At 68.0% G+C, this 115,343-nt stretch carries 90 protein-coding genes and 8 pseudogenes; 55 read left to right on the top strand and 43 right to left on the bottom strand.

Annotation, left to right across the window (positions count from 1 at the left end; genetic code table 11):
* Positions 1-60: 60 nt before the first annotated feature.
* Entirely contained in the window at positions 61-366 is a 306-nt protein-coding gene (locus tag OHV05_RS37790) for a hypothetical protein (protein WP_405021717.1), read from the bottom strand.
* Positions 367-1,825: 1,459 nt separating this feature from the next.
* On the opposite strand from OHV05_RS37790, the gene OHV05_RS37795 reads away from it, so the two are divergent.
* Positions 1,826-2,977: a ParA family protein gene (locus tag OHV05_RS37795; protein ID WP_331730950.1), complete on the top strand. Its 1,152-nt coding sequence runs from the start codon at positions 1,826-1,828 to the stop codon at positions 2,975-2,977.
* Positions 2,974-4,014, top strand: a complete 1,041-nt coding sequence (locus OHV05_RS37800; RefSeq protein WP_331730953.1) for a ParB/RepB/Spo0J family partition protein — start codon at positions 2,974-2,976, stop codon at positions 4,012-4,014. Before OHV05_RS37795 ends, OHV05_RS37800 begins: the two co-directional genes overlap by 4 nt.
* A gap of 1,156 nt (positions 4,015-5,170) precedes the next feature.
* On the opposite strand, the gene OHV05_RS37805 is transcribed toward OHV05_RS37800, so the two are convergent.
* Positions 5,171-6,316, bottom strand: coding sequence for a DUF5925 domain-containing protein (locus tag OHV05_RS37805; RefSeq protein WP_331730955.1), 1,146 nt, complete (start codon positions 6,314-6,316; stop codon positions 5,171-5,173).
* A gap of 1,379 nt (positions 6,317-7,695) precedes the next feature.
* Between OHV05_RS37805 and OHV05_RS37810 the strand changes: the two genes are divergently transcribed.
* On the top strand, positions 7,696-8,529 hold the full coding sequence (locus tag OHV05_RS37810; protein ID WP_405021718.1) for an aminoglycoside phosphotransferase family protein: 834 nt from the start codon (positions 7,696-7,698) through the stop codon (positions 8,527-8,529).
* 69 nt (positions 8,530-8,598) lie between these two features.
* Here OHV05_RS37810 and OHV05_RS37815 read toward each other — a convergent pair whose 3' ends face one another.
* On the bottom strand, positions 8,599-9,027 hold the full coding sequence (locus tag OHV05_RS37815; RefSeq protein WP_405021719.1) for a hypothetical protein: 429 nt from the start codon (positions 9,025-9,027) through the stop codon (positions 8,599-8,601).
* Between the two features lie 423 nt (positions 9,028-9,450).
* On the opposite strand from OHV05_RS37815, the gene OHV05_RS37820 reads away from it, so the two are divergent.
* Positions 9,451-11,445, top strand: coding sequence for a hypothetical protein (locus OHV05_RS37820; RefSeq protein ID WP_405021720.1), 1,995 nt, complete (start codon positions 9,451-9,453; stop codon positions 11,443-11,445).
* Between the two features lie 52 nt (positions 11,446-11,497).
* The gene (locus tag OHV05_RS37825) at positions 11,498-12,148 is read left to right on the top strand and encodes a transposase (RefSeq protein WP_405021721.1); all 651 of its coding nucleotides are present in this window, start codon (positions 11,498-11,500) and stop codon (positions 12,146-12,148) included.
* Between the two features lie 44 nt (positions 12,149-12,192).
* Here OHV05_RS37825 and OHV05_RS37830 read toward each other — a convergent pair.
* The 3 genes and pseudogenes from OHV05_RS37830 to OHV05_RS37840 all read right to left on the bottom strand — a co-directional run.
* A pseudogene (locus OHV05_RS37830) lies at positions 12,193-12,333 on the bottom strand (IS5/IS1182 family transposase); the annotation flags it as partial.
* A gap of 110 nt (positions 12,334-12,443) precedes the next feature.
* A complete protein-coding gene (locus OHV05_RS37835) occupies positions 12,444-12,686 on the bottom strand; it encodes a hypothetical protein (RefSeq protein ID WP_405021722.1) in 243 nt (80 codons plus the stop codon).
* A gap of 385 nt (positions 12,687-13,071) precedes the next feature.
* Complete coding sequence (locus OHV05_RS37840; RefSeq protein WP_331730965.1) at positions 13,072-14,466, bottom strand: IS1380 family transposase; 1,395 nt, start codon at positions 14,464-14,466, stop codon at positions 13,072-13,074.
* Between the two features lie 1,873 nt (positions 14,467-16,339).
* Here OHV05_RS37840 and OHV05_RS37845 point away from each other — a divergent pair.
* A complete protein-coding gene (locus OHV05_RS37845; RefSeq protein WP_331731178.1) occupies positions 16,340-16,849 on the top strand; it encodes a replication/maintenance protein RepL in 510 nt (169 codons plus the stop codon).
* 9 nt (positions 16,850-16,858) lie between these two features.
* Entirely contained in the window at positions 16,859-17,266 is a 408-nt protein-coding gene (locus tag OHV05_RS37850) for a winged helix-turn-helix domain-containing protein (RefSeq protein ID WP_331730972.1), read from the top strand.
* A gap of 945 nt (positions 17,267-18,211) precedes the next feature.
* Here the strand turns inward: OHV05_RS37850 and OHV05_RS37855 are convergent.
* Both OHV05_RS37855 and OHV05_RS37860 read right to left on the bottom strand, forming a co-directional pair.
* Positions 18,212-19,258, bottom strand: a complete 1,047-nt coding sequence (locus tag OHV05_RS37855) for a ParB/RepB/Spo0J family partition protein (protein WP_405021723.1) — start codon at positions 19,256-19,258, stop codon at positions 18,212-18,214.
* Positions 19,259-19,389: 131 nt separating this feature from the next.
* Positions 19,390-20,133: a ParA family protein gene (locus OHV05_RS37860; protein WP_405021724.1), complete on the bottom strand. Its 744-nt coding sequence runs from the start codon at positions 20,131-20,133 to the stop codon at positions 19,390-19,392.
* 1,091 nt (positions 20,134-21,224) lie between these two features.
* Between OHV05_RS37860 and OHV05_RS37865 the strand changes: the two genes are divergently transcribed.
* Positions 21,225-21,707: a hypothetical protein gene (locus OHV05_RS37865; protein WP_405021725.1), complete on the top strand. Its 483-nt coding sequence runs from the start codon at positions 21,225-21,227 to the stop codon at positions 21,705-21,707.
* A gap of 66 nt (positions 21,708-21,773) precedes the next feature.
* A complete protein-coding gene (locus OHV05_RS37870; protein WP_405021726.1) occupies positions 21,774-22,079 on the top strand; it encodes a transposase in 306 nt (101 codons plus the stop codon).
* Positions 22,080-22,132: 53 nt separating this feature from the next.
* Here the strand turns inward: OHV05_RS37870 and OHV05_RS37875 are convergent, their stop codons facing one another.
* Entirely contained in the window at positions 22,133-23,380 is a 1,248-nt protein-coding gene (locus tag OHV05_RS37875) for a hypothetical protein (RefSeq protein ID WP_331730984.1), read from the bottom strand.
* Between the two features lie 152 nt (positions 23,381-23,532).
* Between OHV05_RS37875 and OHV05_RS37880 the strand changes: the two are divergent.
* Positions 23,533-23,844: pseudogene (locus OHV05_RS37880) on the top strand (IS21 family transposase); the annotation flags it as partial.
* Between the two features lie 96 nt (positions 23,845-23,940).
* Here OHV05_RS37880 and OHV05_RS37885 read toward each other — a convergent pair.
* Entirely contained in the window at positions 23,941-24,390 is a 450-nt protein-coding gene (locus tag OHV05_RS37885) for a hypothetical protein (protein ID WP_331730986.1), read from the bottom strand.
* Positions 24,391-24,446: 56 nt separating this feature from the next.
* Complete coding sequence (locus OHV05_RS37890) at positions 24,447-25,187, bottom strand: DUF4158 domain-containing protein (RefSeq protein ID WP_405021727.1); 741 nt, start codon at positions 25,185-25,187, stop codon at positions 24,447-24,449.
* 180 nt (positions 25,188-25,367) lie between these two features.
* Here OHV05_RS37890 and OHV05_RS37895 point away from each other — a divergent pair, with 180 nt between their 5' ends.
* Positions 25,368-26,318, top strand: coding sequence for a phosphotransferase enzyme family protein (locus OHV05_RS37895; protein WP_405021728.1), 951 nt, complete (start codon positions 25,368-25,370; stop codon positions 26,316-26,318).
* Between the two features lie 225 nt (positions 26,319-26,543).
* On the opposite strand, the gene OHV05_RS37900 is transcribed toward OHV05_RS37895, so the two are convergent.
* On the bottom strand, positions 26,544-26,807 hold the full coding sequence (locus tag OHV05_RS37900; protein ID WP_331730992.1) for an HPr family phosphocarrier protein: 264 nt from the start codon (positions 26,805-26,807) through the stop codon (positions 26,544-26,546).
* Positions 26,808-26,983: 176 nt separating this feature from the next.
* Between OHV05_RS37900 and OHV05_RS37905 the strand changes: the two genes are divergently transcribed.
* From OHV05_RS37905 to OHV05_RS37920, 4 genes are all read left to right on the top strand, one after another.
* Entirely contained in the window at positions 26,984-27,973 is a 990-nt protein-coding gene (locus tag OHV05_RS37905) for a transposase (RefSeq protein WP_331730994.1), read from the top strand.
* Positions 27,974-29,471: 1,498 nt separating this feature from the next.
* Positions 29,472-30,539, top strand: a complete 1,068-nt coding sequence (locus tag OHV05_RS37910) for a bifunctional DNA primase/polymerase (RefSeq protein ID WP_331731180.1) — start codon at positions 29,472-29,474, stop codon at positions 30,537-30,539.
* A complete protein-coding gene (locus OHV05_RS37915; RefSeq protein ID WP_331730997.1) occupies positions 30,536-32,152 on the top strand; it encodes a phage/plasmid primase, P4 family in 1,617 nt (538 codons plus the stop codon). The genes OHV05_RS37910 and OHV05_RS37915 overlap by 4 nt, the downstream gene beginning before the upstream one ends.
* The gene (locus tag OHV05_RS37920; protein WP_331730999.1) at positions 32,149-32,553 is read left to right on the top strand and encodes a DUF6009 family protein; all 405 of its coding nucleotides are present in this window, start codon (positions 32,149-32,151) and stop codon (positions 32,551-32,553) included. Before OHV05_RS37915 ends, OHV05_RS37920 begins: the two co-directional genes overlap by 4 nt.
* An 8-nt stretch (positions 32,554-32,561) precedes the next feature.
* Here the strand turns inward: OHV05_RS37920 and OHV05_RS37925 are convergent, their stop codons facing one another.
* The 4 genes from OHV05_RS37925 to OHV05_RS37940 form a co-directional block, all read right to left on the bottom strand.
* Positions 32,562-32,852, bottom strand: coding sequence for a hypothetical protein (locus tag OHV05_RS37925; protein WP_331731001.1), 291 nt, complete (start codon positions 32,850-32,852; stop codon positions 32,562-32,564).
* A 159-nt stretch (positions 32,853-33,011) separates the two neighbouring features.
* Positions 33,012-33,377 carry a DUF6009 family protein gene (locus tag OHV05_RS37930; protein ID WP_331731002.1) on the bottom strand — a complete coding sequence of 122 codons (366 nt, stop codon included), beginning with the start codon at positions 33,375-33,377 and terminating at the stop codon, positions 33,012-33,014.
* A gap of 159 nt (positions 33,378-33,536) precedes the next feature.
* Positions 33,537-35,072 (bottom strand): phage/plasmid primase, P4 family, encoded by a 1,536-nt coding sequence (locus OHV05_RS37935; RefSeq protein WP_331731003.1) that lies wholly within the window; start codon positions 35,070-35,072, stop codon positions 33,537-33,539.
* Entirely contained in the window at positions 35,069-36,076 is a 1,008-nt protein-coding gene (locus OHV05_RS37940; protein ID WP_405021753.1) for a bifunctional DNA primase/polymerase, read from the bottom strand. Before OHV05_RS37940 ends, OHV05_RS37935 begins: the two co-directional genes overlap by 4 nt.
* Positions 36,077-37,512: 1,436 nt before the next feature.
* Here OHV05_RS37940 and OHV05_RS37945 point away from each other — a divergent pair.
* Positions 37,513-39,798, top strand: coding sequence for a M4 family metallopeptidase (locus OHV05_RS37945; protein WP_331731007.1), 2,286 nt, complete (start codon positions 37,513-37,515; stop codon positions 39,796-39,798).
* A 55-nt stretch (positions 39,799-39,853) separates the two neighbouring features.
* Here OHV05_RS37945 and OHV05_RS37950 read toward each other — a convergent pair whose 3' ends face one another.
* Positions 39,854-40,963, bottom strand: a complete 1,110-nt coding sequence (locus OHV05_RS37950) for a glutamate-cysteine ligase family protein (RefSeq protein WP_331731009.1) — start codon at positions 40,961-40,963, stop codon at positions 39,854-39,856.
* A gap of 336 nt (positions 40,964-41,299) precedes the next feature.
* Here OHV05_RS37950 and OHV05_RS37955 point away from each other — a divergent pair, with 336 nt between their 5' ends.
* From OHV05_RS37955 to OHV05_RS37970, 4 genes are all read left to right on the top strand, one after another.
* Positions 41,300-42,112, top strand: coding sequence for a GNAT family N-acetyltransferase (locus tag OHV05_RS37955; RefSeq protein WP_405021729.1), 813 nt, complete (start codon positions 41,300-41,302; stop codon positions 42,110-42,112).
* Between the two features lie 210 nt (positions 42,113-42,322).
* Entirely contained in the window at positions 42,323-42,958 is a 636-nt protein-coding gene (locus OHV05_RS37960; RefSeq protein ID WP_331731012.1) for a hypothetical protein, read from the top strand.
* A gap of 233 nt (positions 42,959-43,191) precedes the next feature.
* Positions 43,192-44,814, top strand: coding sequence for a S8 family serine peptidase (locus tag OHV05_RS37965; protein ID WP_405021730.1), 1,623 nt, complete (start codon positions 43,192-43,194; stop codon positions 44,812-44,814).
* A gap of 449 nt (positions 44,815-45,263) precedes the next feature.
* Positions 45,264-45,677 (top strand): hypothetical protein, encoded by a 414-nt coding sequence (locus tag OHV05_RS37970; RefSeq protein ID WP_331731014.1) that lies wholly within the window; start codon positions 45,264-45,266, stop codon positions 45,675-45,677.
* Between the two features lie 127 nt (positions 45,678-45,804).
* On the opposite strand, the gene OHV05_RS37975 is transcribed toward OHV05_RS37970, so the two are convergent.
* Together OHV05_RS37975 and OHV05_RS37980 are read right to left on the bottom strand one after the other, a co-directional pair.
* Complete coding sequence (locus OHV05_RS37975; RefSeq protein WP_331731017.1) at positions 45,805-46,707, bottom strand: IS3 family transposase; 903 nt, start codon at positions 46,705-46,707, stop codon at positions 45,805-45,807.
* A 5-nt stretch (positions 46,708-46,712) separates the two neighbouring features.
* Positions 46,713-47,003, bottom strand: coding sequence for a transposase (locus OHV05_RS37980; RefSeq protein ID WP_331731019.1), 291 nt, complete (start codon positions 47,001-47,003; stop codon positions 46,713-46,715).
* Between the two features lie 869 nt (positions 47,004-47,872).
* Between OHV05_RS37980 and OHV05_RS37985 the strand changes: the two genes are divergently transcribed.
* Complete coding sequence (locus OHV05_RS37985) at positions 47,873-48,283, top strand: hypothetical protein (RefSeq protein WP_331731023.1); 411 nt, start codon at positions 47,873-47,875, stop codon at positions 48,281-48,283.
* Here OHV05_RS37985 and OHV05_RS37990 read toward each other — a convergent pair.
* Positions 48,253-49,070, bottom strand: a protein-coding gene (locus OHV05_RS37990) for an IS5 family transposase (protein WP_331730565.1) whose coding sequence is annotated in 2 segments (ribosomal slippage) — positions 48,253-48,722 and positions 48,722-49,070 — 819 coding nt in all. Because the reading frame shifts where the segments join, the coding sequence is not laid out codon by codon here. The two genes, OHV05_RS37985 and OHV05_RS37990, sit on opposite strands and share 31 nt — an antisense overlap.
* 10 nt (positions 49,071-49,080) lie before the next feature.
* Between OHV05_RS37990 and OHV05_RS37995 the strand changes: the two genes are divergently transcribed.
* The 5 genes from OHV05_RS37995 (at position 49,081) to OHV05_RS38015 (ending at position 53,404) form a co-directional block, all read left to right on the top strand.
* Positions 49,081-50,901 (top strand): hypothetical protein, encoded by a 1,821-nt coding sequence (locus OHV05_RS37995; protein WP_331731025.1) that lies wholly within the window; start codon positions 49,081-49,083, stop codon positions 50,899-50,901.
* Positions 50,902-51,198: 297 nt separating this feature from the next.
* Positions 51,199-51,270, top strand: a complete 72-nt coding sequence (locus OHV05_RS38000) for a hypothetical protein (protein ID WP_331731183.1) — start codon at positions 51,199-51,201, stop codon at positions 51,268-51,270.
* A 20-nt stretch (positions 51,271-51,290) separates the two neighbouring features.
* Entirely contained in the window at positions 51,291-51,464 is a 174-nt protein-coding gene (locus tag OHV05_RS38005) for a hypothetical protein (protein ID WP_331731026.1), read from the top strand.
* Positions 51,465-52,211: 747 nt separating this feature from the next.
* A complete protein-coding gene (locus OHV05_RS38010) occupies positions 52,212-52,970 on the top strand; it encodes a hypothetical protein (protein ID WP_331731028.1) in 759 nt (252 codons plus the stop codon).
* A complete protein-coding gene (locus OHV05_RS38015) occupies positions 52,967-53,404 on the top strand; it encodes a MarR family transcriptional regulator (RefSeq protein ID WP_331731030.1) in 438 nt (145 codons plus the stop codon). Before OHV05_RS38010 ends, OHV05_RS38015 begins: the two co-directional genes overlap by 4 nt.
* Here OHV05_RS38015 and OHV05_RS38020 read toward each other — a convergent pair.
* Both OHV05_RS38020 and OHV05_RS38025 read right to left on the bottom strand, forming a co-directional pair.
* Positions 53,388-54,239 carry an SDR family oxidoreductase gene (locus OHV05_RS38020; protein WP_331731031.1) on the bottom strand — a complete coding sequence of 284 codons (852 nt, stop codon included), beginning with the start codon at positions 54,237-54,239 and terminating at the stop codon, positions 53,388-53,390. The two genes, OHV05_RS38015 and OHV05_RS38020, sit on opposite strands and share 17 nt — an antisense overlap.
* 297 nt (positions 54,240-54,536) lie before the next feature.
* On the bottom strand, positions 54,537-55,190 hold the full coding sequence (locus OHV05_RS38025) for a DUF4360 domain-containing protein (protein ID WP_331731032.1): 654 nt from the start codon (positions 55,188-55,190) through the stop codon (positions 54,537-54,539).
* Positions 55,191-56,237: 1,047 nt separating this feature from the next.
* On the opposite strand from OHV05_RS38025, the gene casA reads away from it, so the two are divergent.
* From casA to cas6e, 5 genes are all read left to right on the top strand, one after another.
* Positions 56,238-57,827, top strand: coding sequence for a type I-E CRISPR-associated protein Cse1/CasA (gene casA / locus OHV05_RS38030; RefSeq protein WP_331731033.1), 1,590 nt, complete (start codon positions 56,238-56,240; stop codon positions 57,825-57,827).
* The gene (gene casB / locus OHV05_RS38035; protein WP_331731034.1) at positions 57,824-58,534 is read left to right on the top strand and encodes a type I-E CRISPR-associated protein Cse2/CasB; all 711 of its coding nucleotides are present in this window, start codon (positions 57,824-57,826) and stop codon (positions 58,532-58,534) included. Before casA ends, casB begins: the two co-directional genes overlap by 4 nt.
* A 93-nt stretch (positions 58,535-58,627) precedes the next feature.
* Positions 58,628-59,779 (top strand): type I-E CRISPR-associated protein Cas7/Cse4/CasC, encoded by a 1,152-nt coding sequence (gene cas7e, locus OHV05_RS38040; protein WP_331731035.1) that lies wholly within the window; start codon positions 58,628-58,630, stop codon positions 59,777-59,779.
* Positions 59,776-60,603, top strand: a complete 828-nt coding sequence (gene cas5e, locus OHV05_RS38045; protein ID WP_331731036.1) for a type I-E CRISPR-associated protein Cas5/CasD — start codon at positions 59,776-59,778, stop codon at positions 60,601-60,603. The genes cas7e and cas5e overlap by 4 nt, the downstream gene beginning before the upstream one ends.
* Entirely contained in the window at positions 60,600-61,256 is a 657-nt protein-coding gene (gene cas6e / locus OHV05_RS38050) for a type I-E CRISPR-associated protein Cas6/Cse3/CasE (RefSeq protein ID WP_331731037.1), read from the top strand. The genes cas5e and cas6e overlap by 4 nt, the downstream gene beginning before the upstream one ends.
* Positions 61,257-61,415: 159 nt before the next feature.
* On the opposite strand, the gene OHV05_RS38055 is transcribed toward cas6e, so the two are convergent.
* Positions 61,416-62,903 carry an MFS transporter gene (locus OHV05_RS38055; RefSeq protein ID WP_405021731.1) on the bottom strand — a complete coding sequence of 496 codons (1,488 nt, stop codon included), beginning with the start codon at positions 62,901-62,903 and terminating at the stop codon, positions 61,416-61,418.
* Positions 62,904-63,059: 156 nt separating this feature from the next.
* On the opposite strand from OHV05_RS38055, the gene OHV05_RS38060 reads away from it, so the two are divergent.
* Positions 63,060-63,452, top strand: coding sequence for a hypothetical protein (locus OHV05_RS38060; RefSeq protein ID WP_331731039.1), 393 nt, complete (start codon positions 63,060-63,062; stop codon positions 63,450-63,452).
* Between the two features lie 41 nt (positions 63,453-63,493).
* Here OHV05_RS38060 and OHV05_RS38065 read toward each other — a convergent pair whose 3' ends face one another.
* The gene (locus OHV05_RS38065) at positions 63,494-63,760 is read right to left on the bottom strand and encodes a hypothetical protein (RefSeq protein WP_405021732.1); all 267 of its coding nucleotides are present in this window, start codon (positions 63,758-63,760) and stop codon (positions 63,494-63,496) included.
* 29 nt (positions 63,761-63,789) lie between these two features.
* The gene (locus OHV05_RS38070) at positions 63,790-64,095 is read right to left on the bottom strand and encodes a hypothetical protein (RefSeq protein ID WP_405021733.1); all 306 of its coding nucleotides are present in this window, start codon (positions 64,093-64,095) and stop codon (positions 63,790-63,792) included.
* 273 nt (positions 64,096-64,368) lie between these two features.
* Here OHV05_RS38070 and OHV05_RS38075 point away from each other — a divergent pair, with 273 nt between their 5' ends.
* Together OHV05_RS38075 and OHV05_RS38080 are read left to right on the top strand one after the other, a co-directional pair.
* On the top strand, positions 64,369-65,079 hold the full coding sequence (locus OHV05_RS38075) for a hypothetical protein (protein WP_331731042.1): 711 nt from the start codon (positions 64,369-64,371) through the stop codon (positions 65,077-65,079).
* Positions 65,066-65,755, top strand: coding sequence for a class F sortase (locus OHV05_RS38080; protein WP_331731043.1), 690 nt, complete (start codon positions 65,066-65,068; stop codon positions 65,753-65,755). Before OHV05_RS38075 ends, OHV05_RS38080 begins: the two co-directional genes overlap by 14 nt.
* Before the next feature lie 339 nt (positions 65,756-66,094).
* Here the strand turns inward: OHV05_RS38080 and OHV05_RS38085 are convergent, their stop codons facing one another.
* The gene (locus tag OHV05_RS38085) at positions 66,095-67,054 is read right to left on the bottom strand and encodes a BMP family ABC transporter substrate-binding protein (RefSeq protein ID WP_331731045.1); all 960 of its coding nucleotides are present in this window, start codon (positions 67,052-67,054) and stop codon (positions 66,095-66,097) included.
* A gap of 833 nt (positions 67,055-67,887) precedes the next feature.
* Here OHV05_RS38085 and OHV05_RS38090 point away from each other — a divergent pair.
* Entirely contained in the window at positions 67,888-68,166 is a 279-nt protein-coding gene (locus OHV05_RS38090) for an STAS domain-containing protein (RefSeq protein ID WP_331731046.1), read from the top strand.
* Between the two features lie 619 nt (positions 68,167-68,785).
* Here the strand turns inward: OHV05_RS38090 and OHV05_RS38095 are convergent.
* Both OHV05_RS38095 and OHV05_RS38100 read right to left on the bottom strand, forming a co-directional pair.
* Complete coding sequence (locus tag OHV05_RS38095; protein ID WP_405021734.1) at positions 68,786-69,229, bottom strand: hypothetical protein; 444 nt, start codon at positions 69,227-69,229, stop codon at positions 68,786-68,788.
* Positions 69,230-69,535: 306 nt separating this feature from the next.
* Complete coding sequence (locus OHV05_RS38100; protein WP_331731050.1) at positions 69,536-69,706, bottom strand: hypothetical protein; 171 nt, start codon at positions 69,704-69,706, stop codon at positions 69,536-69,538.
* 1,343 nt (positions 69,707-71,049) lie between these two features.
* Between OHV05_RS38100 and OHV05_RS38105 the strand changes: the two genes are divergently transcribed.
* Entirely contained in the window at positions 71,050-71,994 is a 945-nt protein-coding gene (locus OHV05_RS38105) for a BMP family protein (RefSeq protein WP_405021735.1), read from the top strand.
* A 120-nt stretch (positions 71,995-72,114) separates the two neighbouring features.
* Here OHV05_RS38105 and OHV05_RS38110 read toward each other — a convergent pair whose 3' ends face one another.
* Together OHV05_RS38110 and OHV05_RS38115 are read right to left on the bottom strand one after the other, a co-directional pair.
* Positions 72,115-72,357 carry a hypothetical protein gene (locus OHV05_RS38110; protein ID WP_331731054.1) on the bottom strand — a complete coding sequence of 81 codons (243 nt, stop codon included), beginning with the start codon at positions 72,355-72,357 and terminating at the stop codon, positions 72,115-72,117.
* 445 nt (positions 72,358-72,802) lie between these two features.
* Positions 72,803-72,949 carry a hypothetical protein gene (locus tag OHV05_RS38115; protein ID WP_331731055.1) on the bottom strand — a complete coding sequence of 49 codons (147 nt, stop codon included), beginning with the start codon at positions 72,947-72,949 and terminating at the stop codon, positions 72,803-72,805.
* A gap of 497 nt (positions 72,950-73,446) precedes the next feature.
* Here OHV05_RS38115 and OHV05_RS38120 point away from each other — a divergent pair, with 497 nt between their 5' ends.
* The 3 genes from OHV05_RS38120 (at position 73,447) to OHV05_RS38130 (ending at position 79,874) form a co-directional block, all read left to right on the top strand.
* Complete coding sequence (locus OHV05_RS38120) at positions 73,447-75,018, top strand: Na+/H+ antiporter (protein ID WP_331731057.1); 1,572 nt, start codon at positions 73,447-73,449, stop codon at positions 75,016-75,018.
* Between the two features lie 478 nt (positions 75,019-75,496).
* Positions 75,497-76,291, top strand: a complete 795-nt coding sequence (locus OHV05_RS38125) for a VOC family protein (protein WP_331731060.1) — start codon at positions 75,497-75,499, stop codon at positions 76,289-76,291.
* Positions 76,292-76,694: 403 nt separating this feature from the next.
* Complete coding sequence (locus OHV05_RS38130; RefSeq protein ID WP_331731062.1) at positions 76,695-79,874, top strand: EAL domain-containing protein; 3,180 nt, start codon at positions 76,695-76,697, stop codon at positions 79,872-79,874.
* Positions 79,875-80,319: 445 nt separating this feature from the next.
* On the opposite strand, the gene OHV05_RS38135 is transcribed toward OHV05_RS38130, so the two are convergent.
* From OHV05_RS38135 to OHV05_RS38145, 3 genes are all read right to left on the bottom strand, one after another.
* A complete protein-coding gene (locus OHV05_RS38135; RefSeq protein ID WP_331731064.1) occupies positions 80,320-80,523 on the bottom strand; it encodes a cold-shock protein in 204 nt (67 codons plus the stop codon).
* Positions 80,524-80,906: 383 nt separating this feature from the next.
* Complete coding sequence (locus tag OHV05_RS38140; protein ID WP_331731066.1) at positions 80,907-81,704, bottom strand: hypothetical protein; 798 nt, start codon at positions 81,702-81,704, stop codon at positions 80,907-80,909.
* 112 nt (positions 81,705-81,816) lie between these two features.
* A complete protein-coding gene (locus OHV05_RS38145; RefSeq protein WP_405021736.1) occupies positions 81,817-82,665 on the bottom strand; it encodes a nuclease-related domain-containing protein in 849 nt (282 codons plus the stop codon).
* A gap of 805 nt (positions 82,666-83,470) precedes the next feature.
* Between OHV05_RS38145 and OHV05_RS38150 the strand changes: the two genes are divergently transcribed.
* Both OHV05_RS38150 and OHV05_RS38155 read left to right on the top strand, forming a co-directional pair.
* Positions 83,471-84,022: a hypothetical protein gene (locus tag OHV05_RS38150; protein WP_331731070.1), complete on the top strand. Its 552-nt coding sequence runs from the start codon at positions 83,471-83,473 to the stop codon at positions 84,020-84,022.
* A 799-nt stretch (positions 84,023-84,821) separates the two neighbouring features.
* Positions 84,822-87,419 carry an alpha-N-acetylglucosaminidase TIM-barrel domain-containing protein gene (locus OHV05_RS38155; RefSeq protein WP_331731074.1) on the top strand — a complete coding sequence of 866 codons (2,598 nt, stop codon included), beginning with the start codon at positions 84,822-84,824 and terminating at the stop codon, positions 87,417-87,419.
* 323 nt (positions 87,420-87,742) lie between these two features.
* Here the strand turns inward: OHV05_RS38155 and OHV05_RS38160 are convergent, their stop codons facing one another.
* The gene (locus OHV05_RS38160) at positions 87,743-90,358 is read right to left on the bottom strand and encodes an aminotransferase class I/II-fold pyridoxal phosphate-dependent enzyme (protein WP_331731077.1); all 2,616 of its coding nucleotides are present in this window, start codon (positions 90,356-90,358) and stop codon (positions 87,743-87,745) included.
* Positions 90,359-90,699: 341 nt separating this feature from the next.
* Between OHV05_RS38160 and OHV05_RS38165 the strand changes: the two genes are divergently transcribed.
* Positions 90,700-90,963, top strand: a complete 264-nt coding sequence (locus OHV05_RS38165; protein WP_331731079.1) for a hypothetical protein — start codon at positions 90,700-90,702, stop codon at positions 90,961-90,963.
* A 453-nt stretch (positions 90,964-91,416) separates the two neighbouring features.
* Here OHV05_RS38165 and OHV05_RS38170 read toward each other — a convergent pair whose 3' ends face one another.
* Positions 91,417-91,743 (bottom strand): hypothetical protein, encoded by a 327-nt coding sequence (locus tag OHV05_RS38170; RefSeq protein WP_331731082.1) that lies wholly within the window; start codon positions 91,741-91,743, stop codon positions 91,417-91,419.
* 436 nt (positions 91,744-92,179) lie between these two features.
* Positions 92,180-93,342 (bottom strand): annotated as a pseudogene (locus OHV05_RS38175) (IS110 family transposase); the annotation flags it as partial.
* Positions 93,343-93,642: 300 nt separating this feature from the next.
* On the opposite strand from OHV05_RS38175, the pseudogene OHV05_RS38180 reads away from it, so the two are divergent.
* A pseudogene (locus tag OHV05_RS38180) lies at positions 93,643-94,033 on the top strand (transposase family protein); the annotation flags it as partial.
* A 350-nt stretch (positions 94,034-94,383) separates the two neighbouring features.
* On the opposite strand, the gene OHV05_RS38185 reads toward OHV05_RS38180, so the two are convergent.
* The 3 genes and pseudogenes from OHV05_RS38185 to OHV05_RS38195 all read right to left on the bottom strand — a co-directional run.
* Entirely contained in the window at positions 94,384-95,427 is a 1,044-nt protein-coding gene (locus tag OHV05_RS38185) for an ISAs1 family transposase (RefSeq protein WP_405021737.1), read from the bottom strand.
* A gap of 425 nt (positions 95,428-95,852) precedes the next feature.
* Positions 95,853-98,111 (bottom strand): hypothetical protein, encoded by a 2,259-nt coding sequence (locus tag OHV05_RS38190; protein ID WP_331731086.1) that lies wholly within the window; start codon positions 98,109-98,111, stop codon positions 95,853-95,855.
* Positions 98,112-98,298: 187 nt separating this feature from the next.
* A pseudogene (locus OHV05_RS38195) lies at positions 98,299-98,697 on the bottom strand (helix-turn-helix domain-containing protein); the annotation flags it as partial.
* A gap of 212 nt (positions 98,698-98,909) precedes the next feature.
* Between OHV05_RS38195 and OHV05_RS38200 the strand changes: the two are divergent.
* Complete coding sequence (locus OHV05_RS38200) at positions 98,910-99,707, top strand: DUF4434 domain-containing protein (protein WP_331731088.1); 798 nt, start codon at positions 98,910-98,912, stop codon at positions 99,705-99,707.
* A gap of 42 nt (positions 99,708-99,749) precedes the next feature.
* Here the strand turns inward: OHV05_RS38200 and OHV05_RS38205 are convergent, their stop codons facing one another.
* A complete protein-coding gene (locus tag OHV05_RS38205) occupies positions 99,750-100,274 on the bottom strand; it encodes a hypothetical protein (RefSeq protein WP_331731089.1) in 525 nt (174 codons plus the stop codon).
* Positions 100,275-100,464: 190 nt separating this feature from the next.
* Between OHV05_RS38205 and OHV05_RS38210 the strand changes: the two genes are divergently transcribed.
* Together OHV05_RS38210 and OHV05_RS38215 are read left to right on the top strand one after the other, a co-directional pair.
* Positions 100,465-100,764 carry a DUF4193 domain-containing protein gene (locus OHV05_RS38210; RefSeq protein ID WP_331731092.1) on the top strand — a complete coding sequence of 100 codons (300 nt, stop codon included), beginning with the start codon at positions 100,465-100,467 and terminating at the stop codon, positions 100,762-100,764.
* 734 nt (positions 100,765-101,498) lie between these two features.
* The gene (locus OHV05_RS38215; RefSeq protein ID WP_331731093.1) at positions 101,499-103,781 is read left to right on the top strand and encodes an MMPL family transporter; all 2,283 of its coding nucleotides are present in this window, start codon (positions 101,499-101,501) and stop codon (positions 103,779-103,781) included.
* Between the two features lie 106 nt (positions 103,782-103,887).
* Here the strand turns inward: OHV05_RS38215 and OHV05_RS38220 are convergent, their stop codons facing one another.
* The gene (locus tag OHV05_RS38220; protein WP_405021738.1) at positions 103,888-104,016 is read right to left on the bottom strand and encodes a hypothetical protein; all 129 of its coding nucleotides are present in this window, start codon (positions 104,014-104,016) and stop codon (positions 103,888-103,890) included.
* Here OHV05_RS38220 and OHV05_RS38225 point away from each other — a divergent pair.
* From OHV05_RS38225 to OHV05_RS38235, 3 genes and pseudogenes are all read left to right on the top strand, one after another.
* Positions 103,959-104,652: pseudogene (locus tag OHV05_RS38225) on the top strand (IS5 family transposase); the annotation flags it as partial. The gene OHV05_RS38220 and the pseudogene OHV05_RS38225 overlap by 58 nt on opposite strands.
* Before the next feature lie 995 nt (positions 104,653-105,647).
* Positions 105,648-105,920 carry an acyl carrier protein gene (locus OHV05_RS38230; protein ID WP_331731096.1) on the top strand — a complete coding sequence of 91 codons (273 nt, stop codon included), beginning with the start codon at positions 105,648-105,650 and terminating at the stop codon, positions 105,918-105,920.
* A 580-nt stretch (positions 105,921-106,500) separates the two neighbouring features.
* Entirely contained in the window at positions 106,501-106,761 is a 261-nt protein-coding gene (locus OHV05_RS38235; RefSeq protein ID WP_405021739.1) for a hypothetical protein, read from the top strand.
* 121 nt (positions 106,762-106,882) lie between these two features.
* Here the strand turns inward: OHV05_RS38235 and OHV05_RS38240 are convergent, their stop codons facing one another.
* Complete coding sequence (locus tag OHV05_RS38240) at positions 106,883-108,658, bottom strand: hypothetical protein (protein ID WP_331731101.1); 1,776 nt, start codon at positions 108,656-108,658, stop codon at positions 106,883-106,885.
* Between the two features lie 578 nt (positions 108,659-109,236).
* Between OHV05_RS38240 and OHV05_RS38245 the strand changes: the two genes are divergently transcribed.
* Entirely contained in the window at positions 109,237-109,599 is a 363-nt protein-coding gene (locus tag OHV05_RS38245) for a hypothetical protein (RefSeq protein WP_405021740.1), read from the top strand.
* A 135-nt stretch (positions 109,600-109,734) separates the two neighbouring features.
* Here OHV05_RS38245 and OHV05_RS38250 read toward each other — a convergent pair whose 3' ends face one another.
* Positions 109,735-112,017, bottom strand: coding sequence for a hypothetical protein (locus OHV05_RS38250; protein WP_331731106.1), 2,283 nt, complete (start codon positions 112,015-112,017; stop codon positions 109,735-109,737).
* A 367-nt stretch (positions 112,018-112,384) separates the two neighbouring features.
* Between OHV05_RS38250 and OHV05_RS38255 the strand changes: the two are divergent.
* The 5 genes and pseudogenes from OHV05_RS38255 to OHV05_RS38275 all read left to right on the top strand — a co-directional run bounded on the left by OHV05_RS38255 (position 112,385) and on the right by OHV05_RS38275 (position 115,292).
* Positions 112,385-113,016: pseudogene (locus OHV05_RS38255) on the top strand (transposase family protein).
* Positions 113,017-113,032: 16 nt separating this feature from the next.
* Positions 113,033-113,146 (top strand): annotated as a pseudogene (locus OHV05_RS38260) (RNA-directed DNA polymerase); the annotation flags it as partial.
* Between the two features lie 69 nt (positions 113,147-113,215).
* The gene (locus tag OHV05_RS38265; protein ID WP_331730085.1) at positions 113,216-113,524 is read left to right on the top strand and encodes a transposase; all 309 of its coding nucleotides are present in this window, start codon (positions 113,216-113,218) and stop codon (positions 113,522-113,524) included.
* Positions 113,521-114,438: an IS3 family transposase gene (locus tag OHV05_RS38270; protein ID WP_331730083.1), complete on the top strand. Its 918-nt coding sequence runs from the start codon at positions 113,521-113,523 to the stop codon at positions 114,436-114,438. The genes OHV05_RS38265 and OHV05_RS38270 overlap by 4 nt, the downstream gene beginning before the upstream one ends.
* A 185-nt stretch (positions 114,439-114,623) precedes the next feature.
* Positions 114,624-115,292: a hypothetical protein gene (locus OHV05_RS38275; RefSeq protein ID WP_331731112.1), complete on the top strand. Its 669-nt coding sequence runs from the start codon at positions 114,624-114,626 to the stop codon at positions 115,290-115,292.
* Positions 115,293-115,343: the final 51 nt, after the last annotated feature.

Raw genomic sequence — 115,343 nt, forward strand, 5'->3', positions numbered from 1 at the left:
GGTGGAGCGCCGCGCAGGTTCACGGCTGCCCGGGAGGCGGCACTCCCCCATCAGGACTGGTCAGAAACCTTCGAGGTGGGCCTGGTGCACGGTTCGGGCAGCCTCCTGAGGAGTAGCGTGCAGTGCCGCCTCCTGGGTGGCCGCGTCCCCGAGGAAGTAGCCCTCGTACACGGCGACCCAGTCCTGGAGACCGCCAAGGCCGCGCTCGACCCAGCCGACCTGCTGTCCGGCACCGAGCACCAGGAGGACGTTCGGCTGGACTGTCCAGCCGGCCAGTGCCCAGCGGTCGCCGAACACGGTTTGCGCGAGGGGGATGTGGATGTCCATGCTCTCGGGCAGGCCGCGTCGGCGCGGTTCGCGCGGCACGGTCATCATCGTGTGGGGTAGGGCCGGAGTCGGGGGCACGGCTGCTCGGGTCGTCTGATCGGCCAGGTGCCGATCGACCAGACCGCGCAGATCTGGGCTTCGGGAGACAGGGACGTCTCTCTGAGGCGAGGGGGGTACGGCCTCGGAAGGTTCTGCGGCAAGCCGCATTTCTCCCCGGGGGAAAATATGCCCGACCTGGCTGTCTTTGGTGCTGGAGGTATCCGAGCCATTGGTTTCTCCCCGGGGAGAAACCAATGGGGCTCTGGCGGCCGGATCTGGAACCCTGACTGCGGGCCGGGGCGGGAGAGGCGAGGCAGGCGCTGCGGGAGAACTCCCCCGTCCAAATCCGGCTCGCCCTTGGTCAGCCTCGGGGAACTCCGGACCAGTCTGCTGTGGCCCCCCGGCCTGAACCGAGTGCTCGGCTAGCAGCTGTTCAGCAAGATCACGGTGACGCATGAACAGAACACTGGCGGCTTCCAGAGCCTCAGTCACAGCCCGGTGAGCAAGGGCTTGGTCACCATCCCGGGCCGCACGGCCGAGCTGGCGCAGCATTGTCGCGTCACGCCTGCCCAGCTCCGGCCCGAGGCCGAGCAGTTCGGTCGCCGGTCCCTCGACCGGGAAGCCGGCTGGGAGCGGGGATTTGCCTCCGGGGGATTTGGCTGCGGCGGCGAGGGCCTTGCCCAGCTTCTCTTTCTCCCGGGCGCGCTCCGCTTTCGACGAGCACTTCTTCGAGCAGTGCTTGCGAGGTCGGCCCCTGCCGCTCCAGGTCAGCTCCGCTCCGCATACGGCGCAGGACGCGCCGCCCGACAGCGGCGGTTCAGGTATCGCTTTTGCCCCCGGGGAGAAAGTCACAGCCCGGATACTAGCCCACCTGCCTCGGAGGCAGTCCGGTGCGAAATCTGGGCGGATCTTCCGAGAGGCCGCAGGCCCGCCCCGCTCACGTCGACGTGCCCGGAGTTCCTGCATCGCCGTCGGTCAGAGCAACTGGGCATCGCGCTGGTCGCTCTGACCGGAGGTCACGTCGGCCCCCACTGATGTCCTGGCAGTCGCGGCAGCGGCTCCTGAGTACCAAGGATGGGGAAATCGCTTTCTGCTCCTGCTACCGGTCGTGGTCAAGGCGCACGGGTCGGGCCGGCTGGCCGCTCGCCGCTGTGGCCTGGCTGATCGGTCCTGTTGCCTAGGCGGGGCAGCCCTTCGGGCGTTCAGCGCCACCTGATGCGCTGGCTTCGGCTCTCGGCAGGTGGCTGGCGACGCTGTCTCGCAGTCCCTGGCGGAGTTGCCAGCCGGACAGCTGTGGGACAGTGCTTGAGGAACGTGGTGGATCGATATGACTGAAACCGGTGGATAGGCAGGAAGCCTGACGGGCCCTTGGGGGTGGAAACGGCGTTTCCACCCCCAAGCGACACGCTGGTTGTATCTGATGCTCGGTCACACGACGCGGCGTCAGTATGCTGTCGCCATGTCATCCTCCAATTCGGGAGCTGACCGGGAGAAGCTAACGTCTAAGCTGCCCGCGTCCCTCCGCCACGAACTCAAGGTCCGAGCGGCCCAACTCGGCGTCGACCTGCAGGACGCCGTCACCGACGGCATCGTCAGCTGGCAGACCTACAGCACACCGCTGGCCACCATCGATACTTCCGGCGCAGACAGCTTCGGAACATGGCTACCCGAAGGCCTCTACGACACCTTCAAGGTCGACTGCGCCGACCGCGGTGTCTCCTACATCCAAGGTCTCGCCCAGGCCGTACGGCTCTGGCTCGACCAGCACGCTGACGCCCAGACCGCCAAGACCGTCCAGGTCGTCCGCCGGATCATCGTGGCGAACCAGAAGGGCGGCGTCGGAAAGACCGCCCTCTCTGCCGGTATCGCCCAGGCGTTCGCCGAGACCGGCCAGCGGGTCCTGCTCATCGATTACGACCCTCAGGGCCACCTGAGCCACCAGCTGGCCATACCGGCCATCGACGCGGGCGAGGAAAGCCTCGTCACCCACATGCTCGACCGGGACAAGGCCAGCAAGAGCATCGGGCAGCTGGCCGTCCCGATCGAAGGTGACCGGTTCGGCGGCCGGCTCCATGTCCTGCCCGCAGCCTTCGACGCCTTCCTCCTCGACGCCGGCCTCGCCATGTTCCGCGGCCCCCGGCACTCAGTCCTCGAACGCGCCCTCGCACCCGCAGAGGCGGACTACGACGTCATCGTCATCGACTCGCCACCCAGCCTCGGCCTGGCCATGGACGCAGCCCTCTACTACGGGCGCCAGCGTGGCGACGAGCCCGAAGGCCGCTCCGGCGTCGTGATCCCCGTCGAAGCCGAGGACAGCTCCGCCAAGGCCTACGGCATGCTCGTCAAGCAGATCAACGCCCTCAGCGCCGACTACGACCTGACGCTGCACCAACTGGGCCTGGTGGTGAACAAGTACGACTCCCGCCGAGGCTTCATCGCCACCTCCTCCCTCGAGAAGTGGGAAGGGCTCGGCACCCCACGCGTCATCGCGGTCAACAAAGACCTGCGTGAGCAGCGCGAGGCCGTCCGCGTCACCCTGCCCCTCCTGGAGTACGCCCCCGAGAGCGAGCAAGCCCACACCATGCGCAAGATCGTCAAGGAGCTCAAGTGAGCAGCCGCAACAAGGCCACCCTCCTCGGCGGATCCTCCACCTTCGACGCCGTCTCCCCCACACCGGTGAGCGACCGCAGTCGCGCATTCGCCGCCCTTGAGGGGAAGCCCCTGCCCGAGGCAAAGCCCGAGCCGGCGCCATCCACCGGCCGCGTCCGCACCGACCAGCTTGCCCACAACCCGTTCAACCCCCGCGAAGCACTCACCGAGATCAAGGAGATGGCCGACAGCCTCGAGGCCCGGGGCATCATCCAGTCCCTGACCGTCGTGACCCGCGCCGCCTTCCTCGCCACCCACCCCGGACAGGAAGACTCCCTCGGCGGTGCCGACTTCGTCGTCGTCGACGGAAACCGGCGCCTCGCCGGCGCCCGCCTCGCCGGCCTCGAAGACCTGCCCGTCCACATCGACGACAACCTCGCCGACAGCGCCGACGACATGTTGGAAGCCGCCCTCGTAGCCGCCGTCCAGCACGTCGCGATCGAACCGCTCGACCAGGCCAAAGCCATCGAACGCCTCGTCACAGTGCACGGATCTCAACGCCAGGTGGCCAAGCGGCTCGGCAAATCCCACGTCTGGGTCTCCCAGCGCCTGGCGCTCCTCAACCTCACCCCTGAGCTTCAGGACGCGGTCGAGAGCAAGAGCATCCCGGTCGAGGTCGCCCGCACCGCCGGCCGTCTCCCCCAGGCCGCGCAGGCGCAAGCCGTCGAAGCAGCGCTGAAGCAGCGCGAAACACCCAAGCGAGCCCGCCAGCCCGAGCTGGGGGGTGGAAACGCCGTTTCCACCCCCCAGCAAAGCCCCGTCGCCATCGCCACCCCGGCATCAGGTGGAAACGCCGTTTCCACCCCACCAGACGAACCGACCGAAGCACCTGGAGTCGATGTCCCCCAACAGCGCCCGGACAACAGCCACCCGGCCGAGAATCCTCGCGCCCGCATTCTCCAGCTCGGCGTCGCACCGACTGACTGGGCAGCGACACTGCGCGCAGGCTGCACGCCGCACGAACTTGACGCTCTGCTCGAGGAACTGACGGCGCCATAGCCTCCTCAGCCACCCGCACCATGAGGCCCTCGGACAAGCTCCACCGTCCGAGGGCCTCATGCTGCCCTGGTTAGTGAGGCTTCAGTAGCCCCGGAGAAGCACCCACCGATCCTCCAGTCCAGCCCTCACCAGCTTCACCCCCGCTCCGGGAACAGGTGGAAACGCCGTTTCCACCCATCGGGCACCGCACCTGGAAAATGAGCCGCGGCCAACGCCCTCCACACCCCCTCGAAGCCGCCGAGATTTTCAGCAGTACGGGAGCACCGGTCAAGGCAGCCGATAGGTCTACGTAGCCTGGCGGGGCCAGCGGGGGAGGACGATGGCGCTGCGGCGACCGAAGAGCTGCAGACCGACGCCAAGCAACGCACCGAGATCCAGGCCAGGCTCGAACCCGAGTAGAGCCCCGAACGCAGACCGCCGGCCACCCGCGCACCCTGTGCTGGACCAGCCGGAGCGGCACCTGCGCCACAGCGCCATCCATCGCGCACGTGACCAGCGTGCCAAGGACACACCTGAACCAAACCCTGGCGTAGGAGCTGCGGACCGGACCAGCCCTGCGCAGCGACGCCGCAGCAGCAGCCCCGGACACCAGCCGTTCTCATCCACGACCGCCTCGAGTAGTCGAAATGCGCGAACGCTGTCGGCGGCTGGGGGAGGAGAGGTCGTTGTCAGCCGCGGAAACAAGTCCCCGGTGGCCCACTCTGCCGGACCGCCGCTCCGACAGCAGGGACCAGCACTGCTGCGCCAGCCATCCGAATTCGCCGTGCCGGCCCACACCGCCTCGGGCCGGGCCCAATTCACGGGCGACGGGCCTGTTGCCCCTGCCCCTGCCCCTGCCCCTGCCCCTGCCCCAGCCCCTGCCCCTGCCCCTGCCCCAGCCCCAGCCCCAGCCCCAGCCCCAGCCCCAGCCCCAGCCCCAGAAGAGCGTCGACGGCCACGCACTGTTCCCAGCGGATCCGAGAGGCCGCCGGAGCGGTGCGGACCGGCAGACGGGGCTGCCGTGATCTTCATCGTGTCCAGGTCGACCGGGTGCACGCTCGTTCCTCGTCCGGTGGTTCGCGCAGCAACCTCCGTCGCGAACGGCAGTCTTCAGCCAAAGCGTCAGTCAGAGGCCGCCAGCTCCCGCGCGGTGCCACCGCCAGCTACATCCTCACAGTCAGAGGTACGCGCCCGAGAAATCCTCTTGCGTGGCTGAGAGGAGTGCCGTCGACCCAGCCCTACGGGCGTACAGCTGTGCCAGAGCGGCAGGGCCTGCGATATCGGCGGCCACACGGCTGTCCCATCGACGAATCTCCTCCAGGCTCAGCGGTCCCACCTCGATCCGGGCCAGGCATCGGCCGGGTCGGACAATGGCCGGGTGCAGGCGGTGCACATCCTCGTTCGTGGTGATGACCAACAGTGTCTGGCCTCCTTGCCCGAGGATTCCGTCGCTGAGGTTGAGCAGCCGGGCCAGACTCTGGCCCGCGGTGCGTTTGGCGTCGCTCCGCAGGAGTTCGTCACAGTCCTCCAGGATGAGCGCGCTCCAGGCAGGGACTCTCGGGTTGACGGGCATCGCCGCGTTCATAAGGTATTGGGATGAGGCGAAGAGCTTCTCTGGGTCCAGGATGTACTCAAAGCCGCACCAGCTCTGCCAGGAGCGAGCCAGGGAGCGCAGTGCTGTGGTCTTGCCGGTGCCGGGGGGACCGTGCATCAGCACGATGGATCCGGTGAGTGTTCGGGGGGTGAGGGCGGAAAGTTGGTCGAGCCGTCCGGCGGCGGCACTTGTGTAGTTGCCGCGAATCTCCTCCCAGCGCGGCACGCAGGTGTCTCGAGGACTGCGTGTGGGTGTGCCTCGTTCGGACAAATGCCAGAACCCGATCGGCACGGTGCTCTGATCGTCGGAGGGACGTGGGCCGTAGGGGACGGTGAGCTCCGTCAGGACGGTTTCGGCAAGCACGGTGCACTCAGCCGTCACGACTACCTCCGCCTGAGCTGAGGTAAAGGCAGATGCCTTGAGATTGCGGGTGAATGTCGCCGTCCATCCCTTACCAGCGAGCAGGCAGATATCGACGGCCTCCGAGGTGTGCCGACGCACGACACGTGGATCATTCAGGCTGGGCGCACCACGCTCGCCATCGCGCAGGCGCTGTATCTCCGCACTGCGAGAACAGGGTTGCGTCCCGTCCAGGAAAGACGTGAGCGCCAGAGACTGGATCACGCGCACGGCATTGTCCGATCCGTACAGCGTCTGGCGGGGCAGAACCGGGTCGAAGGCCTGGTCCGGCGGCGACCACGATGCGGACACGGGCACTACAGAAGTCATGGTGCTCCGTTCTACAGCTGCCAAGGAGACAGGCGGGGCTGCCACCGAGGCGCCATTGCCTCAGGTCTGGGTGCGAGCTCGCGCCCGATGAGATCGGCGGCGTTCAACGCCTACAGAGAGCCCACGTCGAGAGAGACGTACGTCTGAGACCGGCCCCATCCCCAACCACAACGACACCTAGATCGTCTTTGCCTGTGGCCGCAAGACGCGCACGGCCTCGGCCCTGGCGTCCTCTTCCACTCGCGGGCCGACGACAGGCCACTGCGGAAGGACCGTGCGACATGTGTCGGTTCCTGTTCTGTTCGGCCAGTCATCGCCTGACTCCCGTGCGGCGGATCGATCCGTCACACGCCCCGCCGCGGTGCGGACGCAACGGAAGGGGATACCCATCTTCTGTGCAAGCATCCGCTGTACCAAGCCCCCTGGGGCAGCCACTCGGGAAGTGCGGTGAACCGGTCACCCCTTGCAAAAGGCCCCGACCCCAAGCAAGTCCGACGGTTCACACTTGGCGGTTCACCGATGGGCGAAGACCACTACCTCTTCCGTACTGCCCGCCCCGATGAGTGCCGGTAGGACACACGGGACAAATCATGATCATCTTCTCGGCAACGCCTTCCTCTCGGTGCCTGCCGTTAAAGTGGCGGCGCAAACTGATCCGACGACCGAACCGGAAAGGCAGGCGCGTGACGGCTACAGTCCGCTCCATCACGCCTGCTGCCCGGCATTCGCAAACCTGGGTCCCGCCCGCATTCGACTACAGCGACCTGCGGACGTTCCCGACCGGACTGGACCTGACCCGCCGGGTGGTGGCCGGCACTCGGCCCGTAAGGGGACACGCTCCACTGGTGTCCTGGCCAACCTCCGCGCCCTGCTCGTCACCCAGCACAGCGACGTCCTCTCGATACACCTGATCGACGTCCCAGCCGCCGCGGCGCTGCACACCTACCAGGCGGAGGGCTCGTTGGCCGCCAAGATCATCAACGCCTTCTGCCCCGCAACCAGGGGCCCCGGTCCCTGGAGGGAACCCACCGCGGAGCCCGCTGCCAACGCACCGCGCGGACCTGTCCTGGATGCTGCCCTCGGCGCCGTATATCTCAGCGGTAGTCCACTGGCCGCCACTGGCCTGCTCGCCGAGCACAAGGGACACCCTGGACTGGACCACCTCCAAGAGCACCCAGCCGCAGCCACCCAGAACGCCATCGGCATCCGACCCAAGCCGGCCGATACAGACGCGACCAACGGAGCCCCCCACCTATGCGCAAACCGCACTGCGCGCGCCCGCGCCCGGCGACTTCGGTCGCCGCTCCGGGAGTCTGCTGGGACAGGAGCAAGCCCAGTGACGGCCGAACTGTTTCCCTCCGCCCCGGCTACCCTCCGCCGTGGCAGCCCTGCGGTCACGGTGGTCCCTTCGGCTGGAAGCGCCGTTTCACGGCGGCAGCTGCTCATGGGTGGCACCTGCCACTCTGCCGGACGGATCCCCAGCGGTACTGAAGGTCAGCTGGCCGCACCGCGAAGCGGCCAGCGAGGCGGAAGCACTGTGCCTGTGGGCCGGAAACGGATCTGTGCGACTGCTGCAGGAGGACCCGGAGCATCACGCACTACTGCTGGAGCGCTGCATCCCCGGGCATCCGCTGCGATCCGCGTTCGACCTCTCCACTGAGGGGAGACTGCTGGCGGGCGCGGAAATCCTGCGCGAGCTGTGGCAGGCTCCGCTCCCCGAGCACACCGGGTTCGAGCGCATGGCCAACGTCACCGCTGAGTGGGCCGATCTAGCCGAGGAGCGTATGGAACGGCTGCGGCCCGGTTTCGATCCCGGCCTGGTCGCCCACGGCATCCGTCTGCTGCGCGAGCTGCCAGCCACCGCCTCACGTCAGGTCGTGGTGCGCGGTGATTTCAACCCGGGCAATGTGATCGCAGCCTCCAGGCGGCCGTGGCTGGCCATCGACGCCAAGCCGATGATCGGTGATCCCGCCTATGACCCGTGGCCGTTGGTGAAGCAGATCGACGGCCCATTGGCGTGCGCTGACCCCCACAGCGAGCTCGCCGAACGCCTCGCACTGATCGCCGACGCGCTCGCGGAGGACGCCGGCCGGCTCCAGGCCTGGGGTATCGCACGGCGCGTGGAGTCGGCCCTGTGCTTGGCTGCGGACGGAGACGCACAAGCCTCGCACCACGCCATGCGTGAAGCGCGGATACTGGCCGACCTCGTGTGACGGCCCCACCGCCCGACGTGTCCCCGCCCGGCTCCCTGATCGGTGAAAGCACCAGGGTAATCCGGCCGTTCAGCGGCGGATACGGAGGCGGATCAGATGCCCGTGGGTGGCGTAGGTTCCGTCGCCGTCGAGCATGCCCGTGACGCACTCGATGGTGTCTTCGTCGACCTGACGGACGGCGAATGATGCTTCCGCGACCGGCGCGAGCAGCGCGAGCGCGTCACGGATCGGAAGGTCCGCAGTGGTGGGCCCTGTCCTGGTTGCGAGCTGTACTTCATAGACCCCGTCGTCCAGGAGCTTGGCGCCCAGCAGACGCCAGGGCGAGCCCGCCGACTCGCAGGCCCCACGCAGGTGGGGCAGCAGGTGTCCATCGGGGTCCTCAGTGACCCAGCCTTCCCGGGTCAGGTGCGTGGCCAGTCTCTCAATGGCCGGTGCCAGCGCTCGCCCGGTGGCAATGCCCGTGAAGCGTTCGTCGATGTCCCAGCGTCGGCGTTCCACGGAGAATATGTTAGACACCACCCATGCCAGGCCCTGCGCCGACTCGCCGCAGCAAGGACCACGCGGTGGACTCCCGATCTGGTGACCGGGCATCGCAGCACAGCCGACACCGGACCAACCGCCGATACGGGGACTCATCGCCAATCTAGTCAAGCGTGCGGAAACGAGGACCTGAACAATCCTCATTCACGCTGGTCAGAGGCCCTATCTGTTTCCTGACTACCCATCGGACAGCCGGCCTCTTGAAAGCCCGGGGCTAAAGTCAGCAGCATTGCTCACACAGCTTGACACCGCTACGTCATGGGATGTCTGACAGTACCTGTTCACGTGCCCTTCGGGGATGGATCCCGGCCGGTCGAGGCGTGATGCTCGAGTGGATGGCGCTCCTGGTGCTTGCGGGAGCACCCGGTATGGCGGGAGGCGGTGCTGGTGCTCGCGGACGGGACAGCCCAGAGTGTCAAGGCAGCGATCTTGAACCAGCGCGGCGCGGTTGCGCAGCGCTTGTACACGTATCTGGAGCCGCGCGGGCTGCTCGACCCGGACGACGACCGGCTGAAGGAATGGCTGGAGGAACGGGCGGACGATGCGGATCAGGGGTATCTGGACGCGTTCGCCCGCCAGTGCCAGGAGGCGGAATGGGCGGAATGGGCGGTTGACCAGCTCCTGACCCTGGCGGATCCGCTCATCCGGTATCAGCCGATCCAGCGGGCCGGGGACCGCTCCTTGCCGGACCTGTGGCAGGCCTACGACAACATCAAGCAGACCATCGTCTACGTCTGCTGTCCCAATACTCCGCCCGCCGACGCGCAGTGGAGCAGAGCCCGCCCGATGGCGGCGGCTGGCGCGCCACGTCCCAGCCGACCCGGCTATGTCGGAGCCAGCCCCGCCAACGAGCACCCGATCCAAGCCCGTTGCCTGTGCCGTATCTGCACCGAACCCAGCGCAGAACTACGTCCCCTCGGACGCGGCGCCCGTGACTGGAAATTCTGCCCGGACTGCGCCCGTGGCTACGTCATCGCCCATGCCGTCGGTATCTGCCCTTACTGCCAGGGCAATTTGCTTCCCCCCGAGTTGGCCACCCACCACCCTGCGCCTGCTGTGCCGAGGCGACCGGAGGTCAAGACGCCGATCGAGGCCGAGACCAAGACGCTGTCCACGGGGGCGCCGCGCGGGCTGATTGTCTCGCTGCGTGGACACGGGGGTGAGGTTGTGGGCAGGTTCGTGCTTCCGCGATGGCTCACTCTCGTCACGTACAGCAGCGAGGGATTTTCGCTCGACAGCTACACGATGGCCGAGATCGGCGACCCGTGGGTCGAACAGAGCCCTGTCGCCACGTTTCCGCCGGGTACTGAGGTCTGGAACAGGCAAGTGGCGGCTCCCCTGCCGAGCGAGCTGGTCGCTGTGCGACTCTTCGCGCACTCCCGTCGCGAACAGTACATCGCCGGGTCCGGTGCGGTGGGCGTCGGCCCGCTGTCGGAGATATCACTGCAAATCGCGAAAGACCTGAGATCCAGAAAAGGCGAGGACGCGCTGAAGCGCGGGGTGGAGCTGCACCTCGAGTACTGCCAGGGCATGGATACGTCCGAGTGGCGAGAACGGGAACTGAAGAGGGCGGACGCGGCCACGCAACGGATGGACGAGGCCAAGATCACCCGTAGGTGGTACGAACGGAAGTCAACGTTCGACAATCGCAGGCTCGAAGCGGGAATGGAGCCGGTCCCCGGGGAGCTTCTTTCGCAGAATCCGGTACTCAAGCAGGACCGTTACGAAAAGGCAGCTGCGCTGGCTCGCCGTTCCAGGGGCGGCGGCCACGACTTCCTCATTGTCTTCCTTCGGTCATCCGACTATTCGAAAGCAAAACTGCTCGCTTCGCGAAGTGTCATACAGTGGCATGAGAGGAACGCGAATAAAATAGCGGAGCTGGCTCCTCTGTTCGCCGCATCGAAGAGCATCCGGTCTCTCCTGAGCACTTCATCGGGCTGCCTCGAAACCGTCGAAGTGGCACTGTCGATGTATCGCGACCTTGAAGCGGCAGGGGACTCAGCCCCGAAGCTCACCAGATCATCCCAGGAATGCACCGTTGCGGCCAAGGCTCTCGCGGTCACCCTGCGGGAAGCCGAAGCCGCCTACGACAGTTACTGCGATGACAGGGCGAGGGGGCGCCGGTCGGCACACCCCGTCACGGCCGCCCTGACACAGTGCGCCAAGCTCACTGAGCACACCGTCGGCTTGCTCGAAACGGTGAGTGGTTTCACGGACAGCGCAGCCCTGGGGGGACCGGCGAACTGGATCCACACACTCGTCACCGCACTGGCCGAGGCCCTGCGCATCGCCGAGGCCCCGACTGATGCCGACCCGCAGGACTGGGCCGTACCCAAGGGGATCAGGCCTTGGCGTCCAAAAGGCCTCCCAGCGTGAGCATGTACTGAACTTCAATTTGTGATGTCGGCCTGAGGACAGTCAGCCGTCCATGATCAGGCCGGTGGTGGTGACGCATCCGTCGATAAGGTCAGGACGGTACTGGATCTCCACCGGGCCGCCGACGTCACGGTCAACGCCCTTACCGTCCACCCGCACCGCATCACCGTCCACGCCGCCACGACAAGCGGTTCGGCCCGGCAGGTCTGCCCCGGCCTTCCGTACCTACGCCTCCCCGCTGGGACACACCTTCATCGACCGGCACCTGTACCTGCCCGAGTCCTGGACCGAGGACCGGCAGCGGTGCCGCGAGGCCGGCGTCCCCGACGAGGTCACCTTCACCACCAAGCCCCATTTGGCGACCGCGATGCTGGAACGCGGCCTGGTGGACGGGGTGTTGTTCTCCTGGGTGGTGGCCGGCTACAGCCGCGACCCGCACCTGCGCGCGTATCTCCATCGCGAACGGCTGCCCTATGTACTGGCGGCCGCGGTGGACCCGCCCCTGGACGGCCCGCCGGGCAGGCCACGCCAGCCGGCGGTGAAGCGCGCGGGCCATCGCCTGCACTACGCCAGCCCCCGCGACCAGTGGGAACACCGCTCCTGCGGGGAGGGCTCGAAGGGAAAGTGGTACTACGACTTGACCGCGTTCCAGACGACGGTCACCGGCAGTCCCTGGCCGGGGGCTTCGAGCAGTGGCTGCTGATCTGCCGCACCACTGACTGGACGTTTCATCCCTGATATTTGGGTTCAGGTTCCGCGCCAGGTCGGGGTGGTTTCGCCGATGAGTCGGCGGGTCATGAGGCTGATCATTGCGACGTGGATCATGGCTTCGGAGCGGGCCGGGAGCGCCTCGTAGTCGCGGGCGAGGCGGCGGCGGTTCATCAGCCAGGAGGTTGGGTCGGCCGCGCGGCGAGGTGCCTGCCGTGGCAGGTCCTTTTCCGCGCGGCCTCCCGCCGAACCGGACAGGACGGTTTCCCTGCCATCCGGCTCTCCAGTGATCACAGCGTGAGTGATCCGGCCGCTCGCGCCTCGTGGATACGGTCGTGACAAGTGCCGCAGGCCACACGGGTCTTGCGGCGCCGGTCGAGCATGACGAGTGCCCAGTCGGACGGCGGCCATCCGGCACGCGCGAGGTCGGCGAGGGCCCGGACGTGATGCACCTGCACATCACCGACGGCCCCGCAGACCTCGCATGTGTCCGCCAGGAGCCGGGCGATCAGCTCCTTCTGCGGATAGTCCACCCCGACAGGCCGACGGTCGGTGATCTTCGCCGACCGCTGCTGCTGGAGAGGGATCCCACCGAACCGCGCCACCAGCGGCTGCCTGTTCTTCCGTTCGATCCGGGCCTCGAAGCAGACTCGGGGCCCGCCTGGCGGGTCGACTCTGGCCTTGCGGCCATTCTCGTCACGGTCGAACGATGCTTGGCCGCAAGGGTCTGCGAGGAACGCACTAGCCTCGATCTTGCATGACGGCTCGTCAGTTTGGCTGGCGGGTCGTTTCTGCTTGTCCGGGCTGGGTTTTCTACCTGTAGAAATGCCGAGGGCCCGGCTGTCGCGTCGGGTGGGCGCCGGGTTCCACGGTTCCGGATGTTGTCTGGTGTTCGTCGGGGTGGGGCGTTGTTGCTGGTCAGCCGGGGTCTGGCAGGGCGTGTAGGCGCTCGAAGGCACTGGTGATCGTGTCGGTCCAGGGCCAGTGGCGGGCGAGGCGGAGGTAGCGGCGGCGGCCGGTGGTGACGAGCTGGGCGGCGGCGGAGAACAGCCGCAGCCGTAGGCGTTTGGGTTCCCAGCGGCGGGCGGTGCCGGTCAGGGCGAGCATGGGCATCCAGGCGAGCAGGTCGAGTGCGAGCTGGACGATCTCCAGCCAGATCTGGTTCTGGGTGGCCTGGTGGAGGGGCAGGTTGCGCAGTCCGGTGTCGCGGGCGGCGCGGATGCGGTCCTCGGCGCGGGCCCGCTGGCGGTGCCGCAGCTCCAGCCGGGCGATCGGGGTGCCGGTGGTGTTGGTGGCGAAGCAGGTCAGGCGCATGCCGTCGGCGTCGGTGAAGCGCAACTGGGCTCCGGGGTGGGGCCGTTCCTTGCGGACGATGAGCCGCATCCCCTTCGGCCAGCCTTTGAGGACGTCGCCTGCGAGTTCGGCGACCCAGGCGCCGTCGCGGATCTCTCCGCCGGGTTCGACTGCGGGGGTCCAGGCAGAGGCCGGGATCTTCAGCACGGCCTGGTGGATGCCGCCGGTGATGGTCATCCCCACCGAGTAGGACAGCCACCGGCCGCGTGTGGTGAGCCAGTTCAGGAAGTCGTGGGTGCCGCCGGCGGAGTCGGTTCGGATCAGGGTGCGGCGTCCGCGCCGGTACTTCTTCGGTAGCTGGGCCAGTGCCGTCCGGGCCGCTTCGATGTGGTCTGCGGCCGTGTTGCTGCCGGCGTTCCCCGGCCGCAGCAGCCCGGCGACCGGCTCCCCGGACCCGCCTGGGCCGTGGTCGACGAACGCGAACAGTGGGTGGTGCCCGAACGTCTTCTTCCAGGTTTTGGCGGCGTCCTGCTTCTCGGAGTGCGCGAGGACCAGCACTCCGTCGATGTCCACGGTCACCTCGCCGCCCGCGTCCGGGGCCGCCTCGCCGGCCAACCGCCAGGCCCGCTCGCGGACTTCGGCCCGCGCCCGCCGGATCGCCCCCAGTGCACGGGGCCCGGCCGCGGCGAGGGTGTCGACCAGACGGGAGACGGTCGGATCGGAGGCCACCGGGCCGAACACGGCGGGCTCGGCCCGCAGCATCGCGACATCAGCCAGGCAGTCCCCGCCAAGGGCCACAGCGAGCGCGACATCCAGCAGGACCTTGCCCGGGTCATGGACCGCACGCGCCTTGCGCCACGGCACCAGCGCCGTCGATATCGCCGCATCCAGCCCTGCCTTGCGGGCGGTCTCGACCAGCAGCACGGCGCCGGACTGCGAGACCACCCCGCGACCGTTGCCCTCGACGCGAACACGCGGATACGACCCGATACTGTTCACCTGAGAAGTGCTTCTTTCCATGCAGCTGACTGGACCCTAGACAAGTCCCATCGTTGCAGGTCAGGAGCACTTTTCTCTTTTCTGATCACCCGTCGGACAGTGCTCGCCGTGAAAGGCCGAGGCTAGAGCATAGAGGGCAGTTCGTTCACACCAAATGCCCACTCGCTGCCGACAGGGCTACAGACAAGATGACATGGTGCCCGGGTCGCCACCTGACGACAGATGGCCCTGTAAACAGTCCCGAACCCCCGTCAGCAAGGGTTGCCGGGTTTGGGTTGAGATGAGTCGGTAATGGAGGAGCGAAGCACTTGAGGCCTGCAGTGGGTGACCGCCGTACGGAAAGAGCTGAGTGTGCCCATGAACCAGCTGCCGTGCATGACGTGACACCCGATGTGGCAACGTCAGCTGCACGCACCCCTCTTTAATAAGAGGACGCCAACCAAAAAGGGCCTCTGACCTGCTGGTTTGTGAACTGCAGCGTCCGGGCCTACCAGACACTGCAGCTGCTCAAGTGCCCGGCGATCCGGGACATAAGGCAGTAAAACTTGCGAGTAGCTGGCAGTTTCCACAGGGAGCGCGCTAGGGCCAGCTCCACCGAAGGCGGAGGAAGTGTCCCGGATTGGGGACACTTCTCATCGAACTGTCCCGGACCAGAGACCAAAACTTGCAGTTATCGTCAAGATTCGTTGTAGCAAGCCTCAACTTTCGAAGTCCGTCAGACCCGGACCGGCCCAGCCCAGAGCGAGCCCGCAAGACTTGCGGATACCTGCAAGATTCCATTCCGGGCGCACTACACCCGGGCCGTCACCTACGGCTTGACGATCTGTAGGAGTCAGCCGTTCACCCATGGGCGGCTCTCCGTGGGTGTGAGAATCGGCGCGGGGCCGCCCGCTGGCACCGCACGACGCGTGGGCTTCGCGCGCGGAGGGTCTGGTGAGGGAACTACCCGCAGGACCACGCACTGTGGCCTTGAACATGCCGTTCAGCTTCTCCGGCTCCCCAGATGCCCTCGTCCCTACAGTGCGTACAGAGGGAGGGCGAGCGTGGGGGAGACGGGGGAGGACCCAACCGAAGCGACGGTGTGCATGCGGGTGCCGCACGGGGAGCGCAAAGGCCGGCGAGTCCAGGGGATGGGAACCGTGGCGTCGACGACCAACGCGATCCCGGACGTCGGGGCGACGACCACGCAGGTCATCCTTGCCGAGATCGGCCTGGGCATGAGCTGGTTCCCCATCCCCGATCATCTCGCCTCCGGGGCAACCCTCCGGCCCCGGACCATCAATTCCGGCGCCAAGAACACCACAGCCCCCGGTCAGCCGGGGCAACCCCTGGCCGAAGGGCACCCCGGGCGAAGCGGCAACCGGCACGGCCCGCACGGACGCCTTCCTCAGCGCCCGTTACCGACGCCTCGTCAAACGGCGAGGCCATGCAAAGACACTGGTCACCGCCGCCCAATCAATCCTTCCCACAGCCTGACCCCTCATCAACGACCCCGCCCCGCCAGCAGGACCTCGGCACGGACCGGCACCAACACCCCCCGCAAACCCGCGGCCTCGTTCCGCCAGCTCCAACTCCTCGGCCACCAAGTCACTCTCGTACCCACCGCCCGTGCGTTCGTCCGTTTCCGCTCCGCAGCCCGGACGCTGCCACCCGCCCAGCAAAGGTTCGATTTCCGTTCAGCACCAGAGCCAAGCTGAAGCCATGTCCGTTCTCGCAGACGAAAGTTGCGACTCGCCGCATCTAAACTTCGAGACAGCCGCAAGTTCCGATAGTGTTTGGCAGACAGGCCAGGGCTGACGGAGGACGTGTGCGAGCAGAACGACGAACCAGCGTCACCCGAGCCGCTCCTCGAACCAGCCCGGTCCGTCCCACCGCTGAACCCGAACTCGTGAGCATGCTCGACCGGTTCGGCGAGCAACTCGCAATGGAGATCGCGACCAAGCCGACCGGGCCCGCAGTCGAGGAAGTCACCGTCAGGTTCCGGCCGCGCCGCGCCGCGCACGACATGGCCGGCTCGATGGGCTACTCCCTGACGAGCAACTGGTTCCTTGCAAAGGTGCTGGCGAGGTGCATCGTTGCGCACCGGCTCAGTCCGGTGGAGGTCGCGGTGCTCCTTCACATGATGGGCTCTCAGAACCGTGGCCAAATCGCCCAGACCCAGGTGGAGATGGCCAACGAGATCGGCGTCGCGCGCAGCAGCGTGAACAGCGCCATCAGCCGATTGTGCGAGCTCAACTACATCCGACGGCACAAGAAGCGCGGCCTCTATGATGTGAACCCCAGGCTGTGCTTCCGCGGCAACGGCGACGAGCAGAACGGAGTCCTGGTTTCCGTGCGGGCAGAGAAGCTCGCCTCGGAGTTTCCCGATACGATCGGGCCCGACGACTTCGCCTGCGAACGCTGAGGAGACCCCATGGAGATCACCCCCTCTGGTGTGCTCGGCATGATCCCCCGGTTGAAGCTGACGCCGTCGGCGATCGCCGTACTTGGCATCATGTCTGAACTTCAGCTTCCCGGCGGCGATGTGAGGCACAGTCAGGTCGAGATGGCCGAGCGTCTTGGCCTCGCCGAGTCGGCGGTCAGCCGCGGTATGAAATGCCTCGTGGACCGCAATCTGGTCGTCCGCAGCGGCGACGGCCGAGGCCACAGTTACCGACTGCACCCCTTCATCGCCAAGTACTCCTCCCAGAGGGAGATGGAAGAGGCGCTCCGTCTGGCTGCTGCCGAGGTCCGCGACGGCCAGCTGCCGGATATCGCCGCCCCCCTGTACCGCAAGCAGCCGCCACGGGCCTCTGGGCGGCCGAACCTCGTCGCGGTCTGATCTGGCGCAGGCGCCGTCCGCGAGCCAGAGAGCCGGTGGTGGCCTCGTCGCCGAGCGCAGGGCACCCTGGTCCGCGCGGACAAGGGCTCTGCCTTCAGGCTGCCCGTGAAGAACCTGGTCGGGAAGGGTGTCGAACTTCCTGCGTCGGCGTAATCGTCTCGCGGTTGTGGCCCGACCGTGGCGCCTGGCCCTGGATGGTTGCCCTCGCAGGGGGGCGGATCCAGGAAGCTCGGGTTGATCGCCCATCCGATCGTGTCGGCATTGATGCCGCCGTTCCCGCTGCAAGGCTTCGTCGTGTGGCCGACTGCTGGGGCCGAGCAGGTCTTTGGGATCATGCTCTGGTATTCGCGGTTCCGCCGCAGATGCCAGGGGCTTTCCGCCGGTCATGCCCAGTGGTCCACTGAGCCATCGTCAACTGATCGCCTGCCCTGACAAAGTGGGGCAAAATGTCCGCTGAAATCCCTTGTATCGGCCTAAGCCGGCACCTGCTGCCCCTTGGCATGCGGCCTATGGGCCCGCCCTCGAGGAGCATGGCACCGAACATTCGGTCGGGAACGGTGGCGTTGCGTATACTTGGCATGTACGCTGAGTTGTGGCGAAAGGCGCAGACGAAGGCCGCCCCGATCTCCGTGGGGGGAGTGTCGAGGCGGCCCTGGTGCCTAGCCCGGGTCCGGCCATGTATTCCGTGGGGGAGTGCTGGCCGGGCCCGTACCTTTTCTGACTCTGGTCTACCCGTTCGAGTTCAGGTCTACCCATATTCGAAGCCAAGACATCTTGACATTCGCCAGGCCCAGCCCGGCAGACATCTCACCTCATTCAGGCATAAGCCGGGTGCCGCGCCATCCACGCCGAGCTGTACCCCTGAACTGCGGTGTCACAACGATCACTAGAACCTCGGCCGGGAGCGAGGCCGCTCGTCGCTGCTGGCCTTTACGGTCGTAAAGCTCACGTCGCGTCAGCCGGCTCCGGGTCACCCCGGAGAGACTCGACCAGTTCGGCCGCCAGAGCGTACAACTCCCTGGGATCCAGAACGTTCCGGATCACCCGAGCCAGCGCCGGGATGTCGGTAGGCGGGACAGCAACCAGCGCTGACCAGATGCCAGCCAACGGCGGCTCCTCCACCCGAACTCCGGCCGGGTCTACGCCCTCAGCAGGCGCAGGAACAGTGCCGGCTTCCCCGCCCCGATTCGGAAACTCGCCTCTGGACTTTACGGCCGTAAAGTCCTCCGTCAGCGCTTCAACCGGACTGTGCGACGGCCCGCGCGCCGTCGACACCGAACGTGAGGTACCAGTGTCCAGCTGCGTGGCACGCGCCGGAGCCGAGGCGGCCAGTCCCGCTGCAACCTGAGGTGTCACTTTGGCTGGGTTCGCTCGGGAGCGCTGCTGACGGGGCGGCTTCGGCCTGTTCGTAAGCTCGAACCACGCCGCTTCCTGCTGAGGAGCTGGAAGGAGGGCAATGGACCGAGCAGCATCCAGTGGCATCGCCTTGGAGCTGACGAGGCGCTGCAGATCCGGAGTGAGCTTCAGCAGAGACCGACGCTGGGATGCCCAGCCCTCGGTCTTGCCGTAGTGCTCCGCCACCGCGCGGGCAGTGCCGAGGACCTTCACCAACTCCTCGATGGCACAGGCCTCCTCGATGGCGTCGAGGTTCTTGCGGGCGAAGTTCTCGGTGAAGACCGCGTCGAGGAACGCAAGCTGCGTTTCGGCGATTTCGGGCCGGACGACCGCACCGATGGTTGCGGCGTCAGCCGCGACGAGACCGCGCCAGCGTCGTTCACCGGCCGCGAGGACGAAGTCCTTGAGGCTGCCATCGTCGTGCTCGGGCCACAGCTTCAAGTAGTCGGCCCGGGGGACCACAACAATCGGCTGCAGCTGAGTGCGGACGAGACTCAGACCGAACTCGAGAAGCTCCCTGGCCGGCCCGAAGTCGCGTCGCGAGTTCAGGGGAGTCGGAGAGATCAGATCGAGCGGGATCGCCTGGACTACGACCAAGCCGGCGGCGGTAGCCGACTCGGCAGTGATGACTGCTGGGCCTGCGGGCTCCGCCACGGGCACGGCAGAAGTTCCCGGGACTGCCTCAACAGGAGTGCCGGCGAGGGCAGCGAGCGATGTGCGGCGGCCCATCAGTGGGCCCCGTACCCGAGCTCGAGCGCGAGGCGGAAGAAGTCCTCGCGAGCCTCCATCGCGATACGGTTGCGCTGGTACTGGGTGACGACCTTGCCCTCGGCCGAGGCCCGGGTGTGCAGTTTGTAGCGGCGGACCACAGCGTTGGTACGCTCCCAGCCCATGGCCGTGATGTAGGCCCGGGTGTCTTCGAGATCGGCCTTGCCGTCACGGGGATCCCAGTTGTTGACCACCACACGGTACGGAAGCCCACGTGGCTTGATGACCCGTTCGATAGTGCGCGCCGTCGGGTCGAATGCGAGCGGCTCCGGTGGCATCGGAACGATGACGTCGTCGGCGATATCCAAGGATGCGGCGAGGAGATTCTCGTCCTCGAGGCTGCCAGGGGTGTCGATGAAGATGTGCCGGTAGCCGGTGGAGCCCGTGCCGATGGTGTCGTGCACGACGGCAGCGCAATTGACCGTCAGCGTCGTCTTGCCGACGCCGCCCTTCTGGTTACAAACGACGTGAACCTTCGCACCGAGATCACGAAGTGCCTTCAGACCAGCCGGGTCGTCATGGGTCTGGAGGAAGTCGAAAGGCAAGCTGTCGCCCACGCGGTCGGCCCACCAGACCGTAGACCCCTGAGGGTCTGTCGAGACGACGAGGACAGAGGACTGCACAGAGGTTTGCACTGGTGTTGTCACCGTGTGATTCCCAAGAGTTCTGGTACTACGGACGGCTGGAAGTATTTCAGACCTCATTTGCCTTGGACGGCAGCGGTTTGCACCCTGCGTGTCGGGGCTTTACGGCCGTAGAGCCCCTGTGCCGAGCAAGGCGGTGAGGTCCTCCAGCCACCCACCTGGCAAAGCGCTCGAGGGTGTCGGCAAGGATCAGCGGCCTGGCCAGCCCCAGGACGACAGAGTGCCGCTCCTTCAGGCCCTGATCATCCGACAACGACTGGCAACAGAGGAGGCCAACGTGGACGTCGACGGCAGCGGCGCCGTCACCAGGAACCCTTGGTTCCCTCACCCCGACGGGCGGCGCAGCCATGGTGCGAGGCCAGCGCGCGAGCCGCAGGTACGCGCCCCTGGGCCGCCCAGACCGATAGTTACGTGGTCCGCACCGGCCCGTCCTCGTTCACCATCCGTGCTCCGAACCGAGCAGGCGGTGTCAGCGGTGGCGATGCCAAATCGCATCCTGTCGCGGTGGCTGATGACTACGGCGAGCGGGCCAGCTCGTGCCCCGGCACTCGTGCCACGAGCACCTACGAGGCATTCCCCGATCGGCGCGAACGCCTTCTGCACCCTACAGATCGGCGACCGAGATGTGTCGGTCTGGACATGGGAACGCGGCGCGGGCTGATGTGCGTGACCGCTGACGGGAGCCCCCGTCAGCTGGGGTACGGAGGGAGATGGCGGTGGCATGGAGCTCCGTTCCCTCCGGGAGATCAGCCACTTGACCGTCCGGAGCACCCTGATCAATCCAGCCGGGAAGGAGGGTAATGGCCAAGGCTCCGGTGCAGCTCCCAGCGGGCTCTGCCGACGCCGGTCCGGCGCGGGCATGATGTCCGGCAGGGAGTCCCGGCCACGACAGTAGCCGCAGCGTAAACAACCGCGTCGGCCTTGAACGGGTATGCCTGACACCCGATGCCGGCCCTGGAAGTTCACCCCGTCTGGTCACGGAATTTCTCAACGCCTCCGAGAGCAGCGAAACCGCCGATGAGGCGGGCCCCACCCCCGGCCGAAGGCCGCTACTGCCAACTGCCCTTGGTGGTGCCCTGTCAGTCGTGGTGGTGGGAGGGATCCAGCGGGGACCCTGGAAAGGCGTGGACTGGCCCGCATGGAGGTGTGTGGTGGACCCTGAGATGGCGAAACGGTTCTGGGCGGTGGTGGAGAACCGGCCCGAGCTGCTGGAGCGTCTGGGCCGGGCATGGGTCCCCGGATGGGCATCCGGCGGGCCCGACGAGCTCGCCGCCAAACTCGACAAGAACACGCGGCTGCGTTACTGCGAGGCCTGGGAGAGACTGCTCGGCAACGCCTTCCTCGAACTGTGCCGGCCCTTGCCTACGGTTGAGGACGCCCCGGTGTTCAATCCTCCGGGCTGGGACAACGAAGCCCTCGCCCTCCTGGACATGACCACACCCGCCGTCTACCCGCACTTCCCCAACACCTGGTACCGGAAGAACATCCTCGGCACCAGCATCTACTACCCGGGCAACAGCCTGAAGCCAATTGGCTGCTTCACCCAGCAGCAATTCGCCCTTATCGCAACTGTCCCCGCGCCACCCCAGCCCGAAAACCCCACCCTGTCCACCGGGGCCGACAGCACAGAATGAGGTGATCTCTGTGGTGTGGACGCACCTGACAATGGATCTTGTTGGTCCTGGAAGGTGTAGATCCACATGGCAAGGCCCTCGAAGTGCAGTGCGGAGTTCCGGTCCGATGCGATCGCGTGGTGGCGGGCTTCGGATGGCAGGCGGAGGTTCAGAGCCGTCGCGGCCGATCTGAACGTCAACCCCGAGACGCTGCGGACCTGGGTGCGTGACGCCCACAGGTCTGCGGTCGCCTCCGGCGCGTCGCAGGACAGCGAGGCCGAGCTGGCCCGGCTGCGGGGGAGAACACGCGGCCGGCCAAGGCCGAGCAGGAATGGCGGCTCGAGCGGGAGATCCTGCGCCGGGCATCCGCCTAAACTCTCGCTCGCAGCATGAACCCCTGTGTCCACACTCCCCGGGATCACCTCAAAGGAGTTGCAGACCCAAAGTTAGGCACGATCACCTGTCTTGGTCACTTTGGCAGGCTCCGACCTGAAAACTTGCTGAAGCGAGGACAAGCTGGGCACCTGAGCTGATACGAACCGTCGGTCCCCGCGAGTGAGGGGGCATTTCGCGAAGATGAGGCCAGTCTGCATGTAGGACTTGATATACGAACCCGCTCCTGACTTCGCATGCATGGCCAAAATTGCAAGGGGTTCGAAGTCCTGGTCCGACACTGCATTCATGATCGCAAAGCGGTCCGCGGCCTTGGCCACGTCCATGAAGGGTTTCAGTGCCCGCATGCCATCATCGGTCTTCACGAGCGGGAATTTGGCAGGAACCTGAACTGTCATTTGGCCTTTATCATCGTTGACGACCACTCCGCTCGGGCCGATGTTGAAATTGACGGCGATGATGAAGTAATTCTCCTCCTCCATGGCTTCCTTGAGGAATCGAGGAAACGTCTGAGAGGCGTCTGTGATCCCGCCCCTTCGGACCACTGAATTATTCTTCCATCCACTGGATGGATTACCTGTCCCGACCCCGACGAATACGATGACTTTCATGCCCATTTTTTGCATCTCGACGCATTTTTTGTGGACAGTCTCTCCTGCGGCGGCCACCATTTCCAGGTCCTTGGATGCGGGCGGATCCCCGAATCCCTCTGAGGAGTACTTCAGTGGTTCGGCTTTTTGCGGCCAGACCACCGGATCGACCGATTTGACAGCCTTCTCCTCCCGGGGCCCTGGGGTTGCGCCCACACCGTCCGCCGCTCCTGCCTCGACCCGCCCCGCCTGCGCTCCCGTAGTGGCGGCGTGGAGGTAGCGCTGGAACCTCGCCTGGGTGGTCCAGTGCCAGGGACTGGGGTCGGGGGCGTGGGCGAAGATGATGTCTCCGCTGTAGTTGGTGCGATACCACCAGCCTTCCACCGCGGTGTAGCGGGAAGGGTCCGACATCGCCAGGATCCTGCCCGCCTCAGTGGCCCAGGCAGGAGACTCGAACGCCGCGGCGCCCTCCACCGGGGGCAGCTGCCCGCACACTTCGATGAAGCCGTCACCGAACAGGGCCTCCCACTGGACGCAGTACCTGTCCCACTGATCGTCATCGAAAGGGAGCTTCTCCTCCAGCTCCACCGCTCCGCAGGAGGACCAGCCGGGAATCCAGGACCGGCCGACCTGGTCCAGCAGCTCGGCCTGACTCGGGGCCGCCAGCACCGCCCAGAGCCGGTTCACCGTCTCACGATTGAGTATGCTCACGGCAGCCTCCGCCCGATCGATAGCCTCGCCCCTCTCAGACTCATCCACCGCCAAGGCCGGCGCCACGACCGGCCGGGCACCACCACGGGCACCCCTATCCGGCTGAAGCCTCCGCACAGGGCTGTCAACGCTCCACGAAAATTGGTTGAGAGATCGCGCGGCGGTTGGGGGTGGCCCGGAACACGGTACGGGCCGCGTTGAACTCGGACCGGCCGACGAAGTACGAGCGGGCCGCGAAGGGGTCGGTGGTCGACGCGTTCGAGCCCCAGATCCGGGCCCTGCTGCAGGAATCGCCGACGATGCCGGGGCCGGTGATCGCCGAACGGATCGGCTGGCCGTACTCGATGGGCCCGCTGAAGAAGCGGCTCGCGTTGCTGCGGCCCCAGTACAAGGGCATCGACCCGGTCGCCCGGGTCGTCTACGAGCCCGGTCAGATCGTGCAGTGCGACCTGTGGTTCCCCGAGATGGACGTAGTGACGGCGGCGCCAGTCTGTGTCACTCGTCCGGCTGAGGGAGTGTCAAACCATCTGCTCTGTTCCGTAATCGGTGGTGACGCGGCGTCATACGAGGCGGATGCGGCAGTGGATGGGTCCACGGCGAAAGGGCGAGGCATTTCCTGGCGCACGGCCCTCGAACAGGGTCGCTCGATGAGCCGCTTCCCGGCAGGCCGCCCGCATGGGAAGGAACATCTGCTGGAACGGTTGGAGGGTGGCGTTGACGTATTCCATGACGCCCGGCGGGCGGCTGTCCTCGCTGGTGGCCACCAGGTCCAGGCTCTCCAGCAGATTCAGCATCACCGCCGGGTCGGCCTTCAGGTGCACGTGCACGAGCACCTCCCAGTTGTCGCCGTGGTGGGCGGAGACCTTCCCGATCTGCTCGTACTGGGCGTCGAACCCACCGAAGCCGTCCACCGCCGACGTCACGCTGACCAGGCCGTTGGATTGCACCATCAGTCCCTCAGCCAGCTTCAGGAACGCCGCCGCGACCCGGCGCTGCAGGCGCCGGCTCACCTCCGGGGCCCCTGACTCCTCGTCCAGGCCCTCCAGCGCGTCCAGCGTCTTCTTGGTCAGCGCCCCGGCCCGGGCTCGCGCCGTCTGCGCGGGGCCGCTTCGCCTTGATCGCCACCCGCTTGGTGAACATCGTCGTCAGGTCGTCGCGGACCCGCATCCGGGCCTTGTGGACCAGGCACGCGATCAGCGTGACCCGCTTGATCTCCGCGTAGTCCTGGAGCACGTCCGAGGCCGCGCCTCGGCTTCGCCGGCGAAGTCCGCGATCTTCCCGGCCGCCAGGCCCTCCAGCCACACCCCCGGTGTCGCCCAGCGAGTCCAGCCACCTGTGGTGCTCGGCCAGCCTTCTTCATGTTCGACCAGGTCGCCTGCTGGGCGGACTGCTTCAGCTGGTTGAACACCGTCTTGCGGTTCAGCCCCACCACGGTCAGCAACCGCAGCGGATGGGCCCGCTCCTCCTCGCCGATCCGCCCGGCGACCCGGTCGAAGATGTCGCCGTGCACCTGAGTGCGGATGCTCATCGCCCTCCGGTCCAGCGTGGAGAACCCAGGCAGTTCCAGCCCAGAGCGCACCAACTGCTCCAGCGCCACGTTGATCAGGTCCGCTGGGTTGTTCTTCGAGCGGGCCTCCACCCGGATCACCTCGCGCGCCGCCCGGCGGGCCTGGCCCGCATCGAACCGGGTCCCCTCGCCCCGGGCGCGGAGCAGGTCGCAGTGGGCCTCCGCCATCCGCACCGAGGCGTACTGGCCCGGCACGGTGCCCTCCAAGAGCTCCACCGCCTTGCGGACGAAGTCGACCACACGAGAAGCGGTAGGCATACCTCCAAGCCATCGCTCACTCCGACTTCCAGTCCGCCGAAGTCCTCAGCACCTGACCTTGATTAACGCCGGTAGCCCACGGCTCCATTGATCCCCCCGGGGCCGTCCAAGGCCCCTGGGCGGAGGATGACGTCCGTGTGACCGCCATCCTAGTCTGCGGGTGTGAACGATGTGATCTTGTATGTCGCGGAAGACTTCGGTATTGACCTGACGGCCCTTGACCCAGTGGAGGCCGGTGCGGACAGGGCCGCGCAGACCTTCCGGGGCCGCTCCGACGACGCGGCATACGCCGTCAAGTGGTCTTCGGGCGGATCCGCGGCCGGCCTGATGCTGCCCAGCCGCCTGGCCGATCACGGAGCCCGTTCGGTGGCCGCCCCGGTCCGCACGCGCGATGGCCACCTGTGGGCCATACGAGAGGGGCGTCGGCTGTCCGTCACGCCCTGGGTCGGCGACCGGAAGGGCATCGACGACGGGCTGCGGGCCGGGCAGTGGCGCGCACTCGGCGCTCTGCTGGCCCAGACGCACGCGCTACCGCTCACCGACGACCTCGCCGCCGTTCTGCCGGTCGCCGACCACACCTGGCACCTGGCCAAGGCCCGCACGGTGGACGCGCTCCTGGGCGCCACCGCCGCGCCGGACGCCACAGCCGCCGCGGTCCAGCGGCTGTGGCTGGAGCACGCCGACCAGATCCAGGCCGTGGCCGCACTCATCGAGCAGTTGGCCCCCAAGGTAACGCCGACGACCGTGTGCCACACCGATCCGCACCTGGGCAACGTCCTGGCCGCACCCGGACACGTCTGGCTGATCGACTGGGACGACGCGGCACTGTCGACTCCCGAACACGACCTGATGTTCGTGCTCGGTGGCGCCTACGGTGATGAGCACATCGGCGACCAGCAGCGCACCTGGTTCTTCCAGGGCTACGGCACCGCCTCACCCGACCCCTCACGCCTAGCCTACTGGCGCGGTGCCCGCGGACTCGACGACATCGCGTCCCTTGCCGAGGAGGCCTTCACCCCCGGCACCCTGGACGACGCCGGGCGTTCGGCAGCCCTGCGGATGATGGCCGACCAGCTCACACCGACCAGCCTCATCGCCCTGGCGCTGGGCTGACCTACCCAATCCCGATACCCGGGGCGGCCCTGGTGGTCGCACCGCGTGTTTATGGCGTGACCGAGTCGAGCTCCAGGCAGCACACCTCGCACGTACCCCCACCAGCTCTGCCAGGCGGGGCGGCCTGCGGATCACGAAGCCCCTGACCACGGCCTCGTGTACTCAACGGGGCTCAGGAGAACTCGTGGGATGTCGCGCACAGGGACTGCGGCCGTTGCCGGGCTCTCAGTCGGCTGGGCCGGTCACTATGGCCTGCAGGTCATCGAGCAGCGGCACCGCGGGGTCACCGCTGGCAGTCACCGTGATGGTGTCCCCGCTTCGCACGCCGAGTGTCATGAGGGCCAGGAGACTCTTGGCGTTCACCGGGGTGCCGTCCTCCTTCTCGACCGTGACATCGGCCGGCCATTGGGCTGCCCGCGCCGCGAACTGGGCGGCGGGGCGTGCGTGCAGGCCGTCGCGGGTGCCCACCCGCATCTGCCGTCGCATCATCGGTCCCTCCATAAGGTGTTAGCCGGCCCGGGAGGGCCGGAAGTGGCTGATCGGTTCTTGCCAGTCGTGGCTTCGCAGGAGTGGCCGTCCGGTTCTCCGGGGCGCCCTGGCTGCTGATTGAGATGTGCGTTTCGGTCGCTGATTACGGAGATGACAGCGGGGTGTTCCTCGGGCCAATGGCGTGCCGTCGGAGACGAGGAGAGGCCGATGAGCGAGCAACCACGGGCCCGGATCTGGGCGGGCATCGACACGGGCAAGGCCATCACTGGGCAGCGGCAGTCGACGAAACCGGGGCGACGCTATGGTCGAGGAAGGTCGACAACGACGAGGCGGCGATCCTGGCCACGATCGGCGAGATCCTGGCGTTAGCGACGAGGTCCACTGGGCCGTCGACATCTCCGGCACCGCCTCCGCTCTGCTGCTGGCCTTGCTCGCGGCCCACGGCCGTCTACGTGCCCGGGCGGACCGTCAACCGCATGTCCGGTGCCTACCAGGGCGAGGCCAAGACGGACGCGCGGGACGCCTACGTCATCGCCGAGACCTCCCGGCACCGCCGGGACTTCACCGCAATCGACGGTCTCGCCCAGCTGGCCGCCGACCTCGCGCTGCTGACCGCTCACCGCTCGGACCCCGTCGCCAACCGGGTCCGGATGATCAACCGGCTCTGCGACGTGCTGACCGGGGTCTTCCCCGCGCTGGAGCGGGCCTTCGACTACTCGGCCCACCGGGGCGCTCCGGTCCTGCTGACTGGCTACCAGAGCCCGGCGGCGATCGGCCGTCGGGGCCGGCCCCGGCTCACGGCCTGGCTGGCCAACCACAGTGCCCGCGGCGCCGACGCGGTCGCGGCCACCCCGCTGGACGCGGCCGGGACCCAACAGGGTGGCCTCGGGCTCGCCGCGACTGCTGCGGCCCGCAGCAAGGACACCTACCTCGCGTCCCGCTGCAAACGCATCGCCGTCCGCCGCGGCAAGAAACGCGCCATGGTCGCCGTCGGCCACATCCTGACCTCCGCCTGGCACATGCTCACCCGCGACGCTGACTACCACGGCCTCGGAGGCGACTACTTCATCCAGCGAACCGGCCGAACGCGGCAGACGCGCCGCCTCGTCAGTCAGCTCAACACGCTCGGCTATCAAGTGTCCCTCCAATCAACAGAAGCGGTCTGACCTGCGGAGGCGGGAGATTTTCGAATCAGACTCCTTCTGGGCCGTCCCCGGGCATCATGCTCCTGCCGGTTGTTTCCGGCCGGAGCGCGTCCCTACTGGAGCCGGTAGCGCTTGCCGCCGCACTCGATCACGACCCGCCAGTCCCGGATGGGGAGAGCGAGCTTCCATGCCCGTATCAGCTCTCCAAGGAGATCAGGATTGCTGGTTTCCATCGAACAGGTGTGTATGACGCGGCGACTGGAGTGGCAGTCATCCGTGACGGTTTCCGTGATGATCATGTGCACCCCGCTTTGTTCAGGCTGCCCAACAGCCACTGCCGAGGCAATCCTCCGAGGTAGCACCGAGTCGCGGCAGTACTCGTGGTGCAGCCATCAAGGCAGAAACCGGAGGAATCTCCGTCCGGACAGGCCCCGGTGAAGGCCGGGATGATCAACGTTCTCAGCGTCCCCATCAGCCTTCCCGGGCCAGGTTTTGGAGGGAGGCGCCGAGTGTCAACGCTCTCGCAAAAAAGTTGGTTCTGACCCGAGTTCAGTGCAGTGCCACGGAGCGTCACCCCCGCACAGTGCCGGCGAGTACCTTCTTGATCACACCGTCGTTCCTCAAGGACCCGGCACGACCTGGCCCAGGCCAGGCGGACTGAAGAGCGGTTAGCTCTCGGGTAGTTCCCAAAGTCTGACCCGGTCGATGGCCTCAGGCGGCGGCTGGTCGCACCCACGTGGGGCGGGTGGACATCACCAGCTCCGAGCAGAGCTGGTAGGCGGGGGCGGCCAGTCCGAGCCGCGCCACCCGGGTGGCTGGCACCGCGCAGTCCCGCCACGGCACCAGGCCCACCGCAGGGGCGCCAGAAGCTGCACGCCAGCGGCGCCTGCCGTCATCTGAGCAGAGGCTCGTGTATCCCTGTCTGCTGGAAAGACACCCCGCCGACACCAAAACGACCGAAACCGCATCATCACTCTTGTTCGGCCAATCGGTGACCGGCGTGTCGCGCGCGTCCTCAGGGGTGGCGGTTCAGTAGCTTCCCCTCGGTCGCTTCATAAAGTTGCAGGTCAGAGGCTATATCACCAGTACTCCAGCGACTGAAGCGACCGTCCTCCCGGTATATGAGGACATTCGTGCGTGCCTGTGTGCGTTATAGACCCAGGCTTCAGTCGCTTCAGTCGCTGGCCAGGTCTTTGCAGGGCGCTTGACCTGGGATGTTGACCGCGCGCAAGCCAGTAGCGACCGAACACATTTAGTCGCTACCGAGTGACTGGATCGCTGATCGCTGCTACGAGGGCCCCACCGGGTGGCGTGGGCGAAAGCCCCGCAGTGCGGACTGCTCGGCTAGTCTGTGTTGTCCGTCTCCGGAAGGTCGGTCGCTTCGGTCGCTGACCGGCCGGTGCCACCGCTCTGACCTGCTATTTTCGTCCCAGCTACCGAAGCTGGCGGGCGGCTACTGAAGAACCCCCCACTCTGGAAGGGCCTAGTGACGGCGTCAATGGCCGTGGACAGCGACCGAATGGGTCAGTACCCCCAGACGCTGGCCGTAGCGCGCTGGTGCGCGGCCCAAGGCTGGCCGGTTCACCCGTTGGCCGCCCGTCGCAAGACACCCCCGGCCAACTGCCCGCCCTGCCGGAAAACTCCCCATCCGGCTGAAGGATGCCCCTGCCTCCCAGCAGGGCGGTACTGCCACGGGTTCCACGCCGCCACTTTGGAGCAGGACCTGATCAGTGCCTGGTGGCGGGTGAACCCCGATTTCGGTGTCGGGGTGTCTTGCGGCCCTGCCGGCCTGGTGGTCATCGACGTCGACTCCCACCCTGTTCCGGTCCCAACCCGCGACAGGCTGCTACCGGGGATTGTCGTTCCGCCCGATGTCGACCTCAGCGGGCTGGAGAGCGGATTCCACAGCTTGAGCTTGCTCGCAGCCCTGCGGGGGGCTGTTGACCCTGCTGCTGACGGGTCGACCCTGCGCGTCCGTACCCCTTCGGGAGGCCTGCACATCTGGTACCTGGCAGCTCCTCATCTGGAGTTCACCTGCTCAGCAGGATCGTCACGGACCGTTGCACTGGCCTGGCAAGTTGATGTCCGCGCCCACGGCGGGTACATCGTGGCTCCCGGCACCCGGACCAACACCGGCCCGTACCAAGCCCTCGCCGGGCCTCGGGTGCCGGCTCCGCTCCCGACGTGGCTGAGCGAGGAGCTGGTCCGTACCGGACACCTCAAGGAGCCTCTGCCGGACGCCTCTGCCCGGACGGTTCCGCCCCGGGCGCTCCAGGCCGTCATCGCGGCTGGGGGAAATCGTTTCTCCTCAGGGCGGCGTGTCCTTGACCGAGTTCTGCAGGAAGTCGCCGACTGCGCAGCAGTCCCGGCCGGAGCGGCCTTCACGGAGAAGCTGAACCGGGCGGCTTACACGGCGGGCGGCCTGGCCGCTGCGGGATACCTGCCTGCGGCGGAGGCCGAGGAGCTCCTCCGCAGGGCCGCCGTTTCGGCAAGGCCGGCCCAGGCACACACCAGCGCAAGGATCATCACGTCGGGTTTGGCCGCAGGGGGGCGGCAACCGTTGTACGTCGAAAAGGGGCGACGATGACAGATGGCAAGACGTTCGACCCGGTGACCATCGCACGTCAGATCCTCAACGGGTCTGTTCTGTCCCCCTCACACCCTGCTCCGATCCAGGACTCTCTGCTGGACCTCCAGCAGGTTGGCTCCGCCGCGCCCGGGCCGTCCGATCCGAGGCTGCGGCCGTCGCTCCTGGGCGTTGACCGGGAGCCCGGGGAGGTGGCCGCCCAGGAGCTGCCCGTCGCGACACCCCATGGCCTGCTGCCCGACAGCCTCTCCGACCGTGGCAACGCCAAGCTCTTCGTACGTCTTTACGGCCAGGACTACCGGCATGTGCCCGGCATCGGGTGGTACCGCTGGCAGACCTACCGCTGGCAGCTGGATGAGGACGACACCGTGCTGTGGGCGGCCGGCGAGATGTCCGAGAACATTGCCACGACAGACCCCAGGGGGCTGTACACCGGGACCGAGCTGCGCCGTCACAAAAGGCGTGCCCTCTCGACCTCCGGGATGAACGCCATGCTGATGCAGGCCAAGTCCGCTCCGGGGATGGTCCTCAACGCCGCCCTTCTGGACGCGGATCCCTACGCTCTGTGTACCCCTGGCGGTGTCGTCGACCTGAGGTCGGGGGCGATCGCTGCCCCCGACCCCCGCTACCATCACCACTCCCGCTCCACCACACTCGCCCCGCGGCAGATGCCGACCCCTCGGTGGGACCGGTTCCTGGACGACACCTTCGGCACTGACCCTGACGGCCGTCAGACCCGTGACTTCCTTCATCTGCTCCTCGGCTACTCCATCTCCGGGGACGTCGGGGCCCAGGTCATGCCGTTCCTCTACGGCCAGGGCAAGAACGGCAAGTCGGTGCTGCTCGATGTGATGCTGCAGCTCCTCGGTGACTATGCGGATGCGGCCCCGCCTGGCTTCCTTATGGCGAAGACCTTCGACGGGCACCCCACCGACCTGGCCGAGCTCCACGGGCGGCGCATCATCGTCTGTTCCGAGCTCAAGCCCGGTGACCGTTTCGACGAGGCCCGGGTGAAGCTGCTGACCGGCGGCGACAAGATCAAGGCCCGCCGGATGCGGCAGGACTTCTTCAGCTTCACCCCGACTCACAAGCTCTGGCTGCTGGGGAACCACCGTCCCGAGGTCAACACGGGCGGATTCGCGTTCTGGCGCCGCATGCGGCTGATCCCTTTCGAGCGTGTCGTCCCCGAGGATCGGAAGATCGACAACCTGGCGCATGTCCTGGTCCGCGAGGAGGGTCCCGGTATCCTCGCCTGGCTGATCACCGGTGCGCGGCGTTACCTTGCCGGTGAGAAGGATCTCGCCGGCCCGCAGCGCGTCCAGGTGGCCACCACTGCCTACGCCGAGACGGAGGACCATGTAGGCCGGTTCCTCACCGAAGCCTGCAGAATGGGTGACGGGATGCGTGCCGAGCAGGCCCAGCTCTTCGCCGCGTACGCCCGGTGGTGCGGCTTCGAGGGCGCCAACCCGGTATCCGGTCGGGCATTTGCCGCACGCGTCCGCGAAATGCTGGGTATGACTTCTCCCAAGGAGATGGTCCTGTCCAACAGCCGCAAGTACTACCCAGGCATCGGCCTCGTCGCTGCCCCCGATACCGAGGAGTCCACGCCGTGAGCGCGCTGATCGATCCGGCCGAGCTCGCCCACGAGACCGACCTGGTCTGGCTCGAGGACCCGGGCTGCCTCGACTACATCCGCCAGTCCCTGGACCGCCTGACCACCCGTCGCGGCAGACCCGCTTACCACCGCGACGGCCGGATGGTGGGTTACGCGGTCCTCGGCCCTGCGGCGAAGGCGTCGCGGGCGTCCGGCACGTTCCGCCGCCGGGTCTTCTGGCTGCTGCCCCACGACCGGGACCAGCGGCCGGACGGCCTCTACGCCACCGGAGCCCCGTCCGAGGCGGTGGACCCGCGGACCGTTGCTCCTGGTGTCAAGGGATACAAGACCGAGCGGTCTGAGGGGGGCCCGCCGTCCCCGGCGATGCTCGAGCTGGGGATAACGCTTCCGAAGGTCTGAGCGGGGCCCTACCCCGTGCGGGGCAATGGCATGGTCTGCGGGGCGAGGTCCATCGGACCGTAGACCTCCTGGGTGCCGTGCAGCAGGAACACCTTTGCGACACCCCCCTCGTGGAGGGGACGCCAGCACAGACCGATCCACGTCTCCGCGTCGCCCTGCATCTCGAAACCGGTGTCGGCTGTTCCGCCGGCTACACCGGGCTCCGGAAGGGTTGTCATCTCTATCGTGGGCGCGACCTCCTGAAGTTCCAGGACCTTGCCGCCCCCGTCTTCCAGCCGCCACTGCCAGAGCATTCTCATGGCTCTCCTCGCCCTCATGGAAAACCACCCGCGCGGGTCTTGTCGGCGCGGTGGGTGGCCACTCACTCAACAGCACCGTACGGAGCCCGTGGCCGGCCAGGCCGGTCCACGCCGACGACCGGGCAGTCCCCGCTGCCTTCTGCGGGCGGGGGACGGAGATCAGTCGGGTGCCCCGGTCTGGGAACGGAGGGTCTTCTCGCCGACGGTGCGCGGCTCGACGGTCCGGGGATCGACGGCCTCGCCGGGCGCCCCGTCAGCGTAGAGCCCATCGGGATCGAGATCGCGGTCGTGGGCGAGCAGGAAGAAGACGCGTCGGCGGTGCAGGCCGCTGTCGGGGTCGGCCTCCGCCGCCTCGTCGAGTTCGGCGTACCCGACCATGCGGCCGTCTCGAAGCCAGCGGGGTTTCCCGCGCCTCCGCGGAGTCTTGTCGATGGTCTGGCGGACGTAGTCGAGGGAAGTGGGGTCTTCCAGCCACACCACGTTGGTCTCGTGGCTGAGAACGCCGCCCTCCAGTAGCGAGCTCATGACCCGGTGCCTTCCTTCGTCGTCGTGATCCGGGGCGGCCCCCCGGTGGCAGGAGCCGGTGTTCTCCGCAGGGAGGCGGGCCGGCCGGTGTTGAGTGCATCGTAGAGCGCTCGGTGCGGGGGACTGCGGAGCCGCCCGGGGGCGCTTGGCGGAGGCGGGTCAGTCGGCAAGGAGGCCGATCCCAGGGTAGAACTTGCGCCCGTTGCTCTTGATCATGTCATTGGGGGAGGCCAGTCCGAGGTCGAGGCGGACCCGGGTGGCGAAGGCCCGGGCGGAGGCGGGGCGCAGTCCCTCCCCGGAGGTGCACCAGGTCACGTAGGCGGCGAACAGCTGCCCCTGCTCGACGCGCAGTTCGGTGTCGCCGTCGCGGGTGCAGCACTCGGTGATGAACCGCCCGACGTGGTCCTCGGTGGTGGCGTAGGCGTCGGTCGCGATCCGCACCCGGGTGGGGCCCTCCAGGGGTTCTGGCTGTTCCCCACCGGTGTGCCGCAGGTCTTGGGCGTGCCGGTACCGGCGGGCGCCCTCGATCAGCCAGTGCAGGATGCCCGGGCCCTCGTCCCGGACGAGTTCCAGCGCCAGGTTGTCGATCTTGCTGCGGTCCGGGACGGTCCGCTCGAAGGGGATCAGCCGGATACGGCGCCAGAACGCCATCCCGCCCGTGGTCACCTCTGGGCGATGGTTGCCCAGCAGCCACAGGTGGTGGGTTGGGACGAAGCTGAAGAAGTCCTGCCGCATCCGGCGGGCTTTGAGCTTGTCGCCGCCGGTCAGCAGCTTGACCCGGGCCTCGTCGAAACGGTCGGTCGGCTTGAGTTCGGAACACACCATCATCCGCCGCCCGTGGAGCTCGGTGAGTTCGGTGGAGTGCTCGGAGAAAGCCCCCCGGTCCATCAGGAAGCCAGGCGGGGCGACATCGGCGTAGTCCCCGAGGATCTGGATCATCGTGTCGAGCAGAGCCGATTTGCCGTTCTTGCCCTGGCCGTAGAGGAAGGGCAGCACCTGGCCGCCGACGTCTCCGGTGATGGAGTAGCCGAGCAGGACGTGCAGGAAGTCGATCATCTCCAGGCCGTCGGCGTCATCGCCGAAGGTCTCCAGCAGGAACCGGTCCCAGCGGGGGGTCGGCATCGCTTCCGGAGCGATGTTGGTCGCCCGGGCGTGGTTGCCGTTGGCGGGGTCAGGCTTGTGCAGTTCGGCGGTGCGCAGGTCGACGACCCCGGCCGGGGTGCACAGCGCCCAGGGGTCACTGTCGAGGTCCTCCGAGGAGAGTGAGAGGTCCGGCGAGGCCTTCGCCTGTTCGAGCAGGGCCTTCATGCCCGCCGTCGACATGGTGCGTCGGCGGTGGGAGGCGATCTCCCGGTCGCTGAACAGGCGGTCGGCGTCCGTCTGCGGCATCCGTTCGGCCATCTCGCCGGCGGCCCACAGCACCGCCTTCTCCGCACCGCGTTTCCACCGGTAGTCGGCCCACCGGTACCACCCCAGGCCCTCGACGTGCCGGAACTCGTTGCCGTGCAGGTGGATGAAGAGTTTCGCGTTGCCCCGGTCGCTGAGCAGTGGGGGGAGGGCGCCGCTGCTCTCGTCGGCCAGGCGGAGGCTCGGAGGCTGGGCGGTCGGTGGGCCGGTGACCTGTTCCTCGAGCTCCAGCATCTGCTGGGCCGCGGCTACGGCGTCGAACCCGCTGGGGGTCGCGGCGGCGCTCATGGGCGTCCTTCGAGGTGGAACGGGCGGGCCGTGCCCGCGCGGAGGGAGGCACTGATGATGTCGTCGTTGCGTCGGCCCTGGTGGGGGCGGGCTGCTGCGGCGGCCTGGTCGAGCAGGCTCCGGGCGTCGCGCTCGGACAGGTGGCCGGCAGCGACCAGGCCTCCAGCGGTGTAGGCGGCCCGGTTCAGCTTCTCGGTGAAGCCGGCTCCTGCCGGAGTGCCGGCGCACCGGATGACCTCCTCCACGAGCGGGGCCAGCGCGCGGGCGGCGGCCCGGGGTTTGCGCTGTCGGGAGGGGGTCTGGGGGGCCGGGGTTCCGGGCGGGGGCGTACGGATGTGGTGGCCTGTGCGGGTGAGCTCCGCGGCCAGCCAGTCCGGCAGGGGGGCGGGCAGGCGGGCTCCGGGGAGCGGTGTGTAGGTGCCGGCGGTGGTGCGGGTCGTGGGTGCCACGATGTAGCCGCCGTGGGCCCGGACGTCGACCTGCCAGGCCAGAGCGGCTTGGGAACCGGAGCCGGTGGAGGACCGGAAGGCCGTGCTGTCGCGGTACCAGACGTGCAGGCCGCCGGAGGGGGTCCGCACGCGCAGCGTCCGGGTGTCCAGGACAGGGTCGGGCCGGCCCCGGTATGCGGCGAGGAGGGCCAGGGTGTCGAAGCCGGAGCAGAGTCCGGCCAGGTCGATCTGGTCGGGGACGTGGATACCGGGTAGCAGACGTGTTCGGGACGGGACGGGGGTCGCGTGTGCGTCGACGTCGATGACGACCAGGCGGGCAGGCCCGCAGGCGACGCCGACTCCACGGCCTCGGTCGGCCTGCCACCAGGCCTTCAAGCGCTCTGGATCCGTGGTCGCGGCGTGGAAGCCGTGGCAGGGTCGGCCCGCGGTGATGCAGGGACATTGGCGGGGAGGGTGCCTGTCCTCACGGCAGTGGCCGCAGTTGCCGGTCGGCGTTTTCCGGCCGGGGGCCAGTGGGTGGACCGGCCATCCCCGGGCCGCGCACCAGAGCGCCACGGAGAGCGGCGGCACGTGCTCCGGACGGTCTCCGGGAGGGGGAGTGGTCCCACTGGGAGGCACGGTGCTGTCCTTGTCATGAGGGGAGAACGGCTTTCCGGATGCTCTCGATCCGGGTGGAGTGACTGAAGGGACCGAAAAGAGAAACCATGCGTAAATACGCTTATCGGTCTACCGAGGGTCGCATTACCGTCCTCAGATACGAGCCGACGATTTGCCCTGCTTTGCGAGTGACCGAAGGGACTGACTTTGCGAACGTATCCAGTCGCAAAGGCCGTGATGGGCCCAACACGCCGAGGAGTCGCGGGCCATTTCGGAAGTGAGTCCCTTCGGTCACTTCGGTCGCTTGCCCCCTCCCTGGACCGGGAGCGACCCGGGAGCCAGGAAGCTCCCAGCTTCAGTCACTCCTACTACTGCGCAGGTCAGAGCAAGTCCGGACACTTCGGCAGTGACTGAAGTGACTCACTTCCCCAGTTATGCTCTCGTTCGGCACTTCACGAGGTGTCCGGTACCCGGACGTTCCGCTCCGACCACTACCGGGGAGCGGAAGTGGTGGACATAACCAGGAGACTGGGTCTCTTCGGTCCCTGTCGGGCGGCACCCCATGGATGTGACCTGCACAAATGAGCTGGACCGGCCGCAGGGACCGAAGGGACGGCGTTCTGCTCGTACACCCAGGAGTGAGGCCGGAAAACGAAGATCCGCCGTGCGGGACTGCTCCGCCGCCCCCCGCCGGTCCCGGCGGGCCCCGTCCTTGGCGTGACGTGTTCATGGGCGGACACCCCGGGCGCTGCCGGCCGGCACCCGAACCCATGAAGTGGCCTTCCGGCGACCGGCGGAAGCGATTCTGTCGATGAGAGGACCTCTGGAGGACAAGGGCAAGGAGACTGGGAGTTTTTCGCATGGAGACCCGAACGCTCCTGGCGCTACCTGCCGTACCGGGCTGGTTTCGCTCCGTCAGCAAAACGGGCGGCGGCCCGGCGTCCTGCCTGTGATGGAAATCCGCGTCACGCGGGAATTTTTCAGGGGCGGGCAGCTCGTCTTTCGCCGTTATGGGAATGCGTCGTGACCTGTATGGCGGCCGCGTGCTCCATCCGGCCCGCTTTGCGGATAAGTGTTCGCCTTTGGTGCGCGCTTCCGTCGGAGGCCCGATTTCCGGAGGCCCTCCGGGGTCGCCGAACGGGCCGACGGGCCCCGGCGGCAGTCCGGAGCACTGCCGTCCCGTCCCGCCCCGGGCCGCTGTCCCCTCCCCGCCCCGGGGGCCCTGATGACATGTCAGCGCCAATATGCGAGCCTTCCCCAGCGAGTCGTCTCCCGTGCACTGCCCGGCACTCCCGCCGGGTGATTCGCCATGCACCAACGCACCCCTTCCGGACAGCAACCCCTGTCCGGGCTGTCACCGGCCCGTCCCCCGGGCCGCCGCAGAAGGAGTTCCGTTGAGACGTTCCCCCCGCAGGATCCCGGCCGCGAGTGCCTGGATCGTCGGCGCCGCCCTGCTCGCCGCCACCCTCCCCGCCGGTACCGCCTTCGCCACCACCCGGACCACCGCGCCCGCCCAAGACCGCGCCCACCCCGGCACGGCCCAGCCCCTGGCCGGCTCACGGTCCGTGGAGCTCAGCCCCGGCGAACGTTCGACGCTCCTCGCCCAGGCCGAAACCGACGCCCCCCCGACCGCCCAGGCCCTGCAGCTGGACACCCGCGAGCGTCTGCAACCGCACTCGGTGCTGAAGGACGCCGACGGCACCCGGCACACCCGGTACGAGCGCACCTTCAACGGCCTGCCGGTACTCGGCGGCGACCTCGTGGTGCACACCGCCCCGGACGGCTCCCTCAAGAGCGTCACCAAGGCAACCCAGGCACCCATCGCGATCGCCTCCACCAAACCCGCCAAGACCCCCGAATCCGCCCGCGACCGTGCCATCGGCCAGGCAAAGGCCGCAGGCATCACCAACGCCAAGGCCGACCCGGCACACCTGGTGGTCTGGGCCAGCACCGGCACGCCGGTACTGGCCTGGGAGAGCGTGGTCAGCGGCCGCCAGCCCGACGGCACGCCCAGCGAGCTGCACGTGATCACCGACGCCGCCACCAGCGCCGTGCTGTTCCACTACCAGGCCATCGACACCGGCACCGGGACCGGCCAGTACAACGGCCAAGTGACCATCGGCACCACCCAGTCCGGCCAGTCCTGGACCATGACCGACGCCGAACGCGGCGGCCAGAAGACATACGACCTCAACGGCGGCAGCTCCGGCACCGGCACACTGTTCACGGACCCCGACGACACCTGGGGCGACGGCCAGCAGAGCAACCGCCAGACCGCCGGTGTCGACGCCGCCTTCGGCACCCAGATGACCTGGGACTACTACCGGAACGTGCACGGCCGCACCGGCATCCGCGACGACGGCGTCGGAGCGTACTCACGCGTCCACTACGGCAACGCCTACGTCAACGCGTTCTGGAGCGACTCCTGCTTCTGCATGACATACGGCGACGGCTCCGGCAACACCAACCCGCTGACCGCCCTCGACGTGGCAGCACACGAGATGACCCACGGCGTCACCGCAGCCACCGCAAAACTGGTCTACAGCAGCGAATCCGGCGGCCTGAACGAGGCGACCTCCGACATCATGGCCGCCGCCGTCGAGTTCGACGCCGGACTCACCACCGACCCGGGCGACTACCTGGTCGGCGAAAAGATCAACATCTTCGGCGACGGCAAACCGCTGCGCTACATGGACAAGCCGTCCAAGGACGGCCGCTCGAAGGACGCCTGGTACGCGGGCATCGGCTCGGTCGACGTCCACTACTCCTCCGGCCCCGCCAACCACTGGTTCTACCTCGCCTCAGAGGGCGACGGCCCCAAGACCGTCAACGGCGTCTCCTACGACAGCCCGACCTCCGACGGCCTGCCGGTCACCCCGATCGGCCGGGAAGCCGCCCAGCAGATCTGGTACCGCGCCCTGGCCGTGTACATGACCTCCACCACCAACTACGCGGGCGCCCGCACCGCCACCCTCCAGGCCGCCGCCGACCTGTACGGACCGAACAGCGCCACCTACCGCGACACCGCCAACGCCTGGGCAGCCATCAACGTCGGCTCCCGCATCGTCGAAGGCGTCTCGGTGACCAACCCCGGCCCGCAGACCAGCCTGCTCGGCACCCCCGCCGCCCTCCAGATCCAGGCCGGCAGCACCAACCCCGGCCCCCTGGCGTACTCCGCCCAAGGCCTGCCCGACGGCCTCTCGATCGACCCGTCCACCGGCAAGGTCACCGGCACACCCGCCACCCTCGGCACCGGCACCGTCACGGTCACCGTGACCGACCCGACCAACGCCGCCTCCACCACCACCTTCGCCTGGACCGTGGTGGCCACCATCACCACCTTCGAGAACACCACCGACGTGCCGATCCCAGACAACGGCGCCGCGGTCTACTCCGACATCACCGTCACCCAGATCGACGGCAACGCCCCCGCCACGCTCAAGGTCGACGTCGACATCCGCCACACCTGGCGCGGCGACCTCGTCGTCGACCTGGCAGCCCCGGACGGCACCACCTACCAGCTCAAGGGCGCCACCAGCAACGACTCCGACGACGACGTCATCGCCACCTACACAGTGGACGCCTCCGCCGTGCCCGCCAACGGCGTCTGGCGACTCAAGGTGCAGGACATCGCCGCCGCCGACACCGGCTACATCAACAGCTGGAAGCTCACCTTCTGAGCACAGCAGACAGCGGCCGGTGCCACGCGGGAACCCCCCGCTCCGCACCGGCCGCTCAACCCCGCAAAGTGGCAGCGGCAAGGTGATCGACCACCTCAGCCAGCGATCCGTTCCGCGCGTGCACCGCACGCTGGGTCTCAGCCCCGGTCCGACCGTTCACGAGCTTCCCCGCGAGCCGCTCCGCAAGCGGCAAGTCCCCGTACATCGCGAGCCCGGGCGTCGCACGCCTGACCAGATCACCAAGCTGCTCCCGCCACGGCCGCAGACAACCAGTGACCGGATCCACACCCGGCCCAGCCAGCCCACCCCAAGCCGCCCGGTCATGAGCAGCCCGGAGACGACGACCGGTCACCCCGCCGCTCCGATCGGGCACCCCCGACCGGAGCTCTTCCAGCAGCACATGCGTCATCCCCCGCAGCAGGACCGCCAGCAGAACCGCGACATCCACATCCGCGTTCACGTCAGCCATCCGGATCTCCACCGTCGGCAGATGTTCGGACGGCCGGGCATACCAGTACAGGGACCGACGATCGAGCATGATCCCCTCCGCCAAGGCGTGCTCAACCCAGTCCTCGTACCCAGGACCGTCGACGACCGGCGCAGGGCCAACGGTGGGCCAGTTCGCGTAGCGGAAGGCCCGACTGCTCGACGACCCCGTGTGCAGGCCCTCGCAGAACGGTGAATTGACCGCAACCGACTCCAGCACCGGCAGCCACGGCCGCAGCCGCGCCTGCACCGCCAGAGCCGACGGCCGATCGAGATCACCCACGTGGATGTGACAGCCCCCCAGTTCACCACCCACCTGGTCAGCGATCCCCGGACCGACGTGCGCGGCGATCCGCCGATACCGGGCCCAGTCAGTGACCGGCAGCGGATGGACGCTCGGCAAGACGGCCGTTCCCGAGGCAACCAGCAGACAACCCGCCCGCCGAGCGGCGACCCCGAACACCGAACGGACCGCCAGCAGAGCATCCCTCAACTCCGCAGCCGTGCACACGGGCGGAGTGCAACCCTCGACCTGGGTAGCGATGAACTCCGGCTGCGCCCGCTCGCCCAGCGTCACACCGGCCTCAGTGAGCACCGCAGCCGCGCGGGCAACCGTCACCCTGCTCACGCTGTCCGCAAGCAGGTACTCCTCCTCGACCCCGAACCGAAGCAGCTCCATCTGGGCCTCCGTAGCCGTATGAGCTTGGCGACGGGCTGAATGCCCGCCAGGGGCGGAGAGAAAACTGCACCATCGGGCCCAACACCGCATCCGGTTCTTCCCCGAGAGGCACGGCGCGGCGCGTCTCCGTCCGGCACCACCCTCCCTACAGTGGGCCGGTGACCGTGAGTGCGGCACGGGGGAGCGGAAATATCCGGCGCTCCCGGGCCTCCCGCAGCCGCCCAGGGAGGCCGCCGAGCCAGGAGAAAAGGGGGAGACGAGATCACAGCGATCAGCTCCGCGCGCAGCGCCATGGCGCTCACCGCCCGACCTTACCGCCAGTCCGACCGCCGAGCAGTGCGCGACCTCATCGACGCCGACCGCCTGCCCGGCCAGCCCCCAGTCACCGACCGCGCCCTCGCCGCTGCCCTCGCCGGGCGGAATCTCGACGGGCGCCGCCAGGTCGGCGGCACCGAGCCGCCGCTCGTCGACGTCTTCCTCGACGCCAGGCGCCGCCCGGTCGGCGTGATCGCCTACACCCCCAGGCCCGCCGACCGCTCGGCCGTCATCCTCTGGGCCCACGCCCGGGAGGATTTCACCACCATGGCAGTCCTCCTCGTCTGGGCCCGGGCCCGCCTGGCAGCCTGCCGCACTTGGTACGCCTTCGCCGGTGCCCCCGCGACCACACCCACGCTCGAAGGACTACCCGCCCACTACCGCTCCGCCACCCATCAGGCCCTGATCACATCGGGCTTCACCACCGTCGCCGAACGCCTCTACTGGCTGCACCACCTCACCCGGCTGCACCCACCCGGCCGCCCCGCCGACGTCACCCCGGTCGAAAATCCCACCGGCTGGACAGTACGGATCGACGGCCCGCACGGATCGTCCCTGGCCGAAGCCCGCATGGAGGCACCCGTCCACGGCACAGCCCGGCTGCGCCACCTCGCGGTCGACCCAGCCCACCGCGGCGCCGGGCTCGGTTCCGCACTGCTGGGCCGCTGCCTCCAGCACGCCGCTCTGATGGGGGCCACCCAGGTCATCGCCGTCACCGACGGCACCCGCTCCGACCGGTCTGCCCACCGTGTCCTGCGAGGCGCAGCCTTCGAGGTGATCGACACCCTCGAGGTCCACCGCCGTGACCCGGGCGTTCCGCAGGAGCTCGTCTGACGGGGTGGGGCGCGAAGCCTACTGCCACGCGTCAGCCGACGCCCGGTCCGTTGCCCCGACCGGGCCAGTCCGGGCGGTGTTATGTCGCAGTGCGACCCTTTTGGACGTGTATGGCGTGTGCTATCCCCGGAACCCGATGAAGCTGACAACGGGTGGAGCTCCGAGCCCCCGCCCACCGCACACGTTTGAAGCTCAAAGGAGAGTATTCGGATGTCGGTCCAGACCACAGCGCACCCCCAGACCGGTCAGCAGCCCTACGGCTTCGGCCAGCAGACCCCGTGGCAGCCGCAGTACGGCGGCCAGCCCACCACGCCGCCGGCCTTCGGCCAGCAGTACGGGCAGCAGCCCTACGGCTTCGGTCAGCAGACCCCGTGGCAGCCGCAGTACGGCGGCCAGCCCACCACGCCGCCGCTCTTCGGCCAGCAGTACGGGCAGCAGCCCTACGGCACCACCGCGCCGACCGGGCAGCCGACCGACCCGCAACAGCTGCCCATGATGGTCGCCGAGCTTGCCCTGCGCTGCGCGAACTCGGCCATCACCAGCCTGATCGAGCAGCTGCGGATCGACCCGCAGGCACTCATCGGAATGCAGATGCAGGGGCAGATCCCGCCGCACCTGTACTCCGGCCTGCTGGTCGAGTGCGCGCGCAGAATCGCGCCGGTGCTGCACCAGACCCTGACCCCGATGATCCAGGGCCAGACCCAGGGCTCCCTCGGCGGGCAGCCCCAGGGCATGCCCCTCGGAACGTCGATGCCGCAGCTCCCGCAGTGGGCAGGCCCTTCCGGCTTCGGCCAGGGCGCTCCCGCCCAGGGCACTCTCGCGCCGCTGACGGGCATCGGGATCTGACCCCTGGATGACATCCGGCCGGTGCCAGGGCGCGGCCCGCGGCACCGGCCGGTGACAGGCGCGACGCTCATGCGCCAACGCGCCCGTCCGCTCGTCCGAGCGCCAAGGAAGAAGGAGACGACAGCCGTCATGGGTTTGGAAGGGTGTGACCAGTTGTGGCAGCGATGAGTGAGGGCGCAGGCAGGCAGAGGCCCCGGCGTGAGGGGCCCTCCCCGGAGAACCGGCCGGCCAACGTGCCCTCGGAGCAGCCCGGCAGCGCCGGGAGCTGGCCGGCCGGGTGGGGGCGGTACCTGGTGGCGCCCCGGCCGGCCGGACTGGTGCCCGGGTCGGTCCCGCCGATCGAGGAGTCCGTGCTGCTGTCCCTCCTGGAGGAGGACGACCAGGTTCGCGTCCTCGAGCAGGTACGCCCCTCGCGCAGCCGGGGCCTTGGAGCGATCGCGGAGCCAGCGCCGGCCTGTCCACTGGTGGCCGTCGTGGTGATGGCCCCGGAGCGAGCCCGCGCGCTGGCGGGAAACCCGCAGGTCGTCGTCGAGCCCGACCTGCCGCTGCTCTACCCCGTCGCCAGCCCCCTGGCAGGAGCAGTGCCGATCGCGGACCCGGCCCTGGCCGTCCTGCTGACCGAACCCGCCACCATGACCGTCCAGGTGACCGACCGCGACCAGACCCCGGTACCCGGCGCGCACGTATGGGCCATCGGCGCGGCGGGCCCCGCCCACGCCGTCACGGACTCCGCCGGCACCGCCACCCTGGAACTGGTGGCTGACACGCCCCACACCGTCCGGACGGTGTACGTACGCCCCGCAGGCGGGTTCTGGCCCGCCAGGATCCATGGCCCTGCCCTGGACCGGGACGCACAGGACGGCGTCCACGTGACGCTGCGCGCCCTCGCCGAGGACTTCGAGGGCTTCCCACACCGACCGCTCTCCGGCTGGGGGGCACAGGCCATGCGCCTCAACCAGGTCCCGCCGACCTTCCGCGGCCACGGCACCACCATCGCGCTGCTGGACGCCGGCGTCGACGCCGCCCACCCCGACCTCAAGGACAGCGTCGTCGGCGGCCACGACTTCACCAGCGCCGACGGCCTCGGCTGGCAGGAGGACGCCACCGGCCACGGAACCCAGTGCGCGGGCGTGATCGCTGCCGCCGACAACCGCACCGGGATCACGGGCATCGCCGCCGACGCAAAGCTGCACGCCCTCAAGCTGTACCCCAACGGCCGCGTCAGCCACCTCCTCCGCGCCCTCGACTGGTGCATCACCCACGGCATCGACATCGCCCAGATCAACCTCGCCTGTCCCCAGCCCTCCCAGCTCGTCGCGTGGAAAATCCTCGACACACGCACGGCCGGCACCACCCTCATCGCGCCCGCCGGCGACACCCACACCACCGCCGCGTTCCCTGCCAGCCTGCCCACCGTCATCTCAGCCGGAGCACTCGCCCACACCGGCACACAGCCCCGTGACGGACAGGCCGGCCACCACGGCCCCTACACCCCAGCCTTCACCCCCGTCGGCGCGGACTTCGCCGCACCGGGCGTCGCGGTCGTCACCACCGGCCGCGACAGCGGCTACACCCCGGCCGACGGCACGGCCATCGCGGCCGCGCACCTCACCGGCCTCGCGGCCCTGCTGGCGGCCCACCACGGCCAGCTGCGCAGCACGGCCGGCCGCGTCGACATCCTGACCACTCTCATGGCGGCCGCTGCGCGTCCCGTCCCCGGCACCGACCCGACGCGAACGGGCCGGGGCCTGCCCGACGCGCCCACGGCCCTGGGGCAGTTCGTCCCGGAGTGGCAGACCGGGACGCTGCCGTCAGAGAGCGGTGTCGGCAGTCCCCAGTTCATGCTCCGGACCTGACCGGGCCCGGTCAGGTCCGGAGCATGAGCCCACTGTCCGATCCCACCTGATACGTACCGCCCGGACCGCATCACGGCGGAGGTGTGGTCCCGACTTCCAGGACCACACCTCCGCACTGGACCAGCCGGTGCGTCAGCAACGGGTACTGGGCAGCCCGACGCCCGCCTCCCGATTGGCCGGAGCAGGAGGCGGCAATGGTTCGGCCAGGGCTCGTGGAGACCGGCCCGACCCGCCAGACTTCCGGTCTGTCCGGAGGGCGCCGGTGGTGTGCGAGGTGAAGCGGGAGATACGGCGGCGCGGTAAAGGGAAATGCGAACAGTGGATTGCCCGATCGGTCGCCGGCCCGGATCTCCTATGAGCCGCGCGAACGGAAACAAATTTTGGTGACGGTCGGGTCACAGCTCCCGTCTCGGCTCGCGCGGCCCAGAGCGGTCACGTAGACCTGAGGGATGGACAGCTCTGCCAACGACATAGGTCGTCACTTCCGTGACCGGCCGCAGCCGACCGATCTCTGCGACCTGTGCGGCGCAGTGGTCCCCGTCCGCGAGCAGACCGTCCTGCGGGTCCAGGACTCCTCCGCGGTCACCATGGACACCCGCTTCGACGGGCACCGCCTCCTCCGAACCTGTGGCGAGGGCCACATGTCGCGACTCGCCGCCGTGTACCGGGCCCGTCCGTTCGTCCAGGAGGAGCTGTGGGCAGGCCAGATCACCAGGGCGGTGAGCGTGCTCGGCCCGCTCCCCGAGACCGAGAAGTACGACATGGTGGTCGCCCTGACCGGCCTGGACGAAGATCAGATCATGCGTGCCGTCGCCTGGCAGGACAGCCACGGTCAACCGTCCGGCGACGCCGGACACTCGTGACTGGTGCCGCCCGAGTTCTGACACTCTCGGATATGTCAATCCCTTGGTTCAGGGCTCGGTCATGGTTTTTGACCAAGTGGGGTGAGGTCGTTCGTGAAGTTCCCCCCTGATCCTGGACAGCGGTTGCTTACGCTGCGGGGGTGAAGTCGTGCTGCAGTCTGGCTCGGGTCTCGAGCGGGGTGAGGTATCCGAACTCGGGGTGCTTGCGGAGCCTGGTGCGGTTGTATTCGACTTCGATGAAGCGGAACACGTCGGCCCGGGCGGCCTCGCGGCTCTCCCAGACGGTGGTGCCGATCTCCGCTTTGAGCAGTCCGAAGAAGCTCTCGGCTGCGGCGTTATCGTAGCATATGCCGGTTCGTCCCATGCTCTGCCTCAGGTTCAACTCCCTTACCTCCGTGCGGAATTCACTACTCGTGTATTCGCTACCGCGATCGGTGTGCATGATGCAGCCGGGCTTCAGGCCGCCCCGGACGGCGGCCATCTTGAGGGCGTCGGTGACCAGCTCGGCGCGGTGGTGGTCGGCCATCGCGTAGCCGACGACCTCGCGGGTGGCCAGGTCGATGACCGTCGCCAGATACCACCAGCCCTCGATCGTCGGAAGATACGTGATGTCGCCGACGAGTTTCATGCCGGGCCGCTCGGCCGTGAAGTCGCGGCCGACCAGGTCCGGAGCTGGGGCGGCCTTGGAGTCCTGCTTCGTCAGGTACCGGCGTCTGCGACGGGTCACGCCGCGGATGTCACGCTCACGCATGATCCGCTCGACCTTCTTCCGGTTGACCGCACGGCCCTTGCGCCGCAGGGCCGCGTGCACGCGCGGGACGCCGTAGGCACCGCGCGAGCCGGCGTGGATCTCCCTTATCTCCTCGGCCAGTTCGTCCTCTGCCCGCTGCCGCTCGGCGGCGGCCGGCCGACCGGCGAGCCAGGCGTAGTAGCTGGCACGCGACAGCCTCAGAACCCGGCACAACAGCGCGACGCTGAAGCCGCCGGGTCTGTCCTCGGCAGCCCTCTCCGCGTCGATGAAACGGCACAACGTGCCTACTTCATCGTCTCCTTCGCGAAGAAGGCCGCGGCTTTTTTCAAGATCTCGATGGTCTGCTGTTGCTCCCGGTTCTCCCGGCGCAGCCGCTGGAGCTCTTCCTTCTCCGTCGTGGTCAGCGCACCGGGCGCCCCCTCGCCCCGGTCGGTGCGGTCCTGCTTGACCCAGCCCCGCAGCCCCTCGGGACTCACCCCCAGTTCCCGGGCGATCTCGGTGACGTTCCGATGCGGCGAGGACCGGACGAGCGCGATCGCGTCCCGCTTGAACTCCGCCGTGTACCGCTTACTCATGTTGCTCTTGCCACTCACTACCTGGACTGCTTCCTCCGGGACCCAACCGTCCCAGTATCAGGCTGTCCAGTTCAGAGGGGGAACTTCAGATCACCGGTCTGCCCGGCCTTGCGGGCTGGCCGCCGGGCCTGCGGACCGTCGTGCGGCGCGGGCCCGTCCACCCCCGGTACAGCAAGGACCTCGAGCCCTACGAGAGCGCGACCGGGTTGCGCTGCACGGTGACCGCCACGGACACCGCCGGCCGGCAGTTGCGGTGGCTGGACGCCCGGCACCGGGCCCACGCGCACGCCGGGTCCGGGATCCGCGCTCGAAGGCCCTCACCCTCACCCGGCTGCCCTCCTTCAAGTCCGCCCTCAACCAGGCTTGGTGCACCCTGCCCGCCACGGCCACGGCCATGGACCTGCCGGCCTGGCCGCAACCGCTCGCCCCCGACGGCTGAGGAGGCCCGCGCCGGGCCCGCCGCCGTCCGCACCGACCTCTCCGACATCCCTGCCAGACCTCACCGAGCACGCCCGCCGCCGCGAACCCAAACCCGGCCCCGCCCGGCCCGCCACCCACCATGCCGTCACCGCCTGGGACCGCAGCCAGGCCCTGCCCGGCCCCGGCTGGCCACCACACCGCCGCCCCGGCGCACCCGAAGGAGGAGACCCGCAGCGCTGCCGTGAAACAACGGGGCCAAGCCATCCACAGGTATTGACTATTGCTCCCTCTTCGACTCCCTAAAGGGCATGCGCTATGCGTATGGAAGGGCCACTGGCGGTGCTCGATCCGCCAGTTTTCCGCAGTAGGTATATCTACAGCCTTCAAAGCGACGTACCGTAAATACTGGCAGCTGAGATCATGGAGATATCTGAAAGGCGGAGTTCCACGTGCCTACCCTCGAAGAGTTTTGGAATCGGATCTCTGGGATAATCGATCTTACATCCCCCGATGGCCCATTCAGTGCGGACTCAAATGCTCTAGTCGAGAAAATTGACAGATACTGGGGAGGTCCCTCCTGGAGGGACGATGAGGGGACTCTACTTCATGCCCACCTTTCGGGCGCCTCGGTGATCCGCGAAGGGGTTCTCGATGATTTCGTGAGACTTGATAACCCTCGGGAAAGGATCGCTTTCTTTGATGAAGTGATCGAGTCCGCCATCCACCAAAAGAAAGGCATGGAAGCTTGGACAGCAGGAAGGGGAGAAGTTATTTCTGGCATGGGCTTCAATATCGATGAAGCCCTGGCTTCCTACGCTAAGACCGTGTCTCATGTGGATATCTTGGCGAGCTTCTTGTAGCAGGTCAGGGCTGCCGCGAGGCCGAGGAAGGCGGCGAAGTGGGAGCCCTCTCGCTCGTATCTGACGGTCAGTCTGCGATAGCCGAAGAGCCAGGCGATGCTGCGTTCGATCTTCCATCGGTGGCGGCCGAGCCGCTCCGAGCTGTCGACTCCCGGGCGGGCGATGCGGGGTGTGATGCCGCGCTGACGCAGCCAGGCGAGGGTGTCGGCGGAGTAGTAGGCCTTGTCGCCGCGAAGCCTGTCCGGGCGTCGCCGACGAGGTCCGCGGCGTGACCTCACCGCCGGCAGGCCACGAACCAGGGGCTTGAGTGCCTGGCTGTCATGGACGTTGGCACCGGAGACGCCGACGGCCAGCGGCAGGCCCCGGGCGTCGGTGAGGACATGGAGTTTGCTGCCCTTCTTGCCCCGATCGACCGGATTGCGCCCGGTCAGCGTGCCCCTTTTTTCGCGCGGACCGAGGCGGCATCGATGATCGTCGACGTCCAGTCCACCTCACCACGCACCCCTAGCTCGTCCAACACCGCACGGTGCAGCCGTACCCACACCCCGGCCTTCGACCATGCGGCGAACCGCCTGTGCGCGGTGGCCGGCGAAACGCCGAACGTCGGCGGCAGATGCCGCCAGGCACACCCGGACGTCAGAACGTAGACCACGGCCGTGAACACCGCCCGGTCCTCCAGCCCCGCCGTCCCACCACCTTGACGGCGGGACGCGAACGACGGGATCAACGGCGCCGCCAGCCTCCACAGGCCATCCGGCACCAGCCGATGAGACAGATCAACCACCATGAGCCCCATCATGCCGCAGATCGTCCAACCCCCACATGAGACACGCTCTAAGCACTATCTTCCGGGGAAGGCTCCGGAGAAATTCTCCGAGGAGGAGTTTGATCTCTGGATGACGATATGGAACAGCTTGGGCTCGCGTTCCGGGTCATTTCTCGCGGAGCTTAAGGAGAGGATTTCTGCAGATAAAGAATACAGCGATCAGGAACTGGTGACGGCCTACCTCGCAAGCTACGGAGGAAAGGGGGTGGGGCTTGCTTCCAAGTGGGATGACATCGTCAGCACACTGAGGTCACGCCTCGAGAATAACGACCAGAATGCCATCATTATGATCAGGTACAACCTGTATCCGGGTGGCCTCAGGAATCCTATGCGGAAACTTATAACTCGAACTGAGTTCAACGAGGAGCGGAAGAAGGCAATCGGTGACTTCACTGATGGGATGCTGGTAGCAGCCTACGAGCTGTCAAGGGGTAAGGAAGCCGCCATGGCCCTCACCTGGGAGGAAACGGTCGAAGGCGTAAAGAGCCAGCTGATCAAGGGGAACATAGTCAAGGCGGCAGTTGAAACAATTCTTGGCACAGGATACAAGGAAAAGACCTACGAAACAGCGGAAGGCCACAAGAAGCGCAGGGATGAATTCCGCCAAAAGAGTGCCTTGAAGGCTGCCGTTCCTCCAGCCGCAGAAGCCGCTGCTCAAGGGCGAACCAAGCCAGCCTCGGCAGTGGAAATATCTATCTTTTCATCGGAATTTACGAATTGGTGGCAAATGAAAAAGGGGGGTGAAGTCAAATATATTTGGAGCAAGATGAGGCCTTCTGAAGGATCGGAATGGAGCCTCAAGAAGCCCAAAGTGGAATTCTCTTGCCCGGCTATTGACGGATGCCCGTTGAGCAACCATTACATTCCCGAAGAAATGCAGTCATGCCGTGAGAGGAAGCACGACTTGCACACGGCGTGTAAAGCTTCCTCCCTCTGCCCCTGTGACGCAGGGTCCTCTACGCCAAAGGAATCCATCCTTCCTACCTCCCCCGAACGGGCGAAGGAAGCCACCCCAGCCCCAGCCCCAGAACGCACAGCTGTTGCCAAAGCGAGCGGCCAGGTTGCCGCAGCTGTTCCTCAGAAACAGCAGACGCCCCGGCCCGTCCGGCGTCCTCCGGCTACGAAACCGTCTGTTCCTGCCAAACTAGCCCGGGTGTCCGCGCCTGCCCAAAAGAGCACGAGCATGAGGGAGACGCTCGAGGAGATGCAAACGACCAAAAGCTATGAGCACATCACTGGCTGGTCCTCGGAAGGCCTGAGCGGGGAAGGCAATTGGAGAAACCTTTCCCATTGGTGCGGGTGGGCAGCGATGGCAAATATGGACGGAAACAACCTGGCCGTTGTCACGGGTGTTGCTGACCTGATGGACGGGCTCACGGACCATGGGAAGGGACTAGTGATGGCCGATAAATGGCGGGGTGAGGCGTACGGGCTGCTTCGGAAGTCCCTGGGATCCGCACAGTCCTCTTTCAGCGGCGAGGAAGCACGCCGCCTTGGCGTTGGCAGCTACCGCTATGTCTGCCTCCCGCCCGGCCCGTCGGAGCCAAACGGCCCTACTAAAAACGTTCTCTACCTCTTGCGGGACCAAACTGGCGACGTCGGGCGGCAGCTGGGAAGACTAGCCTCGACTAATCTTGCCCAGGGACTGCTCACGGTCTCCCGCGGCCGATACTTCGGAAACGCTTGGAAGACCCACACCTTCATGGTTGAGCAACCCGGAGAGGCCAAGGAAGCCGAAATCAGCCGACTCCTTGCCGCCTTGACCGGCTCCACACCGAAAACTCCACGATAGCGCGATGAGGTAGCTCCACAAGCCATCCGGACAAGGTACCCGAGCGACACGCCTCGCCCAGTTTTCCTGGCTCCCGGCTGGACCAGTACACAGTCTCGGCACTGATACAGCATCGGAGAGCAAAATCCGTCGTTTCCGGTTGCTTCGCTTAGGTTTTCTCGACGAATTTCACTTCCAGATTCTGTTGAGGACGAGGGCGGCTCGGGCTATGTCACCGATCCGGGAGGGGCTCAGGGTGATCGGCTTCAGAAGGTCTGCCTGATCGTCGACCGGCGCTCGGTCCACCGCTCGAAGGCTATCTGGGTCTGGCTCCCCACCCGCCAAGACCAGATTGAGCTGCACTTCCTGCCTCGTACCCACCCGAGCTGAACCCCGACGAGCTGGTAAGCGTGGACCTCAAACGCAGCCTGCCCCTCCCCCAGCCGGCCAAGAGCCAGGGCGAACTCGCCGCCGAAACCCGCGGATTTTTCCACAGAGGCCAGGGTCAACCACACATCGTGCGCGGCTACTTCGGCGGCCCGCGCGTCCGCTACGCCCTGGACGAGAACCCTTTGGATTTCTGATCAATAGGGCACGGGCCGGCTGAGGGCGGGCATTCCGTCGGCGACGGCTTGTGCTTCGGATGGTGAACCCGTTGCCGCTGCCGCCGCCCGGGCCCGGGCCGGAGGACAGAAAGCAGCTGGAGTGGCAGAACGGTCACCTCGCCAGTCATGAAAGTCCGGCTGCCGCCGGACCCGGGCCTTGGCGGCCCTTTTCATGCCTATGAGCCGGTCCGGTCGCTCGCGCTGGGCTTGCCGCCCGCAGCACCGACCTAGGAGTGCCTGCCCTGGCGGCTTGTGGGCGCGACGGCGACAGTGCTGCCCCGGCGCGCGCGAGAGAGGAGGAGGCGGCCAGGGCGAGGGGACGGCAGGGCCCGTTCTTATATGGGCGAATGAATACATAATCCCAGGTCAGAGCCCTGTCGGGCGTGCTGTTGTGTCTACTGAGAGTGGACACAACAGCACGGCTACGTAGATTCTCAGCTGACACAACAGCACTGTTTGGTCGTCCCAGCCCACCCTTTTTTCGCCGGGGGCAGCACTTTTGGTCGTGAAACCTAACACTTTGGTCGTGAGAGCCAACCAGGGGGCGCGGTTCGATGGCGAGGCTCTGCGATCGGAGGGCTCTGCGGGGCACGCGCCGTGATGTGTCCCTGCAAAGGCGACATACGACACGCCAGCGGTCAGTTCTCACGACCAAAGAGTTAGGTTCCACAACCAATCCGGTAGGTTCTCCCGTGTCGAGATCCTCAAGCGGAGGTCCAGCCCGCGATGACCCAGGAAGCGGTGGCACCGAGGCCACGCCCCAAGCCGGCGCGGCCCAAGGTCGAGGAACCCAATCCCCGTGCTGCGTTCAGCAGGCGGCGTGCGACGGTCACCAGCCTTGACGAGGTGGCGCGCGCCCACCCGGCGCGACGGATCACCGTCGACGCGGAGCGCGCGAACCTGACCTTCTACAGCAGCGCCGAGCAGCCCAATGCTTTCTCGATGGACAGTCTCGAGTTCCTGTTCATCGTTGCCCAGTACTATCGCGGCAACCTTCCCTTGCGGCTGATCCTGGTCCTGATCGCCAACCAGCAGGCCGGCGGCGAGGTCGAGCTGACGCAGGAACAGATGGGTGACATCCTCGACGTCCACCGCTCCCGGATCAGCGAGACTCTGCTCGAGCTCGCGGGCCACGGCATCGCCGTCAAGATCGCCCGTGGCCGTTACCGCCTCAACCCCGTGTACAGCTACCGCGCGGCGGCGCTGCGCAAGAACGCGGACGGCAAGTCGGAGTACGTCCAGGTCGACCAGTCCGAGGTGCTGCGGCAGTTGATGGGGTCCGACCTGCCGGAGAAGGTGCGTTACCCGACTCTGCAGGCGCTGGTCGACGCGATCACCGAGGACCGTTCGGAGAGGGCCGAGCGGCGGAAATCCCGGGCCGGGCGACGGAATCGGCCCGCGGTCGGGCAGACTGAGCTCATGCTCGATGTCGCGGGCCCCGCGGAGACTGCGGACACCGCCAAGGCGAAGAGGAGTCGACCATGAGCAGCACCCCTGCGGTGCTCTACACCCCGACCAACTGCATGGGTGTCGTCGCTGAGCTGAACCTCCCCGTCACGGCCTACCGAGTCCTGCTGATGCTGATGGAACGTCAACAACCCGGTGGGCGCATCGTCATGCCGCAGCGCCGCATCGGCGAGCTCCTCGGTATCGGTCGTTCCAGCGTCACCGTCGCACTCGGCGCACTGGTGACGGCCCGACTGGTCCTGCGTCCCGAGGGGTACAAGGAGTACCAGCTCAACGCGATGCTCGCGGGCTACGCTTCGCCCGGTGACGCCTGGGACGCCATCGAGACCATGGACGAGGAAGACCGGCTGGACGACACCGCCTTCGTCCAGCGGTACAAGGAGAACCAGGCCCTCCAGGAGCACGCCCGCGCTGACAAGCGCCGCCGTTCCATCCTCAAGGTCGCGGGCTGACTCCAGGCCGGTGTCGTAGGGCCGCGGCCACGATGCGGTCGGCGTAGGCGTTGGCGAGGCGTGGGGCGAGCCTGGCCAGTATCGCGACCGTGCGGTTGGCGGTGCCGGGGACGATCACCGGGCGCCGGGCCTCGATGCCCCGGATCACCGCGTCGGCCACCGTGGCCGCGCGGGCTGGGCGCAGGGTGCCGGCGAGTGCGGCCAGCTCCGGTGGCTTGAACGGTTGTTCCATGGCGAGTTGAGGGGTGTCGACGTCCCCTGGGTAGACGGCGGCGACGTGGATGCCGTGCGGCCGCAGTTCCATGCGCAGTGATTCGCACAGGCCCCGGACGGCGAATTTGCTGGGGGCGTAGGAGGCGTAGCCGGCCAGGCCGTAGAGGCCGGCGGCGGAGCTGATGCAGGTGATGGTGCCGTCGCGGCGTTCCAGCATCGCGGGCAGCACGGCACGGGCGGCGTAGAGCGTGCCGAAGTAGTTGACCTCGATGGCTTCGCGGAAGTGGAGGTCGTCCAGTTCGTGGAAGCGGCCGGGGCGGACGGTGCCGGCTGAGGTGATGAGGTCGCTGACCGGGCCGACGGTGCTGGTGAGTTCGGTGATTGCGTGCTGGAGACCGTCCTGGTCGGCGACGTCGGCGGACCGGGCCGTGAACGGTGCCAGGCCGGGTGGGGCGGGGCGGTCGGTGAGGGCGTTCAGCCTGTCCGCGTCACGCGCCACGACCGAGACGCGGGCGCCGCGTTCCTGCAGGCCCGTTGCCAGGGCCAGGCCGATGCCGCTTGATCCGCCCGTGATCAGGACGTGCCGGGCGGTCCAGCGTGCGCTGGTAAGCGTTGGGGCCATGGCTCGCCCTTCGGGAACGGCGTGTGTGGTGGGCCGGGATGGCCGACGGGCTTCGCACCCTGGTCCGGTTCGGTCCGCCAGGGGGGTGAACGGACCGAACCGGGCCAGGGTGCGAAGCAAGGGGCTACCCGCGTGGTGGGTGGTCCGTCGTGCGGGCTGCGCGACGGACCACCCGTCCATCCGCCCGGGCCACCCACCCGGTCGGTGGCTTGTGGGCGCCCTTCGAATGGGAGGGTGCCCGGGCGGGGGCGGGCCGGTTCTGGCAGGCCCGCACCGTGTGGCTTTCGCCGGGGCTGGTTAGGGGCAGGTCTTCCAGGCGAGCTGGTAGATGGTGTTGATGCCGCCGTCGGTGGAGTCCATGGTCATGAAGCTGGTGGCGTTGCGGTTGGAGGTTCCGGCGGCGACGCGCAGTTCGGTGTTGATGTTGAAGTTGCGCTTCTCGCCGCAGGGGGCCCAGACCAGGGCCGCGATCTCGACGCTGTCGGTGGCCTGCCAGTTGTCGTCCAGCGGACCCTGGAAGGCGTGCGTGGAGGTGACGGTCTGGGGGGAGCCTTGGAAGTAGTAGTTGGCGCGCTGCAGGGCGTTGGCTCCGGGTTCGAGGTGGGCGAAGCCGCGGTAGTCGGCGGAGGCGATGGCGTAGGTGAAGCCTTGGGGGACGTGGACGTCGAGGTTGACCTGGCAGTTCTTGCGCAGGTCGGTGGGCAGGGAGTTGGGGCCGACCTGGGCGAGGTAGCTGCTGTAGGTCACGGTGAAGGCCGTGTTGTCGGGAGAGACCGCTACTGCGGCGGTGCCGGTGGGGCAGCCGGAGCCGTTGACGCTCGCGACGTCGATGACGATGTGGTCCGCGGGCGGATTGGTCGATAGGACCGTGGTGGCCTGGGCCGGCAGGGCCGTGCCGGCGAGCGTGGCGAGGAGTACGCCGGCGGTCAGGATCGATGCGCGCAGAGCCATGGGGCATCTCCTTATGGGTCCCGGCGATCCGGGCATGGTGGAGCCCGGAGCGATCCGCCGGGCTTGTTAGGAACATGACACCACCTGCATTGACGTACGTACAGCGTGCGCGGACGCACGCGCGGCGGTGCCCCGCTCAGTTGCCAGGCGCCCCTCGAGGCCCAGGAGTTACCTTCCAGTAGCGAGAGATGGCAGGTCAGCCCCGGCCGCGCTGCACCCGCCACCTCCAGGCCCGGAGATGGATGGCGGATCCGGCCGGGCGGACAGGGTCCAGGGAAAGGCCGACATTGGCACAAGTGGCTATTCCGGCAACTTTTCCCCCAGGCATCACTGGCCCAACAGTCGTCCGGGGAGCCGTAGACGGTCTCCCGGTGACCCGGGCCGCCCGGCCGGACGAGCGGTGACCCCCGCTTGCGCAGGGAGGAGGAGCTGCCAGGCGATGACCGGATCAGATACTCGGCTGACCCCCGCTCGCGCAGGGAGGAGTCCGCTCGTCCGGGGCTCTCGCCAGCCCACTTGGGCTGACCCCGGCTCGCATGGAGAGGACGGCCGTCCGGGCCGGTGCAATCGGCAGATCGGGCCGGGCCCCGCTCCGGGAAGGGCGCCCGCCCCGCAGCGGACATCGTGTCATGACCGGGGCGCCGCACGGGAGATCCCGCGAGGCAGTGGCTGCAATGCTTCGGAAGGCGGTTGACCTGTCCGCCGCAGGTGTGTGACGGTCGGGAGTCTGTTGGTGACTTTCGGTCTCACTGTGGGGGGCGTCGGATGGGGGCAGTAGCCGCACTGTGCATGTGCCTGGCGCATAATTCCCCGGCACGGGACTTTCCGCGAACCAGGATCTCGAACGCGCGGTTCGACGTACCGTGTGCGGAGCCGGCCCGGGGGCCGGCGGCCCTCACCCCGGCAGCACCGCCCGCGCCCCGCGCACGGCAAGGAAACCGCCAGGCCAGCGGCACCCCCGCCCACCGCCGGGCCCGCCCCAACCCGGCGGCAGGCCCGGCAGGTACCCGACCGCACCCTTCAACCACTCGCCTCGCAGGAAGCCGCATGCCGATCACGCCGCCCCCGACGTACGACCTGTTCGACGAACCGTGGATTCCGGTCCGCTGGCGGACCCCGGCGGCCCCAGGCGAGGAAGGCCGCGACCAGCACCCCCACGAGGTGGGACTGCACGAGCTCCTGACCCGGGCGCACGACATCGCCCGGATCACCGCTGCCCTGCCACCAGCCGTATCCGCGCTACACCGCGTCCTCTACGCGATCACGGCCCGGGTCACCGGGCTCGACGAAGCCGGCCCGAGCGACAACTGGGCTGAACGCCGGGCCGCACTGGCCCGTACCGGACGCTTCGACAGCGCAGCGATCCACGCGTACATCCGGGAACACCGCGGCCGCTTCAACTTGTTCGACCCCCAGCGCCCGTTCCTGCAGGACCCGCGACTCGCACGTGAGTGCGACACGCGGAACACCGCAGGCGTAGACAGACTGGTCACCACCCGGCCCTCCGGAAACAACCACGCCTGGTTCCAGCACGTCGACAGCACCAGCCCCGAGCCCCCCACCCCCGGCCAGGCCACCCTCCACCTGCTCGTATGGCACTACTACGGCCCGTCTGGCCGCTGCTCCAGCCGCACCGCCGGCGACACCACCGCCGCCAACACCACTGCCGGCCCCCTGCGAGGCAGCCTCTCCTACCACCCCGAAGGCATATCCCTGTTCGAGACACTGCTGGCCGGACTGCCGGAACCAGACCGCACAGTCAGCCGCTCGACCGACCGATGCCCATGGGAATGGACCGCACTGCCAGACCCCGTCAGCACACCGCCCAAGCCCACGGGACCATGCTCGCGCCTCACCGCCCGCTCCCAGCACGCCCTGCTGCTGATCCCCGACAGCGACGGCAACCAGGTGACCGACGCCTTCATCACCTGGGCATGGCGCGACAAGATTCCGGGGCCGGACGACCCCTACCTCATCTGGCAGACCAGCAAAGAAGGCAGACCGTACCCGCGGCCAGCCGACACACACCGGGGACTGTGGCGAGACCTCGACGCCCTCCTGCTCAAAACCCCAGGAGGAACAGCCCAGCCCCGCCGCCCGGAGGTCTTCGAAACAGCCCCCGAAATATCAGCCCAACTGCGCATCCGGGCCCTCGGATTCGAGCAGGACGGGCAGGCCAGGGACACCCAGTTCATCGACACGACGACCCCGCCGGTCCTCGCACTGGCCGAAGAGACCGACCAGGAAGCGGCCCTGGCCGTCCAACGCCTGCGCGAGCTGGGAGAACGGTACGGACAGCGCCTTGACCGGGCAGTGAAGAAAGCCTGGGCCCAGTTCACCGACGCCCCGAAGATCAGCGACTGCACCTGGGCAGAGGAAGCCGCCGCCCGGTACTGGCCCGCCGCCGAGACCGAATTCTGGGAACACCTGAGGGACCGTGACTTCACCGGCGCCACAGGCCTGTTCCGCGCCCACGCCGAACAGGCCTACGACACCGTCACCCACCGCGCCATGGGCACCCAGCGCGGTGCCAGGGCCTGCACAGCAGCCCGCATCGAGCTGTACGGCGGGCCGGTGAGGCCCACCACAGAAAGCACCGGCACCACCCGCCGCGCCACCAGCACGGACCAGACATGACAGAGACCACCACCGGAACCCCCGCCCCCGGAGCCAACCCCCACACCAACCCACCACCCCACCCGGACCGCCCACCCAGCACCACCCCGGCACTCAGCCACGCCCGGGCCTTCACCACCTGGATCGAACGCCGCAGCGCCGAACACCCAGAAGCACGCGCCGCCCTGCGCCGCGGAGCAGGCAAGGACCTGGACGCGGTGCCCTCCATGCACCAATACGTCGCCCCATGGCTCACCGAGGACCACCTGCAGGACCGAGGCATCCAGCGCGCCCACTACACAGTCGCGGCGTTGATCGCCGCCCAGCACAGCGGGCAGTACCCAGCCACCGCCCAGCACACCAGCGAGCAACCAGAGCGAGAGGAAGGGCGCAGCCTCGGCCGTTCCTTCGCGGACTGGGTCGCCAGAGGAAGCACCGGCGGCGGCGGACCACACGAGGCAGGCACCGAGCGCCGGCTCAGCATGCTGACCAGACAGAGCGCCGAAGGCCTGCACCGGCACCTGCCCGCAGCAGTGCGACAGCTGCGCCACAGCGGAATCACCGTCGACTGGGCACAACTGCTCGTCGACCTGAGCCTGTGGCGGCGGCACTCGGGAGAGGTGGGACGCCACTGGCTCCAGGACTACTACCAAGCCCGGCAGGCCAGCGCCGTGCACCGGGCCCGTGAAGCGGACCGGCACTTCGACGACACAGCGAAGACGACCTGACGGTCAGGCCACTGAGCCCCCACCCCGCCGCCGAACAGAAACCGCCCGCAGAGACCCGCGTTCCGCCCTTCCCATTCCTCCAGGAGAAGCGCAGTGCCCTCGCCAACAGCCCGCCCCGCACGCTTCCTCGACCTGCACGCGATCCAGAGCATCCCCTTCGCCAACCTCAACCGTGACGACAACGGCTCGGTGAAGACCGTGCGTTACGGCGACACGGAACGCACCCGAGTCAGCAGCCAATCCTGGAAACGCGCCATCCGCGAGTACTTCCAGGACGGGTTCGGCGAACGCGCCCTGCGCACCCGTCGCATCGGAGCCAAGGTCACCGGGCTGCTGGAGGAGCGCGGCTGGCCCACCGGCCTGGCCGCCAGGGCAGGTCAGCACATCGTGGCCGGTAGCAGCGTCAGGTTCGAAACCACCAGAAATTCCACGGCCGTGACCACCAACGCCCTGGTCTACGTGCCCGAAAGCGCCGTCGGCGAGCTCGCCGACCTTGCCGAGGAGCACCGCGCCGATCTCGTAACCGCCGACGACATCAAGCGAAGCAGCGACCGGGGCGTACTGCCCAAGGGCGCGGTCGACGTGGTCCTGCGCCGCCGCAACGGGGTCATCAACCTGTTCGGCCGCATGCTGGCCGAAGTCGACAACGCCGGCGTGGACGGGGCTGTCCAGGTCGCCCACGCCCTGACCACCCACGGCACCGACGTCGAACTGGACTACTTCGCCGCTGTTGACGACGTCGCCGCTGCCTGGGGCGACACCGCCGCCGCCCATGTCGGCCACGCGGAGTTCAGCACAGGCGTGTTCTACCGCTACGCCACCATCGACCTCGCCGACCTCGCCACCAACCTCGGCGGTGACCACACGACCGCCCGTGAACTCGCCGAAGGCTTCGCCGAAGCCTTCATCCTCTCCCTGCCCCGCGCCAAGAGGACCGCTACCGCCCCTCACACCATCCCGGACCTCGTCCACCTGGCCGTCCGTAACGACCGCCCGCTCTCCTATGCCGCGGCGTTCGAACAGCCGGTGCGGTCCCACGAGTACGGGGGCTACGCCGCCCCCTCCCGCACGGCACTGGCCCACTACGCCCACACGGCGGACCGACTTCTCGGCAGGCGCGGCATCCTGGTGTCCGGGTGGGCGGGAGTGGAGGAGGACCTGCCCGGCCTCGGCACCCGTGCCGACTCCTTCCCGGAACTGATCGGCCTGGCCCTGGAGGCGGCGTTCCCGGGGGCAGACGCGTGAACCCGGCGGGGGACGGCGGGGGAGGTACGGGGCTGCTCCTGCATCTGGCCGGGCCGTTGCAGTCCTGGGGCGAGAACAGTCCGTTCAGCCAGCGCGGCACGGCACGCTTTCCCACCCGGTCCGGTGTGATCGGCCTGCTTGCCTGCGCGCTCGGCCGTACTCGGGGAGCGGACATCGGTGATCTGACAGCCCTGTCGCTGACCGTCCGCACGGACCGGCCGGGCGTACCCCTGCGTGACCTGCACACCGTCGGGGGCGGTCTGCCGGCCGCCCGCACCGTCACCACCGCCGACGGCAGGAAACGCTCCGGAGCAACGGCCACTTTGCTGTCGCACCGCTACTACCTCGCCGACGCGGTCTTCACCGCAGTGCTCACCGGTGAGTCGGACACCCTCCGGGAATGTGCTCGGGCTCTGGAGGACCCCGTCTGGCCCCCTTACCTTGGCCGTCGTTCCTGCCCGCCCGAAGGCCCCCTGCTTCTCGGGCTGTCCGAGGCCCCGCTGCATCACCTCGTCCACCTGCCCCTCGCGCGGTGCCGGACGCCCGACGACGCGGGTGTGCGCGTCGACTTCCACAGTGACGGGCCCCTGGGCCGTCTCACCCCATCCGGTGACAGCCAGGACGGTGACGAACCGGTGGGCCATGTCACGGACGAGCCCGACACGTTCCACCCCCGGCGCCGCTCCTACCGGCCCCGCACGCGCTACCAGCGCACCCTCACCCTGCCTGCTGAACGCTGTGCTGGTCTTGGTGCCGATTACCTCACTGTCCTCGGCGCCTACCTGCGCCGGCACATCACCCGTCCCGGGAGCGCCTGCGTATGAACCTGTGGCTGACCCGTATCCTCCCTGACCCGCGCAGCCGCGACGCCCGCCGGGAGCATGCCAGCGCCGTCGACCTGCACCACCGTCTCATGTCTCTTTTCGAGGATGACGTTCCCGGCACCGAACCCCGTCGCCATCTCGGCGTTCTTTTCCGAGCCGAGACCGGCGGGACCGGATCGCAGATCCTTCTGCAGAGCGCCCGGCCACCCGATCTGCGCCGTCTCCCGGCCGGTTACGGGCAAGCCGTCACCAGGCCGCTCACACCTCTCCTGGATGCGTTACGCCCGGGCCTGTCCGTGCAGTACCGGATCGCCGCCAATCCCATCCGCAAACCCGGACGTACCACCCGCGAGCTCCACGGCCTCAGCGCCGTCGTCCCCCTTCACGGCGCGGCCGCCGATGACTGGTGGACCCGGCAGGCGGAGGCTTCCGGCCTGCGCCTGCACGGTCTGCGTTCCACACCCCTTGACCCCGCCCGGGGCATCCGGCGCGGTGACCTGCGCCGGATCAACCACAGCCGGATCCTGTTCGAGGGCACTGCGGCCGTCACCGATGCCGGCGCGCTGCGGGTGCGGCTCGCCGAGGGCATCGGCAAGGGAAAGGCATACGGCTGTGGCCTGCTCAGCGTCGCGCCCCACCGTCAGGGTGGGTGACGCCCGGGCGCGGCCGGGGTGGCGGAGATGGTGAAGCGGCCTCACCCGACGGGACTCGGGTGAGGCCGCTCCGCTGGTCCCTCGGTGGTCGCCTGCCTTGACCGGGCCCGGGGGACCGGACCCTGCGCCGGAGACGTGGCGCGGGGTCCGGCGCCTTGTTCAGGCGCCGGTCTTGGCCAGCTCGCGGCTGGAGGACAGGACGGTCGCCGGAGGGGTGGCGGCGACGGTGGTGGGCTTGGCGGTGCGGATGAGGAAGGGGACCGCGGCGGCCGCCAGGCAGATCACGGCGGTGACCCAGAAGGCGTGCTGGTACGCGTCCAGAGTGGGCAGCTGGACGGGGACCGGGAGCTTCATGGTGTCGCCGGTGAGGATGGCGGCCATGGCGGCGGTGCCGATGGCGCCGCCGACGGTGCGCAGCACGGCGTTCATGCCGTTGGCGATGCCGGACTGCTCGGCCGGGACGGCGCCGTTGATGTAGGCGGGCATCGCGGAGAAGGCGAGGCCGATGCCCAGGCCGAAGACGGCGGAGGCGGTGTAGATGTCGGCCTCGTGGCTGTGGCGCAGGGCGAGGTAGACCATGGCGGCGCCGCCCAGCAGACCGCCCAGCGCCAGGGGGGTGCGGGGGCCGCGGCGGGCGATGAGCAGGGCGCCGACGGGGGCGGCGACCATGGAGCCGATGGCGGAGGGCAGGAGCATGACGCCGGCGTGCAGGACGGTGGCGGTGAAGCCGTAGTGGGTGAGCTTCTCCGGGGTCTGGGCGAAGTTGCTGATGACCATGAAGGAGCCGTACATGCCGAAGCCGATCAGCAGGCCGGCCAGGTTGGTGAAGGCGACTGCGGGGCGGGCCATCATCGTCAGGTCGACCAGGGGGTGCGACACCTTGGACTCGATGATCACCCAGACGAGGGCAAGGAGGGCGGCGGTGGTGAACAGCCCGATCGTCCGGCCGGAGCCCCAGCCCCAGCTGTTGCCCTGGGAGACGGCGACGAGCAGTGCGGAGAGCCAGCCGGCCAGGGTGAGTGCGCCGAGCGGGTCGGCGCCGCCGTTCTTGTCGGTCACCGGGTCGGCCGGGACCCGGAGGGCGACCAGGGTGAGGGCGAGCAGGCCGAAGGCCAGGCCCATCCAGAAGATGGACTTGTAGCTCCAGTGCTCAAGCAGCAGGCCGGTGGCGACCAGGCCGAGGCCGGAGCCGACGCCCATCGAGGCGCTGATGGCCGCAACGGCTCCGGTGACCTTCTTCTTGGGGAGTTCGTCGCGGACGATGCTGATCGCGAGTGGCAGCACGCCGCCGCCGGCGCCCTGGAGGACACGGGCGACGAGGAGCAGTGCGAACGAGTCGGTGGCGACCGCGAGTGCGGAGCCGGCGGTGAGGCCGGCCAGGGAGATCAGCAGCATCGGCTTGCGGCCGCGGAGGTCGCCGAAGCGGCCGAGCAGGGGGGTGAGGACGGCTGCGGCCAGCAGGTTGGCCGTCATGAGCCAGGTGATGTTCGAGCCGGAGACGTGCAGTTCGCGGGCCAGCGAGGGGAGGATCGGGACGATGGCGGTCTGCACCACGCTGAAGGACAGCATCGCGAGGATCAGGGCCGGCAGGACCCGGTTGCTGCTGGGCGTCCCGGCCTTGGCAGCGCTTCTTGGGGTGTGACTCACGATTACTTCTCCATGTCGATGGTTCAGCAGGTGAAGTAATAATTCACCTGAATAGTTGCCCCTGTCAAGCATCTGACGGCCACGGCCCCCCGCGGGCCCTCCGCCGTCTGCAGCCACCGCAGGTGCACCAGCGAGGCATCGCGCAGGCTGGAGGACATGACCAGCGAACTCGACACCGTGATCGTGATCCGCCTGGAGGGGCCGGCCGCCGCCCGCGAAGCGGTCAAGCAGCACCTCGGGGCCGACCTGCTGCTGCACATGAGCGGCTGGTTCCGCAGCATCCACCGCGGGAGGGCCGCAACCGGCGACCCGGATCACGAGATCCACTGGCTCAGGGCCCACCTGACCGACCGGGTCAGCTCACACGTCGAATACCCCGCCGAGCCCATCGGCACCCTGTGGGTAGAGCTCGGCGGACCGGACGATCTGGTGGCCAGGGCCGACGCCCTGTTCCGAAAGTGCTACTGGTGCGGCCCGCCGGAGGGCGGCGGCGCCCTCGGGAACGACATCCGCTTCGAGGTCGACCCGGCGCGCTCCCCGGCAGGCTGACCCCACCGACGGACAGACCGGACCGCAACCCGGCGGCGCCGTCATGGGCCAGCGACGATCCAGGTGACAAACACCGCCCCCGCACCGTCGTTCACCCGGTAGACGAGGCTGACCCGTCTCTTCCCGCCGGCACTCGGAGCGGAGGGCGCGGTGTAGTCGTCGACGCCGGGCACAGCACCACCGGGCACCGGAATGCCCAGCCTGGGATGTGCGGCGAGCCTTCCGACGAGCTTCTCCACCACGTCCAACTCGTCAGGCCGCAAAGCGGCCAGGGCCTCCTCGGCAGCATCAGAGAGAAAGACATGCACTGGCACAGGCTCCTGAGCGGGCCGCCCAGTCACCCGGCACCGCCGGCCGCGCGGGCTCGGGAAAAGGCAGCAGCAGCCAAGGTCCACCGCCGCCCGCCGATCGGCACGGCCAGCGAAGCCATCGCACCCGGAGTGTTGCGCAGGGCAAGGCGATGACGGTACGCGGAAACCACCTCGGCCACCGCAGCGAGGTCCCCGGCGCCCGTCGCGTCGAGAGCCTGCTCGAACCGTTCCCCGTCGCCAGGCAGCCCATACCGGGCCAGCACAGTCCGCAACTCGCTCAAGGTGACCGGCTTCGGCACACCCGGAGTCTGGCGGTCGGATTGGACGGTCACCCACTCCTCCTCGGCCATGGCCCGCCCGCCGCACCGGCGGATTCACACGACCGACGCTAGCCGTCCGCCGACAGACAGCGGGCCAGATGTCGCTCTGACGGCCCACTTTCCGCATTCTCCTGCGGAAACCACCGGCCATACCCCAAACGCATGGGCCGATGGGCTGAAAAGCCCACCGCGCGATGCGTGGCTCCCATCGCTACGCCGACCAACGGTCCACCCTCGGACCTTGTCGGCTGCCGATCGCCCAACCCACCAGCCTTGGAGCCAGCAATGACCCCGCCCCGCCTCCTAAGCCGCACGTCGCGTCGCGCCGGCGTCCTCGCCGCCGCGACCCTCGCCGCAATTCTCGCGGCACCCGCCTACCCGGCGTCCGCCGCACCGGGCGACAACGGTGACGTCAAGATCCACAAGGACACCACCCCCACCGACGACCAGAGCGACGAGCCCAAGGTCTGTCACTTCTACCTGAGCGCCTTCAACTTCGACAGCATCCAGCAGGTCTCCTGGACCCTCGACCAGCAGCCACCCACCGGCAACGCCCAGGTACTCGCCGGTCAGCTCGTCCTGGCCAACAACGGCACCGGCCGTTCGGCCGACCTCACCCTCCCAGACGGCCACTACAAGCTGACCTGGACATTCCAGGGCGAGAAGGGGGACGCCAAGCACAAGGTGTTCAAGGTGGAGTGCCCCGAAAACAGCCCGTCCCCCTCACCCACCCCGCCCCCGATGGCATCCCCCTCACCCAGCGCATCCTCCTCCAGCACCCCGTCCTCCTCCAGCACCCCCTCACAAGCGGTAAGCACAGGCACCCCCAGCCCCAGCCCGGCAAAGCTCCCGGCCGGCGGCGTCGCCGCAGGCGAGGGAGGTGCGAGCAGCGACCAGAACTACGCCGAGATCCTGGTAGGCACCACCGTTGCCGCCGCCGCCGGCTGGTTCGCCCTGCGCACCCGCCGCCGCGCACGGCGCAATGACGCGCGCTGACCACCAGCCACACCACCGTGGTGCCGCCCTCCTGCGGGTCGGCACCACGGCACTCGTGCTGTCCGTCGGTGCATGGCTCATCCACGACGGCTTCACCGCCACCCACCCGCCCCAGCCAGCCGCAGCCGCAGCCGCCCAGCCCGCCACGGCGCCCACGGCCCCGACCGAACGGCCCAGCCAGCCACACACCCCGCCGACCCTCACCGGCCCCGAACTCCCGCCCTCAGACCCCGTACGGCTGCGCATCCCCGACATCTCAGTGGACGCACCCTTCGTCCCCCTCGGCCTCGACAGCCGAGGCGAGCTCACCACCCCTCCCACCGGCCGGCGTAACGTCCTCGGGTGGTACAGCGGCGGCACCTCGCCCGGCGCACAAGGCACCGCCGTCGTCGTCGGACACGTCGACGACAGCCATGGCCCAGCCGTCCTCTACCGGCTCGGACTACTGCGCCCCGGTCACACCATCACGGTCACCCGGCAGGACAGGCGCACCGCCACCTTCACCGTCGACGCCGTCCGCTCCCACCCGAAGGACGGCTTCCCGGCCCAGGCCGTCTACGCCCCCACCGGCCGTGCCGAACTCCGCGTCATCACCTGCGGCGGCCACTACGACCCCCGCACCGGCTACGACGCCAACACCGTTGTCTACGCCCACCTGACCAGCGTCAGGCCGTGAGCTGCGCTCTGAGGCCGGCTCACTGTCTCCGCCCGGCATCGCCTTGCCGTGCTCAGCCCGCCCCAAAAGCGGCTGTTCACTTGAGGGAGGCCCATTGCCAACCGGACCGGCCTGTGGCGTTGCACAGGCGGGCCACCGCACGATCTTCAGGAGTCCACGCAACCCGCTCCCATCGCCGGTACGCCCCGCAGATGGAGGGCTTGGGCGCACTCGTCCCCCCGGAGGCTGCCGAGCATTTTGGATGGCTGGGCCCCAGCGCACAGCCGCGCTTCAGCGACGCCGACGGCCGGCCGGTGGGGACAGAACCGCCGAGTGGCGCCCGATGGAACGCTGGCCTTGTCAGGGACCGGCCTTCGGCTGGTTCGGGGACGAGATCGTGATCCCGCCGCTGATGATGCCCTGCCGGACGACCGAGAGCTCGGCCACCAGACTTGAGGGCACCTTGTCCTCGTAGTCGTGGAACGGCGCCAGGTCAGTGCTCTTGTTCGCCAGGTCACCGATGAACTTGGCGGCGTTGAAGTCGCCCTTCGCGGCCTTGTCCACCACGGTGCTCACAGTGCTCGAGATGTCCCTGACGATGGAGGTGAGGAACACCGACCGGTAGTCGGGGTTGGAGAAGTAGCCATCGGTATCAGTCCAGATCACGCTCAGTTTGCCCCCGCTGTCGAGCGCCTGCTCCAGGGCCCCCTTCCCAGTACCTCCCGCCACCGGGAGGACGATGTCCGCTCCTTCGTCCTGGAACCGCTTGGTGATCTGACGTCCGCCCTCGATGTCGGTGAAGCTCTGGCCCGGGGCAAACGTCCCGTTCTGGGACGGGACGTCCCAGCCCAGGATCTTGACGTCCTTCTGGTGTTCCTTGTTGTAGTAGGTCACGCCCTCCCAGAAGCCGTCCATCTTGATCCGGACACTCTCGAAGTTCGCCCCGCCGAACGTCGCGACCTTCCCGGTCTTCGTCATGCCGGCCGCGAGGTACCCGGCCAGGAACGCCGACTGGGCCGTATTGAACTGGATCCCTTTGATCCCCGGGGGAGTGGAGTTCCCATCGAACAGAATATATTTCTGAGAAGGGTGCAGCTTTGCTGACTCGATCGCCGCATTCGTCATCGCCACACCAACGGCGACAATAAGATCGCACCCACCGGACGCGTAAGCCTCGATGTGCTTGAAGTAGTCGTCCCTCGTCACCGAAGTCACCTGCTGGACTTCAATCGTCTTGTTGACCGAGGCTGCCTGCTTCAGTCCCGCGTATGCCTCGAAGTTGAAAGAATGGTCCTGCAGGCCGCCGGTATCCGAGACCATACAACCTCTGAAAGCCTGAGGCGTGGAGCCACCGGAACAGGAGGAGACAAGCAGGACCGCGACAGCCAAAGGACCTACCGCAGATCTTTTCAGCATGCCACTCCCCAACGATCGAGCGAGTAATTCCAGGTCCTGATGACACGCTAGCCATCCACAGGACGGTCCCCAACAGGGCACGGAGCAGCCTTTCAGGCAGACCCGCCCGCCCTGTCCGACACACTGGCCGGGTTCTCGGGCGGTGGTGCGTTGGGAGCGGACGGGTGGCGGTGACGGCTGGTTGACGGTGTCCGGCTGTGGGAGGGGCAGGCGGAGCATGGCATGTCCGCGGCCTGAAAATTTCCCTGCTCCGGGCACTATCGGTTCTTCCAGGGTGGGGGCTAGCATTCCGATCACGGTGGTCCCGCCGCCTCCGAGAACGGCGGGACCACCGCACTGGAAAGCCGCCGGAGAGGCCGCTTCGACGGATTTCTTCCGGGCGGCGCACTGAACCGTTCTGCGTGATTAGGAAGCAACGCCGGGAAATGACCGGCCGGGCATCGGGGCCACCCCGCGCCCGGTACGGGTTCCGCCAGTCTTTGTGCCGGCCAGAGGGCGGATTCCGATGAGAGCGCCGCCTCTGTGGCGACCCGCACCTGGAGCCCGGTCAGGCAGCGGCACGCCCGCTGCCACTGGCCTGCTGCTGGTGAAGCGCTGACCGGTCAGCCGCCTGCGAAACCGAGGGAGGTTAGGTGTCTGTTCTTCATACCGGCACTCGCTGTCCGGTCCAGGATTTCCCTCCCGCTGCCGGGCAGGCCGGCGTCACACTCCAGCCGTCCGCCACGGGTTCTGGCCGGGTGCGGGCAGCCGTCGCCGGGGAGGTCGACCTGTCCAGCGCTCCCGCTCTCCGCGAGTACCTGACTGCTGCTCTGGACGGTGCCGCAGGGCTGGAACTCGACCTGGCCGCCGTCACGTTCATCGACTGCCGCGGCCTGGCCGTCCTCATCCACCTGCACGGGCGGGCCCAGAAGACCGGCAAGGACCTCCAGCTGACGGCCGCCAGCCGGCACGTCATCCGGCTCCTCCACCTTTCCGGAACCAGCGCTCTCCTGACGGGACCAGACCTGTCGCTGTAATACAACGTCTTCAGCAACTGGGGGCGGAAGTGTGCTCCACACCGGGCATGTCTGATGAGACACCAGTCCTACGAGGTACCGGAAGCGCTTGCGCTCCCTCTCGCAGACCGGCTGCCAAAGCCAGCCTGAGCCGGCAAGTGGATGGCCAGACGCCGAATGAGAACAGGACCAGGGCAGCGCTGCCGGGCCGTAACACCGCGCGGGCCAACACCTGGTAAACCGGTCCGGCTCTGGACCGCTGCCACACCAACCACCTCGCCCGACTCGAACCCAGCCTCGCCGCGCAACCCGATGGGCACGGTGATTTCGCCGGTCATAAGGGCACCGCGTCATCGGTGAGCGCGGGCGCCGGGGTTGGTCTGTCGGTGACGTGGATGTTCTCGGCCCTGCGGTGGGTTCCGGTGAGATTGGGAGCCACTGATCGAGCGACCTTTCCCGGCTGGGGCGGAGTTCGGGGTGATGAAGTCCCGTGATGCCGCTACTACTTGTGGCTGCGGGCCCGCCGGCTGCCTCCCTGACAAGTCGCGGTCGGGGTCCGCTCCGAGTACTCCCGGCGATCGCCGGTGTGCGTCGGCTCCTTCACCGTGAGTGCATCGATGGTCGGCCGTGGCAGTACGGATCAGCTGTCAGGCCAGGTCTCCAGCGCATAGCGGGCGGAGAGCGTGTCGAGCGGCATCACGTGCTTGCCGGCCCGACTCTCCGACTGAACCAACGCGTAGTGCCCCACCTCGCTGTCACAGCTCACCGAGATGATCGTGAGCCGGTCCGGCGGGGACGCCTCGTCCGTACAAACCCAGACCTGCTGCGGCGCCGCAAGGACATAGACACACGATCCGGCAGAGATGTCACCGGCCAGACGGATGGCGGCGGCGTCGGGCAGTCGGTCAAGCTCCTGGAGTCGGCGATGGTAGGCCTCGACAGCCCTGGCCCTCGGAGTTGGCAACACTGGCATGCGTTCTTCCTCATGGACTCCCGGGGGCCGGCTTTGAGACTGACCCACAACGCTGAGGAGAACATCTTGCAGGGCACCGTGGGCCTGGCCAGCGACCTGATCGCTCGTCATACGGGCACGGTGCCCTTCCTCGGCGCCTGCCTGTAGGGGCCCGTCCGAGCTGACCATCTCGGGCCGGAGAGGAGTCCTTCCTGGGTGGCCTGGTAGCGGTAGGAGTCGGTGCCGGTCCGGATGAGCGTGCAGCCCGAAGGTCTTGTCCCACTCGTCCGGTGAACGGTGAGTCCGAGGCCACGGCGGTGGCCTTGTATTCACCGTGTTCGACGAAGATCTGGAACAGCAGTTTGGCGCCCTTGCGGTCCAGGCGGAGGCAGCCGAACTCGTTCAGACACAGAAGGTCGATCTTGCTGCGACGGGCGATCACGAAGGACGGGCAGCGGCCGGCGTCCGCTTCAGCGAGTTCGACCCGCAACAGGTCGAGGAGGAACTGCTTGTAGGTGGCTGCTCGCGCAGGGCGGTGGCGGCGGGCTCGATGAACCGGTTGCGGAAGGCCGGGAGCTTCAGGTCCCGGCAGGCATCGTCGATGAGCATGTCCTCCGGGGCGCCGGGCAGGGACATCCGCGGGGCGGGAGCCGGTCGTACGTGCCCATGTCGGGCAGCGCGGTGCGCAGATCCGGTGGCAGCTGATGCGCGTGCAGTGAGATCGCCTGGCACCCGCTCCGGCGGTGGTGCGGCCGCTGCGGCAGGTACCGGCGACTCCAGTGCCTGCCGAACCGTGCGCCGCGACACCTTGAACGGGGCCGTGAGTTCCCGCCCGAACAGCCCCTGCTCACGCCGGGCCCGCCGGATCAGATCGAACAACACCTCCGAGACCTGTCACAGACCATCACACGAGGTGGAGCCCGAGGTCACCGGACAACCGCCGGTGCCCGGACCCGCCGAAACGCGGTCCCAGCCACCCCGAAAAACTCAGGCACAAGGTCAGCCGCAACCTGCCCCGGCTCGCAGTGGGCTGTTCTTGTGATCAGGTCGCATTGCCGGACAAGGACTGGTGAGGCCTGGCGCACTGGTGGATCAAGATGGAAGGGTGGTGGCCACGGCGGGTTCATTCCTGGCGGGTCTTCGCGCATACCGGTCCAGCCAGGGATCCTGATCGCGTGAGTGGCGGGCCCACTTGGATGGTTCGATCGTGCGTTAACGGACTGAGTTCAGTCAGTCCGTTCCGGAAGTTGAGGACCACCACAGGTCACGCTCGCGGGCATCGGGCGCTGAGGGATTGGGTTGCCCTCACACCACTCGGTGGTCCTCAACTCCCACGCCGGCGGTGGGCCAGAGCGGGCAATCCCCACGACATTCCGACTCCGTGCATGCCCGCCGACTCCCACCAGCACGCCTCAAGGCCCGTGAATGAAGCGAGCATGCCAGATTTGGGCGCAGGGGCCAGTTGTGTCCGTATGGAGTAGGCCGATATGCGGCCTGAATGGCCGGCGTGTTCGGCTGGCAATGGCTGGTAGGCCGTCCGCAAGAGCCCGCTTTTCAAACACCATCACCACAGGTCAGAGCCATGATCGCGGATTGGTTGGGGAATGCATCCGTTCGCATGGCCGTCACGATGACGGGTTTGCGAACGGATGCTGTGGGTTCTCTGAGGCCGGTAGGGGCGTTGGGGGAGTGGTGTTCGGTGTTGTCAGGCAGGGCTTGGCGGCTGGCGCGAAGAGGCAGGTCAGGGGTGGGGCATGGTGCCCGGGGGCCGGCGTGATTGACCGCCGTGGAGCGGTTCGGGGTTTCTAACCTGAGGGTGGACCACTGTCGCGCCCATGCAGGGGGCCTTTCTCATGCACAGGTACGGAATCCTCGTCCCGCTTGCCGGGGTCCTCGCGTTGTTGGCCGACTCCTGTGCGCAGGGGGCGGGGCCCGGCGGGTTCGAGGTGTGCATGGTGTCGGACACCGGGGGCTTACAGGACCACTCGTTCAACTACGAGGCCTACGCGGGGATGCAGCAGGCGGCCGCCGTGAACAAAGACATCCGCACGCGGCAGGTCACGGCGCCCTCGTCCGCCGACTATCTGTCCCTCATCGACGCTTACGCCTCAGCTGACTGCGACCTGGTCGTGGCGGCCGGGGTGGCGATGACCGAAGCCACGCGCGAATCAGCGAAGAAGCATTCGGGTCGCCACTACGCCCTGGTCGACGGGAAGTCGGCACCGCCGAACGTCAAGGGGGTGCAGATCAACGCCGCCCAGTCCGCGTTTTTGGCCGGCTACCTGGCGGCCGCCATGACGAAGACCGGCACCGTCGGCACGTTCGGTGGGGCGGACATCGAGAGCGTGAAGATCAAGATGGACGGCTTCTGGGAAGGCGTGGCCCACTACAACACCGAGCACCGGAGCACGGTCAGGGTGCTGGGCTGGGACGAACCCTCCCAGCGGGGAACGCTGTCCGGGAACTTCAACGACCCCGACGGAGGCCGCAGAATCGCGGCCGACATGCGGGACAACGGAGCGGACGTCATCCTCGCGGTCGCCGGCTCCACCGGCAAGGGCGCACTCGACCAAGCCCTTGCCAGCAGTGGGAAGCTCGCCATGATCTGGACCGAGAGCGACGGCTACATCACCAACCCCGACCACGGCTCCGTCATCCTGACCTCCATCCTCCGCGACGTCTCCAGCACTGTCAGCACCGTCGTCAGCGAGGCGGCCGCCGGCCGCTTCGACACCACTCCGTTCATCGGTGACCTCGCCAACCATTCCACCGACCTCGCCCCCTTCCACGACTACACCCCCCAAGTGCCCGCGAGCCTGATCAACGAACTCACCGTCCTGCGCCAGGCGGTCATCAACGGAAGCATCAAGATCACTTCACCGAACCAGCCGTCCTGACCATCACTCAACCCGGTTCCACGAGCGTGTCTTGTGCGGCCCGACGGGGCAGGCCGGGGCGATCAGGCCGCACAAGACCGACGGGGAGAGCGCTCTCGTAGTACCAGCGCAGCTGCGCGGTCACCGCCGTCGTGGCCTCGGACAGCACGCGGCCGCCGCTGCCGTGCCCGAGCAGGACCACGCGCTCCTCAGCACCCAGACCAGCTCGGCGGCCCGCACCAGCGACAGCGGACGGTGCGTCAGCTCGGCCAGCACCAGGTCCAGAGCGAGCCCGCCGCCCTGCTGCAGCTCCAGCCCCTCGTCCCGGCCATGCTCGGCCGGCAGCACCGCGAGGAGCACCACCGCCTGGCGGCGCTGCTCCACCGCGCCCTCCAACCGGACCAGCAGCTCGTCGGCGGCAGCCAGACAGAACTCCCCACGTGGAGGAGCGCGTTTGCAGGTTGGTCTCGGTCATCTGCGCACCCCACCCACCGCCACGACTCGAAGTCGCCGTCGGCGACTGGCCCAGCATCCAGCTCCGCCTGGAGGCCACCCACCGGGCCTGGACCGGTGCCGGCCAGGGCCACGGCCGCCTGAAGGCCCGTCAGGTCCGTATCGGTCGGCCAGACGCTGGCGCGCAGCAGCTGGGCGAGATCGGTCGGGGTGGTGGTGGAGACGAACCTGCCGCACATGCGCTCCATGGTGCCGCGGCAGGCCGTCCGGTGCCCGGTTGGCCCGCCGGGACGTTCACGCCTGGGCTCCCGGAGCCTGGAGCTGCGGGACCCCCGTCGGTAGGGGTTTGGGGAGCTGACGTTCCGCCAGGTCGAAGTCACCGGCCGAGGTCGGTCCCCCGCTGTCGCTGCGGTGCCGCGGCGAGCTTCCCGCAGGCCTGTTCGGCGTGCTCGGCGGGGGCGAACAGGGTGTCGGCGAGGCGGGCCGGACAGGCACGCAGGGACGGACGCCCGGCTGCGGTCACACGAAAACCCACCCGCCTCACCCGGGATGTAAAACTCACCGAGGTACCGATGCGGCCCAGAAATTCAGGCCCCATGGGATCGCCTGCATTTCACGCACACCGCAACGGCCCGGAAACGCGCGCCCCTCCACCGGAGCCGACTGGAGGCAACCAGGGAGCCACAGACCTGGCGCCGGAACCGCTGGGCACGGCCACTCCGGACTGGCACAGGTGACGCCCCGAGGACCAGAGCCGCGCTACGCGGCCAGGACCAACTCGTAGCGGCTGCCCACACCGAAGACGAACCGAAACCAGTTGGCCGCAGCCTGCAGCCACGACGCGTACCGACTGCCGCTTTGCCATCCGCACATCCGAAACCCCGGCGTCGCTTCGGAAGACCAAGGCGGTCCAGCCCGGCAAACCAGGCAAGGCCCCACCAACGGCTGCTGCAATGCGGAGCCTATGCTGTCCCGGAATCCGGCGGACGTATTTCCCGTACTACTGAGAGGTTCTACTCCGTGGGCCAGCTGTCGCTTCTCTTCCTGGTACTGCTCGCCTCCGTGGTGACCATACCGCTGGCCCCCCGGATCGGGGTTCCACAACCCGTCCTGATGACGCTCCTCGGGATCGTGATGGCGGTGATCCCGCAGATCCCGAACGTGCAGATCAAGCCGGAACTGATCCTGCCGCTACTACTACCCCCACTGATCTTCGCGGCGGCCCGGCGATCCTCCTCGCACTACTTCAAGGCGAACTTCCGCTCCATCCTGCTGCTCGCAGTGGCTCTGGTGATCATCACCACCACGGCAGTGGCAGGTGTCTTCACAGTGCTGGTGCCAGCCGTGCCACTCGCTGCCGCGGTCGCGCTCGGCGCACTGGTCTCGCCGCCCGACCCGGTAGCGGCGGTAGCGGTGGCCGGCCCAGCCGGTCTGCCGCGACGGCTCGTCGCGGTACTCGAAAGCGAGGGCCTGTTCAACGACGTCACCGCGATCGTCATCTACTCACTGGCGGTCGAGGTACTGGTGGGCGGCACATTCACCCTGGAGTACGCGGTCTGGCGCTTCCTGCTCTCCGCCGTGGTTGCGATTGCGGTCGGGGTGGGGCTCGGCTGGGCCAACACGAAGCTGGCCAGACAGCTCGACGACCCGTCCCAGCAGGTGGCGCTGAACCTGCTGGTCCCATTCGCCGCCTACACCCTGGCCGAGCAGGCACACGGCTCCGGCGTACTCGCGGTAGTGGTGTGCGCGCTCTACCTGGCAGACAGGGCCGCCGACGCCGACGAGGTCGCCTACCGACTGGTCGGGAACGCGTTCTGGAAAATCGTCGAAACCCTGGTCACCGGCGTCGCGTTCGGACTGATCGGACTGGAACTCTCCACCGTACTAGCCGATGTCACAGACACCTGGCAGGGCATGATCGGCGAGACAGCGACCGTGATCGCTGTGGTGGTGCTGATCCGACTGATCTGGCTGCTCCCGGCGGCCTGGCTCTCCCGACGAGTCAGCCGCAGCAAGGAGAACAACACCCCGATCTCCTGGCGGGAAACCGTGGTCCTGTGGTGGTCCGGGATGCGCGGGGTGGCAACTGTCGCACTCGCGCTCGGCACCCCGCTCACCACCCACGCCGGGACCGACTTCCCAGGCCGCGCCGAGATCGTCTTCATCGCATTCAGCGTGGTGCTGTTCACCCTGATCGTCCAGGGACTCATGCTCCCGCTGGTCATACGACTACTCAGACCGGGCAGTGGTCACGACCAGCACGAACAAGCCCTCCAACTCCTGTGGTGGCGGGCGGCGAAGGCAGGGCTCGCCCGGCTCGGCGAACTGGAGAACGAGCTACCGTCCGAGCTGACCGAGCGGCTGCGCCAACGCCAGCATGACCGCCTCGCCCAGCTCTGCCCGGACCGGTACGAAGAAGAGGCCCAGCAACGCGGCGCGAAATGGCGGGCCGCATTCGAGGTCGAACAGGAGATGATCGCAGCCTCCCGCCGCGAAGTGCTGACCGCACGCGGCGAAGCCGACACCGATCCTGAGATCGCCGACCAGGTGCTGCACCGACTCGACCTCCAGTCAGCTCGTACTCGCAGGTGAACCGCTCCGGGGCCGCTCAAGACATCAGGGGTGCGGCAGTCTCGTCGGTGGGCGGTCGTTCACCCGCAGCGGAGCACCTCCACCGGGTCGGCGTGGCGGCCGGTGGAGGTGCTCGTGGCGGCTGTTGCCCGGCGGCCACTGCTCTCGCCCGTCCGTCTCAGCCGCCAGTTCGGCCATGGACTGCCAGGCTTCCGCAACCAGCGCGGCGGCCCGCATCCGCCCACGCGCCTCGCGGACGCTCTCGTCGACCAGAGAACCGGCTCCGTCGAACCTGCCGGCATCCACTACTCCGAGCAGCCGGTCACCATACCGGTCCGGATGACATCGCCAACGCCATCGCCGCTGTCATAGGCACGCGCCGGGTTTCGTGCGCCCACCACATGGGTGAAGCGCGCCGCTGCCCCGGGGTGTGGGCACGCGGGTAGGCGATTGATGGGCATCGTGGGGGTCCGGATCACACATTCCCTTGGAGGGCTTCATGCTCGGCACGGATTTCCGGACCGGATCGCCCAACTGGCTCGACCTCGGCAGCCCCGACACCAAGGCGGCCGCCTCCTTCTATCAGCAGGTCTTCCAGTGGGAGTTCGTCTCCGCTGGCCCCGACACCGGTGACTACGGGTTCTTCCAGCTCAACGGCAAGACGGTCGCCGCGATGGGCCCGCTCACCGAACAAGGCGCCACCTCCGCGTGGATGCCCCACTTCCACAGCCCCGACCTCGAGGCCACCACCAGCGCCGTCCGCGCGGGTGGCGGGAAGGTCCGGGTGGAGCCCATGGACGTGATGGAGCAGGGCCGCCTCGCGCAGTACACCGACCCGCAGGGTGCCGAGTTCGCCTGCTGGCAGCCTGCCAAGACCGCAGGGCTGGAGCTGGCCTCCGCCGAGAACTCCTTGGTCTGGGTGGAGCTTCAGGTCCCGGACCCGGCCGAGGCCATCACCTTCTACGCCTCCCTCTTCGGATGGCGCCACTCCCGCATGCCGGCCCCCGGGATGCCGTACGAGGTGCTCAGCATCGCCGACGGCGACCAGGAGGAAGGCTCCTTCGGCGGGATCGCCCCGCAGGGCGAGGGAATGGGCCTGGGCACCAAGGACGTGCCGCGGTGGGTCCCGTACTTCCACGTCACCGACGTCGACAACACCATCGCCATCATCAAGAACAACGGCGGCAAGGTCCTCATGGCACCGGCGGACGTGCCCCAGGTCGGCCGGATCGCCTGGACCAGCGACCCCGACGGAGCTCTGTTCGCCCTCCTCAAGCCCGACCCCCGGATGTAACAACCACGCGGGCAGGTCCCTGCCGAAGGCGCTCCGGTCGGGGGTGCCCGACCGGAGCGGTACAGGTCGCAGACCCAGTACCCAGCCCCGATCCCGTGAACTCCCGCCAAGGGCACTGAGCCCTCTGAACAGTCGCCCTCCGGCACCCCAACACCGACGATGTCCGGTGCTAGCGACAGCTCCGGCGACGCGTGCCACGGCGCGTTGCAGTCCGAACCCCTGACCGTATCCGGCCAGGACGGCAGCCACCCACAACCAGCACTACAGCCGCACCCAGCGGGAGATGATCTCAGCCAGGCACCCACCCGGTGGAGCCGTGCCGCGCGCGAGCCCGAAATGACGTTCCGCCGAGCCCCGTGGGATCCTGGTCATTCACGTTCGGCTCTCTGCCCCAGAGGCTGCGATGACCAGATGGCGGTGGCCCTACCCGGCGTTCGTCTTCCTCGGCTGGATGGCCCTGCTGACGGCGATGTACTACACGCACCCCGATCAGCGGATCATCTGGTGGACCGGGATCGGCCTGAGCGGTGTGACCCTGATCCTGTTCGGCACGATCCGCAACCGGCCGGCCCACCCCTTGCCCTGGCTGTTGCTGGCCGCCGCGAACCTCAGCTTCACTTTCGGTGAGGTCGCGGAGGTGGTGGAGTCCGACTACCTCGAACGCCCCGATCTGTTCCCGTCCATCGCGGACGGCTTCTACCTGCTGACCTACCCGCTGTACGCGGCCGGGCTGCTGCTCTTCATCCGCCGCCGGAGCGCGGGCCGGGACCGGGGCAGCCTGCTGGACGCGCTGACCTTCACCGCCGGCCTGGCGCTGCTGGTCTGGATCTACATCGTGCTGCCGTCCGCGCAGAACTCCGAACTGACATGGGCCCAGAAGGCGTTCTCGATCGCCTACCCGCTCGGCGACATCCTGGTCCTGGCCCTGCTGCTGCGGCTGCTGGTACCGCACGGGCCGCGTAGCTGGGCACTGCAACTGCTCACCGTCGGTACCTTCGGAATGCTCGCCTCGGACATACTGGCCAGCCTGATCCAGCTGCACGGGACGTGGCGGATCGGCACCCCGGTGGACCTCGGCTGGGCCGCCTTCTACACCGCCTGGGGCATCGCCGCGCTGCACCCCTCGATGGTCACCATGACCCGCCCCGCCCCGCGCCGGCGGCCCGAGGTGGCCCGCGGCCGGATCGGGCTGCTCACCTTCGCCTCGCTCATCGCCCCGACCATCCTGATGGCCGGCACCTTCCGGGAGGATGCGGACAACGTCGGGGTGGTGGCCGCCTTCTCGGCGCTGATCTACCTGCTGGTGCTGGCCCGGCTGGCAGGGGTGGTGGCCACCCACCGCGAGGCGGTGGCCCGCGAGCGGGTGCACCGGGTGGCGGTCAGCTCACTGGCCGCCGCCACCCGGGTCGAGGAAGTCACCACGGCACTGCAGGCGGCTGGCACCACCCTGCCGCCAGCCGACCCGGGACGTCCGATACTTCTCGGACTGAACGAAGGAGGACACATCCGGTTCCTGGCCAGGCACATCGACCAGGCCGACTGGTGGAGCTTCCAAGTGCCACGCGCCGTGCAACTGCTGGCCGACACCCGACGTATCCGCCTGTGCCGGGCGTCCATGCTCGGGGCAGCAGTCGCAAACGAACTGCACGGCGCGGACCAGGCGCTGGTCTGCCCACTGGCCCTGCGGGAGCGGCCGGCCGGGGATCCGCTGATCGGGGTGCTGATCGTCGGCGGTGACGAGGAGGAGCTGTTCGCACTCGCCGACACGGTGGGCTCGCTCGCCTCGCAGGCGGCGCTGGCGCTGGAGCGGATCACGCTCAGCGAGGAGGTCAACCGCCGCAACAGCGAGGCGTACTTCCGCAGCCTGGTGCAGAACGCCTCGGACGTCATCCTGATCCTGGACGAGGGCGACCGGGTCAGGTACGCCTCCACCTCGGCGGACCGGGTGCTCGGCTACCCCGACCTGGTCGGCACCCCGATCGCCTCCCTGGTGCCGCCCCAAGACAGCCCCAGGGTGGTCGGTGCGCTGGACCGGATGCGCCGGGGCCCCGCCACCCGGGAGCGGCGCGAGCACTGGCGGATGCTCCGGCACGACGGGGTGGCGATCGAGGTCGAGGTCAGGCACAGCGACCTGCGCGGCGACCCGACCGTGGCCGGGTTGGTGCTGACCCTCCGGGACGTCACCGAACAGCGCCAGCTGGAGCGCGAGCTCAGCCACCAGGCGTTCCACGACTCACTGACCGGTCTGGCCAACCGGGTGCTCTTCCACGACCGGGTCAACCAGGCGTTCCGGCGCGGGGTCAGGGGCGGCCGGGCGGCCGGGGTGCTGCTGATCGACATCGACGACTTCAAGGTGGTCAACGACGCGATGGGCCACAGCGTCGGCGACGAGCTGCTGGTGGCCGTCTCGCTGCGGCTGTCCACCATCGCCCGGGCCTCGGACACCGCCGCCCGGCTCGGCGGCGACGAGTTCGCCGTGCTGATCGAGGACGCCCTCACCCCGGCGGACGCGGAGGGCTTCGCCGAGCACGTGATCCGGGCCTTCGACGAGCCGTTCCGGCTCAGCGTCGGCCCGGTGACCGTCTCGGTCAGCCTGGGGGTGGCGACCACCGACGACAGCGTCGACTCCACCGAGCTGATCACCCACGCGGACCTCGCGCTGTACGCGGCCAAGGGCTCCGGCAAGCGGCAGTGGCGGCGCTTCCAGCCGGTCCTGCAGGAGGGCATGATCGAGCGCCACGAGCTCCAGGAGAGCCTGTACGGGGCCGTCGCGGACTCCGCCTTCCACCTGCTCTACCAGCCGATCGTGGAGATCGGCAGCGGCACCCTGCAAGGCTTCGAGGCACTGGCCCGCTGGCCGCACGCCAAGCGCGGGATGGTCCCGCCGGAGCAGTTCATCACGCTGGCCGAGGAGAGCGGGCAGATCGTCCCGCTCGGCGCCTGGGTGCTCGGCCGCGCCACCGCCGAGGCGGCCCGCTGGCAGCAGGTGACCGGCACCGGCGGGCCGCTGTACGTGAGTGTGAACGTCTCCGCTCGGCAGTTCCGCGACCCGGGCTTCGTCGACATCGTCCGCAAGACCCTCGACCAGGTCGGCATGTCCCCCCACTCCCTGGTACTGGAACTGACCGAGAGCGTGCTGATGCGGCGCGACGACCGGGTCCGCTCAGACCTCACGACGCTCAGCGAGCTGGGGATCAGGCTGGCGATCGACGACTTCGGCACCGGGTACTCCTCGCTCAGCTACCTGCGGGAGTTCCCGATCACCATCCTGAAGATCGACAAGTCCTTCATCGACGGCCTGGAGCGCTCCCCGCAGCAGTACGCCCTGGTCGAGGGCATCACCCGGATCGCCGAGACGCTGGGGGTGCGGGTGATCGCGGAGGGGATCGAGACCGCCCGGCAGCGCGAGCTGCTCGGTGCGATGGGCTGCCCGCTCGGGCAGGGCTACCTGTTCTCCCGCCCCATGCCACCCGACCAAGTGACGGCTCTCATCCGCACAGGCGGGAAATTCTCCGGTGCACCGACCGGCAGTCCCTGGAACCGTCCTCCGCACACGCCTCGTAGGGATGGCCAGGCGGGCTGACCGATGCCTGGGCCAATGGCTGACACGCCACCCCACCCCACACCTGGAACAACAGTGCGGGCGGCCGGTCTGGAGTACCGGCCGCCCGCACCCTCCCCCACCACGCACAGCCACATCTTGGGGGCGACAGGACTGAGATGGAACCGCGGCAAGGGTGGCACACGCCCCCTTGCGGTAGGGCGCAACCAGGACAACGACCGGAACCACCCCAGGCAACGGCCAATGAAGCACCCGGAACACTCTTCGACGACTCGGACAGCACCGATGTCCGCGCAGAACCCAGAGCATTGAAGAAATATGTGGCGGCTGCACCAGAGGGGCAGCACAGCCACCAGCGTGGCGATTGGCAGTGGCAGCTGTACGAGAGCCGGACCGCCGCGGACGAACACGACGACGCCCCGCCGGCAGCTGCGGGCCGCCTGCGGGGCATCGTGGGACGTGCTGCTCAGGCCGGGACGATGTTCTCCGCCTGCGGGCCCTTCGGGCCTTGGGTGACGTCGAAGGTCACCTTCTGGCCCTCCTGGAGCTCGCGGAAGCCCTGGGAGGCGATGTTCGAGTAGTGGGCGAAAACGTCAGGGCCGCCGCCGTCCTGCTCGATGAATCCGAAGCCCTTCTCGGCGTTGAACCATTTCACGGTGCCACTGGCCATGCTGTTCTCCTTGACATGCGCTGCAGCCGGCGCCCGCAGTATGCGGCCGCCGCGTCTGGCCGTTCTCGCCCGAGCACGGTCCCGGACAACGAAAATGCCCACGACCGCGACCACAGACGAGCAGCGGCTCAAAACCGCGACAGCTCCTGGGCGACCACGCTATCGCTCCGACAACCCAGCCGCGCAGAGGACACGAGCCCACCGGCCGACCACTACCTTCAGCACAACCACCCGCGGCCCCAACCGGACCCGCCACACAATTCCCAGCACATCCCATGAGGCCGGAACCCACCTCCCACTGGAGTCAAGTACTGACCCGCCGGCGGAGCAGAAACACCGGCACTCCAACCGGCCGGACGACCAGCGGCCGCCGGATGGAGGTGTCAAACGCGGTACGTCCAGGTGAGTGACCTGTGGCAGCCGCTGCCGTCAGACGGGTACTTCTGGCGGCCGAGCGTCGCGGGTTCGCTCAACTCCCCAATACCGTACGTCTCATGCTCGTAGGGCAGGACCGAGTGCTCGAACTGCTCGTCGATGCTGATCCCGATCACCGGGGGACCCTCTTGGTAACCGGCGAGCCCGTGGTCGGCGAGGACCTTCCTGGCCTCCTTGACCGTCTCGTCCGAGAGCGGGGCAGGGCGCAGGCTGTCGTCGGCGAAAGCAGCGCGCTTGTTCCCACGGGCGTGCGAGAGCTCGATGTCCACCGCGATGGAATAGTTGCCGTCGTACGGCACAGGAGCGAACTCGCCGAGGTGGGTGAACTCTCTGTTCAACCGCGCCTCACCGTCCCGCGCCGCGTCGACCAGCTGCTTCAGCCCCTGCGAGATATCGATGAGCGCGGTGGCGACCGTTTGGCCCGGCTTGAAGACGACAGTGCCCTTGCCGATCCCAACCGAGCCGTCACTGACCGACAGCCGCGCGGAAACCGTGTCGTCGGGCACGACGTCGGTCGCGCCGTAGGAGACCACCCCACCCGTCGAGACCACCCGCGTGTCCCAGTAGGAAGGCCGGACGGTGCCGGCACCATACCCCCGGTCCCTCTCGGCCTCCTCCGCAGTGCGCTCCCGGCGCGTCATCTGGAGCACCGCCACAGCCAGAAGCTTGTCGTCCTTGGTCTGCCGCACATGCCGCAGCGACACCACCGACACATCCTCGCCATACGCCGGACCGGGCTCATTCATCCGCCGCGCCTCGCCCTCGATCTCTACGACGCTCCCGGGTACCGCTGCTCAGTTCGGCCGGCGAGCCTGACAACGTCATCAACGACGGACAGCCGGGCCGGGTGATGCGACGTCACCCGGACTCGATGCCAAGAGCTGCCGTACGGTGCTCCGGCAGCGCTGAGCCTGCCGTTCGACCATCACCGTTCGGCGGCGGTACTGCCGCTCGCCCAGAGTTACGATGCCCCTGCCCACCGGTCCGGCTACGCGGTGTACGGGGGAGCAACCGTTCGGCCCGGTCGGCGAGCTGACGGGGGACCACCCCGGCTGCTGCCGGGAGCGTCGAGCCGCTGCGCAGCCGGAAGACCAGTTGCCGGGCCTCCAGCACAGTCACGCCCCCTAGCTCCAGGTACCCGAACGGTACCTTCGCACCGTGCACCGCGATGAAGGGCTGCACCGGAACTCCGAGGGTGGCCGCCGCGTGACGGGCCTCCCCTGCCACGGCCTGCAGGGCTCGGGCCTGTGACGACTGTCCGTACCAGAGCTCCCCGTCCATCCCGACCCGAAGCTGGGACCTGGCCGGGCTCCACGTCTTCGTATTGACGTAGAGCACCACGCCGTTGGGTGAGATCAACAGGTGGTCGAGGTTGGTTTTCGATCCGGGCACCGCCCGGTCGTGAAGGACCGTCCAGCCGTCCCGCTGCAGTGGGACCAGCATCCGGGCCGTCCGTCGCTCACCGGCCGCGGCGGGTGCCCATGAGCTGGCCGCCCGCCGGTGGACATGCCGAACCGCAGTCGCCACCAGGCCGATGCCGAGCAGCAACCCGATCAGCCCGAGCCACCACCACAGCAGCACGCCGATCGCTCCGGTCGCCGGCAGCGTCGCCAAGCCCCGCCAGTGCCGGCCCGAGCGCTCAACCGCCCGCTGCCGCAGGCCCATCCGGGTCACGCCCGTCCCTGTCCCGCTCTCGCCGACCGCCACCGCGCACTCCTCCCCGAGCACAGGCCAGACTTCCGGCCGCCGTCCAGCACAGCACACACCGCCACCAAGTGGCGACGGAAAGTCAGGAAGCTGGCACCCCCGGGGCGATGGTCTCTCTGACGGCCCAGTACAGGCTTCGCGCCGCCCGCCCGGCATGCATGCGCTGGTCAGGGCCAGGAGGCCGGTAGCTCGGGATCAGCTTGGCGGAGGGCCCAGCGGGTGGGACAGCCGCCAAAGTCCGGCGGTGGAACACTCATCCAGCAGGTCGCCGGGTTGGCGCGGCCACCCCACGCCATGTACTCCAGCGCCCGGGCCGCCGGCGCGTCACCGCGCCGCCTGCGAGCGACGCAGTCACTGGACCGCAGTCTCGCCCGGCAGGTGTGCCGGGAGTCGCTGGCGGATGCTCGCGGCGTGGGCACCGCCCCGATGCCCCCCGTGTGCAGGGCTCCTCCCTCGTCGGTGTCTGCGCTCATGGCGGCTGCGGGGCGTGTTCGGCGTGGCCGGGGGAGGGTGGACCTGGAAGGATGGTGATCATGAGCTCTTCTGGCCGGCGCCCCCTGTGGCAGCTTTCTCCGAGCCCGCCACCGACGATCCCGTCCGGCGGTGCCCGGCTGTTCGCCGTTGAATGGAACCCGTCCCTCGGGGCTCCCGTCACCACCGGTCCGCTCAAGGCGTCCGCGGTGCCGACCTCCCGGCGTCGGCTCGAACCGGTGGCCTGGCCGACTCCGTAGGGCCGGACGACCGGAGCTGACTTCGCCGCGATTCGCAGAGCGTCGGCCGGACCGGTCCAGTTACGATCCAGGCCATGCACCAGAGTTTCGACGCGTGGAGAAATGCAGGCGCTGACGGAAGCGACGCGCAAGAAATCAAGACCGAGCCGCGCTGCCCGGTCTGCAACAAGCCGCTGCGGACCACGGGCCTGGGCCGCAAACCGCTCTACTGCGGCCGGTCCTGCTCCTCGAAGGCATACCGCAAGCGCCGCAGCGAGGGGCAGCAGGACGCCGTCGCCGAAGCCCTCATTTCCTCCCGCGTCGAGATCCCGGACGGCCTGGACGGCGGCGCCCAGGAACTACTGGAGCTGGCCGCCGCCGTCCAACGCAGCGCTGCCCGCTACCTGGAGCGCCTCGAGCAGGCCCGCCACAGCGAGGGCGACGACCCACACTGCGACCGAGCACTGCGACTCCTGGAGACATCCGTCAACGGCGCCGCCCACCGCCTGCTCCGCAAGGCCCACCAGCTGCGCCACGAGATGACCAGCGCCCCCCTCCAAGTCCAGCAGGCCGCAGCTGCCACACCCGTTCCAACCCCAGCCACCCACCGGCTCGGCACACCACCCGCCAACCAGGTCGAAGCCTGAACTGGCTGGAACCCAACTGTCGAGACCCTTCAGCACGCGGGACACCAGCAGAAATCCCGACCCTGAGGAGCGAACGATGCCGCGACGGCTCACAGGACGCACCAGCCGCGGAGACGGCTGCCCGGCCCACTACGAAACGAATCGGCACACGATCGTCGTACAAGGCTGGACGATCGACCGTGCCGATGAGGCGTACCGGGACGCGCAGGACAGGCCGACAACGAAGACCATGTCGAGATACCACGCCAACCTCCGCATGACCCGCTGCCGCTGCGACCAACGCCGCCTCCCCCACCACCCCAACACCCCGGCCACCAGCAGGGCCGGACACCGCCCCCACACGAGCAGCTCCACACGCTGAGCCGCCCCTGGCCGAGACCACCTGACCAACGGCCGGCATCAGCGCCCGACCGAGAGGGCGTGCTCGGCGGCCCGTCCGGGACAGCGGACACGGTCGGGCCACAGCCAACGCCATTCGGGCAGAAGTGCCCGGACACGGGCTTGTGAGCAGGATTTCATCCGTACCGTGCCGGAGACTGTGGTTACCGTCGCCCCGCCCACGCACTGGACCGGTCATGAAGATGCCCACCGCTACGGTCCTGCGCGCCGGGCATGCCGGCAACCGCTGGACTCGGCACTTCCCCAGTACGGCGACCGCCGCCCCAGCGTACGTACGACGGCAAGCTGGGCAGGCGGCCGGTGACCCCAACAGCACCAAGACGACTGAGCATCAGCAACCGGAAGAAGACTCGGCTGCGCCCAGGTGCTTCGTCCTGGCCCCGACCCTCAGGAGATTCCCATGGTGACCCTCCCCGCGGTCGGGCGCCTGGCCCTCGCCGCCCTGCTCGCGCTGTCCGGAACACTCGCCACCGCCCCCGCCGCAGACGCGGCCCCCGCCTTCGACACCGCTCCCGCCGCCGCAGCACTGGGACGCCTCATCCCCGCCCAGCAGAACCAGATCACCCTGCTCCCAGTGGCCAAGGACGCCGGCAACGACTCCTTCTCCGTCTCCGGCTCCCCCGGAGCCATCACCGTCTCCGGCACCTCGCCGGCCACACTGCTGACCGGCGTGGGCTGGTACCTGGAGAACATCGCCCGGGTCGACATCGGCCTGCCAGGAGACTCACTCGGCAAGCTTCCCGCCCTTCTCCCCGGAGTCGGGACCCCGGTCAGCCGCTCAGCCACCGTCCCGCACCGCTACGCACTGAACGACACCGACGCCGGCTATTCCGGCGCCTACCGCGACTTCGCCTCCTACCAACGGGAGATGGACGTCCTCGCGCTCCACGGGATCAACGAGGTGTTCGTCCAGACCGGCGCCGAGTACCCCTACTACAAGGCGCTCCAGGCCTTCGGCTACAGCGCGGCCGAGCTGCGCTCCTGGTTCCCCGGCCCGGCGCACCAGAGCTGGTGGCTGCTGCAGAACATGAGCTCCTTCGCGGGGCCGGTGTCAGAACAGCTGATCGCAGCCCGGGTCAGCACAGGACGGCAGGTCACGGACTACCTGCGGAGTCTCGGGATGACCCCGGTGCTACCGGGCTACTTCGGTACCGTTCCCGCCGCCTTCGCAACGCGGAACCCCGACGCCCGGGTGGTCCCGCAGGGCAACTGGGTGGGCTTCAACCGTCCGGACTGGCTGGATCCGACCAGCGCCGCCTTCCCCCGGCTCGCCGCCGCCTACTACCAGGCCCAGCGCGAGGCGTTCGGCGACAGCTCGATGTACAAGATGGACCTGCTGCACGAGGGCGGCAGCGCCGGGTCGGTCGACGTGAGCGCGGCGGCTGGTGCGGTGCAGCGCGCGCTCCTGACAGCACACCCCGGGGCCGTCTGGTCGCTCCTGGGCTGGGAGAGCAACCCGTCGAGTGCGGTGCTGTCCGGAGCCGACCGCAGCAAGATGCTGATCCTGGACGGGCTGGCCGACCGCTACGACAACCTGAACCGCGAGTCCCAGTGGCAGGGCACGCCCTACGCGTTCGGTACGATCCCGAACTTTGGCGGCCACACCTCGCCCGGGGCGAACACGGCGGTGTGGGTCCAACGGTTCCAGCAGTGGCGGACCAAAACCGGCAGCGCGCTGAAGGGCATCGCCTACATGCCGGAGGCGACGGGCACGGACCCGGCAGCATTCGACCTGTTCAGTGCCCTGGCCTGGGGACCCTCCGGGGTTGACCAGACCACATGGTTCGCCGGCTACGCGGCTCGCCGGTACGGCGGAGCTGACGTCCACGCGACGGCGGCCTGGGAGGCGCTGCGGCGAGGGCCGTACAGCATGCCGTCGGGATCGTGGAGCGAGGCCCAGGACAGTCTGTTCGCCGCACGACCGAGCCTCGCGGTGACCCGCGGTGCTTCGTGGAGCCCGCCGTCGATGCGCTACGACGCCGCCCAGGTACGGACGGCCCTGGACGAACTCCTCCTGGTGGCACCGTCGCTGCAGGGATCGGACGCCTACCGCTTCGACCTGGTGAACTTCTCGCGACAGGTGCTGGACAACCGGGCGCGGACACTCCTGCCGCAGATCGCCGGAGCCTACAACGCCCGGAACCTCACGCTCTTCCGGTCCCTGGCCGGTGAATGGAACGCCGACTTGGCGCTGGTGGACCGGGTCTCCGGAGCGGACGCGCGCTCCATGGTGGGTCCATGGATCGCCGCCGCGCGTTCGTGGGGCACCGATGCGACGGAACGCAATCGGCTGGAGTACGACGTGAGGTCACTGCTGACCACCTGGGGGCCGAGGGCGGCAAGCGATGACAACGGCCTCCACGACTACGCCAACCGGGACTGGGCCGGGCTGGTCTCCGGACTGTACGGCCCTCGATGGGCTGCTTACTTCTCCTCACTGGACAAGGCGCTGACGAGCGGCTCGGCTCCCAGACCCATCGACTGGTACGCGATGGACGACGCCTGGGCACGCCAGACCGCGTCGTACCCGACGGCACCCACCGGTGACCCCGTCGCGTTGGCCCGGGAAGTGGCGCGGGCGGTCCCGGGAGCCGCAGCCGTCCCCACCCCCGGGACCGGCCGTCTCGTCGGTATCGGCGGCAAGTGCGTGGACACCGTCTACGGAGCGACCTCCACCGGCACCGCGCTCCAGCTGAACACGTGCGGGGGAGCCACCACGCAGACGTGGACCCTCCCCGGCGACGGGACGATCCGGACCGCCGGCAAGTGCGCCGACACCCGGTCCGGCGCCGTCGCGGCGGGAACGCCCGTACAACTGGCCCCGTGCAGCGGCGCACCCTCGCAGTCCTGGGCCCTTCAAGCCGATCTGACCGTACGAAACGCAAAATCAGGCCTCTGCCTGGACGCGTCGGGCGCGTCCTCCAGCAACGGCACCCGCCTGATCATCTGGCCCTGTGCCGCCGCGACCAACCAGCAGTGGCGCCTGACGCCGCGCTGAGTCCGGTGGCCGCAGACAGGTCCTGCACCACGGCAGCTCGATCGACGTGTCCGAGCCCAGTCCCGGTACAAGCGGGTGGCAACCGGAAGTGCGGCACCCGCAGGCATTGGTGAGCGGGTGCCGCGGCTCGATCGTCGCACACCCGGGGCAGGCCCGCGCAAATTGCGATGTGCTGGGTGGGGTATCGACGGGCTGGGCCCGAGGCGTCGACTGGAGCTCGGACCGGGACTGGCCTCGCCGCCTTGGCCGGTCCCGGCCGAGGCGGCTCGGCACCGCCCTCGTCGGCCCGTCGGCGGGGCGCGGCCCTGGCGGCGTACGGCCCACTACTTTCGGGGGGAGAGGGTGGGGCCGTTGACGGTTGCGCGGGCTTCCGCCACGGCGTCCGCGACCGCTGCGGCGGCTTGCCTGGCCTGCTCCGGGGTGTGTGACGGCATGATCTGCAGGCGCAGTCGCGCGGTCCCGCTGGGCACCACGGGGTACTCGACCACCATCGCGGCGACGCCGCGCGGCCGCAGCGCACGGTGCGTCAGCCGGGCCACCCGTTCGTCGCCGATGATGACGGGGACGATCGGGCCCGGGGCCCCCGGACAGTCGAGGCTGTGGCCGGCCAACGCGTCCCGCAGCACCACGGCCGTGTCCAGTACCCGCTCGCGCAGCCGGGCGCCGGCGTCGGAGGAGGCGATCCGCAGCGCGGCGCGGACCGTGGCCGCCTGGGCGGGTGAGAGGGCGTTTGAGTACACGTGCGAGGTGGCGTAGGTCTCGATGTAACTGCGGACAGCTGCGGACCGGGTGGCCACGAACCCCCCGTTGGAGGCGAAGGTCTTGGAGAAGCTGCCCATCACCAGATCGACCTGGCCGGCCAGCTTCTGGATCCCGAGCTGGCCCTGCCCACCCGGGCCGGTCGAGCCGAGGTCGTGGGCGACGTCGACGAGCAGGGTCGCGTCGTACTCCCGGCAGACGTCCTGGAGCCGGGCCAGGTCCGGGCTGTCGGCGTCCATCGAGAACAGGCCCTCGGTGATCACCAGGACGCCGTTGCGGACGTCCCGGGCCCGGAGGTCGCGGAGCTCGGCCCGAACGGCCTCGTTATCCAGGTGGGGGACCCGGCGGACGTTGCGGGAGGCCGCGTACGCAGCCTGGACGAGACTCGCGTGCGCGAACTGGTCCATCACCACATGGTCGTAGTGGCGGACCAAGGCGTTGACCGGGCCGTAGGCGGCCGCCCAGCCAGTCGGGAAGAGAACGACGTGCTCCGCCTCCACCAGATCGGCGACGTCCTGCTCCAGCCCGCGGGAGTGCAGGGTATTGCCGATGGCGGCAGCAGATCCGGCGCTGTGCAGGCCGTACTCGGAGATTGCGGAGACCGCCGCAGCGACCACATCGGGGTGGTTGCTCAGCCCCAGGTAGTCCTGGGAGGCGAAATTGACCCCTTCCAGGGCCCGACCGTCCGCGTCGAGGAGCCGGGTGGTGGCACCGGGCGCCGCAGTCAGGGTCCTGGAGTACAGCCACGTCTCCGTGCGGCGGCGGGCGCTGTACCACTGGTGGAAGGGGCCCAGCCGCTCCAGGAGCCGGCTCCCGACCGGTGCGGCGAAGCTGCGCACGGTGTGGGTGAGGGCCAGACGCTCGTGCTCTGCGGGGTCGTGCTCGGCGAAGGGGTTGCGCTGCTCCTCCGCGGCGACGGCTGCCGGGGCGGGCGCGCTCCGCGTCGACAGGATGCGCTGCATGCTGTCGACCGAGAAGACCCGGTCCGGGTCGACGGTGTCGCTGAACACGCCCAGGAAGGTCCGGGAGAGTCCGTCGTCGGCGGCTACGGAGCGGAGCAGCTCCAGTTCGGAGGCCTGGGGGCTCTGCATCTGCGCCTGGGAGGCGACAAAGTCGTAGTACTTCCAGCTGTCCAGGTGACGGAGGTCCCGGTAGGCAGACAGCGCGGTCTCGATGTCGCTGCAGTCGTCCAGGGCGGTCCCGAGGGTCTGGCCGATCAGTTCGGCGTCCCGGAGAGCGTGGGTCATGCCGCTGGCGGTGCACTGGTCCTTGAAGGACGCGGCATCCCCGGCCAGGGCCCAGCCGGGGCCGACCGGCTCCCGGATGTACGCGCTCTGGTCATCCGTCATGAAGAGCCCGGACGAACGGGGGCCGGCTTCGCGCACGAGCGCGCAGAGGTCGGGGGCGACCTGGTCCAGCGCCCGTGCGAAGTTCCCCTCGGCATCCTGCCGGAAGGTCTTGTACCACTCGCTCGGGCCGTACACCAGCACCATGGTCTCGCCCCCGCTGGTGGGACTCAGGGCGATGCCAAGGCGTCCGCGGCGCTGGAGGACAGGTGCGGTGACCAGCCGCCCGGGGAAGTAGGTGTAGCAGGCGAAGGTGCAGTTACGCCGGACGTCCCTGTAAGGGGAGCCGACCAGCCGGGCGACTGCGGACCGGCGGCCGTCGGCGCCTATGACCACCCGGGCGCGCGTGGACTGCTCCGGCCCGCGGAGCCCCTGCCGCCACACGACTCCCGTCACCCGGCCGTCCTCCTGGACCAGACCGGTCACCCGCGCGTTCTGCCGGATATCCGCGCCGCACGCGGTGGCGTGCCGGGACAGGAGGTCGTCCAATAAGTGCCGCCGGGCGGAGAAGCTCACGTTCACCACCCCGGAGTCGTGCCCGTGGAGCTCGCGGAACCGGGCGCGCAGGTCATCCTCCGCCACTCCTCCCCGGATCCGGATGCCCTCGATCGTCACGTCGACCTCGTCGAACAACGGGGCCTCCTTGGCGATGCGGTCCAGCAGACCGAGCCGGTTCAGGTAGCTGGCGCCGCGCGGCCACATGAAGTGGGTGGAGAGGACGTCCTTCGGGAAGGTGTCCCGCTCCAGGACGAGCACGTCCTGGCCTCGCCGGGCCAGATGGGCGGCGGTGGCGGCCCCAGCCAGTCGGCCGCCGACCACGATGGCGTCATACATGCGGGTCTCCCGGGATCGTGTGCCGAAGGAGCAGCCAGGCAGGCCCAGGCCGTGACGGAGTCCCGCCATGGAGCCGCGGTAGGAAGGCGCTGGCGTACTGGGCGAGAGCCTTCCACTTTGATCCACTGGACTGCTATGCGGCGCCCGGACTTTGGCCTGGGCTGCACCATCAACGCGGAATCGGCCACGTACGAGGGCAGGCGGCCCCGGGGGCCTCCGCGCGGCGCCGTCCTGACTGCCCGGGTATGTGCCCGTCGGCCGCTGCCGCAGCACCCGTTGGGAGGGAATCGTTGAGACGACAGGCTTTTCCCTCAGGGACGGTCACCCGACGAGGAGGCACCGTGCCGAAACTCATCCCGGGATGGCTCGCCCGGCTGCACCACTCGGGGCCCCTGGGCCACGGCCCGCACGGCGACGTTGCCGCTGTCGCGCGGCAACGGACTCTGCGGGACGCCGCGGACTGGGCCATCGTCGTCAACCGCCGTGACCACGGCCCTGACCGGCCGGTCACCGTTGCCGACGTCCAGCTGCGAGCTTGGGAGGACTTCAACCTGTCCGTCTCCGCGGAAGACGCCGCCGCCGAGCTCCGCCGACGCTGCGGGTGACAGTGTCGCGCCCGTTCTTTCGCCAGGTGAGTGGCCGGCGGAAGCCGGTGCGCTGGGAACCCGGTGCCGCGGTGATGGACCAACTCCTGCGCGCGGAGCGGGGTCTCTGGCCTGGATACGCTGCCGGTGTCCCCCTCCCGTGCTGACCAGTGGTCCCGGCGCAAGCCCGTTCTTGGAGGGGTGTGTCAATCTCCATCACCACAGGTCAAGCCCGTGATCGTGGATTAGTTGGGAGAGTGCATCCGTTCGCAACGGCGTCACGGTAACGGCAAACGAACGGGGCGCCCGGGCCGGACTTTGCAACAGCCCTGCCACTCGTCCTCCTCCAAGGATCCCTTCAGGGGGTCGGGTTCATCGGACTGGAGTTCACCTGCCGACCCGCTGGCACTCGCACGTCGTCCATGGACACCGCCAGCTTCTCCGGCGGCGGCTGGCGGGCGTCCTGACGGGGCTTCAGCAGCCGGTTCGGCGGCGCCCAGATCCGCGGCGGGCGACGGTGTCCAGCTGGGTTCGGGCGGCGGCCTCGGCGGGTTGGGCGAAGATGGTGCGGATGGTCGCGGCGACCGTCTCGCCAGCGTCCTTCGGGATGATCGCGAAGGTGTTGCGCGGCGGGGCGCGGAAGGCGGTGAGCTGTTCGTCCAGGTCGGCGCAGATCCGCGAGACCTCGCTCCTGGAGGCGCTACGGGTCTCGGTTCGCTCGCCAGGCTCGGCGCCGATCCGGGCGGTGGCCTCGGCCTCGATCAGCTCCTGCGGGATCCGCTGGGCGAGGGGCCTGATCAACTCGATTCCATCCGCCGAACGCAGTGACCCCAAGATCCCTGCTACACCACTCCGCGGGACGCCATCACCTGTCGGCTCCGCATCCCGCTCTGGCTGACATGGCGTACATCGGCGTCGGCACAACGGTTGCCGTACCCGCCAGACGCCCACCCCGCAGCGCTCGCGGAACCGGGCCCACGCCCGGCTTCGCTACCCGATGGAGCCCGCGGGGCCATACTCAAGCGCTGGATGGTGGGGCGATCAGTTCGGCGGGCCCCAGCTCCCAGCGGAGCTCGTCCACGATGCCGGCCCAGAGCCTGACCACTGCCCTCCGGGGCATCCTTGCAGCCCCGCCCGTCCTGACCCACTGATTCCCAATCGGGTTTGTCAAGGGCCTGGGTAGCGGACGGTGACGAGGGTATGCCGCTGCGAGATCGCGTCGGGGCGGCTCAACGGTGAAGGTGCGCTGGTCCCGTATGAGGGCCCAGAGCACGTCGAGGCGGCGAGGAGCGAGGGCGAGGACAGCCTGCTTGTGGGACTTGCCCTCGCTCCTCTTGCGTTTCGTAGAAGGTCTTTGAGGTTGGGGAGCAGCGGGCGGCGACCTGGGCGGAGAGGTAGAAGACGCGCAGGAGACGGCGGTGGTAGCGGTGTGGTCGGCGCATGTTGCCGCTGATACGTCCGGAGTCCTTGGGGACGGGCGCCAGGCCGGCGATGCTGGCCAGGCGTCCGGATGTGCCGATGGCGTCCAAGTTGCCGCCGGTGCAGGCGATGAACTCGGCGCCGAGCAGGGTGGCGATGCCGGGCATGCTGGTGATCGCCTCGGCGTGCTGGTGTTCGCGGAACCGGGCCTCGATCGCCGTGTCGGTGGCAGCGATCTCCTCGTCCAGGGCCATCACGGCCCTGGCCAGGGTGTGCACCATGGCCGCGGCGGTCTTCTCTCCGGGGATCATCGTGTGCTGGGTATGTGCCGCCTCCAGCGCGGCAGCGGCCACCGCTTTGCGTTTCGGACCTTTCGGTTTGCCAGGCGGCGAGGCGGGCCTCGCCGATTCTGTGGAGGCCGGCGGGTGTCTGGTAGCCGCTCAGCAGGACGAGGGCGGCCTTGGAGGAGCTGTAGTCGAAGGCGCGCTCGAGGGCCGGGAAGTACTCCAGGATCTGGGCGCGCAGGCGGTTGATCGCCCGGGTGCGGTCGGCGGTGAGGTCGTAGCGCCGGGCGGTGAGGATCCGCAGGTCGACGGCGATCTCGTCCGGTGTCTGCAGAGGCTGCAGGTCGCGGCGCATACGGGCCTGGTCGGCGATGACGTAGGCGTCCTTGGCATCCGTCTTGCCGTCGCCGCGATAGCTGCCGGAGGTGTGGTGGACGGTGCGACCGGGAATGTAGAGCAGCTTCTGCCCGTGGCCGGCAAGCAGGGCGATCAGCAGGGCGGCACCGCCGGCGTTCAGGTCGATGGCCCAGGTCACAGGCTCGCCCTCACTCAACTCCATTACCTCGCCGATAAGTTCGAGCAAGTGTCCTTCGTCGTTGGCCACCCGCCGTGGCAGCCTCCGCTTGCCCTCGGCGTCGATCACCGTGCAGTGGTGCTCGGCCTTGCCCGCATCCGTCCCCGCCCGCAGCTTGGGCATCCGCGCCTCCTCGTCGATCCGTGTCCTGGTCCCTGCAGACGACCACGCCGACGTGTCCTTACGAAGCGATCTTCATCGCGCATCCCAATGAGTGGCCGAGTCGTCGCGGGGCACCGGGCGGCCAATCAGTGGAAGCCACACCCTCGGCATGAGCCTTTTGAGCCACACCCGGACCCCTGGGTGTTCCAATCGTACGAAGGACCGGAACGAGCCCACCAAGAAGGTAAGGAGCTTTTCAGAGTGGCCACCGATCGGGTGACGGCCGGGCAGTGGTGGACAACTCTGTTGTCGGGGGCTCTGGTGGCTACCTGTCCTGCCGCACTGGACCTGCTGCACGCGCTCGTGGAGTGGGTCGCCATGCTCATCGTCACCCGCGGGGGTGACCGCCGCCGCAAGCTCCGCCCCTCCCAGCGGGCGCTTGTCGCGCTGGTGTACCTGCGCAACCACGACACCCTCGCGCAGATCGCCGTGGGCTTCCGCACCCCCGGCCTGACCCGGGCACTTCGCGAGACGGATCCCGATTACGTCCCGGTCGACGGCACCCGCGCCGAGTGCGACCGCGTCGGCGACAGCCGCACCGACTACTCGGGCGTGGTGAATCCGCAGGTCATCATCGATCCCCGGGGAAAGCTCGTGGCGGATTTTCCGGGCCCTGCCCGGCAGGTGGCGGCCGGGTACCCGGGCCAGGACGGCGGTGAGGACCGGGACCGTCGCGGGCCTCGTGTCGCCTTCGAGCCACCACGAGGTGGGGGCCACTCCGAAGTCCTTGAGCTCCTCCACGAGCTCGGCGACATATCCGGCGTGCGGCAGCTGCCCGCCGGGCGTCATGGGATTCCGTCAACGCCACCCTCCGACCGTTCCGGCGTCCTTCCCACGCGGGTGGCCTGCCGGGAAGCGGTACATCGAGCGACCGTGTTCGAGGGCCGTGCGCCAGGAAATGCTTCGCCCTTTCGCCGTGGACCCATCCACCGCCGCATTCCCCTCGTATGACGTCGCGTCACCACCCAGGGGCATTGCGTGGTTGCGGTCTGTCCGGATTGATCACGTGAGGCCGAGGATTCGCAGGGGTCGGGTGTGGTCGCGGCCGGTGTGGCGGAGGGCAGCGGCGATGTTGGTGTGGCCGTTCTGGCGGAAGATGCCGATGGCGAGGTTGCGCAGGCCGGCCATGGTGCGGGGCAGGTGGCCGGTGCGGACTTTGGAGTCGTCCTCGCGGAAGGTCCGGTCTCGGACGTGGTGCAGGAGGTTCTCGATGCCCCAGTGGCCCCTGATCCAGGTGGCGAGCTGGACGGCGGTGGCGTCGTAGGTGTCCAGGCTAGTGATCAGGTAGACCCGTTCGATGGTGAGCTTCCCGGTCGAGCGGTCGCGGCGCCATCGGACGATCTGGATCGCCTGGCGGGCGCCGGGATAGTCGAGGTGGTGGAAGGCGGCGGTCTTGAGTCGGCGGATCTCGTCGCGGTGGTGGGCCTGGTCGCGGGTGCGGTGGTCCAGCGGGATGTCCGCCCAGGGAAGCGTTTTGACCTGGGCATACAGCCCGGGGTGGTTCTTTTTCACGATGGCCAGGTAGTGGGCGCCGCGCTCGCGGAGGTACGTACCGTGGGCGTGCTGGGTGTGCAGGGCATCGCCGGTGATCACGGTGTCGCTCAGGTCGATGCTGTCCAGCAGCGGGGCGAAGGCGGGGATCTCGTTGCTTCTGGAGGCTACCTGCCGCTGGGCCAGGACCACGCCGTGGTGGTCCATTGCGGCCAGCAGTTGGATCGCGGTGCTCGTGACGGTGCGCGAGCCGCGGACCGTCTTGCCGTTGACCGCGATCGCCCGCGGCACCGGCTTCGCCGATCGCTCGGACTCGCTCGGGTGTACTCCTCTGGCCTGTAGGAATGCTCCGATGGCAGCGTCCAGAGCGTCGCCGTCCAGCCGCTGGAGCAGGTGCCGGACGGTCGCCGGGTGAGGGACGGGATGGACACCGGTGAGCGGCTCGGCCGGGAAGTCGAGGGCCTCCAGGGCCGACTGCGGGGCGTCCGTTATCCACTCCCCGATCGCGATGAGGGAACGGGCACCGGCCAGCACGGCCGAAGCTGCCGCGCACAACAGGGGGAGTATCGGATACCGCCGCCCCCGCCGACTGCGTGGGTCGGGCACCCAGATCAGGAAGCGCCGCAGGTCAGCGGCATCCTGTCGGGTGACAGCGCGATTCTGGAGGGTCAGGTGTCCCAGCCCGGCGGGCATGGGCGATGATGTTCGGGCAGGCACGGTCTCGCTCGGTTCTCATGGGTCTCGACAACCACATGATCACCGGCACCGTGCCTGCACTGCGTTCCGGGGAACAACCATCCCCAGAACGAGACATGACATCACATCACAAGACCGGCGAACCGGACCGATCTCGAACATGCAATGCCCCTGCGTCACCACCGACTGCGGAACAGAGCCGATGGTTTGACACTCCCTCGGCCGGACGAGTGTGCCGCCGTCACCACGTCCATTTCCGTCGGTGACGGTGATCTGGTGATCCGTCAGGCCTGGGCAGCTTCGATTCCTCTCATCTTGAACTTCTTTGTTATTACCAGAAATGCTTCTTCGAGGGCTTCACGGGATTCTGTACTGGAGTCATTGAGAGAGTAGACCACGTACTTCTGGGGACGTCGGAGGAACCCGCGTCCGGGTTCTTCTTGGAATCTGAGGGCTCCGGACGCACTCTGCGCTCCCTTGAGTTTGAGTGCTCCCAGAAATCCCAAGACTTTCGCGTCCCGGGATTTTTCACCCAAGAAGATGTACGCCTCGCGATAGTTTACCCCTTGCCAGGATATTGTGAATGCCAATGATTCGTCCCGGCTTTGGTCGAACCGCTGCCCCGCGGCTTCCAGTTGCTTCTCGTTGGCCCGCCGTATGCCCTCGCGGGCTTCACCCACTACCTGCATCAGGATGTCATCCATTTTTTGCCCGCCATCGACCAGTCTTGTGGCGTAGACTTCCGGGGTGATGAGCTCCCAAGCGGATCCGGTCGACCTCCTCAGATTTGTTGCCGAATCACTGGTCCCTCCCGCGTAGATGAGAATCGGGCGCTTGCCGGGCGTCACCCTGCGCTTGGGTGTTGTCAGCGTGCCTGCGGCAGCCCACTCGATCCCCTTGTACGCCCGGTATTCCTTCTCTTCGAGTTCGTACTCAAGGGATTGTGAAGGTTTTTTGTGCTCGGGGCAGGTCAGGACGACGGCCTTATGGGTGTACACATCAAGCACCGAGCCCGGAGATAGCGCCTGGAGATTGCTCTTATTCAGTCTTATCGCGATGGCCTCCACTTGTGCTTCTGAAGCCTCCAACTGTACTTCAAAACTCTGGCCCGCATCTTGGTAGGTCACCTCAGCGGGCTTCCGGGTGTCAGAAAGCCTGTGTCCCTTCGGACCTTTCCCTGTGGCTTTGGCGGGCTTGGTTGGGGCTTTCGGCGGAATTGCGGTGCGGTGCGGCGCGGTCCGTGGAACCCCTCTGTCATGGTTGAGGATCTGGGTCGAGTGGTTTTGGGCATATTTGGCGACAGCCTTTACTGAGTGAATGAGCAGGCTCTCGATCTTCGGATTCGCGAAGGCGCTCGCATTTTTGGCCTTCATGCGGCTAGGAGTTTCGAAGTAGTAGACTCTTTTGCTTCCGTCCTGCAAAGCGCTGAGAAGCCTGACCCCGTCCTTGAGTAGCATTAGCCCGGAGGCTCCGAATTTTTCAGTCCGCAGGTCGGTGTAGGAGTGCACGGGAGGAGAGGGGTGGGCTGTGGTTTTTTCGGAGGCCGAGCTGGCGGGAGGGGTTGATCCCAGAAGGCGCTCCACTATCGTCTTTATGCCTTGTTTATGGGTTACTGTAGTGATGGCGGCCTCCAGTTTGCCCCACGCCTTGTCTCCTTCTGCTGTATTTTCGTAGGTGACGTAAATATGATTCGGGCCGCTGAGGGCCCGCTTGATCTGGAGTTTCGCCAATGTCCGGGTCAATTTTAGGGATTTGGCCGCTTCGATGTACGCATCATCAGGAACATGGCCGATCCAGACGGAACCTCCTTCGTTTTCTCCGTACTGGTAGACATCGAGCTTTTCACTATAGATTCTCCCAGTCCACCGGGATGCATCTTTCCGCAATTTTTCCAGGGCGCCTGCATTTTTTTCAGCCATCGGCGTGGTGGTTATCTCGCGGCGCAGATCCCTTGTCGCCGTTTCCAGAGAAACTTGGCGGGTCTCAGGTGCCAGTGCGGGCTTGCCGCTTTTAACCGCTGCCCCGTCAAGTCCCGCTCCGCCTGCGGAGGCAAGGTCTCTGAGGTACGGGCCGGACTCGGTCGAAAGCACCCACTTCCCTGCTCGGAACTGGTGCCGGAACTGGTGCTTGGGCGGCCGCCTGTCGGTCGCGTACTGGCGGTAGCACCACACGTTTTCTGTCGCGTCGCGTCCTTGGAAGACGTTCAGGTGCTGGTATCCGCCGAGAGGAACGATGCCGGTGATCCAGCTGTCGTAGAGCTGTTTGACGAGACTATTCCTATCCTCCGGCGTGCCCTCGGCTGCGGCTTCAGCAAAGGAATCGAGGTCCAGTGGGACCCTGAGCGCCCCCAGGGCTGCTGCCCAGTTCTTGACCAGGTCCGTTACCTCCTGGCGGTCGGCACCATTCTGGGCGATGTCCTCCCACGTATCCTGGGCAACCGCTTCCCACGCATGGGCTCTCTCTCGCAATGCCTGCACGCCCGTGGCATCAACATCAGGTGAGGTGATGACCTTGGCCAGGTTCACTATGATCTGCTCCGGCACTGGTGGCCTCCGTCGTGGTTGGTATCGGTCGGCTCCCGCAAGCCTCAACGGTCGCGGACACCGTCTCTAGCGCACCACTGCCCGCCCTCCACCGCATAGGAAAAAGCGGCTAAATGCCCATAAAGCTCCCATGAGTGCCTCTGAGGCTTCCCCAGGTAGGCCTCCGCGGAGGATCGGAACGGCCAGTAGCGGTCACCGTGATCCGCGTCTCGGGGAACCACAGGTCGCACTGCACGATCTGACCGGGCTCGTAGACGACCCGGGCGACCGGGTCGATGCCCTTGTACTGGGGCCGCAGCAACGCGAGCCGCTTCTTCAGCGGGCCCATCGAGTACGGCCAGCCGATCCGTTCGGCGATCACCGGCCCCGGCATCGTCGGCGATTCCTGCAGCAGGGCCCGGATCTGGGGCTCGAACGCGTCGACCACCGACCCCTTCGCGGCCCGCTCGTACTTCGTCGGCCGGTCCGAGTTCAACGCGGCCCGTACCGTGTTCCGGGCCACCCCCAACCGCCGCGCGATCTCTCTGACGGGCACACCCTCCGCCCGGTGCAGGCGACGTATCTCGGCCCAGTCCTCCACTCTCAGCGTCCTCCATGATCAAGAGGGCGGGTCGGTCTTCGGAATAGGCAAATTCGCATGACCGTCGCAACGTTGCTGGTCTCGAGCTGTCAGACCGGTGGCGAACAGCTCGGCGGGGCCAGCTTTCCCAGGGTCTTGCGGGGCCGGCTGTGTGGAAGTGGGGCATCCACGCGGAGCCGGCACCCTGTTCGCTGAGCAGGCCCATCGCGGCGACGGTCTTGCCCTCGCTCCTTGCGGGCGAGGCCGGGGCACAACAGACCGCCCCGCGCGCCAAGTTCGGCGCCACCTTCTACCTGCCCCACACCTCCGGCAGTGACAGCTGGGGTGCGGGACGGTGGAACCTGGAACTCGCGCAGATCGCCGCTGCCGGAATCGGCACCGTCACCGTGCAGTACACCGTGGATGACCGCGGCGTCGCCTCCTACCCGGCTGCGGGCATACCCAACGGCCCCGACGTCACCACCCCGCTTCTTGACGCCACATCAGCGAACGGTGTCAAGGTGTGGCTGGGACTCGCTGGGCCCCTCTACTGGGACTTCTACCAGAACGCCGACAACCCGGCCTACATGGCCGGGCTGCTGACCCGTCAGAAGATCGTCGCCGCCGAGCTGGCCAGCCGGTACCCGGGCAAGATCGCAGGCCGGTACATTCTGCAAGAGGTGGACGACGCGCTCCTTACCAACGCGGCCAAGACCGCCGGGGCGCGCACCTACTACACCAGCCTTGTCGCCTACTTGCAGTCCACGACGGGTCTCCGCGTTTTGGCGTCACAATCGGCGGCCGGCTCGACCCGGGGCAGTTCGCGCAGCGCCTCGGCTCGCTGTTCAACCCGACACGGATCAACGTGCTGGCGGCGCAGGACGGTGGCGGCAACGGGTACAGCGCAGACCAGATCGGCCGGTACTTCCGCGCGATGCGGTACGTCCTCCGGCCGGCAGTGTGGACGAACGCCGACATGTACGAGGTCAGCACCGGTGGCGGGCCCATGCAACCCGCCAAACTGCAGGGCAACCTGAAGGCCGTTCAGCAGTACGTGTCGGGGTACACCGGGTTCTCGTTCACGACGCAGCTCGGGCCGTGGGACCTGGGTACGTCCGCCTTCTACGACGCTTACCGGGCGTACGCGCAAGGGGGCACCCCTTGAGCCGTCGACCGTCGACCGTCGACCACGACTTCGACCAGGACCGCCTCGATGCTCCGCTGTTGGCGCAGGCCGGGCTGGGCGCGGCGAGACCATGGTCCACCTGGGGAAAGCGTTCTACCCCTGCCTCGCTCGTGACCAGCGCGGCCCCGCTCGGCGTGCCCCTCCCCGCTCCCCAGGGAACGAAGCCGGCGCCCGCGTTTTCCAGCGCCCGGGCGAGCTGTTTCGGAACGTACTCGTTCCGCCCCGGGCCCTCGGCCACGTCCACCAGGCGCGGCAGCAGCCAGCCCTGGTCCCGGTGCGAGGCGAGGATCTCGATGGTGACGTGATCGGCCTGGACCTCCAGCTCGGAGCGGAGGGCGCAGACGTGGCCGTCGTCCGACCGGGCCGTGTCCGGGCGTACCGTCGCGAGCGCCTCGTCACCCCGGCCCCGCTGGGTCATGGGAGCTCCCGAGCCAGGCCAAAGCATGCACCAGTTGTAGTGATCAACTACACTCCGCACGCTGCGTTGGGCGCGACACGCACGTCGGCAGTGGGCAGTGGGCAGTGTCGATGACCTCTGCCCACGTGAAGCCGCTGCCGCCCAGCCGTTTCGGAGGCAGCAGCATCCCCTCGATGAAAAGGAATCATCTGTGGCAACCGACTATGACACTCCGCGCAGGACTGATGACGACGGGTCGACGGACAGCATCGAGGAGCTGAAGTCCCACCGCACCGCCAAGTCTGCCTCCAGCATCGACGCGGTCGACGTACTCGAGTCGGCTGACGGACTGGAGCTGCCCGGGGCCGACCTTTCGGGCGAGGAACTCACCGTCCCCGTGCAGCCCATGCTGACGGACGAATTCACCTGCGCCAGGTGCTTCCTTGTCCACCACCGCAGCAGGCTCGCGCGCCACAGGGACGGCCAGCTGGTCTGTCTCGACTGCGACTGAACCGCCGAGAAGGCACCGGGCGCTGTTGGTGCGCAGCCCCAGGGCAGGACATCGAAACCGGAGGACCAAGCCTCCCCAGTCGGCCGCCGCGCCGACGACGGCCCGGACCGGGCACCTGACTGGACATCATCTCGGCGCCAGCGGTGATGCCAACCCCTGTCGGGCGTTGGCGCCGTCAGCGCGGATGCCCGGGCCGCCTCGCTGACGCTGCTGTCGCCGCGCTGGGGGTGCCGGTGCGCGTTGTGATGGTGGCCGGTCCCGCCGTCGGGGGGATGGGAGTGAGGCCGGGCACGTACCCGGCCGGGGGCGTCACGGTGGCCGTGCTGCGCTGTGGAGTGAACCGTCCCGGCTGACCACCGGCAGGCAAACCACCGGCAGGAAAGTCGGAACGGTTCAGTACAACCCAACGGCATCGCGTCGGAACCCGTCCGAGTCCACGTCCCGGAGTAAAGCCCACACTTCCTGCTCTCGGACCGGGTTGGCATGCTCGGTGACGCCCGGCGGGACTGCAACGGCACCATCATGGCCATTTGTGCCAGCCGTACCGCAAAAGTCGCGGCACTTCCCGCGCGGACCGTTCGGCCTTTTCTACGACTCCTCCCATCCCGGGCCACGCACTGCGCAAGCGGGCCGCCTCGACGCCTATGGTGTGCACCATCGTGCGCACCGGCGGACGTACCAACAGACGCCGTGGGTCCGTAGCTGTTCAGCGCGCGCCCGTTCGGGAGGACCCCATGCCAGCAGCGACGGCCACCGACTCCGAACCCGTGTCTCACGTCCTGCCCCCCAAACCCGGGGGTCTTCAGCGACTGGGCCTGTGGTGTGCGCGCCATTTCGTCATCGTCATCGCACTGTGGGCCCTGGGGCTCGGCGGACTGCACCTCTTGCAGAATTCCGTTGGGGGATCGTACTCCGACGAGTTCTCGCTGCCCGGGACTCAGTCCAACACCGGACAGGAGCTGATCCGTGACAACGCCCCCACACTCGGCACCAACAGCGCCACCGTCGTCCTGCACACCCCCGGGGTACCGCTGAGTGCCGTTTCAGCCCAGATCACCGTGAGCGCCGCTGCCCTGCAGCAGCTGCCACACGTAGTGACGGTCGTCAGCCCGCTGGGCGCCCCCACCACCCAGACCGGTACGCCCCAACCCACTCCCGGGGCCCTCAGCGCCGACGGCACCATCGGGTACTTCACCGTCCGCTTCGACGCCAACCCGGCCGCCTTCGACGCCTCTTACCTCGACGACGTCGACTCCTCCGTCGAGTCACTGCGCGCCGCCGGCGTGCAGGTGGAGTACGGCGGCCCACTCGGCGAACTGGCCCGGCCGGCGACCACGGACATGGCCAGCGAGGCCATCGGCTTCGGAGTCGCCGTCATCGTACTGTTGGTCGGCTTCGGCAGCCTGCTCGCCGCCGGCCTCCCCCTGCTGACCGCCCTCATCAGCGTGGTCGTGGGCCTCAGCGGCCTGAGCCTGCTGGCCGCGGTCTTCACCTTCGCCAGCGTCTCCCCCACTCTGGCGACCATGATCGGCCTGGGCGTGGGCATCGACTACGCCCTGTTCCTGATCACCCGCCACCGACAGCTCGTCATGGACGGGGTCGCCCCCGCCGACGCCGCCGGTCAGGCGGTAGCGACCAGTGGCCGCGCGGTGGTGGTGTCCGGGTGCACGGTAATCGTCGCGCTGGCCGGCCTGTACGTCTCCCAGATCAGCTTCATCGGCAAACTCGGTGCCGCCGCTGCCGTCACCGTCGTCACTGCGGTCCTCGGCGCCGTCACCCTCGTCCCCGCCTTCCTCGGGCTGATCCGCAACCGGATCGACCGGTACCACCTGGGCGCCCCGATCGCGGAGGGCACCTCGGCCACCGCAGGCTCCCCCGCCGAAGCGGGGCAGGGGTTCTGGCACCGCTACGCCCAGTGCGTCCAGCGTCGGCCGTGGCAGTTCCTGGCCTGCGGCGCCGCCGTCATCGCCCTCCTGGCCGTGCCACTGGTGTCCATGCGGCTCGGACACGTCGACAACGGATCCGACCCGACGTCTTTCACCGACCGACGAGCCTTCGACCTGATCTCCACCGGGTTCGGTCCCGGCGTGAACGGGCCGCTCACCATCGTCGTCGACCAGAGCGCGGTCTCCGAGACCGACCGCCCCGCGCTCGCGGCCAACCTGCGGAAGGCCCTCACTGCGGTCCCCGGCGCGGCGAGCATCACCCCGCTCCAGCCCAGCGGCAACGGCAAGATCCTCTTCGGCACAGCGATCCCGGCCGAGCGGCCGCAGAACGCCGCCAGCACGGACCTGTTCAACCGACTCAAGACCGACGTGCTGCCACAGGCGACCTCCGGGACGCCCGCGCAGACCTACCTGACCGGCAACACCGCGTCCCAGGTCGATTTCCTGGAGCTCATCTCCGACCGGCTCCCACTGATCATCGCCACCGTGGTCGCCCTCGCCTTCCTGATCATCGTGCTGGTCTTCCGCGGCTTGTTGGTCGCCCTCAAGGCCGCAGTACTGAACCTGCTGTCCATCGCCGCGTCCTACGGCATCGTGGTCGCCGTCTTCCAGTGGGGATGGGGCAGTTCACTGCTGGGCGTCGAGGGAACCGTACCGATCGAGAGTTACGTACCGATGATGATGTTCGCCATCGTCTTCGGCCTGAGCATGGACTACGAGATCTTCCTGCTGTCCCGGGTGCATGAGGCCTGGGAGCGCACCAAGGACAGCGGTGCCAGCGTGGCCCACGGACTCGAAGTCACCGCCAGGGTGATCACCTGCGCGGCCCTGATCATGGTCAGCGTGTTCGCCGCGTTCATCCTCAGCGACAGCATCGTCATCAAGATGCTCGGCCTCGGGCTCGCCGTTAGCGTCCTCATCGACGCGACCATAGTCCGCCTGCTCCTGGTCCCTGCCGTCATGACCCTGCTGGGCCGCCACGCCTGGCGGCTTCCCGAATGGCTGGACCGCGTGCTGCCCCGTATCGACGCCGAGGGCACCAACGCCAACACACCCCAACCGGCGGCTTGACCCAGCCGGCACCAAAATTCAGCGCCTGAATGTCAGCATGCCCGGCCCTTCAGGATCGGGTCATGCTGACATTCAGGGGTGCTGTTGGGAGGTTGATCGCTTGAGGTCACGTCAGGATGTGCCGGGGCTCGAGGTCGGCGATCCGGCGCATGGTCGGGTCGGCAAGGTAGGCGATGCGGCAGCCGGTGGCGCGGGCGACGGCCAGCGGCAGGCCCAAGCGGTCCGCTATCGACACGTGCGAGGCTGTGCGCGTCGCGGCGAACCAGCGGCAGGAGTGGGTGTTCGAGGCCGCCACCCGGGCGAGGGTCTGGGCGAAGTTGTACCGCCTGGTCCTGGACGAACTCGGCTCGCGGGGCAAGCGGGACTGGTCCGGGTGCGCGGTCGACCCGGTCGAACATGCGTGCCCTGAAAAGGGGAACTGACAGGCCCGAATCCTGTGGATCGGGGCAAGTACGGGTCAAAAATCCACTTGCCGACCGAACGCACCGGTCTGCCCATCCCGCTCGCCGTCTCCGGCGCGAACCTCCACGACAGCCAGGCCCTGATCCCGCTCCTCGAAGCCGTCCCACCGATCCGTTCCCGCCATGGGCCCCGGCGACGCAGGCCCGGCAAGCTCCACGGCGACAAAGCCTACGACCACCGCTTCATCCGCTCCTACCTGCGGCGACGGCAGATCACCCACCGCATCGCCCGCCGAGGGACCGAGTCATCCGCGCACCTCGGCCACCACCGCTGGGTGATCGGGAGGACCGTCCCCCGGCCCGGCGGATTCCGTCGCCTCCACCACCGCTACGAGCGCAAAGCCGACCACTTCGCTGCCTTCGCCACCATCGCGGCCACCTTCATCTGCCACCGCAGACCCACCAAATGAGATCACTTTCAAATGGGGGCGATGGTGCGTGGTGCTCGATGGCGGTCCGCAGCGTGCGGCGTGCCATGCGGAAACGTTTTGCCCACAGCCGTTTGGGGTACTTCCGCCTGTTTTCCACAGGTGCCTGTGGATAGAACTCAGGCGAGTCGGCTCGGGAGGCGCGGTGCCACTGCCCTGGCACCTTTATCCGCCCCGGAGATGGCCACGGCACGCTCACCCCGGGGCCGCCCCGAGGCCTCGTCCGTCGGAGTGCGCGGCGAGCTGCTCTTCTACGACGCCCCCAGCCTCAGCCCCGGCAGCTGTGCCGGGGCTCGGCCCGGGCATGGTGCGGGCGGGTCGGCGTCACGGTGGCGTGGGGGTTGCCAGGCCGGGGCCCGGTTCCGTCCGTCGGAGGGAGGGGGAACAACCGGGTGCTCGAGGGGAGGCTGCCTCCTGGCCCGGTCCCTCCGTCGGAGTCGGTAGGGACCGGGCCAGGAGCCACCTGCCGGGGGTCTGGCACGACACCCCACTCCTGTGACGGTACGGCTGCGCCGTGCCGGGGTGGGGGATTGGCGCGCTTTTCTTGAACGGGTTGTCCTGGCTCCACGGCACTGTCACCTTGTCGGGGGTCTGGGTGGCTGATGGCGTGTCGGGTGACGGCCGCTACAGGTACTGCCACTTCCCAGTGGGGCACTGGCTGGCTCCCGTAGGAGTGCGTTGGAGGTCCCCAGTCCGGGTCTGGGCAGGGGCCAGGATGAGGGGACGGTTGAGCCTTTGGAGGGCAGTGCTGTGCGGATTCGAGTTGAGGGATTCTCCGAGGACGTGCGCGCGGTGGTCGAAGCGCTGCGTGAGGGCCGTCCGATCCATGTGCTGGATGGGGAGTACGGGCCGTATGAGAACAAGCACCACCACATCGGGCAGGTCCGTGCCTACGTCGATGCCGTCCCGCCGGTCGCTGAAGCCGCTGGTCAGGAGAGCGGGAGCCAGGGCGTTTCCACGGGGGCGGGGTGTACGGCATGAGCGAGGTGCTGACGCTCGATGTGGTCATGGACGGGCTCGTCGGCATCGTGCGGGACATCGCGGGCGTTGACGTCGAGCCGGGCCCGGAGCGTGGTGAACTCAGCTTCACGGACGACTTGGACATCGACTCCCTGTCCATGGTCGAAGTTGTCGTGGCCGCCGAGGACGAGTTCATGGTGACGGTCCCGGACGCTCAGATCCCCAAGCTCGTCACCCTCGGCGATGCCGCCGCCTACATTCACGGTGAGATCGTCCGCACCGCGAAGTGAACATCTCCTCGCACACCGACCTGGGTGAAGCCGCTCGACCGTGACGCCGCCCGCGCCCTGCTCTGGTGCCCACAGGCCGTTCACTCCGGCACCCGAGTGGACCGCTGGGAGCTGGAACACACCGAGCAGGGCATCGAGGCGACCCTCAAGTGCCCGCGTCGGCACGGGAGTCCGGCGAACCTGCCGGTGGCGATCGGGACCACCCCGCGGCCTCATGACGGACCATCATCCTGGGCCTGTCTCTCGCCGCAGGAGTGGCCGGCCCACCGACCGTTACGTAGCAGGCCGTTCACGCCTGCCAGCAGCAGACCGGCCGCCGCTACACACCGCTCTCCCGTGAGGACGCCACCTGGCACCTGCGGATCGGGCAGGACGTCTCGCTGGGCGGGCTGCCGGCGGAGTGTACGTCCGGACCCGTGACCGTCCCGGCCTGGTTCAAGGCCATCAACGACGAGGACGCCGCGGCCTGGGCGCCACCGTCCTCGTTCTTCTCCGCGCTGCTGGGCGTCGACGTGCTCACGGCACCATCCTGGAACTCGCCGGCCTGCCGGCTCAGTCCGGCCTTGAAGCCCGGTGCCGGGTGGAGAGCGCCGACCCGGACCGCCAAGTGGTGGTGGTCACCGAAGGGCGGCGCTTCGAACTGCGCCTCACGCAGGAGATGGTCGACGAGCTCTGCCGCCGGCCGGCCTGCCCCCGGCGCCCGGTTGGGGAGGTCATCGTCTGGTGCGGCGAGCACCTGCGCCAGCGCGGCCTGCCCGAGCTGGCCGACCGGCTCGACCACACCACGGCGCAGGACGCCAGCTGCGAACCCGAGGAGCCGGTCCCTCCCCGTCGAGGGTAGGCACGTGGCCGGGGGGAGGGGCGGGTGTTCCTGTGTGTACGGAATGGCCCCCGGACACTGGTGGGTGTCCGGGGGCCACAAGGGGCTGTTGGTTATGAGTGCTGGTGCTGGTGAGCGGTGGTTAGTTGCCGCCGGAGGTCCAGGTGACGGTGGTGCCGTTCTTGATGATGATGTTGCCGTCGTTCTGGAAGATGAGGCTGTCGCTGCCGCCGGTGTTGGTGCCCCAGTAGAGGTCGACGCTCAGCATGCCGTTGACGAAGAGGGCTTTGGCGCCAGGGTGGCCCCAGGTGTTGGAGGCCCATTTGGGCACGTTGGCCTTGTCATAGGTGACGAGGTTGCCGTCGTACTGCATGACGGTCTGGCGGTCTCCGGATCCGACGCCTTGGCCGGGCTCGAGGACGACGCTGCCCTCGGGGACGGCGGCGACGGTGAAGCCGCTGGACCAGCGGATCTTGGTGTCGGTGTTCTTGACGCGCAGGATGCCGTCGTTGGGGTCCAGGCTCAGGGTGCTGTTGGCGTCGCCTGTGCTGATGGCGCTCCAGAGGGTGGCGCCGATGGTGTCGACGATCTTGAACTGGCCGTTGTCCATGACGGCCTTGGCACCGGGGTGGCCCCAGGTGTTGGTGGACCACACGGCCTGGCCGACATAGTTGTACATGACGAGGTTGCCATCGCCGTGCATGGCCAGGAGGCGGTAACTGGTGCCGGTGCCGGTGCTGTAGGCGCTGCCGGGGGTGAGGGGGTTGGTGGTGGTGCCGAGTCTGTCCCAGCCGTTGGCGTTCCAGTTGGGCCGGTGGCAGCGGGTGGCGACGGCTTTGGCGCCGGTGGTGTTGGCGACGGTGCTCTGGGTCCAGAGGCCGGCGTTCTTGGTGAACTTCGTCAGCGGCACCTGGCCAACGGACCACCGGGTCGCGTAGACACCGGTACTGTCCGTTGCGAGGGAAGTCGGCCCCTTGGCCGTCCCGATTCCACTGGGCGTGAGGTTTACCGGCTGTCCCCCTCCGACAGGGAACTGGTACAGCAGCCCGCCGAGGCCGACTGTCGCCCCCGTGTAGACGTTGCCGTCCGAGTCCACGGTGATCGGGCTGCTGTACTCGCGCTGCTCGCACCACGTCTGTTGGACGTTGATGCAGCCGGGGTCGCTGGTGTACTTCCCGATCATCACCGACGCCCCGTACACGCCGTTGTTGAACGGGATCTTCCACAGGCGCCACTGGTTGCCCTGCGGCCCGTTGAGGTCGTTGAAATAGACGTTCCCGGATCCGTCGACCGCAACCCCGTAGATCAAGGTGTTGTTGTGGAAGGTGCTGCTGGTCCCGTCGTTCCATTCGATGTCTTTAGGGGATTGTGCAATGACTGTGATGTTGCCACTCGCATCAATCTTGGCGATGCTCGGGATCGAGCTTCCGTTGATACCCTGGGGGGCGGTGACGTAGATGTTTCCCAAGTCGTCAGCAGCGACCTGCTCGGTCCGGTTGCTCAAGATCTTCGTCTGCTGACCCGTGCTCGAGATCTTGTAGACATCGCCCCCGGAGCGATAGGGGCAGGAACTACCGCAGGCGGGGATGACGTATTTGTTGCCAGAAGGATCCAGGGCGACGGAGGTCCCGACGCTTCCCCCGGTGAAGGTTGCGGTTCCGGCTGAAGACCCGTCGTCGTTGTAGCCGCGCACCGTGTTGTCGGCCTGTGCGGTGATCAAGGTGGGTGCCGGTGGCTGTGCATCGGCATGAGCTGCGGGGGCAAGAAGCGCCGCGCCCGCGACGGCGAGCACGCCGGCCAGGGTGGCGGACAGTCTGGTCCTGAATCGCCGGGCGGTGTCGGCGCCGCTGGTGCCGACTGCCGTGGCCGTGGGGGACCGGTCAGCTGAGGTGCTGCGCCAGGATGGGTTGAGTTGCATGGTCTTCTCCCTTTCCTGGTCCTGGCCCCATTGCCTGGACCCGCTATTTTCTATGTCATTCAGGGGTGTCGGCCTTCTCCTCCGGCCAGGTTTTCGAGTGTGCCTCATATCACAGTCATATGGTGCGGATAAGGGCGTCATGGTGCGCGAAAAGGAACCGCGAAAGCCCCGACCGCGCATACGGCTTTTCTCGAATTCGCCAGGGCATCCGAGAGGGTAGCCGAACGATTTCCCGGAAGAATTTAGATCATTTCCCGGATGGTGAGTCGGAGGAATTCTTGGGGTAGTTGTCCGGCCGTTTTCGGTGAGAATCCAGGCCAGTGTGTCCGGCTGGCGGTACTGTACCGTCGCCGGTGCAGGGACAGGGGGTAGGCGGATGCCAGCGCGCGCGGGCGCTCCGGTGGCGGGACCTGGCCGCTCCGGCGGTGGGTTCTGGCGAGCTGGTTCCCCTGGGGAACCTCTTCCCCGAACCTGCCTCAGGCCACGCTGCCAAGCTCGTAGCCTCAGGGGCCGAAGCGACCCGCTGGCCGGCCGCGCGGGTGTCGGTGCGGCCGGACGGCAAGACACGGATCACCGCTGTGAAGGACGTCCGGTGGCCCGGCCGGTGGACCGCCTACGACCCGATGGCCGGCGGCTTCGACAGCGGCGCGTACGTGTTCATCCAGAGCGATACCCACCCCGGACCGCTCCACCATCCGAACTGGACCACCACTGCGCCCTGGGGAACCGCCGGCCCGCCGCCCTCCGGAACCCCCGCAGCCATCGGCACGACCACCGGCGCACCGGCCAAGGAGCCATCCGTCGAGGAGCTGACCGAGATCGTCAACAAGATCACGGCCTCCATCCGCGCCGCGAGGGGGCCCGGGGAAGACCTGCGATCACGGGAACTCCAGGCCATCCCCCTGCTCGCTCACGAGATCCTCAGCAACGCGCGCCGCTGACGCCGGCCCCCGGGTGGGCGGGGATCCGGCCGCCGGCAGGGAGGGGGCTGGCGCTGCCCGCTTGGTGCTGTCACGTTCATGAGGCTGACCGATATCAACGTGTCCGGAGTGGAACAGGCTCAGCAGGCCGGGTGGTCATGTGTTTCGGCCGTATTGGGGGGTGGCCCTGCACTGTGCGAGCCGCAGGGCTTGCTTGAGGAGTTTGAGGTCGATGCCGTCTCCGTCGTGGATGTTCAGGTCGTTGGTCCGCAGGCGGCTTGCCCTGCGGTGCAGACTGAGTGTCGCCCTGGTGAATGTCGCGCCGTTGACGGGGGCCATGTCGGTGAGGGCTTGGAGAGCGGGCGAGGTGAGCGCGGCGGCTGGTGGAAGGATGAGGACGGGGATTCCTGCCAGGCTTGGGTGGAAGAAGAATTCCCTGTCCGGACTGTCGGTTTTGTTTCGGGTTTGTATTCTGAGCTGCTCGAGTTCGTGTGTGCTGAATTTGCTCGCGGCCCGGGCCAGTGCGTCTGTCAGTTGGCCGATCACTCCTCCTGGGAGGGAGAGGGCATTGTCATAGTTCCTCATGACAGTCTGGAGCCTGGTAGCGGAGAGGTTTTTGGCGGCGTGTATGGCGTTGATCAGGGTTGCGATGTCCCAGGGCCAGGCTGATTGCAGGGGCTGTGTCAGGGCCCGGATCCCGGCGGTATCCCCGCGGCCGAGGACGCCGTTCATGAAGTCGTCGAGGCCAAGGTCGCTGGTGCCGGTGTTCTCGGTCGCGTACTGCGCGAGGGCGCGGGCCACGGCGGTGGGAAGGCCGGACCGTGGGGGGTCTTTCGGCGTGGACCTCGGGGGCACGGTTCCCGGGGTGACAGGGTTTTTCCGTGCGGTCTTCCTGGCGTTCTCAGCGCCCCGCCGAGCCGGGGGGCGTGAGGCACGCGCGGGGCTGGCCGCTGGCGTGCCGGGCGGGGGAGGTGGCGGGGGCTCGTCCCCCGCCCCGGGCGCGGCCGGGCTCGAACCCGGGGGCACCATGACGGCCTCCCCGGCGGCGAAGGTCAGGCCTGGCTTGCTCCCGACCGGGTCGGTCGCCTTCGTCCTGGCTTCCCTCCGCTGCCCCGCCCGTGCCCGCCGGTCCTCCTTCCCCGTCCATCCCGAAGGGTCTTGGAGAGCTGGAGCGAAGCCGTCGGCCCACACGGCTTCCTCCGGCTCCGTGTCGATGGCGACCCATTCTCCCTCGGGTTCCTGGCCTGTGGGGGCCGGCCCCTTGAAATATCTGGTTCTCCCCAGCTTGTCCACCCCGGACCATGTCCTCTTCGCGAGGGTCGGGTGATCGCCTTGTTTCCAGGCTGGCCGGATGTTCTGAATGGGCGGAGTGTCATCGTTTTCATCGGACGCGTGACTGAAGTCGATCGCCGGAGGTTCGGGCTTTTCTGACGCGGGAAGGACCGGCGACGTCCTCACCTTTCCCGGAGCCCGGAGTTGCAAGTCGTTTTTGTAGGAATCTACCAGCTGGCTGATATACTTGAGGCCGGCGGCCCGGGTTATTGGATCACTGCAGGTGGCCTTTATTTCCTTCAGTACTTCCTGGGGTGGCTTTGTTGATTCCTTATTGGCGTGCCTGTATGCGGCGAGGATCCGTGAATCCGTGTACGGGAGGCTCGTGGTGCTGTCCGATGCCGTTGACGTTGTGGGAGTGACTGCGGCCGCTGTGGTGCCGGACACCGGAGTGGCCCCCGGTGAGCGATCAGGGGGTTTGGGGGACCAGGATGACTGGGCATTGGGTGGTTGGGGTGATTGGCTGTACTCCAGGGCGCCTTCCCTCGCCCGCCACCACCAGTCCTTCCCGTCTATCAGCCATGTTTTCTCGGCTCCGAGGTAGCGTGACCACGTCGCGTCCGCTCCCGGGCGTCCCTCGCTGTAGGTGTACTCGCGGTACCCGTCGGCGAGACGCTGCCACCAGTGGTTCACCGGGCCTTGTGTGGCCTCGCTGGGGGGCTTGATGGAACTCCAGCCTTTGGCGGGTTTGCCGGCCGAGGCAAGCTTGCCGGAGACCGCGATGGAGTGGGGTTCGGGTTTCTCGTCATCGGTCCATCTGATTGTCACGTCGCCATAGTGCAGGGACCCCACAAGCACCGAGCCGTCGGCCAGGCGCGCTATTTTGGCGACCGCCAACCAGCTGGCAAGAGCCCCACTGAGTCGACCGAGATATTCTTCATCATCGCTTTCGGCCACTTCCCTGGCCAACTCTACGAATGTGCTGCAAGTGCCAGGGTAATCATTGAAGCACTTCTCGAGAGCCACGGTAAACATAGTGAGATTTATGCGCCAGTCGCCCACCTTGTAAAAGTCGCTCAGCAGAGTCGTATCGAGCTCGCTAGATTCCTTTTCAGGAAGCCTGGAAAACTTCTTCCACACCGTTGATGCCGCATCCGCGTCTACCATCCGGGCCTCCTAGATCAACAACCCAAATCGAGACTCCAAGAGTAAATCCTTACGGCAGCAGCCCGAGACCAGCCAAATCGATGCTGCGCCAATGGGCAAAGAAGTGTTCACCCTGAGGGTTATTCACAAGCTTCCAGGCATCGCTGCCGTCCTTGATCAACAGCAACGACCCCGCTCTGTAGTCTGACGAGTTCTCACACAACATCGGACTGCACACAGGGCGGGGTCGTTGAGCTGGAAGGTTACAACCGGGCTGGATGCGGAGCAATTGACCGAGCTGGTGGCCCGGATACACGCCGTGCCGGGCGTCGACGGCCTTCGCTCGCGGGGACGCCCGTTTGTGCTCGGGATGTACAAGTCGGTGGTGATGGTGCTGTTCCTGCTGCGGCAGAACCCGGTCCAGCAGGCGGCGGCGGAGCTGTTCGGCTGCAGCCAGTCCACCGTCTCGCGTCGCCTCGCGCTGCTCGGGCCTTTGCTGGAGCAGGTCTTGGCCGGCTTCGTCCCCGACCCGGCCGAGGCGACCGCGGGGCGGGCGGTGCTGGTCGACGGAACCCTGGTCACGACGTGGGACTGGGCCTGCCGGGGCACGGAGTTGTTCAGCGGCAAGCTCCGCGACACCGGCTTCAACCTGCAGATCGCCGCCACGCTGGACGGGGACCTGCTCGCGGTCTCCGCGCCGATGCCGGGGTCGTGGCACGACGCCCACGCCTGGCGGGAGTCGGGCCTGCCGGAGACTCTCGCCGACCGCGACATAGTCGGTGACCTCGGCTATCTCGGCCTGGGCCTGCTCACCGGCCACCGCAAGCCGCCCGGCCACTCTCTGAAGCACACAAGGCCTTCAACAGGGATCTCTCCGCGCTACGGTCCGCCGTCGAACGAGCCATCGCCCATCTGAAGGACTGGAAGATCCCCGCCACCCGCTACCGGGGCCCGCTCACCGCCTTCCCCAAAATCGTGAAGACCGTCACCGCACTCGCCTTCTTCCGAATGGCGTGGTGAGCCTTGTGAATAACCCTCCTGGACCGGGACTTCCTGGTTCGTCGAAGGGGACATCGCCGACTGCTTCGGCAGCCTGGACCACCAGGTCCTGCTGTCGATCCTCGGCGAGAAGATCCGTGACCAGCGGTTCTGAGGTTCCCCCGAGATGCGGAAGGCGCTGACAGCGGGTCAGATGGGACTCATGAGAGGACCGCTGACCATGGCTGCACCCCGGAAATACTCGTTGGAGTTGCGTGAGCGTGCGGTGCGGATGTATCGCACCGCCGAGCCGAAGCCCCAGATCAAGAAGCTGGCTGTCGACCTCGGCGTGCATCCCGAGGCTCTGCGCGGCTGGATCCGTCAGGCTGAAGCGGACGCCGGCGAACGCGACGACCGGCTGACCACCGACGAGCGTGCCGAACTCGCCGCCCTGCGCAAGGAGAACGTGCAGCTCAAGCGGGCCAACGACGTCCTGCGGACGGCCTCGGCGTTTTTCGCGGCGCAACTCGACCCGACCCGGCCCAGGTGACGGCGCTCGTTGACGAGCACCCCCGCCTGGGAGTCGAGTGCGTACTTCGGGAACTGCACATCCCCTCCACCACCTACTACCGGTGGCGCCGCGCCGAGAAGGAGCCGTGCGAACGGCGGCGCCGCGATGTCGAGCTGACCGGGAGGATCAAGGAGATTCACGCGGAGTCCGGCGGCAACTACGGCTCGCCACGCGTGCACGCCACCCTCAGACGCGAGGGCACCCAGGTGGGCCGCAAGCGGGTCGAGCGCCTGATGCGCGAAGCCGACATCGCCGGCATGAGCCCACGCCGCAAGGGCTTCACGCGCCGCGATCCGAAGGCCACCCTGGCCCCGGACCTGGTGAACCGGGACTTCACAGCCCAGGCGCCGAACCGGTTGTGGGTCACCGACCTGACGATGATCTCGACCAGCGAGGGCCCGCTGTGGCTCTCAGCGATCCGCGACGCCTTCTCCCGCCGCGTCGTCGCCTGGGAGACCTCAGCCCGCGCGGATGCCGACCTGGTCCTGACGACGCTGGAGTACGCACTCGCCAGTCGCGAGATCGAGCCGGGCAAGCTCATTCATCATGCCGATCACGGCTGCCAATACACATCCATCAAGCTGACAACCCGTCTACTACGGGCAGGAGTTGATGCTTCCATGGGCTCCATCGGGGACTCCTACGATAACGCCCTCGCGGAAAATCTGTGGATGCTGATCAAGACCGAGTGCGTGCGCGGGCGCGTCTTCGCCACACGTGCCGAGGCGAACCTCGCGCTCTTCGAGTACCTCGACGGCTTCTACAACAGCCGGCGCATCCAGAAACGACTCGGCTACCTCAGCCCCATCGAGTTCGAAGAGAAGCACTACGCCGACCAGGCGACGGCCGAACAAGCGAACCTGAACACCCGTCACCCCATCCTGACCAGCTGATCAGCGACACCCGCACAACGGGGGAACCTCAGGGGGCACTGGAGTCCCTGACGAAGCACGGCGCGGCCGCCCGTCGGGCTATTGACCAGTGGGTGGACGCCTACGAGGCCCCCACGGGCGCACCGGGGCACGGCGTGTCAGGCGGCGTCCAGGGCGGGCCGACGTCTTCCAGGCGTCGGAAGGCAATGGACAGTACGTTCTCCGCGGACGGGGGTGGGACCCGTCCGCGCGGCGGCAGCGCACCTGAGGCGGAGGAGAAGAAGGCCCGCGACGCGCGGCCGGCGCGCTTCTACCGGAACGGTTCGGCCCTTGTGTACGACGACGGACGTCGCGTCGGTCCCGCCCACCACGAAGGACAGCCACTGGTGCTCGACGAAGCGGGGTATGTGGGCGTCATACAGATGGGCACCCACCGAAGGATGCAGCACTCCCAGCAGCCGATCAGTGGGAGCAGACTCATAGAGGACCTCTCCATGGGGCCCGACAGAGCGATCGTCGACCGGGTCTCCAAACGTTCAGGAGGCGGTTTCGACATCACCTGGCTCGGCTTTACCCGCCTGCAGAGCGTCTGGGATCAGGGGACCGGTGGCGAGCTCCTCTATCGCGGGCAGGCCCTCACCTACACCCGGGAACAGCGCACCGTCTTGTGGGACAACGACAGACGGCTGCGCGTCGTGGTTGATGGCGTCGATCACCACATCATGGATCCCCAGACGGGGGAGTCCTTCGAATTCGACCCTCGGTACGGCCAGGACAGTGTCTCCGTCAACCGGCGCGAGGCACTGGGCAGCGTCCTCCCGCCCGGCGCCTACCTCGCCGCCATTCCCCAGGCTCCGCCACCCGCACAAGCCTGACCCGACGGCTGTCCGAACACGGACAGGGCCGGCCGGGCAGCCGCCGCTGGC

Origin of the sequence: Kitasatospora sp. NBC_00070, assembly GCF_045041205.1 — a bacterium.
GTDB lineage: Bacteria > Actinomycetota > Actinomycetes > Streptomycetales > Streptomycetaceae > Kitasatospora.

Bases quoted from the DNA above. Each gene is read 5' to 3' on its own strand.
- OHV05_RS38155 (WP_331731074.1), top strand. From the start codon at position 84,822: ATGGTGACCCTCCCCGCGGTCGGGCGCCTGGCCCTCGCCGCCCTGCTC.
- OHV05_RS37795 (WP_331730950.1), top strand. From the start codon at position 1,826: ATGTCATCCTCCAATTCGGGAGCTGACCGGGAGAAGCTAACGTCTAAG.
- OHV05_RS37925 (WP_331731001.1), bottom strand. From the start codon at position 32,852: ATGAGAATGCTCTGGCAGTGGCGGCTGGAAGACGGGGGCGGCAAGGTC.
- OHV05_RS38085 (WP_331731045.1), bottom strand. From the start codon at position 67,054: ATGGTCTCGGATACCGGCGGCCTGCAGGACCATTCTTTCAACTTCGAG.
- OHV05_RS37805 (WP_331730955.1), bottom strand. From the start codon at position 6,316: ATGACTTCTGTAGTGCCCGTGTCCGCATCGTGGTCGCCGCCGGACCAG.
- OHV05_RS37845 (WP_331731178.1), top strand. From the start codon at position 16,340: ATGCTCGACCGGTTCGGCGAGCAACTCGCAATGGAGATCGCGACCAAG.
- cas6e (WP_331731037.1), top strand. From the start codon at position 60,600: ATGAACCTGTGGCTGACCCGTATCCTCCCTGACCCGCGCAGCCGCGAC.
- casB (WP_331731034.1), top strand. From the start codon at position 57,824: ATGACAGAGACCACCACCGGAACCCCCGCCCCCGGAGCCAACCCCCAC.
- OHV05_RS38010 (WP_331731028.1), top strand. From the start codon at position 52,212: ATGACCCAGGAAGCGGTGGCACCGAGGCCACGCCCCAAGCCGGCGCGG.
- OHV05_RS37860 (WP_405021724.1), bottom strand. From the start codon at position 20,133: ATGAGGTCTGAAATACTTCCAGCCGTCCGTAGTACCAGAACTCTTGGG.
- OHV05_RS38015 (WP_331731030.1), top strand. From the start codon at position 52,967: ATGAGCAGCACCCCTGCGGTGCTCTACACCCCGACCAACTGCATGGGT.
- OHV05_RS37850 (WP_331730972.1), top strand. From the start codon at position 16,859: ATGGAGATCACCCCCTCTGGTGTGCTCGGCATGATCCCCCGGTTGAAG.
- OHV05_RS37970 (WP_331731014.1), top strand. From the start codon at position 45,264: ATGGACAGCTCTGCCAACGACATAGGTCGTCACTTCCGTGACCGGCCG.
- OHV05_RS37935 (WP_331731003.1), bottom strand. From the start codon at position 35,072: ATGAGCGCCGCCGCGACCCCCAGCGGGTTCGACGCCGTAGCCGCGGCC.
- OHV05_RS38100 (WP_331731050.1), bottom strand. From the start codon at position 69,706: ATGCTCATCGACGATGCCTGCCGGGACCTGAAGCTCCCGGCCTTCCGC.
- OHV05_RS38240 (WP_331731101.1), bottom strand. From the start codon at position 108,658: ATGCAACTCAACCCATCCTGGCGCAGCACCTCAGCTGACCGGTCCCCC.
- OHV05_RS38265 (WP_331730085.1), top strand. From the start codon at position 113,216: ATGGCTGCACCCCGGAAATACTCGTTGGAGTTGCGTGAGCGTGCGGTG.
- OHV05_RS38205 (WP_331731089.1), bottom strand. From the start codon at position 100,274: ATGACCCAGCGGGGCCGGGGTGACGAGGCGCTCGCGACGGTACGCCCG.
- OHV05_RS37915 (WP_331730997.1), top strand. From the start codon at position 30,536: ATGACAGATGGCAAGACGTTCGACCCGGTGACCATCGCACGTCAGATC.
- OHV05_RS38125 (WP_331731060.1), top strand. From the start codon at position 75,497: ATGCTCGGCACGGATTTCCGGACCGGATCGCCCAACTGGCTCGACCTC.
- OHV05_RS38230 (WP_331731096.1), top strand. From the start codon at position 105,648: ATGAGCGAGGTGCTGACGCTCGATGTGGTCATGGACGGGCTCGTCGGC.
- OHV05_RS38160 (WP_331731077.1), bottom strand. From the start codon at position 90,358: ATGTATGACGCCATCGTGGTCGGCGGCCGACTGGCTGGGGCCGCCACC.
- OHV05_RS37960 (WP_331731012.1), top strand. From the start codon at position 42,323: ATGTCGGTCCAGACCACAGCGCACCCCCAGACCGGTCAGCAGCCCTAC.
- OHV05_RS38095 (WP_405021734.1), bottom strand. From the start codon at position 69,229: ATGACGAGCGATCAGGTCGCTGGCCAGGCCCACGGTGCCCTGCAAGAT.
- OHV05_RS38215 (WP_331731093.1), top strand. From the start codon at position 101,499: ATGCCAGCAGCGACGGCCACCGACTCCGAACCCGTGTCTCACGTCCTG.
- OHV05_RS37995 (WP_331731025.1), top strand. From the start codon at position 49,081: ATGCCGCAGATCGTCCAACCCCCACATGAGACACGCTCTAAGCACTAT.
- OHV05_RS38140 (WP_331731066.1), bottom strand. From the start codon at position 81,704: ATGAATGAGCCCGGTCCGGCGTATGGCGAGGATGTGTCGGTGGTGTCG.
- OHV05_RS37840 (WP_331730965.1), bottom strand. From the start codon at position 14,466: ATGGAAAGAAGCACTTCTCAGGTGAACAGTATCGGGTCGTATCCGCGT.
- casA (WP_331731033.1), top strand. From the start codon at position 56,238: ATGCCGATCACGCCGCCCCCGACGTACGACCTGTTCGACGAACCGTGG.
- OHV05_RS38075 (WP_331731042.1), top strand. From the start codon at position 64,369: ATGACCCCGCCCCGCCTCCTAAGCCGCACGTCGCGTCGCGCCGGCGTC.
- OHV05_RS37900 (WP_331730992.1), bottom strand. From the start codon at position 26,807: ATGATGCGACGGCAGATGCGGGTGGGCACCCGCGACGGCCTGCACGCA.
- OHV05_RS37825 (WP_405021721.1), top strand. From the start codon at position 11,498: ATGATCAGGCCGGTGGTGGTGACGCATCCGTCGATAAGGTCAGGACGG.
- OHV05_RS38025 (WP_331731032.1), bottom strand. From the start codon at position 55,190: ATGGCTCTGCGCGCATCGATCCTGACCGCCGGCGTACTCCTCGCCACG.
- OHV05_RS38060 (WP_331731039.1), top strand. From the start codon at position 63,060: ATGACCAGCGAACTCGACACCGTGATCGTGATCCGCCTGGAGGGGCCG.
- OHV05_RS37870 (WP_405021726.1), top strand. From the start codon at position 21,774: ATGGCAAGGCCCTCGAAGTGCAGTGCGGAGTTCCGGTCCGATGCGATC.
- OHV05_RS38130 (WP_331731062.1), top strand. From the start codon at position 76,695: ATGACCAGATGGCGGTGGCCCTACCCGGCGTTCGTCTTCCTCGGCTGG.
- OHV05_RS38020 (WP_331731031.1), bottom strand. From the start codon at position 54,239: ATGGCCCCAACGCTTACCAGCGCACGCTGGACCGCCCGGCACGTCCTG.
- OHV05_RS37905 (WP_331730994.1), top strand. From the start codon at position 26,984: ATGGCGTGCCGTCGGAGACGAGGAGAGGCCGATGAGCGAGCAACCACG.
- OHV05_RS38080 (WP_331731043.1), top strand. From the start codon at position 65,066: ATGACGCGCGCTGACCACCAGCCACACCACCGTGGTGCCGCCCTCCTG.
- OHV05_RS37950 (WP_331731009.1), bottom strand. From the start codon at position 40,963: ATGGAGCTGCTTCGGTTCGGGGTCGAGGAGGAGTACCTGCTTGCGGAC.
- OHV05_RS38250 (WP_331731106.1), bottom strand. From the start codon at position 112,017: ATGGTAGACGCGGATGCGGCATCAACGGTGTGGAAGAAGTTTTCCAGG.
- OHV05_RS38150 (WP_331731070.1), top strand. From the start codon at position 83,471: ATGCACCAGAGTTTCGACGCGTGGAGAAATGCAGGCGCTGACGGAAGC.
- OHV05_RS37980 (WP_331731019.1), bottom strand. From the start codon at position 47,003: ATGAGTAAGCGGTACACGGCGGAGTTCAAGCGGGACGCGATCGCGCTC.
- OHV05_RS37910 (WP_331731180.1), top strand. From the start codon at position 29,472: ATGGGTCAGTACCCCCAGACGCTGGCCGTAGCGCGCTGGTGCGCGGCC.
- OHV05_RS38135 (WP_331731064.1), bottom strand. From the start codon at position 80,523: ATGGCCAGTGGCACCGTGAAATGGTTCAACGCCGAGAAGGGCTTCGGA.
- OHV05_RS38275 (WP_331731112.1), top strand. From the start codon at position 114,624: ATGGACAGTACGTTCTCCGCGGACGGGGGTGGGACCCGTCCGCGCGGC.
- OHV05_RS38105 (WP_405021735.1), top strand. From the start codon at position 71,050: ATGGTGTCGGACACCGGGGGCTTACAGGACCACTCGTTCAACTACGAG.
- OHV05_RS37930 (WP_331731002.1), bottom strand. From the start codon at position 33,377: ATGAGCTCGCTACTGGAGGGCGGCGTTCTCAGCCACGAGACCAACGTG.